This is a genomic window from Pseudomonas fulva (genome assembly GCF_023517795.1).
Lineage (GTDB): Bacteria > Pseudomonadota > Gammaproteobacteria > Pseudomonadales > Pseudomonadaceae > Aquipseudomonas > Aquipseudomonas fulva_D.
Genome location: NZ_CP082928.1, coordinates 4,644,626 through 4,757,250 on the forward strand (window position 1 = coordinate 4,644,626; position 112,625 = coordinate 4,757,250).

The following is a 112,625-nucleotide window of genomic DNA, read 5'->3' on the forward strand; positions in this document are numbered from 1 at the left end:
CCGACAAAGCGCCAGTGTCGCCTAGCTGGCCGAATAGTCAGGATTGATTGCAAAAGCAGGGCACTTTGCATCATGGCGATAGATTTATTTAACGTGCGGGTTGATGGCGTTTTGCTATTTTGTAAGTGCGTGTGTCGGAACCGGCAGCGCATCTGCTGGGCCGACAGGGAGTGGTTGGTAGAACACCCCATGATCTGGTGCCACCATGAACCTTCGCAGCTTCAATATCGCCCCCCGGGCTGCCTTCTGCTTCGCGCTCATCACCCTGCTGGTGATGGCGCTGGGCGTCTTCTCGCTGTTCAAGCTCGGTGACCTCTACGATGCCGAACAGGAGATCGAAAACAACTGGATGGCGAGCATCCAGGCCACCGGCGAGATGCAGAAGGATCTGCTCAATGTCCGCCTGGAAACCCTGAGAATGCTGGCCGTGGTGGAAAACACCAGCCAACAGTCGATCGACGACAGCGTGGCGCAGAGCTACCGTACCGCGCTGCAGCAGATTCTCGATCAGTATGGCCGGCACATGGTGTCCTCCGATGTCGAACGCGGCATGTTCAACCGGGTCGATACCAGTGCCCAAACCTACCTGAGCGGTCAGCAGCAGATCGTCGATTCTTTGCGCCAGAACCAGCTGACTCAGGCGCTGGCGTTGGCCAACGGTTCCGTGCGCGAGGCCGGCGCCACCCTGCAGCAACAGCTCGATGAGCTGACCGCTTACAACATGCAGGGCGCCAAGCAGGCCGGTATCAACGCCAATACCATTTACCAGCACGGCCGCACCGGGGTGCTGGTGACCATCAGCGTTGCGGTGCTGCTGACCGTGCTGTTGGCGACCCTGCTGACCCGTTCCATCGCCGCGCCGATCCGCGAAGCCCTGCAGAGTGCCGAGACCATTGCCTCGGGCGACCTGACCCGCACCGTGCTGGTGACCGGCAAGGACGAGGCGTCGCGCCTGCTCGCCGCCCAGGCGGCCATGCAGAAGAACCTCAACGATGCCATCCGCCAGATCAGCGATTCGTCCACCCAGTTGGCCGCTGCGGCCGAAGAGATGGCCTCGGTCACCGAGGAGAGCACCCGCAACCTGCTGAGCCAGAATGCCGAGATCGACCAGGCGGCCACCGCGGTGACGCAGATGAGCTCGGCGGTCGACGAAGTGTCGCGCAACGCCAGCGGCGCATCGGACGCCTCCCGGGAGTCGACCGTGTCGGCCAACGCCGGCAACCAGCACGTGGCGCGCACCGTGTCGGCGATCCGCAACCTGTCGAGCAACGTGATGCAGGCCTCCGATCAGGTGCAGGGGCTGGCCGATCAGGCGCGGGACATCAGCAAGGTGCTCGACGTGATCCGCAACGTGGCCGAACAGACCAACCTGCTGGCCCTCAACGCCGCCATCGAGGCGGCCCGCGCCGGTGACCATGGCCGCGGTTTCGCCGTGGTGGCCGATGAAGTGCGCGGCCTGGCCCATCGCACGTCCGCCTCGACCCAGGAAATCGAGCAGATGATCGCGGCGATCCAGACTGGTACCGACAAGGCCGTGCAGGCCATGCGCGGCAGCAGCCAGGAGGCCACCAACACCCTGCAGGTCGCCGACGATGCGCGCGTGGCCCTGGAGCAGATCGTCGACTCCATCGGCATGATCAACGAGCGCAACCTGCAGATCGCCACCGCCTCGGAAGAGCAGGCCCATGTGGCCCGCGAGGTGGACCGCAACCTGGTGAGCATCCGCGACCTGTCGATCCAGAGCGCCTCGGGCGCCAACCAGACGGCTGCGGCCTGCAGCGAGCTGGCGCACCTGGCCCAGGGCCTCAATAGCCTGGTAGGGCGCTTCAAGCTCAGCGCCTGATCGGCGCCGACAACTGGCGGCGCGTTGACCATGGTCAACGCGCCGTCGGCCTGGCTATGATGCAGGCCATGAATTCATCCCTGCCGATCCGCCATCCCTGCCCGCCGGGCGCTTGCGACTGCCAGCGCGAACAGCTGCTGGAAACCCCCGGCGAGCATCAGCGCATCCTGCTGCTGACCAAGAGCGAAGAGAAGCGCCTGCTCGAACGGCTGGAAAACCTGGCCAGCCTCGAAGACCTGGAGCGCATGCAGCAGCGCATGTTCGAGCAATTGGGGATTCGCGTCGAAGTGGCGCCGGGGTTCAACGAAGTGCGCAGCATGCGCGGCATCGCCATCGAGGTGCGGAGCTTCCCCGGCCTGTGCCGCAAGACCCGCCAGGCGATTCCCGCCGCCATTCGCCGCGGCCTGGAGCGGCGCCCGGAAATCGCCTACGCGTTGCTCAACGCCCACGACCTGTTCCGCGACCTGTAAACGCCGCTACTGCCGTGCTCAGAGGTTCTTGCCAGGGACCTCGAGGGCCCGGTAGCGCGCGTCGAAGTCCTCGGCCAGGGACGCCACGCTGATCGATGCCAGCCGCTGCAGGAGTAACGCCTGGGCTTCGTCGAAGGCCTGCCCGAGTGCGTGGTTGACGGCCTGCTCGACCAGGCAGGTGGGGTTGTCGGTCGCCAGGCCGATGCTGAAGATCGACTGCGAACCCAGGGCTTGATGAATGTCCAGCAGGGTGATCGCGGCCAGCGGCCTGGCCAGTGACCAGCCGCCGTTGTGGCCCTTGTCGGAGCTTACGTAACCCTTGTCGCGCAAGAGGCCCATGGTGCGCCGCACCACCACCGGGTTGGTTTCCAGCATGCGCGCGATGGTGTCCGAGGTGGTGCGCTGGCCGTGGCGATCCATATGAATCAGCACGTGCAGCATGCGGGATAGCCGGGTGTCGTTTCTCATGGGGCGTCTCGGGCTGGATGCAAGGGCGGCGAGTATGATTCGTAATGAATAAAGTTACGAGAGGTTGACGCTTTTGCATTATGTAACTTATGGTGTTTCATGAAGGCTCGGCAGTCTCCGAGTCCCCCCATGGAGCAATAGCGCATGCGTTATGACGCAATCATCGTCGGCGGCAGCTATGCCGGCTTGTCCGCCGGCCTGCAACTGGCCCGCGCCCGGCGCCGTGTGCTGGTGATCGACGCCGGTGTACGGCGTAACCGCTTCGCCAGCCATTCCCACGGCTTTCTCGGCCAGGACGGGCGCGCCCCCGACGACATCGCCGCCGACGGTCGCGCCGAATTGATGGACTATCCCAACGTCACCTGGCAGGTGGGCGAGGCCACTGACGTGCAGCGTGACGGCGACGGCTTCCTGGTGACGCTGCGCGGCGGCCAGGAGCTGGCCACCCGACGGCTGATCCTGGCCGGCGGGGTGCGCGACGAGCTGCCCGCCATCGAGGGGCTGGCCGAGCGCTGGGGGCGCCATGTGTTCCATTGTCCGTACTGCCACGGCTACGAGCTGGACCAGGGGCGCATCGGCGTGTTGGCCGTCTCGCCCCTGTCGATTCACCACGCCATGATGCTGCCGGACTGGGGCAGCACCACCTTCTTTCTCAACGGCGCCTTCGTGCCCGATGCCGAGCAGCTCGAACAGCTGGCGCGGCGTGGCGTGGTGGTCGAGCCGGACCGCGTGCAGTCGATCGGGGGCGAGCGCGTCGACGTCAATCTGGCCGACGGCCGGAGCGTGGCACTGGACGGATTGTTCGTGATGCCGCGTACGCACCAGGGCAATTCGTTGGCCACGCAACTTGGCTGCACCTTGCTGGAAGGGCCGATGGGCCTTTACCTGCAAACCGGTGAAACCCAGGAAACCACCGTGCCCGGGGTCTTCGCCTGTGGCGATGCGGCCTTGGCCGCCGGCTCGGTGGCGCTCGCCGTGGGCACGGGGGCGAGGGCAGGAGCGGGCGTGCATCAGTCGCTGATCTTTCGCTAGGCTCTGTACGAAAAGTGCCTGCGCTCGGTGATGCTTCGTTAAAAATCGGTTCGGAATGCTCATTTACAACTCGTAAACTCCGCTTCCTCACCGATTTTTGCCTCGCCTGACCTTCGCTCGGAGACTTCTCGTACAGACCCACGCAGATCAATGAATCGGTGCGGGTGCTGGGGCATACTGGTGGCCCCTTCGCATCGACTTTCTGCGTGCCAATGACTGTTTCTCTACTGACTCACCTGCCGGGCTGCCGCCTCCTGCGTCACGGGTTGCTCATCGTGACGAGCGCGCTGTTCACCCAAACGGCCCTGGCCGAAGCCGACATCGCTGCTGGCGAGGCATTGTTCAAGCGCGTCTGCGGTAACTGCCACAACGTCGGGCCGGGCGCGCGGGCGGCATTCGGGCCGCAACTCAACGGCATCTTCGGCCGCCATGCTGGCGCCACCGGGGACTACAGGTATTCGCCCGCCATGCAGCAGGCGGATGTGGTCTGGGATCACGACACCCTGAGCGCCTTTATCAAGGACTCCGACAGCGTGGTGCCTGGCAACAAGATGCGCTTCTGGGGCATCGGTGATCAGGAAAAGATCGATGGCCTGCTGCTGTATCTCAAAGCCCAGCAGGATCACTGAGCACGCTCGGCAATCAATCTGAACGAAGCCTTGGCAGCCGGTTCTGAAACTCTAGAACCGGCGGACGGCCTGGCCGTTCGCGATCCTTTCTCTCGCATCCCGGGATCGCTATGGCAGATGAACAACAGATCAACTGGCTGGTCGAGCAGTCCATGCTGCACGCCGCCCGCCAGCGCACGCGCCTGTATTCGGGCCAGGCCCGCCTGTGGCAGCAACCCTACGCACTGGCCCGGCCACGCAGCGTTACCGCGGTAGCCTCGGTGTGGCTGGCGGTCTATCCGGCCTCGATCATCACCTCGCCCGATGGCTCGGTGCTGCAGGCGCTCGGCGACGAACGCCTGTGGTCGGCGCTTTCCGAACTGGGTGTACAGGGCATCCACACCGGGCCGCTGCGCCGCTCGGGTGGTTTGCAGGGGCGTGAATACACGCCCACCGTCGACGGCAATTTCGACCGCATCAGCCTGGAGATCGACCCGCGCTTCGGCAGCGAGGAAGAGCTAGTGCACCTCAGCCGTGTCGCCGCGGCCCACAATGCGGTGACCATCGACGACTCGATCCCTTCGCATACCGGCAAGGGTGCGGATTTCCGTCTGGCGGAAATGGCCTATGGCGACTATCCCGGCCTCTATCACATGGTGGAGATCGCCGAGGCCGACTGGGAGCTGCTGCCACCGCTGCCCGAGGGCCGCGACTCGGTGAACCTGTCACCGGCCACGGTCGACGCCCTGCGTGACAAGCACTACATCGTCGGCCAGCTGCAGCGGGTGATCTTCTTCGAACCGGGCGTCAAGGAAACCGACTGGAGTGCCACCGGTGAGATCACCGGGGTCGACGGCAAGGTGCGGCGCTGGGTGTACCTGCACTACTTCAAGGAAGGCCAGCCGTCCCTGAACTGGCTGGACCCGACCTTCGCCGCCCAGCAACTGGTCACCGGTGAGTCGCTGCACGCCATCGACGTGATCGGCTCGCGTGTGCTGCGCCTGGATGCCAACGGCTTTCTCGGCGTCGAGCGGCGCAGCCAGGGCAATGCCTGGTCGGAGAGCCACCCGCTGTCGCTGACCGGCAACCAGTTGCTCGCCGGCATGATCCGCAAGGCCGGGGCGTTCAGCTTCCAGGAACTGAACCTGACCCTGGACGACATTGCCGCCATGTCCCAGGGCGGCGCCGACCTGTCCTACGACTTCATCACCCGGCCGGCCTACCAGCACGCCTTGCTGACCGGCGAGGTGGAGTTCCTGCGCCTGATGCTGCAGCAGATGCACGATTTCGGCATCGACCCGGCGTCGCTGATCCATGCCCTGCAGAACCATGACGAACTGACCCTCGAACTGGTGCACTTCTGGACTCTGCATGCCAACGACACCTACGTGTTCCGCGGCCAGAGCCTGCCGGGCAGCATCCTGCGCGAGCATATTCGCGGCGAGATGTACGAGCGCCTGACCGGCGAACACGCGCCCTACAACCTGAAATTCGTCACCAACGGCGTGGCCTGCACCACGGTGAGCATCATCACCGCGGCACTGGGCATTCGCGACCTGAGCACCATCACCGACGCCGATATCGAGCAGATCCGCCGCGTGCACCTGCTGCTGCTGATGTTCAACGCCATGCAGCCCGGTGTGGTGGCGCTGTCGGGCTGGGACCTGGTCGGCGCCTTGCCCCTGGAGGCCGAGCAGGTGGCCGAGCTGATCGCCGACGGCGACACGCGCTGGATCAACCGCGGCGGCTATGACCTGGTCGACCTCGACCCCGAGGCGCTGCTGTCCGCCGAAGGCCTGCCCCGTTCCCGCCAGCTCTACGGCAGCCTCGCCGAGCAGCTGCAGGACCCGCAGTCGTTCGCCTCCCAGGCGCGTCGGCTGTTCGCGGCGCGGCGCTCCCACGGCGTGGCGTCCAGCCGGCAGATCGCCGTACCGGTCACCCAGCACCCGGCGCTGTTGATCATGGTGCATGAGTTGCCTGCCGGCCGCGGCATCCAGGTCACGGCGCTGAACTTCGGCGCCGAGCCGCTCAGCGAGGTGATCACCCTGGAGCACGTCGAGCCGGGGCCGGTGGTGGACATCATCCATGAGCGGTTGCTGGGCGATCTGTCCGCCGAAGGTGAACTGCATATCCAGCTCGAGCCTTACGAAGGGCTGGCGTTGCGTATCGCCAGCATGGCGCCTGGCATCGCGCCACTGGACGGCTGAGGAATATGCCTTTGGGCACTAAGCTCATAACCTTCGAGTAGTTGAGCGCGCCTGCGGGCGCGCCGTATTGTCCCTGTTCGGGCCGGCCATGGGTGCCGGCCGCCTGCTGAGCCGAGGTCGCAATGAACGGCGAGTTTGCCATCCGCAACGACGATGGCGCCGATGCTGAATACTGTTCCCGCCCCATCAACTGGGAGCTGGGGCAGACCGTGGCCGGCCTGCGCGCCGCGCGTGCCGAATGGCGTAACCGCTCTGGCCGGCACACGGAGCTGGGTGGCCGCGAGTTGCCTTCGCGCCAAGCCATGGCGGCAATCCTGACGGGCCTGTGTGGTGCGCTGTTTCCGATGCGCCTCGGGCCCTCGGCGCTGCGCGAGGAAAGCGAAGATTATTACGTTGGTCATACCCTGGATCGTGCGCTCAACGCCCTGGTGGCACAGGTACGCATGGAGCTGCGTTATGCGGCGCGTCAGCGCGGTGAGCCCGGTGATGACGTGGATAGCCGGGCGGTTGCCGTCGTGCGCGACTTCGCCGCCGCATTACCGGCCCTGCGCCGCCTGCTCGATCAGGATGTGGTGGCCGCCTACAACGGTGACCCGGCGGCGCGCAGCGTCGATGAGGTGCTGTTGTGCTATCCCGGCGTGCTGGCGGTTATCTACCACCGCCTGGCGCACCATCTGTACCGCGCCGGCCTGCCGTTGCTGGCCCGTATCGCCGCGGAGACCGCCCACGGTGCGACCGGCATCGACATCCACCCGGGTGCGCAGATCGGCCACAGCTTCTTCATCGACCATGGCACCGGCGTGGTGATCGGCGAGACGGCGGTCATCGGCAACCACGTGCGCATCTACCAGGCGGTGACCCTGGGCGCCAAGCGCTTCACCAGCGACGAGAGCGGCCAGCTGCACAAGGGGCAGCCGCGTCACCCGATCGTCGAGGACGACGTGGTGATCTACGCCGGTGCCACCATCCTGGGGCGCATCACCATCGGCAAGGGCTCGGTAATCGGCGGTAACGTCTGGTTGACGCGCAGCGTCGAGCCAGGGAGTAATGTGTCCCAGGCCAGTGCTGAGCAGCGGGGTTGCTGAACCACACGGGCTTGATTCATGTCACAGGACAGTCACACCGCTTTCATAGAATCGGCACGAGACCAAAGAGAGAAGGAGAACAGAGATGGACGATTATCAGGAAGAGCTGCTCGAGTCCCGTGCCCTGGAACAGGACGTGCCCGAGTTCGCCGAAGACGCCACCGAGCTCTGAGCGCGTTGGCAGGCTGGGGTGAGCCCCCACCAGGATCAAAACAACAAGGCCCGATGCAGCTGCATCGGGCCTTTTTCATTGCCGCACCCAACCCGTTATTGGGCCAGGGCCTTGACCAGCGCGTTGACGTTGCCTTCCAGTTCGGCGACCGGATCGTCGCTGTCGGTCGCCAGTACCAGCAGCGCTACGCCGGCGGCCTTCACCGCTTCGGCCACCGGCTCGGGCGGGTTGCGATGGGCCAGCACCAGGGCCACGTCATCGGCTTTCAGGGCGCTGGTCAGGGACTTCAGGGCGTCGGCATCCCAGTCGCGGTCATCGCGGCTGTCGCTGCTGACGAGGTCGAGGTTGAGGCCGCTGACCAGGTAGTCCAGGCGATCACTGAGGCTGTACACCGACAGGTTGTCGGCCTTGGCCAACTCGCGCTCGCTGTGGGCGTTGAGCTTGAGCAGGCGCTGCTTGAGGGTGGCCAGGTTCTGCTCGACCTTGCCCTTGGCGTCCGGTGCCAGGCGCACCAGGTCGGCGGCCATCACGTCGGCCATGCGGCCCATGTTGTTGATCGCCAGCCAGGGGTGGCTGGCCAGGTCGTTGTCGCCGGCACTTTCGGCCTGGATGGCGATACCCGGCAGGGCGCCATCCACCGGGCGGGCGGCATCGATCTCGACGATGCGGATATTGCTGCGCCGGGCCATGGGGTAGAGCGGGTCTTCGGCCCACAGCGAGCGCAGGGCGATGGCCGCGTCGGCATCGACGGCGACCTTCTGCAGCGCGGCGGCGCCACGCCCGGCGAAGTAGGACACCTGGCGGCTCGCCGGCAGGTTGGCCGGAGCGGCGCGCTCGATCTGCACCTGGGTGCCGTCGAGCAGGTCACTGGCCAGGCCGAAGGTGATCGGCTGCGATACCAGGACGGTGACGTCCTTGGCGAGGGCCAGGCCCGGCAGGCTGAGGAGCAGGGCAAGGCCCAGGTGGTGAAGTCGATGGGTCATCCCAGGTTCCCTTTCAAGCTTGGTACGACGCCGCGCGCGATGGCGGCGAGGGCGAAGGCGATACCGGCGATCATGATGATCGCGGCGCCGGAGGGGATCGGCAGATCCAGCACGATGGGCAACAGGATGCCGAGCAGCGTGCTGACGGTGGCGATCAGCACCGAGAGCCAGAAGAAGCCTTTCAGCGACTGGCTGAGCAGGCGCGCGGCGGCCGCCGGAATCACCAGCAGGGCCCCGACCAGAATGGCGCCGATGACCTTGACCGCGGCCACGGTGATCAGCGTCACCAGGATCACGAACAGGTAATCCAGGCTCTTCACCGCCACGCCGCGTACCGCCGCCAGTTGCGGGTTGAAGCTGGCCAGCATGATGCGGTTGTACAGCGGCAGCGCCAGGCCCATGACCAGGCCGCCGACCGCCAGCAGCACCAGCAGGTCGGTGCCATTGACGGTCAGCACCGAGCCGAACAGTACGTTTTCCAGAATGTGCACGTTGATGCGCCCGGCCAGCACCAGCAGCAGGCTGGCGCCCATGGCCAGGGACACCGACAGGAACACCCCGATCAGCGTATCCGGCGCCAGGCCCGTGCGGTTGCGCAGGTAGTTGAGCAGGATGCCGAACAACAGCGCGTAGCCGAACAAGGCGCCGTAGGGGCCGGTGTAGGGCTCGCCGAGCAGGATGCCGATGGCCACGCCGGTCAGCGCGGCATGGCCCACCGCCTCGGAAAAGAACGCGAAGCGCTTGACCACCACCAGGGTGCCCAGGCCGCCCAGCACCGGGCCGATCAGCAGGCCGGCCAGCAGGGCGTTGACCACGAAGCCGTAGGCCAGCGCGGCGGGCAGGTAGCCGGCCGAGGCCCAGCCCTGGATCAGCAGGCGGAACTGTTCATAGTCGATCATGGCTGGGCGGCCTCCACGGTGCGGGCATGGGTGGAGAACAGGCCGAGCAGGCGCTCCGGCGTCAGTGCCTCGGCAGGCGGCGCATCGAACAGTACCCGGCGGCTCAGGCCGGTGACGCGGTCGGCCAGGCGCTTGACCGCTTCCAGGTCGTGCTCGATCCACAGCACGGTCATGCCGGTACGGCGCCAATCGCCGAGCAGGCGCTCGAACACCTGGATGCCGGCTTCGTCGAGGGCCGACATCGGTTCGTCGAGCACCAGCAACTGCGGTGCGGGAATCAACCCCTGAGCGAGCAGCACGCGCTGGCGTTCGCCGCCGGACAGCGCGCCCATGCGCCGTTTGCGCTTCTCCAGCATGCCGACACGGGCGAGCGCATCGTCGATGGGCTTGCTGAAATGCTTGGACAGGCCGAGAAACGCCGGCCGGCGCTGGCACATGGCGGCCATGAAGTCGTCCACGGTCATCGGCAGGCCGCGGTCGAATTCCAGGGCCTGGGGCACGTAGCCGATGGTGCCAACGGCGCCGGGCCACTGCAGGCTGAGTTTGCCCTGATGGGGCATCTGGCCGAGCAGGGTCTTGATCAGCGAACTCTTGCCGCCGCCGTTGGGGCCGACCAGGGCGTGCACGCTGCCTGGCTGCACCGTGAAGCTGACGTTGTCGAGAATCTGCGTGCGCCCCAGCACCAGGCTGACCTGCTGAAAGTCGAGGGTCGGGCCGATGGCCGTCACGTGCAGATTTTCCGCCGCGGTCATTGCCCGGCTTCCTGGATGGCGCGCACCACGGTGTTCATGTTGTCCGTCATTTCCTTCTCGTACTTCTCGGCGCTGTATTCGCCGTAGGAAATGTGCGACAGCGGGTAGAGTTTCACGCCCGACTCGCGCTGGATGGTGTCGACGTAGGTGGACGGGAAGTCCAGCTCGGAAAAGATCACTTTCACGTCTAGCTCGCGCAGCTGATCGATGGTCTTTTTCAGCTGGCTCGGGCTCGGCTCGATGCCATGGGCCGGTTCCACCACCGCGGTGACTTCCAGGCCGAACTCACGCAGCAGGTAGTCGTAGGCGGCGTGCACGGTGGCCACCCGCAGGTCGGCGTTGGGCGCTTCGGTGAGCTGGGCGAGGGCATCGGCGCGCAGCTTGCGCAGGCGCTTGCCATAGGCGCGGGCGTTCTGGGTATAGGTCTTGGCGTTGTCCGGGTCGAGTTTGCCGAGTTCGCGGGCGATGTTGTTGACCTGGGCGATGGAGGCGCTGATCGACAGGAAGGTATGCGGGTTGACCACCTTGCCGGCGCCGCGGGCGGCGATGCCGGTAGCCGCCAGCAAGGGCACGTTGGCGTTGGCTTCGATGACTTCGATATCCGGCTTCTCGCTGGCGGCGATCATGCGGTCGGCGAAGTCGTCATGGCCCACGCCGTTGAGCACCACCACGTCCAGCGAGCCGATGCGCTTGATGTCCTCGGCCCGCGGCTCGTAGGCGTGGGGGTTGAAGCCGGCCGGAATCAGCGGAACCACCTCGGCCTTGTCGCCGACGATGTTGCTCACGTAACTGTAGTAGGGGTGCAGGGTGATGCCGATGCGCAGCTTGGCGTCGGCGGCGCTGGCGGCGCCGAGCAGCAGCAGGGCGGTCACGCCGATGCTCAGGCGTGACAGCAACTGGCGTGCGCGGAAAAGGCGGGAAATGGGCATGGGCGGGCAGTCTTCTGTCGGATGAGTCAAAGGTGTCAGTGGCGATGTTGCCGGGTCACACCTGCGTCGTACTGGGAGGCGATCTGCTGCCAGCCGGCAGCGACCAGGCTTTGCGCATCCAGATCGGAAGGCGCGCTGGTGCTGGTGCGGTTGAGCCAGACATCGGCCTGCTCGTGCTCGGCGTCGAGGCGCATGAGCATGGAGCCGGCGACGTCCAGCGCCTGGCTGGCGCCGAAGTAGGCGGCCCCGTCACCGGGCAGCAACTGCCACTGGTGGCTGCCGCGGCTGGTGGCGCTGGCATCGGCGACGAATGGCGGGAAGCCTTCGTCGGCCAGCTCGGCGGGGCTCAGCAGCGCCTGCTCTTCGTCGCGGCGGATGCGGATCTCGTCGGCGGCCACCCGCAGGTCGGCGTAGATGCCCTGTTCGGCCGCCGTCAGGTCGCGGCGGGCGTCGATCTGGTGGCTGGCAATGGCGGTATCGCTGTCGGTTTCACCATGCCAGGCGACCACCGAGCCGGCCGCCAGCACGATGACCAGGCAAAGAACGAGCACGTAGAGGGTTTCATGGCCGGCACCGGCCGGCCGTACGACCTGAACTGTCATTCGATTTCCGTATGGTCGATTTCGACGATATGGCCGGGGCCGGCGTCGAACAGCACGTAGAACTCACCCTCGGGCTTCTTGAAGGTCAGGGTGGAGTCCTCGGCCAGCTTGCCGGGCACCAGGATGCTTTCGTCATAGCCGATCACATCCAGGGTCACGCCAGCGGCACCGCTGCCATCGGAAAAACCGCCGGTGCAGCGGATGCTCTCGCCGTCGACTTCCTCGCACTGGCACATCGGGTTGTGGGCCAGGGCCAGGCCGCTGAGCGACAGCAGGGCGATACCTGCGGCGCTGCGCAGGATGATGGACTTGATCATGGTTTGCCTCCTTGTTGTTTCTGCAGCCACGCGACCGTGGATGGGGATGCCTGTTCGAGTGGTACGGCGGCCTGGTGCACGGAACCGTCCCAGCCCTCCATGGTGATCCACAGTTCGGCGTCGGGTTTGGTGCGGGTCGGCAGCGGCACGGTGGCGCCCATGCGGTAGGCGCTGCCAAAGAAGATACCACCGGCGGCGCGCAGGCTGCGCGGCTTGCCGATGCGCAGGTAGGTGGCCTTTACCTGGCCGATGCATTCCTTGCACAGCGCGCCGGTGAAGGTCTTCATGTAGCCGGCCGGGCCGTCGAGTTCCGGCGGCGCGGCGCGGAATTCCGCCAGGGTGATCGACCAGGGGCCGACCGGCACTTCGCCGACCATGCGCTCGCCCAGGCCGCTGGTGCCACGGAACAGCGCGACGTCGGCGAAGTACTTGGGCATGAACCCCAGGGGAATGAGCACCAGCAGGATGTTGATGTGGAAGCGCCACTTGTACCAGAAGCGGCTCAGCGGCGAGGCGGGTTGTACTGCCATGGCCTTGCTCATGCCTTGACCTCCCCAGTGTCGGTTGCAGTGTCGCGCTCACGCACCCGCGCAGGGCGCTTGATCACCTTGGCGGTGGCCTGGGCGGTACGCTTGGTCCAGATCAGCAGGCCGCTGAGCACCATCATGCTCAGCACCAGGCCGAAGAAGAACCAGATCATCTTCACCCACAGGCCGCCGAAGTCACCGGTGTGCAAGGGGCGCATGGACTCGGTGACGAACTCCAGCTTGGAGCGGTCCTCGAGCAGGCGCTGCTGGGCCACTTCGCCGGTGTAGGGGTTGATCGAGGCGCTCTGCATCATCAGCGGGTACCAGCCGCGGCCACCGACGGCGATATGGTCGTAGGCATTGCTGGGCAGGCGGGTGAAGCTGACGTCCAGGCTCGGCACCTTGTCGATGGCGATGCGTGCCGCTTCGTCCACGTCGAGCATCGGGATCGGCTCGCCGGGGCGGACGATGGGCACGTCCTCGCGGGCCACCACGGCGGGCACGCCTTCGGTGGAGATGGAAATCTGGTTGTCGAACAGGATCGCCTGGATCAGGAACCAGATGCCGGTGATCGACACCACGGCGATGAACCAGATCGACCAGATGCCGCTCAGGCGGTGGAAGTCGCCCCAGAAGATCCGCGCGCCCTGGTTGAAACGCAGGCGCGGTTTGAAGAAGCCTTTCCAGAACTTCTTGTACACCACCAGGCCGGTGATCAGCGACAGCAGCATGGGGATGCCCATCATCGACACCAGGTACCAGCCCCAGCTGAATCCATTGGTGAAGGGCACCAGCCACCAGCCGTGCAGGGCACGGGTGAACTGGCGGAAATCGAATTCCGGGCTGATGCCCTGGATGGCCCCGGTGTAGGGGTTGACGTAGATGGTCGGGTTGCTGCCGTCGGGGTAGCTGACCCGGGCGGTGAGGGCGAAGTGCGATTCGTCCGGGCGAGTAATGGACTGCACCACCAGCTCCGGCTCGGCCTTCCTGATCTCGGCCAGCACCTGGCCAAAGGTCAGCAGTTCGGCGTCGTCCGATGGTTTGCTGGCGCGCACGTCGGGGTTGGCCAGCCAGACGATTTCCTGGCTGACCACCGCCAGGGTGCCGGTGACGCAGACGATCAGCACGAAGAACCAGATGGGCAGGGCGAGCCAGCTGTGCACCAGGAACCAGATTTTTGAGCGCGACTTCTTGGACATGAATATCAGTCTTGTCTGAGCCCTCCCGTGCGCGGCACGGAGAGCGATTTAGGTACGAACGAAACCTCGCCGGCCCGAGGCCGGCGAGGAGGACAAACCGATGGGGTGCTCGCCGCGGCAGGCACGAATGGATCGGTCATCTACTAGGACGGATGAGAAGCGTAAAACCCGCAGCTGCAAATGAAAATAGTTATTTCATAGATTCAGATGCGTTGCCGCTCTGTCGCAGCAGTCGACGCATTTCCCCGGGCGGGCGCTTGAGCCAGCGTTTGAAGGCGCGCTGAAAGGCCTCCGCGGAGGCGAAGCCGAGCAGGTAGGCGATCTCGCCGAAACTCAGCTCGGTGTCGCGCACGTAGGCGACCGCCAGGTCGCGCCGGGTCTCGTTGACGATGGTGCTGAAGCGCGTGCCTTCTTCGGCCAGACGCCGGCGCAGGGTCCAGGCTGGCAGCTGCAATTGGCGGGCGATAGCGTCCATGTCCGGTTCGCGACCATGCAGGCGCGGGCCGAGCAGTTGGATGACGCGATCACGCATGCTTTGGGGACGGCTCAGGCCCTGCAAGGCCTGCTCGCAAAGTTGTAACAATTCATGCCAGGTGCCGGGGCAGTGCAACGGATTGCGCAGATTCAGCGCCTGCTGGTCCAGGCGGATGCCGTTGAAGTCGGCTGCGAAGACGGGCGGGCAGCCGAACTCCAATGGGTAGCGCTCGGCGTAGTCGGGAGCCACGAATTCCAACTGCAGCGCCTCGGCGGTCAGCGGCGTATGGGCGAGGGCGCCCAGTTGCTGCAGCCAGGCGGCCAGTACGGTGTCGACCACGAAGCGGTTGTAGGCGTTGTAGGGGCCAATGGAGTGAAAACGCAGCCAGGCGCCGCTGCTGTCTTCCAGCAGGCTGGAACGGCCGCGGTAGTTCGACGCGTACAGCGCCTCGAAGCGGATCAGGGTGCGGGCGGCTTCGCGCACCGTGGGCGCCTGGCCCGCGGCGATACCCGCCAGGCCGAGGCGATGCAGGTAGGCGAAGCGGCCCATCAGCAGGCCGAGGGCCGGCTCGCCGGTCAGCACGATGGCGGCATGGCCCAGGTGCATGTAGCGCGGGATCGACAGCCGCGCACGGGGCTCGGCCAGGCGTGCGGCATCGAAACCGTAGTGCTCGAGCAGCGGCCGCGAGGCATGGCCCAGGTGGTCGACGGCATCGGCCAGGCTGTACAGGTAGCCGACGGCGAGATCGCCCAGGCGGATGGCAGCAGGTTTCATGAGGTGGCGTCCCAGGGAAGTTCGCCAGCCTAGCTCGGCGGTTGGTGCAGTGCCAGCCTTGCTGTCACTTGTGATCATTGATTTGTCATTTATGATCATTGAGCGGGGGCATCTGCTTCACTATCGTCTGTGCCATACGACCGCTGCCCGTGCAGGCTGCGGCAACTCCGTGACCGACGCCGATGGACCTGACCATGACCGCCTACCCGCACCTCCTCGCGCCCCTGGATCTGGGCTTCGTGACCCTGAAGAACCGCACCCTGATGGGCTCCATGCACACCGGGCTGGAAGAGAAGCCCGGCGGCTTCGAGCGCATGGCGGCCTACTTCGCCGAGCGCGCCCGTGGCGGGGTCGGCCTGATGGTCACCGGCGGCATCGCGCCGAACGAAGAAGGGGGCGTGTATGCCGGCGCGGCGAAGCTGAGCACGCCCGAAGAAGTCGACAAACACCGCATCGTCACCGAGGCGGTGCATGGCGCAGGTGGCTTGATCTGCATGCAGATCCTGCATGCCGGCCGCTACGCCTACAGCCCCAAGCAGGTGGCGCCCAGCGCCATCCAGGCGCCGATCAACCCGTTCAAGCCTCAGGAACTGGATGAGGCGGGCATCGAAAAGCAGATCGCCGACTTCGTCAACTGCGCCGTGCTGGCCCAGCAGGCCGGCTATGACGGCGTGGAGATCATGGGTTCCGAGGGCTACTTCATCAACCAGTTCCTGGTGGCCCACACCAACCGGCGCAACGATCGCTGGGGCGGCAGCTACGCCAACCGCATGCGCCTGCCGGTGGAGATCGTGCACCGTGTGCGCCAGGCCGTGGGCAGTGACTTCATCATCATCTACCGCCTGTCGATGCTCGACCTGGTCGAGGGCGGCAGCAGCTGGGACGAGATCGTGACCCTGGCCAAGGCCATCGAGGCGGCCGGCGCCACCCTCATCAATACCGGCATCGGCTGGCACGAGGCGCGCATCCCGACCATCGCCACCAAGGTGCCGCGCGCCGCGTTCACCAAGGTCACTGCCAAGCTGCGCGGCGAGGTGCAGATTCCCCTGGTCACCACCAACCGCATCAACACCCCGGAAGTGGCCGAGCAGGTGCTGGCCGAGGGCGATGCCGACATGGTGTCGATGGCGCGGCCGTTCCTCGCCGACCCCGAGTTCGTCAACAAGGCGGCCGCCGGTCGCGCCGACGAGATCAACACCTGCATCGGCTGCAACCAGGCGTGCCTGGACCATACCTTTGGCGGCAAGCTGACCACCTGCCTGGTCAACCCGCGGGCCTGCCACGAAACCGAGCTGAATTACATCGCCACCACCGCGGTGAAGAAGATCGCCGTGGTCGGCGCCGGGCCTGCCGGGCTCGCCGCCGCCAGCGTGGCGGCCGAGCGCGGCCATCGCGTCACCCTGTTCGATGCGGCCGGGGAGATCGGCGGCCAGTTCAACGTGGCCAAGCGCATCCCGGGCAAGGAGGAATTCTTCGAGACCCTGCGCTACTTCAAGCGCAAGCTGGAAACCAGCGGCGTCGAGCTGCGCCTGAATACCCGGGTGAGCGCTGCGGATCTGCTTGCCGGTGGCTTCGACGAGGTGATCCTGGCCACCGGCATCGTGCCGCGCACTCCGGCCATCCCGGGTGTCGAACATGCCAAGGTGATCAGCTACCTGGACGCCATCCTGGGGCGCAAGCCGGTGGGCAAGCGCGTTGCGGTGATCGGCGCCGGTGGCATCGGTTTCGATGTCAGCGAGTTCATCACCCACGCCGGTCCGGCCACCAGCCTGGACCGCGAGGCGTTCTGGAGGGAGTGGGGCATCGATCCGGCCCTGCAGGCCCGTGGCGGCGTCGCTGGCGTGCAACCGCAGGTCGAGCCGGCGGCGCGCCAGGTGTTCCTGCTGCAACGCAAGAAGAGCAAGGTCGGTGACGGCCTGGGCAAGACCACCGGCTGGATCCACCGCGCGGGCCTGAAGAACAAGCAGGTGCAGATGATCAACGCCGTCGAATACCTGCAGATCGACGACCAGGGGCTGCACGTGCGCGTGGCCGAGGGCGAGCCCCAGGTGCTGCCGGTGGACACGGTGATTCTCTGCGCCGGCCAGGACCCGCTGCGCGAACTGCAGGACGAGCTGGTTGCCGGCGGCGCGTCTGTGCACCTGATCGGCGGTGCTGACGTGGCCGCCGAGCTGGATGCCAAGCGTGCCATCAACCAGGGCTCGCGGTTGGCGGCAGAGCTCTAAAAGCGATCTTTTTAGGTGGCATTAAATAGGCTGCTGCAAGGCAGAAACGATCGTTGAGCATGTAGGAGGGGCTTTAGCCCCGAGCTTTATTGGAGGGCGCAAAGAGCTCGCGGCTAAAGCCGCTCCTACAAAAAGTGCTCCGCACACCGGTCGCTCCCACCACTTTGCAGTTCGTAGGGTGGACGACGCTTCACCCGTCCACCGCCCCGCAACCGCGATGGTGGATGAAAAGAGCGTCATCCACCCTACGTCCGCTACAAGGCGATAGTGGCCGGTCGTGCTGCGATTTCAAACCTGCTCATATTGGTGGGCTGAAGCGGATCGCCGCCCGGCCCAACCTACGAGGCTGGCACGATCTGTAGGGTGGGCTTTAGCCCACCACTGCAAATGGCCGCTTGCTCCACCTTGCAGTCAAAGCGCTGCAGTCGAGCCGAGATCGTGAACAGGCTCTAACTTGCACTTTCGGCCGGTCTCTACCGAACCGGTCACAGTTCGGTCGTGCCGTTCGTCCTTTGGCTGAATGACTGCCAACCGGGTCACACAGCCTGTAATGGGTTCTCGCCTAGACTTGCCTGGCTGGCGTTTCGTTGCGCCAGCCGATCTGGCGCCGAGCACCGTCATTACCTGTGGAGAACATCGATGAGCAAGCCGCAACTGATCGAGGCCGTGATGTTCTTCGCTCCGGACGGCAGCATCGGCAAGCAGATGTTCTACGCCGAATTCGAGACCCTGCTCGATGGCCTGGTGAAGATGCCGACCCTGGCCGATGAGCAGGTCCGGGCCGCGTACGTGGTGATCAATGGCCGCCTGCAGATTCGCTCGACGGTGTTCTTCTACCTGGATTTCGACGAAACCGGCGCGCCAGACGCCGGCTGGAACATTCCCCTGCAGCAGATGGCCGAACGTGCCGGCCGTGGCCCCGACCTGGGCGGCGGGCCGATTCGCCTGGCCTGCCGCAGCCAATGCCCGGTGTCCTGGCACCAGATGCACCTCTGGGACCCCAGCCTGGTTCCCGGCAACAACGACCTGGCCACCTTGCGTGACACGGTGCGGGCCAACGGCCTCGGCATTCTCATGCAGGAAGAAGAAACCCCTGCCGTGACGCCCGGGCGGCTGCAGGTGGCCTCGGAAGATCAATGGTACGCCGTCGATTCATCCCGTGACCTGGCCGAGAAACTCGCCGAGCGGCTGTCCCACGACTACCGGCAAAAGGCCGCGCAACTGGTTCGCCAGCAGCGCGAGCGCCTCGCTGCCCTGGCCCGCGAGCACCAGGCCGAGTTGGCCCGCGCTGCCACCCAGAGCAGCGGGCAAGTGGCCGAATTGCAGGGACAGATTCTGGCGTTGCGCCAGGCGCTGCGGCAGCAGGAGGGGCTCAACCAGAACCTCAAAGCCCAGCTGGCCGAGCAGCGGCAGGCGCAGCAGAGCGAGCGCGAGGAGATGGCGGTGCGGATGCGCGCCGCCGAGCGCCACGCCCGCACCGAGCGCGAGATCCTGCGCGAACAGTTCGACGAAGAATTGCGCGCGCGCCTCCTCGCCACCCAGGCAGCGGCCGAGGAACAGGCGCGCCGTCGTGACGGCGAAGCCGCCCAACGCGGCGCCAGCCAGGTGCTCGAGCGCCTGGCCGCCCAGGGCGTGGTGTTCGTGGTGTTCCATCCGGGCGCCGGGCACCTGACCGTGCCCCTGCAGGACGTCGACCGCTACCTGGCCGGCCCGCTGGCCTATGCCGCGAGCAAGTGCTTCGTGCCGGAGAGCCAGTATCGCCAGTGGCTGCAGCACTACCAGCGGCCGCGCTGCGAAGGCCTGCAGGCGGACGGCCAGCGCTGTGATGCCGCGCTCGAGCGGGTCGAGACGCCTGGCCGTTTCGTGGCTGGCGAATCCAACTGCTGCATGCTGCACAAGAGCGCTCGCCTGCGTACCGTCGGTTAAACTTGCGGCCTTTTCCGGGCTGCCTTCCCATGACCTCGATTCCACTCTCTGCCATCAGCGCCTGGCGTCCCCAGGCGCCCCTGCAGCGCCTGCAGTTCGACTGGCTGGCAGGCGTCGAGCTGGCGGTGCTGCGCCTGGACCTGATCGATCCACTGATCAGCGGCAACAAGTGGTTCAAGCTCGCGCCCCATCTGTGCAGCGCTGCTGAACAACGCGCCGGCGGGATCATCAGCCTCGGCGGCGCCCATTCCAATCACCTGCATGCCCTGGCCGCCGCCGGCCAGCGCTTTTCCTTCGCCACCGTCGGCCTGCTGCGCGGCCACCCCCAGGACACACCGACCGTCGAGGATTTGCAGCGCTTCGGCATGCAGCTGCACTGGCTGGGCTACGGCGGCTACCGGGAACGGCATCGCGCCGGGTTCTGGGCGCCGTGGCAGGCGCGTTACCCGGGCTTCATGCCGGTGCCCGAGGGCGGCGGCGGGCTACCGGGCGCCCTGGGCTGTGCGCAGTTGCCCGCCATGGTGACTGCGCAATTGCCGGCGCTCGGCTGGGACGACTACCACGGCTGGTGGCTGGCCGCCGGTACCGGCACCACGCTTGCCGGGCTGGTGATCGGCGAGGGCGGGCAGCGTACCGTGCATGGCGCCCTGGCCGTGCCGCTGGATCACGGCGTGCCCGCGCAGGTGCGCGGGCTGCTGGCCGAGGCGGGGCGCGATGACAGGGGATACCAGCTGCTGGACGCTTGCTGCGGTGGTTTCGCGCGGCAGGATGCCGAGTTGCTGGCCTTTATGGCGCAGTGCGAAGCGCAGAGCGGTTTGCCCCTGGAGTCGCTGTACACCGCCAAGGCGCTGCTGGCCCTGCGTGACGCCATCGGACGAGGCGAAGTCGAGGCGGGCAGGCGTTTGGTCTTCGTGCACACCGGCGGCCTGCAGGGCCGTCGCGCTGCACTTGGTAACGCGTCAGGTCGCTGAGGGCGGCGCGCCACCGGGTTCGGTGCCGCTGGCCGGCCAGTCATCGGCGACCAGGAAGATCCGCTGGCGCTCGGCGAGCGAGCCGCTGCCATCGGGCTGCAGATCGACCAGCAACTGGGCGCCGGTATCCGCCGGCAGGGCTTGCAGCCAGCTCTGCAACTGAACCTCGGACCAGCCCTGCGCCGCCGGCAGTTTCGCCGGGGCCAGCCAGGCAGTGCGCGGCAGCGGTTGCCAGCGGGCATCCCCATGTTCGGCCTGTAGCGCCGCCCATTGCCGGCGGTGCAGCCAGCGCCCACGCAGGTGCGCCGGCTCGGCCCCGGGCGGCGGCGGCAGATCCAGCCCATGGGGATAGAACAGATAGCCACCCAGCCACATCGAAGCCTGGATCGGTGCGTCGGTTAGCGCCTGCAAGGTCTCCCGCGCTTCGGAAGAAGCCGACAAGGGCAGCTGGTGAATAGCGAGATGATCGAGCTTGAGATCCAGCCGATCGCGACCGCCCGGACCGATCCAGTGGTTCGGCACCCGCGGCGGCTGGCCCAGGTACAGCTTGATCGCCAGTTCCACGTGGTGCACGCCACTGGCATCGCGCAGCAACAGATCCAGCTCGCCCAGGGTGTGGCCGCCCTGGCGGATCGGCAGGTTCGCGGCCAGCACCTCGATAGCCGGCGCCGCCTGCAGGGCGAACTGCCACAGGCGCTCGTAGTAGAGGCCCAGGCGGCGTACCGAACTGCGCGCCAGCCATTCGTGCAGCGCTTGCGGCGTCTGGTCCTGGCGCCGCAACCAGTCGGCCAGCAGACCCGGCGCGCCAGCCCAGCCTGAGTCGGCCAGCGGGTGGCGCTGCGGCCAGGGCGTGTGGGCGAGCAGCGGCGGTGACAGCAGCGTCCAGGCCAGATCGCGCACGGCAGGCTCGCTGAGTTGGCGGGGCAGGTCGGCAAGCGAGGTGAACGGGGTCATCGCTGCAGCATAGGCCTTTGGCAAGCCCTTGAAAAACTACCTACGTTGCCATCGCTGCGTTAAAAACAGCCTCAACAAGCTGCTCGCAGCTAACGCACTTCAGTGCGGCCCGAAGGGCGAGCGAAGCGAGTCATGCTCATGTACAAATCGTACGCTCCGCTTTTTCGGCTGTTTTTGTGGGGCCGCCCAGGCCTTGCGCTGGCTGCCTCGCCTACGTTTTTCAACGGCCTGCCAGGCCCGTCGACGTCAGGGTTTGCTGGCACAGGGTGGCTTCGCCCATAATCCAGGCCATCAGAGCCAGAGCCTTGCGGGAGCCCCATGGAGCAGTTTCGTAATATCGGCATCATCGGCCGTCTGGGCAGTACCCAGGTGCTCGACACCATCCGCCGCCTGAAGAAGTTCCTGCTCGAGCGCCAGTTGCACGTGATTCTCGACGACAGCATCGCCGAGGTATTGCCGGGCCATGGCCTGCAGACCTCGGCGCGCAAGCACCTGGGCGAGTTCTGCGACCTGGTGATCGTGGTCGGCGGTGACGGCAGCATGCTCGGCGCCGGTCGCGCCCTGGCGCGCCACAAGGTGCCGGTGCTGGGCATCAACCGCGGCAACCTGGGCTTTCTCACCGACATCCGCCCCGACGAGCTGGAATCCAAGGTCGCCGAGGTGCTGGAAGGCAACTACCTGACCGAGCACCGCTTTCTGCTGGAAGCCGAAGTGCGCCGCCACTCCGAAGCGATCGGCCAGGGCGATGCCCTCAACGACGTGGTGCTGCACCCGGGCAAGTCGAACCGGATGATCGAGTTCGAGCTGTATATCGACGGGCAGTTCGTGTGCAGCCAGAAAGCCGACGGCCTGATCGTCGCCACGCCGACCGGCTCGACGGCCTACGCGCTGTCGGCGGGCGGGCCGATCATGCACCCCAAGCTCGATGCCATCGTGGTGGTGCCCATGTACCCCCACACGCTGTCCAGCCGCCCCATCGTGGTGGATGGCAACAGCGAGCTGAAGATCGTCGTCTCCAAGGACCTGCAGCTCTACCCGCAGGTGTCGTGCGACGGCCAGAATCATTTCACCTGCGCGCCGGGCGACACCATCACCGTGCGCAAGAAATCCCAGAAGCTATGCCTGATCCATCCGCTGGATCACAACTACTACGAGGTCTGCCGTACCAAGCTGGGTTGGGGTAGCCGACTCGGCGGAGGCGACTGATGCAGCTCGATCCGTCCCGCGGTTATGACCTGATCGGTGATGTGCATGGGTGCGCCAATACCCTGGTGCGCCTGCTCGAACGTATGGGTTATCGCCGTCAGGACGGCGTATGGCGGCACCCGCAGCGCATGGCGATCTTCCTCGGCGACCTGATCGACCGCGGCCCGCGCATCCGCGAAGCCGTGCACCTGGTGCACGACATGGTGCGCGCCGGCGAGGCGCTGTGCATCATGGGCAACCACGAATTCAACGCCCTGGGCTGGATGACCCCGGCGCCGCCAGGCAGCGGGCGCGCCTTCGTACGCGAGCACACCGCGCGGCACGAGCGGCTGATCGGCGAGACGCTGCGGCAGTTCCAGGCCTACCCGGACGAATGGCGTGACATGCTGGACTGGTTCTACGAGCTGCCGCTGTTTCTCGATGCCGGCCATTTTCGCGTGGTTCACGCCTGCTGGGACGAGGCCATGATCGCCTCGCTGCGCGGGCAGTTCCCCAGCGGCTGTATCGACGAACACTTCCTGCAGGCCTCGGCGGTGCCCGGCAGCTTCGCCTGCACGGTGCTCGACCGGCTGCTGCGCGGCACTGACATGCGCCTGCCCGGCGGGCTGACCATGACCAGCAGCGACGGCTTTACCCGCTCGTTCTTTCGCACCAAGTTCTGGGCCGGCAACCCGCTGACCTATGGCGACGTGCAGTTCCAGCCCGACCCGCTGCCCGAGCAGGTCGCCTGCCTGCCGCTCAGCGAGGAAGATCGCGCACAGCTGCTGACCTATGGCCCCGAGCAGCCGCCGCTGTTCGTCGGCCACTACTGGCGCAGCGGCACGCCGGCGCCGATCTGCGCGAACATCGCCTGCCTGGATTACAGCGCGGTGATGTACGGCAAGCTGGTGGCCTACCGGCTGGACCAGGAAACCCGTCTCGATCCGGGCAAGTTCGTCTGGGTCGAAGTGGAAAAGCCAGGGCCGGCGCGATGAGCCCGGTGATCGCCCTGCGTGCGCCGCTGGACGAAGACCTGGCGCCGTTCATCACCTTGCTGGGCCGGCTGGGCGTGCCGCATCGGGTGGCCGAGCAGGGCAACGAGCAGGTGCTCTGGGTGCCCAGCGAAGACATCGCCGCCCAGGTGCGCGAGCTGTATGCACGGGCACCCCAGGGCGATCCGCAGTTGCAGCCCGTCCAGGCGCCCGTGGCCAGTTCGCGCCCCGGCGTCGCCGCCGCGGCCAGGCGCAGCCCGCTGACCCTGGTCGTTCTGGCGCTGACCCTGCTGGTCGCGGTGCTGACCTGGGGCGGTGAAGACTACGCCGTGGTGCGCTGGCTGAGCTTCGTCGACTTCCAGATCGACGGCCAGTACATCTACTTCGCCACCTTCGCCCAGGCCATGGACAGCGGCCAATGGTGGCGCCTGCTGACGCCCATGCTGCTGCATTTCGGCATCCTCCACCTGGCGATGAACAGCCTGTGGTACTGGGAGCTGGGGCGGCGTATCGAGGCGCGCCAGGGCGCACTGATGCTGTTGCTGCTGACCCTGTGGTTCGGGCTCGCCGCCAACGTGGCGCAGTACCTCTACGGCGGGCCGGCGCTGTTCGGCGGTTTGTCCGGCGTGCTCTACGGGCTGCTCGGCCACTGCTGGCTGTTCCAGCTGCTGGCGCCGAATGCGGCCTACAAGCTGCCGCGCGGCGTGCTGGTAAGCATGCTGGTCTGGCTGCTGATCTGCATGACCGGGGTGTTCGAACTGCTGCAGTTCGGCGCCATCGCCAACGCCGCCCACGTCGGCGGGCTGGTCGCCGGTTGCCTAACCGGCGCCATCGGTGGGCTGCTGGCCCGGCAGCTGGCGCGGCGCTGAGCGTCGCCAGCGCCTCGGCTTGGCGGGTCAGATAGGGTAGAATCGGGGCTTTTCCAGCCCCGGAGCCAGCCATGTCCTCCTTCGTCGAATTGATCCGCAACATCACCCCGGACGTGTATGAAAGCCTCAAGCTGGCCGTGGAGATCGGCAAGTGGCCGGACGGCCGCAAGCTCACCCAGGAGCAGAAGGAGCTGAGCCTGCAGGCGATGATCGCCTGGGAGATCGAGAACCTGCCCGAGGATCAGCGCACCGGCTACATGGGCACCTCCGAATGTGCCTCCAAGTCCGCGCCCATCCCGAACATCCTGTTCAAGTCCTCGGAAACCCTGCACTGATGTTAGAAGTAGCCCGCGGCGCCCTGAGCAAGATGGCCACCCAGCTCGATGCGCCGGTGCAGTACGCGTTTCGCCTGGGTGACGAGCAGGTCGCCGTCAACCCGATGATCGGCAAGACCCTGCGCCTGGAATTTCTCGGCGCCATCCATTGCAGCCATTGCGGCCGCAAGACCAAGACCAGCTTCAGCCAGGGCTATTGCTACCCCTGCATGCAGAAGCTCGCCCAGTGCGACCTGTGCATCATGAGCCCCGAGCGCTGCCACTACGACGCCGGCACCTGCCGTGACCCCGGCTGGGGCGAGCAGTTCTGCATGACCGACCACGTGGTGTACCTGGCCAACTCGTCAGGCATCAAGGTCGGTATCACCCGCGCCACGCAGATTCCCACCCGCTGGATCGACCAGGGCGCCACCCAGGCGCTGCCGATCATGCGCGTGGCCACCCGCCAGCAGTCCGGGTTCGTCGAAGACCTGCTGCGCAGCCAGGTGGCCGACAAGACCAATTGGCGCGCACTGCTCAAGGGCGATGCGGCGCCGGTCGATCTGCTGCATGTGCGTGAGCAGATCTTCGATGCCTGCGCCAGTGGCATCACCGCGCTGCAACAACGCTTCGGCCTGCAGGCCGTGCAGCCGCTCAATGAGCAGAGCGTGGTGGAGATCCGTTATCCGATCGAAGGCTATCCTGCCAAGATCACCAGCTTCAACCTCGACAAGAATCCGATTGCCGAAGGTACGCTGCTGGGCATCAAGGGCCAGTACCTGATGTTCGATACCGGCGTGATCAATATTCGCAAGTACACCGCTTACCAGATCGCCGCCAGCTGCGCCGCCTGACCGGCAGGCGCGGCCAACACCATTCACCTGCTTGCCACGCCCGCTGGCGTGGCATCGAAGAGGTTCCCATGCGCACCGAGCAATCGAAGACCATCTACCTCAAGGACTATCAGGCGCCGGACTACCTGATCGACGAAACCCACCTGACCTTCGAGCTGTTCGAGGATCACACCCTGGTACACGCCCAACTGGTGATGCGCCGCAACCCGGCGCTGTCCGCCGAGCTGCCGGCGCTGGTGCTGGACGGCCAGCAGCTCGAGCTGTTGCACCTCAAACTCGACGACCGTGAACTGGGCGCCGGCGACTATCAGCTCACCGACAGCAACCTGACCGTGCAGCCGACCCAGGCCAGCTTCGTGATCGACAGCACCGTGCGCATCCACCCGGAAAGCAACACCGCGCTGGAAGGGCTGTACAAGTCCAGCGGCATGTTCTGCACCCAGTGCGAGGCCGAAGGCTTCCGCAAGATCACCTATTACCTCGACCGCCCGGACGTGATGAGCAGCTTCACCACCACCCTGAGCGGCGACAAGCAGAAGTACCCGATCCTGCTGTCCAACGGCAACCCGATCGCCAGCGGCGAGGAGGGCGATGGCCGTCACTGGGCGACCTGGGAAGACCCGTTCAAGAAGCCGGCCTACCTGTTCGCCCTGGTGGCTGGCGACCTGTGGTGCGTGGAAGACAAGTTCACCACCCTGAGCGCCCGCGAGGTGACGCTGCGCATCTACGTCGAGCCGGAAAACATCGACAAGGTGCAGCACGCCATGGACAGCCTGAAGAAGTCCATGCAGTGGGACGAAGAGGTGTACGGCCGCGAGTACGACCTGGATATCTTCATGATCGTCGCGGTCAACGACTTCAACATGGGCGCCATGGAGAACAAGGGCCTCAACATCTTCAACTCCAGCGCCGTGCTGGCCCGCGCCGAAACCGCCACCGATGCCGCCCACCAGCGCGTCGAGGCGATCGTCGCCCACGAGTACTTCCACAACTGGTCCGGCAACCGCGTGACCTGCCGCGACTGGTTTCAGCTGTCGCTCAAGGAAGGCTTCACGGTATTCCGTGACGCCGCCTTCTCGGCGGATATGAACTCGCCGACGGTCAAACGCATTCAGGACGTCGCCTACCTGCGCACTCACCAGTTCGCCGAGGACGCCGGCCCCATGGCCCACCCGGTACGCCCGGATGCGTACATGGAAATCTCCAACTTCTACACCCTGACCATCTACGAGAAGGGCGCCGAAGTGCTGCGCATGATCCACACCCTGCTTGGCGCCGAGGCGTTCCGCAAGGGCTCGGACCTGTACTTCGAGCGCCATGATGGCCAGGCCGTGACCTGCGACGATTTCGTCAAGGCCATGGAAGATGCCAGCGGCGTCGACCTGACCCAGTTCAAGCGCTGGTACACCCAGGCCGGCACGCCGCGCCTGGCGGTCACCGACAGTTACGACGCCGCGGCGAAAACCTACACCCTGACCTTCACCCAGAGCTGCCCGGCCACACCGGGGCAGAGCGAGAGCAGCAAGCTGCCGTTCGTGATCCCGGTGGAGCTGGGCCTGCTGAACGGGCAGGGCAACGACCTGCCGCTGCGCCTGCAGGGCGAGGCCGCGGCTATCGGCAGCAACCGCGTGCTGTCGATCACCGAGGCGCAGCAGTCGTTCACCTTCGTCGACGTGGCCGAGAAGCCGCTGCCGTCGCTGCTGCGCGGCTTCAGTGCGCCGGTGAAGCTGAGTTTTGCCTACGACCGCGACCAGTTGATGTTCCTGATGCAGCACGACAGCGACGGCTTCAACCGTTGGGAAGCCGGCCAGCAGCTCAGCGTGCAGGTGCTGCAGGAACTGATCGGCCAGTACCAGCGCGGCGAAACGCTGGTGCTCGATGGGCGCCTGGTCAGCGCGCTGTGCAGCCTGCTGCAGGACGACACACTGGATCAGGCCATGGTCGCCGAGATGCTCTCGCTGCCGGGTGAGGCCTACCTCACCGAAATCAGTGACGTGGCCGACGTCGACGCCATCCATGGCGCCCGCGAGTTCGCCCGTCAGCAACTGGCCGAGGCGCTGTTCGAGCCGCTGTGGCAGCGCTACCAGGCCAACCGCGAAGTGTCGCGTAACACGCGTTATGTCGCCGAAGCGGAGCACTTCGCCCGCCGTGCGCTGCAGAACATCGCGCTGTCGTACCTGATGCTGAGCGACCAGCCCCAGGTGCTGGCTGCGGCCCTCGATCAGTTCGAGAACAGCGACAACATGACCGAGCGCCTGACCGCCCTGGCGGTGCTGGTCAACTCACCGTTCGAGGCCGAGCGCAGCAAGGCCCTCGAAGCCTTCGCCGAGCAATTCAAGGACAACGCCCTGGTCATGGACCAGTGGTTCAGCGTGCAGGCCGCCAGCACCTTGCCCGGCGGTCTGGCTCGTGTGCAGGCATTGATGCAGCACCCGGCGTTCACCCTTAAGAACCCTAACAAGGTGCGTGCGCTGATCGGCGCATTCGCCGGGCAGAACCTGGTGAACTTCCATGCCATGGACGGCAGCGGTTATCGCTTCCTGGCCGACCAGGTGATCGTGCTCAATGGGCTGAACCCGCAGATCGCCTCGCGCCTGCTGGCACCGCTGACCCGCTGGCGCAAGTACGGCGCCGAGCGTCAGGCGCTGATGAAGGCCGAGCTGGAGCGCATCCTCGCCTCCGGTGAGCTGTCGCCTGACGTGTACGAAGTGGTCAGCAAGAGCCTGGCCTGAGACCGTACCCCGGAGCGGCGTGCGCCGCTCCGGGCAACTGCTGCATGCCCCTCCGGCGTCCGTTCTGGACGCCATCGCTCCCACTGTGAGCCTCCTTGCGTTGTTACTGCGGCTTGCGTGGTAACAATTTTTTGTTACCTCAGGGAATGAAAAGCTAACGCTGCGTTCGGCGACGCACTTAATATCGCGGCCGCTTTGGTGATGCTGGCATTTAGCCGGTTTTTTTTGCCGCCCGTGCGGCGTTCCGACAGCGTGCTGAAAGCCTTTGTAAGCGATTCTAGGTCGATAACGGCCCATTGCTGATCAGTGGCCGATCAGTCACAAAGAGACGCTACGGAGCTGCTCTAGAAAAGCGTTTTCAGCTAATACGATCGTTTGAATTGGCACCAAGGTTGCACTGCACAGGGCAGTGACGCCAGCCAGTTCAAGGTCATCAACGGGTGCCTCGTCAGGTGCTCGCCAGGCCCGCCGGGAAAGTGGGCCGTAACGAACAATGACCGTCTGTCTGCGGAGTAGTGATTCAATGCGTATCAAGTCCCTTGAACAGGCCCAGCGGGCAAGGTCCGGTTTTGCCCTGGCGGGCATGTTGCCGTTGCTGGTGGCAGCGCCGGTGCAGGCCGTGGAATTCGGCTTTGCCGATAACGAAGTCAGCGGCTCGCTGGACACCACGCTGTCCTACGGGCAGCTGTGGCGTGTGCAGGGGCAGAGCCGCGGCAATGACGACGTCAACGTCAACGATGGCAACCGCAACTTCGACACCGGCCTGGCTTCGGAAGTGTTCAAGATCACCTCGGATCTGGAGATGAATTACCAGAACTACGGGCTGTTCGTGCGCGGCACGGCGTTCTACGACACGCAGATCATGGACAAGCGCAACGACTTCTACAGCGGCAACCGCACCGCTCAGCCCAGCCAGAACAGCCTTCATGACGATCGCTTCACCCGCGACACGCGGCACAGCGCCGGGCGCGACGCGCAGATCCTCGATGCCTATGTCTACGGCAACTGGGATGTCGCCGAGCACCCGCTCAGTGCACGCCTGGGTCGCCAGGTGTTCAACTGGGGTGAGGGGCTGTTCTACCGGGGCGGGGTGAACACCAGCAACCCGGTGGACGGCGCGCGTTTTCGCCTGCCGGGCGCCGAACTCAAGGAGGTGCTGATTCCCGTCGAGGCGGTCAGCTTCAATATCGGCCTGACCGACAACCTGTCCATGGAAACCTTCTACCAGTTCAAATGGAAGGAGACTGCCATCGACCCCGTGGGCAGCTATTTTGCCGAGACCGACCTGTTCGCCGAAGGCGGCAACACCGCCTATACCCGCAACCCCGCCCTGGGCAGCGCCGCGTTCCGTGGCAACTACGCCGGCCTGAGTGCCCTTGGCGTGGGCGGGCTGCAGGGTAGCGAGTACCTCGACAGCAACGGCTACTTCAAGGTCGCCAGCATCGGCTCGGATATCGAGGCCAAGGATGATGGGCAGTTCGGCGTCGCCTTTCGCTATATCGCCGAGCAACTCAATGCCACCGAATTCGGCTTCTATTTCGTCAACTATCACGCCAAGGAACCGACGCTGCATGCCGACCTGGACGGTTTCTCCGGCCTGAATCTGGATGCCATTACCAGCGCCGCCAGTGGTGGCGGCTTTCCCAGCTATGCGGCGTTGCTGAGCGCCGCCGGGGCAGGCAGCGTGCCGGCCCGGACGCTGCTGGGGCTGGTCAACGGTGCCGCCACCGTCGATGCCGCCAATCAGGTCAATGCCCGCCGCGAATATGTGGAAAACATCCGCATGTACGGTTTCAGCTTCAACACCACCCTGGGCGATGCCTCGGTGTTCGGTGAACTGGCCTACCGGCCCAACCTGCCGGTCGGCATCGCCGCCACCAACGACCTGCTCGGCGACCTGCTGCGCCAGGCGCCGCAGCTGGTGCAGGGCCAGCAGGGCAACATCGGTGGCCAGACCCTGCAGCTGGGTGACGAGATCCACAACTACGAGCGCGTCGAGGCCTTCAATGCCTCGCTGGGCAGCATCTACAACTTCGGCCCGTCCCTGGGCTTCGACGCCCTGACCGGGGTGGCCGAGCTGGCCTCCGAACACCTGCGCGGCAGCGACCTGAAATACACCGCCTTCGACGGCTCGACCCGCTACTACTCGGGGCGCGGCGATTCGTCCTACGTGTTCGGCTACGGGCGCAGCTACCAGGTCAACAAGAACGCCTACGGCTACACCCTGGTGCTGTCGGGCACCTGGAACGACGTGTTCGCCGGGGTGAACCTGTCGCCCTTCGTCGTCTATCGTGATGATTTCGAAGGCAACTCCTACCAGACCGGGCGCTTCATCGAGGGCCGCAAGGCCTACACCCTCGGCATCAAGGCGGCCTACATGAACAGCCTGGAGGCCGAGCTGCAGTACACCGAGTTTTCCGGCGGTGGCAACAACAACGCCGTGCGCGACCGTGACAACGTCGGCTTCAACGTCAAATACTCCTTCTGATCACAGGGAAACAGCATGCTGAACATCAAGGGTGTCGCCGTCGCGCTGGTACTGCTGGCCGGCAACAGCATGGCAGCCGTCTCGCCACAGGATGCCGCCAAACTGGGCGCGAGCCTCACGCCGCTGGGTGCCGAAAAGGCCGGCAATGCCGCCGGCAGCATCCCGGCGTGGACCGGCGGCATCACCCAGGCGCCCGCCGGTTACCAGGGCTCGGGCAAGCACCATGTCGATCCGTTCGCCGGCGACAAGCCGCTGTTCACCATCACCCGCGCCAACCTGGCCCAGTACCGCGATCAGCTGACGCCGGGGCAGGTGGCGCTGTTCGAGACCTACCCGGACAGCTTCCAAATGCCGGTCTACCCCAGCCGCCGTTCGGGCTCGGCGCCGCAGTGGGTGTACGACAACACCGCCAGGAACGCCGTCAGCGCCAAGCTGCTCGACGGCGGCAACGGCTTTGCCGACGCCTATGGCGGCATCCCGTTCCCGATTCCGCAGAACGGCGTCGAGGCGCTGTGGAACCACATCGCCCGCTACCGTGGCACCTACGTGGTGCGCCGCGCCTCGGAAGTGGCGGTGCAGCGCAACGGCTCCTTCTCGCTGGTCACCTCGCAGCAGGAAGCGCTGTTCAAGTTCTACGACCCGAAAGGCAGCTACGCCGACCTGAACAACATCCTGTTCTACTACCTGTCGTTCACCCGCAGCCCGGCACGTCTGGCCGGCGGCGCGGTGCTGGTCCACGAGACCCTGGATCAGGTCAAGGAGCCGCGCCAGGCCTGGGGCTACAACGCAGGCCAGCGCCGGGTGCGTCGTGCGCCGAACCTGGCCTACGACACGCCGATTTCCGCCGCCGACGGCCTGCGTACCGCCGATGACACCGACATGTTCAACGGTGCCCCGGATCGCTACGACTGGAAGCTGCTCGGCAAGCGGGAAATCTACATTCCCTACAACAGCTACAAGCTCACCAGCCCAGAGGTGAAATACAAGGATCTGCTGCAGGTCGGCCATCTCAACCCGGCCTATACGCGCTACGAGCTGCACCGTGTGTGGGTGGTGGAGGGCACGCTCAAGACCGGCGCCCGGCATATCTATTCCAAGCGCACCCTGTACCTGGACGAAGACAGCTGGCAGGCCGCCGTGGTCGATCAGTACGATGGCCGCGGCGAGCTGTGGCGCGTGTCGATGGCGTACCTGAAGAACTACTACGAACTGCCGACCACCTGGTCTGCGCTGGACGTATTCCACGACCTGCAGGCCCGCCGCTACCACGTGCAGAACCTGGACAACGAGGAAGCCAACACCATCGACTTCAGCCAGCCGACCGCCGATGACGGCTATTTCACGCCGGCTGCGCTGCGCCGTCGCGGCACCCGATAGCGGAGAAGGCCCGCCTGTTGAGCAACAGGCATTCGCGCGGTCGATAACGCGGGCTTTTTCTTACAAAACAGCAGACCGTGGTGGCTACCATGTCTTGCAAAGGCCGATAGCATAGGCGGCGCCGCGCAGGCGCCGGAATAACAAGAACAAAGGGGGAGTTGTGTATGAGTGAGCCCATCGTGCGGCGCACCCGAAGCGGTAAAGTCGCCCGGCCCGTGCTGCAGGCGCTGGCGCTGTGTTCGCTGCTGGTGGCCGCTGCGCCGCTCGTCCAGGCCCAGGCCGCCGATGCGGCGACCTTCTCGGTGACCTCGACCCGCGCCGTCTCCAGCCTGCTGCTCGACGTCGCCCATGCCGGCAAGCGCCTGGTCGCGGTCGGCGAGCGCGGTCACGTGCTGTACTCCGACGATGACGGCGCCAACTGGACCCAGGCCAAGGTGCCGACCCGGCAGATGCTCACCGCGGTGTATTTCGTTGACGAGCAGCATGGCTGGGCGGTCGGCCACGATGCGCTGATCCTGGCGAGCAGCGACGGCGGTGCGACCTGGACCAAGCAGTTCGAGGACCTGCAGCGCGAAGCGCCGCTGCTCGACCTGTGGTTCAGGGACGCCCAGCACGGCTTGGCCATCGGCGCCTACGGTGCGCTGCTGGAAACCAGCGATGGCGGCGCCACCTGGGACGACGTCAGCGACCGCCTCGACAACGAAGACACCTACCACCTCAATGCCATTGCCGACGTGCCGGGCGCCGGCCTGTTCATCGTCGGCGAGGCGGGCGCTCTGTTCCGCTCCACCGATGAAGGGCAAAGCTGGGAAACCCTGGAAGGTCCCTACCAGGGCTCGCTGTTCGGCGTGATCGCCAGTGGCGAACCCGACGGCCTGCTGGTTTACGGCCTGCGCGGCCACCTGTTCCATTCCACCGACGCGGGTGAAACCTGGCAGCAGGTCCCGCTGACCACCGCCAGCGGCGGTGACCTGGAGTTCGGCCTGGCCAGTGCGGCCACGCTCGGCGACGGCAGCATCGTGGTGGTCGGCCATGGCGGCAGTGTGTTGCGCAGCACCGATCACGGCCACAGCTTCAGCGTGTTCAACCGCCCGGATCGGGTATCCCTGGCGGGCGTCACCGCGGGTGCAGACGGCAAATTGGTGCTGGTCGGGCAGGGCGGTGTACGCCTGACCACCGAGACCGGTGCCAATCCAGGCCAACAATAACAAGCTGGGGTAGTGTTCGATGAGTAACCTTGATCAAGACAAGGCCAGCCTGCTGGAGCGCCTGATCTTCAACAACCGCCCGGCGGTGATCCTGATCTGCCTGCTGGTCAGTGTCTTCCTGTTCTTCCAGGCCACCCAGGTGCGCCCCTCGACCAGCTTCGAGAAGATGATTCCGCTGAGCCATCCGTTCATCCAGAACATGATGGAGCACCGCAACGACCTGGCGAACCTCGGCAATACCGTGCGTATTGCCGTGGAGGCCAAGGATGGCGACATCTTCAGCCAGTCCTACATGGAAACCCTGCGGCAGATCCACGACGAGGTGTTCTACATCCCCGGCGTCGACCGCTCGGGGCTCAAGTCGCTGTGGAGCCCCAGCGTGCGCTGGACCGAGGTGACCGAGGAAGGCTTCGCCGGCGGCGAGGTGATCCCCCAAACCTACGACGGCAGCGCGCAGAGCCTCGAAGAGCTGCGCGGCAACGTGCTCAAGTCCGGGCAGATCGGCCGTCTGGTGGCCAACAACTTCAAGTCCAGCATCATCGACGTGCCGCTGCTCGAGTCCTACCCGGACCCCGAAGACCAGGGCCGCCTGATCAAGCTCGACTACCAGCAGTTCTCCCACCAGCTCGAAGAGAAGATCCGCAACAAGTACCAGGCGCAGAACCCGGACGTGCAGATCCACATCATTGGCTTTGCCAAGAAGGTCGGTGACCTGATCGATGGCCTGGTGATGGTCGCGCTGTTCTTCGGTGTGGCGCTGCTGATCACCTTCGTACTGCTTTACTGGTTCACCTGGTGCATCCGCAGCACCATCGCCGTGCTGATCACCACCCTGGTGGCGGTGGGCTGGCAGCTGGGCCTGATGCACACGGTGGGCTTCGGGCTCGACCCCTACTCGATGCTGGTGCCGTTCCTGATCTTCGCCATCGGCATTTCCCATGGCGTGCAGAAGATCAACGGCATCGCCCTGCAATCCGGCGGCTGCGACAACTCGCTGACCGCCGCGCGGCTGACCTTCCGCCAGCTGTTCCTGCCGGGGATGATCGCCATCCTCGCCGATGCCGTGGGCTTCATCACCCTGTTGCTGATCGATATCGGGGTGATCCGCGAGCTGGCCATCGGCGCCTCCATCGGCGTGGCGGTCATCGTGTTCACCAACCTGATCCTGCTGCCGGTGGCGATTTCCTATATCGGCATCAGCCGCAAGGCGGTGGAGCGCAGCAAGCGCGATGCGGTCAGCGAGCATCCGTTTTGGCGCCGGCTGTCGAACTTCGCCAGCGCCAAGGTCGCGCCGATTTCCGTGACCCTGGCGCTGGTCGCCGCGGTCGGCGGCTTCTGGTACCAGCAGCAGAACCTGCAGGTCGGCGACCTCGACCAAGGCGCGCCGGAGCTGCGCCCGGATTCGCGCTACAACCTGGATAACGACTTCGTGATCCGCAACTACTCGACCAGCTCCGACGTGCTGGTGGTGATGGTCAAGACCGCGCCCGAAGGCTGCTCGACCTACGAGGCCATGGCCGCCATGGACGAGCTGATGTGGACCATGGACAACACCCCCGGCGTGCAGTCGGCGATCTCCATGGTCAGCGTGTCACGCCAGGTGATCAAGGGCATGAACGAGGGCAACCTGAAATGGGAAACCCTGTCGCGCAACCCCGACGTGCTCAACAACTCCATCGCCCGTGCCGACGGCCTGTACAACGCCGACTGCTCGGTGGCGCCGGTGCTGGTGTTCCTCGAAGACCACAAGGCCGAAACGCTCAAGCGTGCGGTGAAAGCGGTCGAGGGCTTCGTTGCCGAGCACCAGTCCGACAACGTCGAGTTTCTGCTGGCCGCCGGTAACGCCGGTATCGAAGCGGCCACCAACGAAGTGATCAGCACCTCGGAGCTGCTGATCCTGATCCTGGTGTACCTGTGCGTCGGCGCGATGTGCATGATCACCTTCCGCTCCTTCGCCGCGACCATCTGCATCGTGCTGCCGCTGATCCTCACCTCGATCCTCGGCAATGCCCTGATGGCCTTCCTCGGCATCGGTGTGAAGGTCGCGACCCTGCCGGTGATCGCCCTGGGCGTGGGCATCGGCGTGGACTACGGCATCTATATCTACAGCCGCCTGGAAACCTTCCTGCGCGCCGGCCTGCCGCTGCAGGAAGCCTACTACCAGACCCTGCGCTCGACCGGTAAAGCTGTGCTGTTCACCGGCCTGTGCCTGGCCATCGGCGTGGCGACCTGGATGTTCTCGGCGATCAAGTTCCAGGCCGACATGGGCCTGATGCTGACCTTCATGTTCATCGTCAACATGTTCGGCGCACTGTGGCTGCTACCGGCCCTGGCCCATTACCTGATCAAGCCCGAGAAGCTGGCGGGTAAAAAGGGTGGTTCGCTGCTGGCGCACTAAAGGGTTGGCTCTGCAAAGGCGCGACCTCTACGGCATTTGCATGCTGTAGAGGTCGTTTTGCTAATGCAGGATAGGGCTGGTTTTTATAGGGCATTGCTGGCCGTGAAAATGCGGAAGTCAGGCGAATGCAGATGGTGTGTTGCTGCAGGTCGGTAAGCTCTTGATTGTTATGGGTTTTGATTTTTGCGGATACTAGCGGGCGCGCTTATACAGAACGCTTATTATCGCGTTAACGCAGAATTAACGTTAGATTAAAAAAGGAGCGGTGTGGCATTGACCAGTTATTTACCACAGTGGATCACAGATTTAGCCTCAATTCTTACTATAATTGGTTTTGTTATTACTCTGCTTCTTCTTCGTGAGGCGAAGGAGATTCGTAAGTCTTTTATTAGAAAAGCAAGAATTCCTGAAATTGTTACTGACCTAGAAAGAATCTCTAAAGAATTAATAACTCATTTGCAAAATAGCCAAGATGGTATTAGGGCTGCTCATGAAAGTGTGCATAGAGCTCTTGGTTTGCTTGAAAGCATAGAATCTAAACTGTCTGAATCGGATAAGACGAAAGTTAACGCTTTTATCAGCGATACAAGAAAGGCAGTTGGTGGCGCTATTAATGAAGATGGTTATTGGGCTATATATTCCAATCTTAGTGCAATAACCACTTACCTGCAGCAATTAGCCAAAGATGTGCGGTGGAACTAATATGAATCTTACCAATGAAAAAGAGCAGCTAATCACCCAGCTTATACGAGAAACCTTGTCAAGCTCTATTGTCTGGAAGGTTCAGCAGCCTCCATATTCTTTAAGATCAGCCACTGAAAATTTCGTACCGCTTTATCTCCAATGCCAATATAGAGGCCGGGCTATTGGACTATATGAACTTAGGCAAAAATATTTTACTGATGAAGATTCATATTTCTGGACAGAAACATTAGGTATCTGCATTGTTCAAGATGATGAGTATGTTGTTTGGCAAATAGAGGAATATTCGCCATCTTTAAAAGAGTTATTTCAAATGGCAAGACACCAAGCTGCTGGAATACGTAATATTCTTGGTCTCTAATCTAATAATGCGTTGCAATACGCGCCTGCTGCGCTCGATAGTTTGTAATTCGCATCTTTGCAGTTTTACTACGTAAAGTTATTCCGCAAGCTCAAAATTTACAAGCTGTGGTTGGTCTTAGCGTATGTGGCAGCAGATATTTCTATATGGTAATTTCAAAATTATTGAGGCGTTAAAGATAGTTGTATGAAAACAAAATTTTTTGTGGTAGTGGCAATGGTTTTATTTTTGGTGCCATCTGCTGCAATGCTAATAAATGACTACCTTAGTATTTCATATATAAGAGATAATATTGATATATTGAAAGCTGTTCAAAAATACGAGTTTGCTGTTCTTGTAGGAGTGCTTGGACTTGTTTGGATAATTGCATTGTATAAGTATAGAAAGTACTCCGAGTTCAACTTGCATGATTTAGCCGGTATTTTTGGGGTGTTTTTGTCCGCGGTTTCATTGTCAGCTATTACCTTTTATCAAGAACAGATATTTGTTTTTTCATTTGCTTTGTCGGGCGCGCTTTGTGCTTACTGTATCAGTGTTCCAGTATTCAACTGGCTCAAGAAAAGACTGATAGAATCCCAGTTCGAGTTTGCATTCCTGTCTATTGTTTTTGGTGCGGTATTAGTCTATGTCTTAGATGGTTATTCTGGTGTTGCGATAAATCAAGTGTTTGGTGTAAATGAAAGGTATTTTAGTTCTGCAAAACCAGTTGCAATGCTCTTGCTTCTGTCTCCTTGGTTGGCCTTGATTACCCTTGTGATAATTTTATATGAGGCAATAAGTCAAAAGGGTTCGACTGGGATAGATACGTTTTACTCTATAAATAAGTTGTCTGCATGTTATGTGATTTTAATACTGTCAATGGCTTTTGGCAGTCGAGCGGGAGCAACTTTAGAACTGGTTGCTGGCAAGTTCGATTTTGACTCAGTATCCCCATGCCTGGTAGATGTATCCGTGGTTGGGGTCATAGTATTAGACCCCGCGCACACAAAGGTTTTAGTTAAATCTGAAACGAAGAATGATATTAGGTACAGGATTATGGATTGTATTCCTAAGAATATGAGTGCCCGCTGAATGGGTTTGTAATACATAATAAAGCGTATATGGGATCTCCCCACAAGTAGTGAGCAAAGTCTTGCTTTTGCATCTGTCGTCAACGCGGTTGCATTCGTATATTCGGTTTGTTGTGGACGTTCATATCTTGGCTATTCTGTAGTTCGCATGGCAGGGGCCAAGCGTCCAATCGACCATGGGGATCATCATAGCTATCGGCATTGTTCCGCTACAGGGCTCGCCTGTTCCGACAGTTTGGGTGAAAGGGGACAGATCTATTTATGGCACTGTGCTGTTGGTCTAAAATAAATCTGTCCCCTTTTCTCTCTTTTCTGCTGTCCCTTTTCTGCTTCTTGAAATACAGAGGAAAGAGTACATGCACAATCCCAAGGGTTTCTCACAAGAAAGACTACGAGAGCTCGGCGAAAGTCTTGAGAGTCACACATGGGGGAACCGCTGCGAAGTTGAAATAAGCGACATATGCATGTGCACTAATTGCTACAGACGCTTTCCACCATCGGACATCAAGTATTGGCAAGATGGGGTATCGGCTGTTTGTCCTAATCCGGAGTGCTGCTTTGGCGGCTCCGTTATTGGTTCAGCTTCCGGGCTCAACTTTGAAGACTATGACTACTCGAAAGCAGATACCTAACTAGTGGTTCAAGCCGTTCGCTTCGCTCACTGAGGCGGGCTATAGCCCGCCCCTTGGCCAAACGTTATATACCATGGAGACACCGAGTGGAGCCGCTATTCCTAACTGGCAACAGAACCCCACTGTACCCACAAACAGCAAGAAGAGTAGAGCTTCTCGACAATGCCATTTTTGAAAGAATCCAAAAATGGCGAATGTTCCCTTCGTTATGGGAGCTAGAAACAGAAGATTTCTATGGCAAAAAAATATCCTATAGAGGCATAAAATACTCCGGCTCCCCTGAAATGGTGTTCTGGGGCTACTTCCAGCCATTTTTTAACCATGAAATACCAAAGGTGCTTTCCGAAATAGAGAAAAATTGTGCTAATAAAGATCTTCCTCCTGAAGAGTTTTTAGCAGAAGCTGCTGATCTTCTAAAAATTATGGTTAGTCGCCTGTGGAAAGAAATTGCAGTAACACACCAAGTTCTAAAAGGGAACGGGTACCCTAAGGATGAAGACTTGCGTGACATGTCGGATACAATCAGCGCGGCTAAAGAAAAAATTGACTCTGAGGTAGCAGTTCTACTCCTTCGAGGTACGCCGGCATATCGAGAGGTCCGCTCATCTCCAGATGATATGCTGGAAGTAAAACCTAATTTCATGGGCATCGGCATTAATTTTAATGCGGTAGCTCGCTGGGCAAGACGTAAGTGGAAAGGTATATAAAATTGGTTCAATTCGCTCGCTCGGGATCGACTAAAATCCGAATCTTGTCAAAAGATTAAAATAAGCCAAATAGTAGAGTAAAAAATGATAGATAAAATACTGAGATTCATTGCGCCTTTTTTAGCGTCGCATTTACACCAGGATTCAGTGTCTATTCATGGCGCATTAAAGGGAATGTCTTATGGACAGGCTGCTATTGCGGTTACGGTTTTTATAAATGACACCGTCAATCAAAGCTATTTTATGGCAGCTTTCACATTCATATTTCCAATCTTCATTGCTTTGGGGGCGGTTTTTGGGGTAATGGCCCAGCAAGAGAATAAAAACGGTAACCTTCTTGTCGTAGCAACCTTTATATTTTTGCTCATTACCACTCTCCACTCAATCGCATTGTTCGTCTTTTTCTTTAGCTTCAACGCGTTTGCAGGCTTGGCATTCCTTCTTAGCTTTATTGCTATTTTTAATATTTTTGGTTTCGCCGCAAAAATCCACGGCGACCTATCAAAAGACTGAGGTAGTGCGGAGTGGCTCTAACGAAAAAAGGGCAGGTTTTTATGATGCAGAGCCAGCAGGGCGTTAGAGTCATATGATTAGGCTTGTGTCCACAACTATGCCTCAGCCACATCCAGAGTTACTCTGGATGCCAACTCCCGCCTACACAATAGAGGCAATAGAAGTCGAATTAGCTTTATTTGAAGATGGTCATGTTGAGTTATTAGTGATCCAGCTCAAGAATAGAGAACCTAATCTAATTGCTCGCGACATATGGTGCCGCACGCTGGAAGACCTAATACATGAAACCAGCGTCTGCCACGGCGTGCCAGTGGACGCCTGGCATCTTGAGCCAACTTTTGAAGCTGGAGGAATAATTGAGCTGCTCCCTGCTCTGGTTGAGGATCGCTCTCCGACACACGTGCCATTTATTAAATCAGCCATTGCGTCACTCTAAACTCCACGCTCACCCATCGGAGTGATCGGCAAACGAAAAACCGCAGCCTGGCCGCGGTTTTTCATTTCATAGCAGGCCAATTTTCTTCAATACGCCCGCATTGGCGCTGCGTAACGTGCCTCACTCGATCAGTATTGAGGTAGGCGTGGTGATGAGTTTGTATCTGTCCATGGCGGCGTTCGCGCTGGCCGCTTCCATTTCTCCTGGGCCGGTTAATCTGGTGTCGCTGAGTGCGAGTGCCCGATATGGCCTGCGGGTGGCCATGGGGCATGTCGCTGGGGCGACCGTGGGCTTTACGTTGTTGCTGGTATTGATCGGCTTGGGGTTGCATCAGTTGCTGGTGCTGCTGCCCTGGCTGACGGCGGCGATCCAGTGGGCTGGCGTGGCCTTTCTGCTTTACCTGGCCTGGCGCTTGGCGATCGATAACGGCGTGTTGCACAGCGCTGAAGGCGGGGCGGTTGCGTCTTTTATTGGCGGTGCGCTGATGCAATGGCTTAACCCCAAGGCTTGGCTGGCAGCGATTGCCGGCATGGGGGCCTTCGCGGCTGATGGCGATATCGGGTTGGTGGTGCAGTTCGCGGCAATCTATTGTGTGGTCTGTTATCTGTCGTTGGCCTGCTGGGCTATCGCCGGTACGTGTTTGCAGCCTTATCTGCAGGCGCCGCAGCGGGTGCGGGTGTTTAATCGGGTGTTGGCGGGGTTGCTGGTGGCCAGTGCGGGGTATCTGGTGCTGGGGTAAGCCCGTTAGAGCCTCGTCACGATCTTTATGCTCATGAAGCTGCAACTACAAGGCGGAAACGGACTTTCACCCGTGGTAGAGGCTTTAGCCTCGAGTTTTTATTAAGGCAAACAAAGAACTCGGGGCTAAAGCCCCTCCCACGAGATCGCGAACAGCACGGTAGGGCGTACTCGCGAAGCAGTACGCCGTTGTGGCGGTGTCAGGATCGGCATGAATTGGCGGACTGTTCGCTTCGCTCCTGAGTCCGCCCTACGAGCTGAGCGCGCAAACAACTCGGTAATGCTGGCGAACTCATTGTGGGAGCGGGCGGGGACGCCCAGTTCATGCCTATGATTTTTTCGCGGGCATGGCCCGCTCCCACAGTTGGTAGCGCGTGAGTCCGCTCCCGCCATTCAGCTGCCACAATCGGCGAGCCTGGGTTGAAAGATTATGAGCAGGTTCTTGGAGCGCCACAGAACCGTAGCCCGTGGTTGAGCGCAGCGATAGCCAGGGCACATTCGCGCGAGTGATTCCTGGGTATCGCTGCGCTCAACGCCAGGCTACCGGCTTGGGGCAGGCTACGGGTGGTTGTCGCTAGCCGCGGTATTGGCCGGGCGTGGCGGCGAGGAGCTGTTTGAAGGTGCGTTGGAAGTGCGCCTGGTCGGCGAAGCCGGCTTCCTGGGCGACTTCGGCCAGGGCCGCGCCGCTTTTCAGGCGGGCGTGGGCGAACTGGATGCGGCGGTTGAGCAGGTAGGCGTGGGGCGTCAGGCCGTAGCGTTGTTTGAAGCCGCGAATCAGTTGTGAGGGCGAGAGCTGCGCTGCCTCGCATAGGGTGTCGAGGCGTAGCGGCTCACCGCAGTGCTGCTGGATCAGCTCGGCGGCCAGTTCCAGGCGCGGGTTCAGGCTGTCGTCACGCTCGCCTTCGAGTGCCAGCCGCTGCAGCGCCAGGCTGAAGAAGGTCTCGGCTTCGGCACGCTTGTCGGCGGTGTCGAGCAAGGGATCGAGCAGGCTGAGACGCAATGCCAGCAGGCCCTGATACAGCTCAGCATCGTCGCTGGCGATGGAGGCGAAGCGCTGGAACGTGGGTGTGTCGGTAAAGTTTTGGGCGTGCTGCAGCTCGCCCAGCCACTGCGGGTCGATGTAGCACATCAGATACGACCAGGGCTCGCCGTCGATGGGGTTGCAGGCGTGCACGTCGCCGGGGTTCATCAGCACCACCGTGCCCTGGCTCACCTGGCGATCCACCTCGCGGTTGCTGTAGGTGCTTTGGCCGCTGGTGATCGCGCCGATGGAAAAGAATGCATGGCTGTGCCGCCCGTAGCAGACCTGGCGGCCATCCTCGATGGAGCGCAGCTCGATAAAGGGCAGGGCGGCATCGCGCCAAAACTGGGGGCAAGCGGGGCGAGCGTCCATGCGATCTCCGTTCAGCGCGGGTAGAGCGGCGGCAGCTGGCCGCCGTCCTGGCCGTTGTCCTGGGTTTTTTCCGCCGCCGGCAGCTCGCCGATGGCCTGCCACAGCTGTTTGCCTTGCCAGTGCTGGCCGGCTTCGCTGTACAGCGCGCCGTTGAGGCCATCGAGGGCTTCGGACAGCGGCGCGAAGCGGGCGGCCATGTCGGCCAGGGTTTCCGGTTGCTGGCGCGCCCAGGCGTCGAGGGCCTGGCGGGTGGCCTGGCTGTCGTTGGCCAGGCAGGCGCGCTTGAGGTCGTCGAGCAGGGTGCGCGGGCTGGGCCCGATCTGGGCGCTGCGCTGCACCGCCGGCTGGCTGCGCGCGTGCCACCAGAGGCCGAAGCCGAGCAGGGTGGTCAGCGCCAGCAGCACGGTGCTCAGTTGCCAGGGCCACAGCAGCATGTCTACGGCGCTGCTTTCGCGTGGGCGTGTTTCCACGGGCTGGTCGACGCTCAGCGCCGGGTCCGCCGCCACCGTCAGGGTGCGCGCCGGCAGGCTGGTATGTTCCAGGCGATCTTCATGGGTGTTCCACCACACCAGGTCCACGGCGGGCAGCTCCAGGGTGCCGGCCTTGCTGGCGACCAGCGCCTCGCGCTCTTCGCGGCTGCCGATCACTCCGCGTTCGCTGGCCTCGTTATTGAGCTGCGGCTGATCGGGGTAACGGCGCAGGCCTTCCACCTGGGTCGCCGGCAGCGGCGGCAGCTGGGCGCTGGACAGCCCGTCGGCCTTGAGCATCAGGCTGCGGGTCAGGGAGTCCCCCACCTTGACCTGGCCTGGCTCCGGGCTCCAGGCCTCGGCCAGGCTCAGGGCGCGGGCCGGCAGCCAGGGCGCGTCGGCCGGGTAGTCCGCCGGCTTGGCCTTGACCGTCAGGGGAATCTCCGGCGAACGCACGCGGGTGACCTTGCCCGGGCGCGGGCCAAAAGGCGTATAGCCGTTGCGGCTGCTGCGGTCGGCCACGGTCGCGCTGAACACCTGACCGGGGATGGTCAGTTGGCCGCTCTTCTGCGGGAAGATGGCGTAGCGCAGCTCGATCACGCCGTGGCGCACGCCGCCGATGTCCTGCTCGTAGGTACGTGGTTCGCCCAGGGATTCGACCCGCGCGTCGGCGATTTCCAGCGGTGTCAGGCTGCTGTCGTCGTACAGCGATACCGAGTGGTAGATGCGCAGCGTCAGCACGCTCTGCGCCTGCACGTAAACGCTCTCGTGATCCAGGTTGGCATCGATGAACACCGGGGCCATCTGCTCGTCGGCATTCTGGCTGCTGGCCTCGACCACGTGCAGGCTGATGGGCTGGGTCTGGGCGTCGCCCAGGCGCAGTGGCGGCACCACGACATAACCACTGTGTCGCGGGCGGAGGCTGACTATCCAGCGGGTGCTGGCACGGGCCTGGCCATCCAGGGTGGTGAGGCGGTTGACCTGGCGCGTGCCCAGCACGTCGAACAGTTCGTCGAGCGGGGTCAGGTCGGGCTTGCCGAACTCGGTGGCATCCGTCGATTCGAGGGTCAGGTCGAGGCTTTCGCCAAGGTTCAGCCGGCTGCGGTCGACGCTGGCAGTAAATTCCTGCGCGCTGGCCTGCCATGCCAGCAAACAGAAAAGCAGGGTGCAGAGCAGGCGGGTCATCGGGGTTGTTCCTGACGCTGTTGCTGTTCGTACCAGAATTTGCGGCGCAGCAATTCGCCCGGGTCATCGGGAATCTGCCGCAGCCATTGTTCCAGAGCCTGGCGCCGCTCGCCATCGAGCGGCGTATCGGCTTCGGGTGCCTGACCGTCAGGGCGGGCTTGCTGGGTCGCCTCTGCCTTGTCACCGGGTTCGCCAGGCTGGCTCGACTGGGGCTGTTCATCCGCCGGCGGTGACTGCTCCTCGGTGGTCGCTGGCTGCCCCTGGCCTCTCTTTTCGTCATCGCCGGAAGCCGAGGATTGGCCGGGCGGTTGCTGTTCGTCAGGCTCGCCGTCTTGCTGCTGGTCGTCGCCGGCGTCCGGCTGCTCCTGTTCTTGTTGCTGGCGCTGGCGCAGCAGCTCCTCGACCAGCGCCTTGTTCTTCGCCGCCTGGTGCAGCTGCGGGTCGATTTCCAGGGCCCGTTCGTAGGCATCGATGGCCGCCTCCAGCTCGTTGCTACGGGCCAGGGCATTGCCGCGGTTGTACAGCGAAGGCGCGCTGTCGTCCTTGGCGAACTGTTCGGCAGCCGCCGCGTAATCGCCTGCTTCATAGAGTGCCAGGCCACGCCAGTGTGGGGCCTCGAAGCGCTCGGCGGCCTCCTTGGGGCGCCCGGCGTCGAGCAGGCGCTGGCCCTGCTGGTCGGCACGCCACCAGAGGTCGTCGAAGGTCATGGCCATGCTGGTTTGCGGGTTGCCGAGCAACAGCAGTGGCAGGCACAGCAGCCAGCCACGGCGGCCGGCGCAGGCGGCCAGCAGCAACAGCGGCAGCAGCAGCCAGTAGCCCTGGTCGGCCCAACTGCGCAGTTGCGTCTTGTGGCCGTTGTCACGCAGCTGCGAAGGGCCGTCGAGCAGGCCAAGGCTGCGCAGGTCACGTTCGTCGAGGCTGATGCTGCGGTACTGGCCGCGGACGCTCGCCGCGAACTGCCGCAAGCCGGCCACATCCAGGCGCGGCATGAGGATGGCGCCTTGCTCGTCCTTCATGAAGGTGCCGTCTTCCTGCACGATCGGCGCGCCTTGGCTGCTGCCTACGCCGAGGATGCGCAGGCGCTCGCCGCGACTGCCGAGCAGCCTGGCGATGGCGCTGCGTTCGCCGTCGTCCAGGCTGCTGGTGATCAGCAGCAGGCGCCCCTGGCCCTGGGCGCCGCCCTTGAGCAATTCGAGTGCCTTGGCCACCGCCAGGTCGGCACGTTTTCCAGGCTCGGGCATGATCGACGGCTTGAGTGCTTCGAGCAGGTTGCGGCTGGTGCCCAGGTCATCGGACAGCGGCACCAGGGTGTGGGCACTGCCGGCGTACACCACGATGGCGGTCTGCGCGTCGCCTCGGGCCTGCAGCAGGTCGAGCAGCTTGCGGCGGGCCTGGGCCAGGCGGTTGGGCGAGGCGTCGCTGGCCAGCATCTGCGGCGTCAGCTCGAGCATCACCACCAGCGGGTCGGCCGGTTTGACGTCGTTCTGCTCGATGCGCTGCCAGCTGGGGCCGACCAGCGCCAGGGTGGTCAGCAGCCAGGCCAGGGCGAGAATGATCAGCGGCAAGCGGCTGCGCCGGCCCCGACCGCCGCGCAGCAGCACGGCGTGAAAGGCCGGTGGCAGCAGGCTTTGCCAGCGGCCGCTGCGGGTTTCCCGGTGCGCCAGCAACCACAGCAGCCAGGCCAGCACCGGCAACGCCAGCAGCCACCAGGGGCGCAGCAGGTGGGGCAGCAAATCGCTCATGGCGCCTTGCCCCCCAGGCGCCGGCCGATGTTCACCAACTGCTGGCGCAGCTGGGGCCACAGGCTGCGGACCACCAGCGCCAGGCTCAGCAGCAGGGCGGCGGCCAGCGGCCAGGCGTACAGCGCCTGGGCCGGGCGTGCCAGGGTCGGCTGCTGGGCCACCGGTTCGAGGCGGTCGAGGGTGGTCTCGATGGTCTTCAATTCTTCCTGATCGCGGGCGCGGAAGTACTCGCCGCCGGTGAGGTCGGCGATGGCGCGCAGGCTCGGCTCATCCAGGTCCAGGCTCGGGTTGAGGCCGAAGGCGGCGAAGTTGCCGGCCTGCTGCGGGTCGGCACCGATGCCGATGGTGTAGATGGTCACCCCCTGTTCGGCGGCCAGGCGGGCGGCGGTCATCGGTTCGATCTGCCCGCCGTTGTTGGCGCCATCGGTGATCAGCACCAGCACCCGGCTGTCGGCCGGACGCTGACGCAGGCGCTTGACTGCCAGGCCGATGGCGTCGCCGATCGCGGTGTTCTGCCCGGCGATGCCGATCACCGCTTCGTCGAGCCAGGTGCGTACCGTCTGCCGGTCGAAGGTCAGCGGCGCCTGCAGGTAGGCCTGGCTGCCGAACAGGATCAGCCCGACGCGATCGCCGGTGCGGCCATCGATGAATTCGCCGATCAGCTGCTTGACCAGGGTCAGGCGGCTGACGTCCTCGTCCTCCAGGCGCATGTCGGCGTAATCCATCGAGCCGGACACGTCCACGGCGATCAGCAGGTCGCGCCCGCTGGCCGGCAGTGGCAGGGGCTCGCCGACCCATTCGGGGCGCGCGGCGGCGATCAGCAGCAGCAGCCAGAGCAGGGCGAAGTGCACCTGCTTCTTCCAAGGCGGCAGTTGCAGGCGGGCGCGGCGCCCGGAAAGGGTTTCCAGTTCGCCGAGAAAGCTCACCTGCAGGGCCGCCTCGCCGCTGTCGGCCGCCGGCAGCCACAGGCGCAGCAGCCAGGGCAGCGGTGCGAGCACGAAGAGCCATGGCCAGGCGAACTCAAACATGCTTGCGGATCCAGGTGGCGACCGCCTGGTGCAGGCCGTCGATGGCCTTGTCGTCCAGGTTGCACTGCGGCTTGTAGGCACCCTCGACGAGGATCATCCAGCGCGTCAGCCCGGCGGCCGGGCAGCGGTTGTCGAGAAACGCCAGCCAGGCGCGGCTGCTCAGGGTATGGCTGTGGCTGTCCGGGTAGCGCTCGCGGCACAGGCGCTTGAGCAGGCCGTTGAGCTGCTGCAGCCAGGGGCCGGCGGCGGCGCCGTCGTAGGGTTTGCTGAGGCGCTGCAGTTCCTGCAGGGCCGCTTCGCGCAGCGGATCCAGGGGCTGCTCGAGCAATTGTTTGCGGCGTGGCCTTGGCAGGCGCGGCAGCAGGCGCCAGGCTAGCCAGCCGAGCACCGGCAGCAGCACCGCGAGCAGCCACCAGCCGGGCGCCGGCGGCCACCAGCCGATGGCCGCGGGGGCGATCAGCGGTTCGAGCTGATCCAGCGGGTTCATGCCGATTTACCCGGGCGCAGGTTGTTGAGGTGCTCGTGCAACTGCTCGACCAGCTCCCCCCTGGTGGACAGCGACAGCAGCGGTACGCCGAGCTTGTGCGCCAGGCGCTGCCAGCGGGCGCGGCGCGCCTGGGCCTGCTCCTGATAGCGGTGCTGCAGGGCGGCGTCTTCGGTGTCCAGGTCCAGCTGGGCATCGCCTTCGCCGAAGCGCAGCAGCCCGGAGGCGGGCAGGGCGTGGTCGAGGGGGTCGGAGACCGGTAGCAGCAGCAGGTCGGTGTGCCGGGCCAGCAGCATCAGTTGCTGCTCGCTGCTGTCGCCCAGGGTGCGTTCGTCGCAGAGGATCACCACCAGGCTGCCGGGGCGCAGCACTTCCCGGGCGCGGCGCAGGGCCTGGCCGAAGCTGTCGCGCAGCAGTGGTGTATCGGTGGACAACGCCTGGTTGGCACGGGCCAGGCGGCTGAGCAGTTGCAGGAGGCTCTGCTTGCTGCGCCGCGGCTTGATCTCATGGTGGTCCTGGCCGCCGAACACCAGCCCGCCGATACGGTCGTTGTGGCCCAGGGCGGCCCAGCCGATCAGCCCGGCGGCGCGGGCGGCGAGCACCGACTTGAACATCAGGCCGGAGCCGAAGAACAGCTGGCGGCTCTGCTCGACGAGCAGGTAGATGGGCCGTTCGCGCTCTTCGTGGAACAGCTTGGTATGCGGCTCCTGGGTGCGTGCGGTGACGCGCCAGTCGATGGTGCGCACGTCGTCGCCGGGCTGGTAGACGCGCACCTGGTCGAAGTCCACCCCACGCCCGCGCAGTTTCGAGTGGTGCAGGCCGATCAGCGGGCTGCGCCGGCCCGGCGTGGAAAACAGCTGCACCTCGCGCACCCGGTGGCGCATGTCGATCAGTTGCTTGAGATCGGTACGGATGCCCGCCTGCAGCTCAGGGTTATCCGCCTGCGAAAGCATCAGGCCACCGCGACCACGTCGAGGATGCGCTGAACCACACGGTCCTGGTCGATGCCCGAGGCCTCGGCCTCGAACGACAGGATGATGCGGTGGCGCAGCACGTCGAACAGCACCGCCTGGATGTCTTCGGGGCTGACGAAATCGCGGCCGGCCAGCCAGGCATGGGCCCGTGCGCAGCGGTCCAGGGCGATGGAGCCACGCGGGCTGGAACCGTGGGCGATCCACTCGGCCAGCTCGGCGTCGAACTTGCCGGGCGTGCGTGAGGCCATCACCAGTTGCACCAGGTATTCCTCCACCGCATCGGCCATATAAAGGCCGAGGATTTCCTTGCGGGCGGAGAAGATCGCCTGCTGGCTGAGGCGGTGATCCGGCTTGGTTTCGCCGTGCAGCGCTTCGCCGCGGGCCTGGGCGAGGATCTTGCGTTCCACGCTGGCGTCGGGGAAGCCGATCTTCACGTGCATCAGGAAACGGTCGAGCTGCGCTTCGGGCAGCGGGTAGGTGCCTTCCTGCTCGATGGGGTTCTGGGTGGCCATGACCAGGAACAGCGGCGACAGGTCGTAGGTGCTGCGGCCCACCGACACCTGGCGCTCGGCCATGGCTTCGAGCAGCGCCGACTGCACCTTGGCCGGAGCGCGGTTGATCTCGTCGGCGAGCACCAGGTTATGGAAGATCGGCCCCTGCTGGAACACGAAACTGCCGGTTTCCGGGCGATAGATTTCGGTACCGGTGATGTCGGCGGGCAGCAGGTCGGGGGTGAACTGGATGCGGTGGAACTCGGCCTCGATGCCTTCGGCCAGCTCCTTGATCGCCTTGGTCTTGGCCAGGCCGGGAGCGCCCTCGACCAGCATGTGGCCGTCGGCAAGCAGGGCGATCAGCAAACGATCGATGAGCTTTTCCTGACCGAGGATCTGGCTGGCGAGAAAGTGGCGAAGAGCGAGCAGCGCGTCTCTGTGTTCCATGGGGCTGTCCAGATGCGAATCGCGAGCGACGAACCCCGCTCGTCAGGGCCGCCCATGATAATCGAAGGCAGGGGGGTTAAGCCATGCGAGCTGGATACAGCCTGTGACCCGGTCGCCAGCCGCCTACCGGAGCAGGCGGCCGGCACCGGCTCAGGCGATACGGAACTGGCCGGCGCTGTGGTTGAGCGCCTCGACCTGGCGCGACAGGCCCTGGGTGTGTTCGTCCAGGCTCAGGCGCAGGGTCTTGGTTTTGCCGGTGTGCAGGTTGATGTCCTCGACCTTGGCGGCGATCTCCTCGGTGGTGCAGGAAATCTGCTCGATGGCCACCACCACCTGATTCATCTCCGCACTCAGGTGTTCCATGGAGCCGGTGATGCCGCCGATGGCCTGGGCCACTTCAGCGGAACTGCGCTCGCCCTGCATCGCCAGGTCGAGGCCGCTGTTCATCAGCTGGTCGATCTGCTGGGTCTGCTGGCGCAGTTCGTTGACGATCACTGCGATATCGGTGGTCGCCGCCACGGTCTTCTGGGCCAGGGAGCGCACTTCATCGGCGACCACCGAGAAGCCACGGCCGGCCTCGCCAGCCCGGGCCGCCTCGATGGCGGCGTTGAGGGCCAGCAGGTTGGTCTGGTCGGCCAGGCCGTTGATCACGTCGATGATGCTGGTGACTCGGGTGCTCGACTGACTGAGGGCGCTGACCTGGGCGTGGCTGTCCTGGATCAGCCGCGAGAGGCAGCGCATGTTGTCGGCGCTGGCATTGATCACCGAGGCGCCGTTGCGCGCCGACTGGTAGGCCGCCTGGGTGGCATTGCCGACGTCGGTGGTGCGCTGGGCCATCTCGTGGACGGTGGCGGAAATCTGCTGGGAAGCCGAGGCGGCCTGCTCGGTCTGCATCTCCACCTGGGTGCTGTTCTCCTCGAGGCGGCGCATGGCGTCGTTGAGGTAGCTGTGCAACTGGTTGAGCTGCTGGTTGCCGTCGAGCACCTGGCGAATCACCCCGGCGATGCCCTGGGTCATCTGGTTCGAGGCGCTGCCCAGTTGGTTGAATTCGTCACGGTGGTTCTGGCCGACGTCGATCCGCGCGGTGAGATTGCCCGCCGCGACCTGGGCGAGCAGGCGGTTGACCCGCTCCAGCTGCGCCATCAGGAGGCGCGACGCACGGCCCAGGGTGAGCAGCATGAACAGCGACACCAGTACGAAAGTCAGGCCCATGGCCCAGTTGGCGGTGCTGCGCGCCTGCTCGGCCTGGCGAGTGGCGTTGGCCAGCAGGTTCTGTTGCAGATGAACGCCCTGGGCTTCGATGCTGTTCTCGATCTGCCGGCCCTGGTCGGACAGGTGCCTCTCGGTGGCGGCGATGCGCTGGATCATGGCATCCGCGGCGGCGAAGTCCGCGCTGTAGGCGGCCACCGCCTTGCCGACCTGGCTGTCCTGCCATTCCAGTTCGACGATGCGCGCCTGTAGGTCGGCCAGCGCCGTGCGCACACGCTCGGCATAGGTCCCGTCGAAGGTGGCCAGGTAGTCACGCTGGTTGCTCAAGGCTTCGGCGATCGATGCCTGGATCAGGCTGATGCTCACCCGCTCGAGGCCCTTGCCGCTCTCGGCGAGCCTGGCGCGCTGTCCGTCGAATGGCGTCAGGCCCAGCTCGTGGGACTGTTCCAGCCAGCTGTGCTGCAGGCGGATATCTTCCTGCAGCAGCTCGTCGATCTGCCGGGAGCTGCCGATGACGGCATCGTCACCCAGGCCCGCAGCGCGCTCGGCGTAGTGTCGAGAACGCGTGGCCAGCGCGGTGAGGTCGTCCTGAAAGCGCGTTTCGTCGTCGGGCGTGAGACGTCGCCGTTCGGCGCCCAGCTTGAGCCACTGGTTCATCAGGGCGGCCGAGGCGCCGGCATAGGCCGTGGCGTTTTCCCTGGCCTGCAGGGCGTTGCCGAGGGTCTGGCTGGCCCAGAAGGAGGCGGCCGTCATCAGCGCCAGGCTGGAGAGGGTAATCAGGATCAGCAGGCGAAACTTCTGCTTCCAGGAGAGGAACAGTGGCATGGGCGGTGTCCGGTTGGCTTTATTTTTATTGACGCCAGACTCTAGGCGCTGTGCCACTACAGTGCAAGCAGTTGTACGATGTCTGCCGTGATGCAGGCGGTGTGAACGAAAATGTCGCTGCACCGCAAGCGTGCACCGCACCTGGCTCGTTAAGCTCGTCGGGCGCCTGTGACCGGCGCGTCATTGCGTATCGGGTAGCGTTTGCAGGTAGCCGGTCTAAGGTTGAACTACGTACGGAAACAACAATCGCACTTACCAAGCCTACAGACGGAGTACAAGCATGGCGTTCTTCACCGCGGCCAGCAAAGCCGACTTCCAGCACCAACTGCAAGCGGCCCTGGCGCAGCACGTCAGCGAGCAGGACCAGCCACAAGTGGCCCTGTTCGCCGAACAGTTCTTTGGCATCATCGCACTCGAAGAGCTGACTCAGCGGCGACTCTCCGACCTCGTTGGCTGTACCCTTTCTGCCTGGCGCCTGCTGGCCCAGTTCGACCCCGCCCAGCCCCAGGTTCGCGTCTTCAACCCCGATTATGAAAAGCACGGCTGGCAGAGCACCCATACCGGCATCGAGGTGCTGCACCCGGACATCCCGTTCCTGGTCGACTCCGTGCGTATCGAACTCAAGCGTCGTGGCTACAGCATCCATACCCTGCAGAACAGCGTGCTCAGCGTGCGCCGCGATGCCCAGGGCGCGTTGCTCGAACTGCTGCCCAAGGGCAGCACGGGCGAGGGCGTCAGCCGCGAGTCGCTGATGTTCCTGGAGATCAACCGCTGCGCCAGCAACGTCGAGATCAAGTCACTGCAGAAGACCCTGCTCGACGTCCTCGAGGAAGTGCGCCTGAGCGTGGCCGACTTCCAGCCGATGAAGGCCAAGGCCCAGGAACTGCTGGGCAAACTGGGTGACGGCACCTTTGGTCATGGCAGCGCCGACCCGGCCGAGCTGGAAGAGATCAAGGTATTTCTCGCCTGGCTGCAGGACAACCATTTCACCTTTCTCGGCTACGAGGAATTCACCGTTCACGACGCCGTCGATGGCGGCCACCTGCAGTACGACGAAGGCTCGCTGCTGGGCCTGTCCAAGCGCCTGCGCAGCGGCCTGAGCAAGGACGACCTGCATATCGAGCCCTATGCGCTGGCCTACCTGCGCGAGCCGACCCTGCTGTCGTTCGCCAAGGCTGCGCAACCGAGCCGCGTGCACCGCCCGGCCTACCCGGACTTCGTCTCCATCCGCGAGATCGACGCCACCGGCAAGGTGGTCAAGGAATGCCGCTTCCTCGGCATCTACACCTCGACCGCCTACAGCGAGAGCGTGCGCGATATTCCGTATATCCGCCGCAAGGTCGCCGAGGTCGAGAAGCGCTCCGGGTTCATTTCCCAGGGCCACCTGAGCAAGGAGCTGGTCAAGGTTCTCGAAGTGCTGCCGCGCGACGACCTGTTCCAGACGCCGGTCGACGAACTGGCCAGCACGGCGCTGTCGATCGTGCAGATCCAGGAGCGCAACAAGGTCCGCCTGTTCCTGCGCTTCGACCCCTATGGCCGCTTCGTCTATGCGCTGGCCTACGTGCCGCGGGACATCTATTCCACCGAAACCCGCCTGCGTATCCAGCAGGTGCTGGTCGACCGCCTGCAGGCCAGCGACTGCGAGTTCTGGACCTACTTCTCCGAGTCGGTGCTGGCCCGGGTGCAGTTCATCCTGCGCGTGGACCCGAAGAACAAGCTGGACATCGATCCCCAGCAGTTGGAGCGCGAAGTCGTCCAGGCCTGCCGCTCGTGGACCGACGACTACGCCGCCCTGGCCGTGGAGAACTTCGGCGAAGCCAAGGGCACCCGCGTACTCACCGATTTCCCGAAAAGCTTCCCGGCCGGTTACCGCGAGCGCTTCGCGCCGCACTCGGCGGTGGTCGACATGCAGCACCTGCGCAGCCTCTCCGAGGAACGCCCGCTGGTGATGAGCTTCTACCAGCCATTGGTGCCGGGCGAGCGTCAACTGCACTGCAAGCTGTACCACGCCGATACGCCGCTGGCGCTGTCCGACGTGCTGCCGGTGCTGGAGAACCTCGGCCTGCGCGTACTGGGCGAATTCCCGTATCGCCTGCAGCACCAGAACGGCCGCGAATTCTGGATCCACGATTTCGCCTTCACCTACCCCGAAGGCATCAAGCTCGACATCCAGCAGCTCAACGACACCCTGCAGGACGCCTTCGTGCACATCGTGCGCGGCGACGCCGAGAACGACTCCTTCAACCGCCTGGTGCTGACCGCCGGCCTGGCCTGGCGTGACGTGGCCCTGCTGCGCGCCTATGCCCGCTACCTGAAGCAGATCCGCCTGGGCTTCGACCTGGGCTATATCGCCAACACGCTGCTCAACCATGCCGATATCGCCCGCGAACTGGTGCGCCTGTTCAAGACCCGCTTTTACCTGGCGCGCAAGCTCAGCGCCGACGACCTGAACGACAAGCAGCAGAAGCTCGAGCAGGCCATTCTCGGCGCCCTGGACAACGTCGCGGTGCTCAACGAAGACCGCATCCTGCGTCGCTACCTGGACCTGATCAAGGCCACCCTGCGCACCAACTTCTACCAGCCCGACGCCCTGGGCGAGGTAAAGAACTACTTCAGCTTCAAGTTCAACCCGAGCGCGATTCCCGAACTGCCACGGCCGGTGCCGAAGTTCGAGATCTTCGTTTACTCGCCGCGGGTCGAAGGGGTGCACCTGCGCTTCGGCAACGTGGCCCGTGGCGGCCTGCGCTGGTCGGATCGCGAAGAGGACTTCCGGACCGAAGTGCTCGGTCTGGTCAAGGCCCAGCAGGTCAAGAACGCGGTGATCGTGCCGGTCGGCGCCAAGGGCGGTTTCGTGCCGCGGCGCCTGCCGGTGGGCGGCGGCCGCGACGAGATCCAGGCCGAGGCCATCGCCTGCTACCGCATCTTCATCAGTGGCCTGCTGGACATCACCGACAACCTCAAGGAAGGCGAGGTGGCGCCCCCGGCCAACGTGGTACGCCACGACGCCGATGACCCCTATCTGGTGGTCGCCGCCGACAAGGGCACCGCGACCTTCTCCGACATCGCCAACGGCATCGCCAACGAATACGGCTTCTGGCTCGGCGATGCCTTCGCCTCGGGCGGTTCCGCCGGTTACGACCACAAGGGCATGGGCATCACCGCCAAGGGCGGCTGGGTCTCGGTGCAGCGTCACTTCCGCGAACGCGGCATCGACGTGCAGAAGGACCTGACCACCGTGATCGGCATCGGCGACATGGCCGGTGACGTGTTCGGCAACGGCCTGCTGCTGTCCGAGTCGCTGCAACTGGTGGCCGCCTTCAACCACCTGCATATCTTCATCGACCCGAACCCGGATGCCGCGCGCAGTTTCGTCGAGCGCAAGCGCCTGTTCGACCTGCCGCGTTCGAGCTGGGCCGACTACGACGCGTCGCTGATCTCCCAGGGCGGCGGCATCTTCCTGCGCAGCGCCAAGAGCATCGCCATCAGCCCGGAGATGAAGGCGCGCTTCGATATCCAGGCCGACAAGCTGGCGCCGACCGAGCTGCTCAACGCGCTGCTCAAGGCGCCGGTGGACCTGATCTGGAACGGTGGTATCGGCACCTACGTCAAGTCCAGCCGCGAGAGCCATGCCGACGTCGGCGACAAGGCCAACGACGTGCTGCGCGTCGACGGCCGCGAGTTGCGCGCCAAGGTGGTGGGCGAGGGCGGCAACCTGGGCATGACCCAGCTCGGCCGCGTCGAGTATGGCCTGGGTGGCGGTGCCAGCAACACCGACTTCATCGACAACGCCGGTGGGGTGGACTGCTCCGACCACGAGGTGAACATCAAGATCCTGCTCAACGAGATCGTCACCGCCGGCGACATGACCGGCAAGCAGCGCAACACGCTGCTCGCCGAGATGACCGAGGACGTCGGCAATCTGGTACTGGGCAACAACTACAAGCAGACCCAGGCGCTGTCGCTGGCCGAGCGCCGTGCCCGGGAACGCCAGGGCGAGTACAAGCGCCTGATGGCGGCGCTGGAAGCCTCCGGCAAGCTGGATCGCGCCCTGGAGTTCCTGCCCAGCGAGGAAGAACTCAACGAGCGCGCCACCAAGGGCCAGGGGCTGACCCGTCCCGAGCTGTCGGTGCTGATCTCGTACAGCAAGATCGAACTGCAGGAAGCGCTGATCAAGTCCGATATCGCCGATGACGAGTACCTGTCGCGCGAGATGGAAACCGCCTTCCCGGCGCGCCTGGCCCAGGAGTATGGCGAGGCCATGCGCCGCCACCGCCTCAAGCGCGAGATCGTCAGCACGCAGATCGCCAACGATCTGGTCAACCACATGGGCATCACCTTCGTGCAGCGTCTGAAGGAATCCACCGGGGTGGGTTCGGCCCAGGTTGCCGCGGCCTATGTCGTGGTGCGTGACGTCTTCCACCTGCCGTTCTGGTGGCGGCAGATCGAGGCCCTCGACAACCAGGTGCCGGCCGACCTGCAGCTGACCATGATGGACGAGCTGATGCGTCTGGGCCGCCGCGCCACGCGCTGGTACCTGCGCAGCCGCCGCAACGACCTGGATGCCGCCCGTGACGTGGCGCACCTCGGCCCGCGGGTCAAGGCGCTGGCCATGCGCCTGGACGAGCTGCTTGAAGGTCCGGCCCGTGACGAGTGGATGGCGCGCTACCAGACCTACGTCGAGGCCGGGGTGCCGGAGCTGCTGTCCCGGGTGGTCGCCGGCACCGGCCACCTGTACACGCTGTTGCCGATCATCGAGTCGGCGGACCTCACCGGTCGCGAGCCGACCGAGGTGGCGGCTGCCTACTTCGCGGTGGCCGACGCGCTGGACCTGTCGTGGTACCTGCAGCAGATCAGCGGCCTGAGCGTGGAAAGCAACTGGCAGGCCCTGGCCCGCGAAGCCTTCCGCGACGACCTGGACGCACAGCAGCGCGCCATCACCGTGTCGGTGCTGCAACTGGCCAACGGGCCGGAGTCGATCGAAGCGCGGGTGGAGATGTGGCTGGAGCAGAACCGCCGGCTGGTCGAGCGCTGGAAGGCCATGCTCGCCGAGCTGCGTGCCGCCACCGGCAGCGACTACGCCATGTACGCCGTGGCCAACCGCGAGCTGAGCGACCTGGCGCAAAGCCAGTTGCCGGTGCTGCCGGCTTGATCTGAGCTAAGCGCTGGAAACGAAAACGCCCCGACCTGTTCGGGGCGTTTTCATATCTGTCGTGGGCTCTGCGTTGATACCGCTCAGGGCTGTCGCTGGAGTCCTTCGAGCAGTGCCTTGTGGAAGCGCTCGGGCTCCTGGATCTGTGGCGAATGGCCAAGGTCGGCGAAGGTCACCAGGGTCGCATCGGGAATGCGTTTGGCCGTGGCCGGGCCCAGTGCCTTGTAGTTGCCCAGCTTGCTGCGCAGCGCTGCGGGCGCTGCGTCCTTGCCGACGGCGGTGTTGTCCTGCTCGCCGATCAGCAACAGCGTGGGCATCCGCAGTTCGGAGAACTCGTAGACCACCGGCTGGGTGTAGACCATGTCGTAGGTCAGCGCCGAGTTCCAGGCAACGATCTCCTTGCCGTCACCCTTGAACATGCCGGCCTGCATGTCGACCCAGCGATCGAACTCGGGCCGCCACTGGCCGGCGTAGTAGGTGTTCTTCTGGTAGTTGCGGCTGGCCTCGGCGGTGGTTTTCAGTTCGCGCTGGTACCACTGATCGACGCTCAGGTAAGGCACGCCGAGGGTCTTCCAGTCCTCCAGGCCGATCGGGTTGACCATTACCAGTTGCTCGACCTGCTCGGGGTAGAGCAGGGCGTAGCGGGTGGCGAGCATGCCGCCCATGGAATGGCCCATGACGGTCACCTTGTCGACGCCGATCTGTTCGAGCAGCGCATGGGTGTTGCTGGCCAGTTGCTGGAAGCTGTACTGGTAATGCGCCGGCTTGCTGGACTTGCAGAAGCCCACCTGGTCCGCCGCTACCACGCGGTAGCCCGCCTTGGTGAGCGCCTCGATGCTGCCCTCCCAGGTCGCCGCGCAGAAGTTCTTGCCGTGCATCAGCAGGATGGTGCGGCCATTGGCCTTTTCCGGTTGCACGTCCATGTAGGCCATCTGCAGCGAATTGCCTTGCGACTCGAAGTTGAAACGTTTGACTTCATGGGGGTAGTCGAAACCCTGCAGCTCGGCGCCATAGCGCGGTGTTTCGGCAGCAAGGGCAGGCAGGCTGCCTGCGATCAGCAAAGAAGCGAGGGCAATGCGCACGATGGTGCTCCAGACGAATAGGGGAGCAAAGACTGACCCGTGATCGGCGCACGCGTCTCGATGAAGTGGTTACAAAACCTGTCGGTCAGCCCAGTTCCCGCACGTAACGCAGCATGTCCGGGGCGCCGGCGTGAAGCAGGCCCTCACCCAGCGCACAAGCCTGGGGCGAATGCTTGGGCAGCAACAGGAATTCCGGCGAGCCAGGGGTGCGCAGCAGGCTCAGGCGCGCGTAGGGCACCTCGTGCTCCATCAGCAGCTGCATGAAACGGGCATCGCTCCAAGCCGCGCAAGGCATCGCCAGGGCGTGGTAGCGCTGTTCCAGATCGTGCAGGCCATCGGCGCTGATGCGGTAGTAGGTGATGTGCGCCGGCAGGGTGATTTCCAGGCCGCGCAGCCGCGCGTAGGCCACTGCGCTGGCAAAGGCTTCCGGATGGCCATCGCCGGCCCAGAACAGCCGCTCGCCGCGCCACTGGGCGTGAAACAGTTCGAGGCGCTGATGCGGATAGTCCGGCAACGCCTTGCCCAGGTGCTTGAGGAAGTCGCGATAGCTGATGATGCGAATCTGCCGGCAGGCTTCGCTGGCCGCATAATCCTCGAGGCTGCCGTAGCTGCCGTCGCAATGCACGAGGCTGTCGACCAGGCGCAGGTCGAACTGCTGCAGATGGCGATGTTCGACCTCGATGAGCCGGGTCAGGGCGGCATGGGCTTCGGCCTTGTCTTCCTGCACCGGGCCGGACAGGGCTCCACGCGGCAGATCCTTGAGGCGCTGCAGGGGCGGGCCGCCAAGCCAGCAGATGTTGTCGGCAAAGGTGGGGATCGCGGAGAACGGCAGCTGCAACTGGCTGGCGCGTTCGAAAATGGGCTTGCAGCCACGACCAAGCAGGCCAACACGCTGGGCCAGGGCGGCCAGGCGCGAGGAGAGAGGGCTGGGCTGTTCAGGCAGGCTCATGGCAGCTCGTGTACGTCGGTGTGCCAGGCGCAGTGTGGCAGAGCCGGCAATGACTTGCACGACCCCACGTACAGAATGTCCTGCGAGTGGCCGAAATGCCTGGGCGTGACGCGTGCAGCACCCCTGAGTGTGGCAGAATCCGTTCATTCACCTGCAAGGAGCCTCCATGGCCAGCCTGGTTCTGGATATCGCATTACCCGCAGACCGCGTGCAGGCGATCTATCAGGGGCGGGCCAACCGCATTCAGGCGCTCAGCCGCGATGGACGCCGGGTCAGCATCCCGGCCCACCATTTTCGACCGTTTCTGACCCATGCGGGTATCCATGGTTCCTTCGAGCTGCAATTCAACGATGCCGGTGAACTGCTGAGCCTTCGGCGCTTGCCCTGAGAACCTGCTGATAATCTTTTCAACCTAGGTTCGTCGATCTTGGCAGCTAAGTGGCGCAAGCAGCCGGTGAGCAAAGGTTGTGGGAGAGGCTTTAGCCTCGAGTTCTTTGCGCCTAGTCAGGCACATCGGGGCTAAAGCCCCTCCCACAAAAGCAGCCGCTTCGAATGGCCGCTTCTGCCTTGCAGTTGACACTTCTTGCCTATCTGGCTCGCGACACCGTTAACCGGCTCTAATCCTCGCTAGTCGCAGCCTTGGCCGGCTATAATTCGCGCCTTTCGATTTCGCCACTGCCGAGCTAAGCCTGCCCATGTACAACCTGGCCCGCGAGCTGCTGTTCAAACTGTCCCCGGAAACTTCCCACGAGCTGTCCATCGATCTGGTCGGCGCCGCTGGCCGCCTGGGCCTGGCCGGCCGGCTGTGCAAGGCGCCGAGCAGCCTGCCGGTGACGGTCATGGGGTTGCAGTTCGCCAACCCGGTGGGCCTGGCCGCGGGCCTGGACAAGAACGGCGATGCCATCGATGGTTTCGCGCAGCTGGGCTTCGGCTTCGTGGAGATCGGCACCGTCACCCCACGGCCGCAGCCGGGCAATCCCAAGCCGCGCCTGTTCCGCCTGCCCGAGGCCGAGGCGATCATCAACCGCATGGGCTTCAACAACCATGGCGTCGACCACCTGCTGGCCCGCGTGCAGGCGGCCAAGTACCGCGGCGTGCTGGGCATCAACATCGGCAAGAACGTCGATACCCCGGTCGAGCGTGCAGTGGACGACTACCTGATCTGCCTGGACAAGGTCTATGCCCATGCCAGCTACGTCACCGTCAATGTCAGCTCGCCGAACACGCCGGGGCTGCGCAGCCTGCAGTTCGGCGATTCGCTCAAGCAACTGCTCGATGCCCTGCACAAGCGCCAGAACGAACTGGCCCTGAGCCACGGCCGCCGTGTGCCGCTGGCGATCAAGATCGCCCCGGACATGAGCGACGAGGAAACCGTGCAGGTCGCCGCGGCGCTGCTGGAAAGCGGCATGGATGCAGTGATCGCCACCAATACCACGCTGAGCCGCGAAGGCGTCGAGAACCTGGCGTTCGCCAACGAGGCCGGCGGGCTTTCCGGTGCCCCGGTGCGCGACAAGAGCACCCACACGGTGAGCGTGCTGGCAGGCGAACTGGGTGGGCGGTTGCCGATCATCGCGGCCGGTGGCATCACCGAGGGTCGCCATGCGGCCGAGAAGATCGCCGCAGGCGCGAGCCTGGTGCAGATCTACTCGGGCTTCATCTACAAGGGGCCGGCGTTGATTCGTGAGGCGGTGGACGCCATCGCGGCAGCGCGGCGTTGAATCCCAGGCAATAAAAAGGGCTCCCTGAGGGAGCCCCTGGGCTTGCGCCCGCCGCTCGGATGGAGCGTGCTTGGTGAAGTCGGTAGGTCCCTGGCGTTAGCCGACAGCGCGAAGTTCGTTAAGTCGATGAATACCGGCAGTGCCGGTCAAACCGTCCCAGTTGTCACCGCGGCCTTCACGCCAGCCATTGAGCCAGGCTTGACGCACGGACGGAAGAGTGAAAGGACACAGCTCGCGGGATTTACCACTGATACCGTACTGATAGCCGCGCAAAAATGCTTTTTCTAACGGATCACGCTTAAGTCTTCTCATAGGGTGTTGCCCTCACTTGTTGACTGTTTATGTCCCGTAGACCTCCAGGAGGTCAGGCAGATGGTCTGCCGTTGGAGTCCGCTGCCGGCGTCGCGAGCCTCCATGTGCCATCGTCGTTGCGACGACGGCCTGGGTAGATTTCTATCGAATGCACGATGCGGTGTGAATGATCGATTTGTCATAAGGACGTAACGCTTTCGAGGGTGAGGCCATAAGCTCCTGGCGCGGTGGCTGCCCTGGTAGCTGAAACCCGCGCCAGCAGCGGCTTGGGTCGGATTTGCTGGTGTTTTGCCATCCTGAATGGCTATCGATTGCAGCTGCTATTTATTCGGACGAAGGGTCGCATTGCGACTTCTTGTCACTTATTTTTGGTTGCCCCCACCATTGGGCCAACCCATTACCGCCTTCGGGCACTGGATCTATGATGTCGGAGCAAAACGAACTCTTCCTCACCTGCCCCAAGGGGCTCGAAGGCCTGTTGCTCGAGGAAGCCAAGGCGCTCGGCCTGATTGAGCCCCGCGAGCACACTTCGGCCATTCGTGGCATGGCCAGCATGGAAACCGCCTACCGGCTGTGCCTGTGGTCGCGCCTGGCCAACCGGGTGCTGCTGGTGCTGGCGCGCTTTCCGGTGCGCGATGCCGAGTCGCTCTACCAGGGCGTGCTCGACATCGACTGGTTCGAGCACCTGGAGCCGAGTGGCTCCCTGGCGGTGGAGTTCAGTGGCCATGGCTCGGGCATCGACAACACCCATTTCGGCGCCCTGAAGGTCAAGGACGCCATCGTCGACAAGCTGCGCCAGGCCGACGGTACCCGCCCCTCGGTAGACAAGCTCAACCCCGACCTGCGCGTGCACCTGCGCCTGGATCGCGGCGAAGCGATCCTGTCCCTGGATCTCTCCGGCCACAGCCTGCACCAGCGCGGCTATCGCCTGCAGCAGGGGGCGGCGCCGTTGAAAGAGAACCTGGCGGCGGCCGTGCTGATCCGCGCCGGCTGGCCGCGCATTGCCGCCGAGGGCGGCGCCCTGGCCGACCCGATGTGCGGCGTGGGCACCTTTCTGGTCGAGGCGGCGATGATCGCCGCCGATATCGCGCCGAACCTGGCGCGCGAGCAGTGGGGCTTCAGCAACTGGCTCGGCCATGTGCCGGCCACCTGGACTCGCCTGCGTGCCGAGGCCGAGGAGCGCGCTGCCGCGGGCCTGGCCAAACCACCCTTGTGGATCCGTGGTTACGAAGCCGATCCGCGGCTGATCCAGCCGGCGCGCAACAACATCGATCGCGCCGGGCTGAGCGACTGGATCAAGGTCTACCAGGGCGAAGTGGCGACCTTCGAGCCGCGCCCGGACCAGAACCAGAAAGGCCTGGTGATCAGCAACCCGCCCTATGGCGAGCGCCTGGGCGACGAGGCGAGCCTGCTGTACCTCTACCAGAACCTTGGTGAGCGCCTGCGTCAGGCCTGCATGGGCTGGGAGGCGGCGGTATTCACTGGCGCGCCCGACCTGGGCAAGCGCATGGGCATTCGCAGCCAAAAGCAGTACGCGTTCTGGAACGGCGCCTTGCCGTGCAAATTGCTGCTGATCAAGGTGCAGCCCGAGCAGTTCGTCACCGGCGAGCGGCGCACACCGGAACAGCGTGAGCGCGAACGGGAGCAGAGCGAGCTGCAGGCCGAGGCGCCCAAGCTCAATCGCAACGGCAACCCGATCAAGCCGGCCGCCGCGCCGGTCGAGCAGGCACGCCTGAGCGAGGGCGGGCAGATGTTCGCCAACCGCCTGCAGAAGAACCTCAAGCAGCTCGGCAAATGGGCGCGCCGCGAAGGCGTCGACTGCTACCGCCTGTACGATGCCGACATGCCCGAATACGCCCTGGCCGTGGATCTGTACCACGACTGGGTGCACGTGCAGGAATATGCCGCGCCGCGCTCGATCGACCCGGAAAAGGCCCAGGCGCGCCTGTTCGATGCCCTGGCGGCGATTCCCCAGGCCCTGGGCATCGACAAGAGCAAGGTGGTGATCAAGCGGCGCGAGCGGCAGAGCGGTACCAGGCAGTACGAGCGCCAGGCGGCCCAGGGCCAGTTCATGGAGGTGAAGGAGGGCGGCATCAAGCTGCTGGTCAACCTTACCGACTACCTGGATACCGGCCTGTTCCTCGACCACCGCCCGCTGCGCCTGCGCATCCAGAAAGAGGCGGCCGGCAAGCGCTTCCTCAACCTGTTCTGCTACACCGCCACGGCCAGTGTGCACGCGGCCAAGGGCGGCGCGCGCAGCACCACCAGCGTCGACCTATCGAAGACCTATCTGGACTGGGCGCGGCGCAACCTGTCGCTCAACGGCTTCTCGGACAAGAACCGCCTGGAGCAGGGCGACGTGATGAGCTGGCTGGCCGATGACCGTGGCGAGTACGAACTGATCTTCATCGACCCGCCGACCTTCTCCAACTCCAAGCGCATGGAAGGGGTGTTCGACGTGCAACGCGACCACGTGCAGTTGCTGGACATGGCCATGGCGCGTCTGGCGCCGGGCGGCGTGCTGTACTTCTCCAACAACTTCCGCAAGTTCCTGCTCGACGAGCAGCTGCCGGCACGTTATCGGGTCGAGGAGATCACCGGCGAAACCATCGATCCGGATTTTGCGCGCAATGCCAAGATCCATCGTGCCTGGAAAATCATGGCCAAGTGACGCCGGTACGCTAGCGTAGCGATACCCAGGAGGGCTTCCCGGGTGTCGCTGCGCTCGACTCGTGCTCCTTCAGCGCTATCGGGCGGTGCCCTTCGGCTGTTTGTAGAGGTCGAGCAGCACCTGGTCGAGAATCACCGAGGCGCCCCAGGGTTTCGGGTCGTTGAGGATGGCCACCACCGCCCAGCTGTTGCCGTTGCTGTCGCGGCTGAAGCCGGCGATGGCGCGCACGTTGTTGAGGGTGCCGGTCTTGATGTGCGCCTGGCCGGCCATTGGCGTGTTGCGCAGGCGTTTGCGCATGGTGCCGTCCAGCGCGACGATCGGCATCGAGCTGATGAACTCGGCGGCAAAGGGGCTCTTCCAGGCCGCCTCGAGGATGCGGCCCATTTCCCGGGCACTGATACGTTCGGCGCGGGACAGCCCGGAGCCGTTTTCCATGACCAGTTGCGGGGCGGTGATGCCCTTGCGCGCCAGCCAGGCGCGGATCACCCGTTGCGCGGCGTGGGCGTCGTCGACATCCGCTTCGTTGCGGTTCTGCGCACCGATGCTGAGGAACAGCTGACGGGCCATGGTGTTGTTGCTGTACTTGTTGATGTCGCGGATGATCTCCACCAGGTCTGGCGAGAAGGCACGGGCCAGCAGGGAGGCGCTCTTCGGCACTTCGGCCTGGCGGTCCTTGCCCATGATGCTGCCGCCCAGCTCACCGAAGATCGCCCGTACCGCGCCGGCGGCATAGGCGGGGTGATCGAGCAGCGACAGGTAGGTCTGGGCGCTGCAGCCGTCGGTCAGCTGGCCGGTGACGATCACCCGGGTACCGTCGAACTCCTTGACCGGGTTGTAGCGCACGTCCGGCCAGGCCGGGCATTTGCCGGCCTTGAGCACCTTGACCTGATTGTCCAGGGTCAGCCCGGCCAGGGGCGGCTCGGCGGCGACGGTGACCTTGCCGTTCTCGGCGCGGGCGATGAAGCGCAGCGCCTTGAGGTTGACCAGCAACGAGTCGGGGGTGACCAGATAGGGCTTGTTGGCATCGCCGCCGTCGTCGTTGAAGGCGGGCAGGTCCGGTTGCACGAAGTGGCTGCGGTCGAGCACCAGATCGCCGGTCACCTGGCGCACGCCGTTGGCACGCAAGTCGCGCAGCATCAGCCAGAGCTTTTCCATGTTCAGCTTGGGATCGCCGCCGCCCTTGAGGTACAGGTTGCCGTTGAGCACGCCGTCCTTGAGCTGGCCATCGGTGTAGAACTCGGTCTTCCACTGGAAGGTCGGGCCGAGCAGCTCGAGGGCCGCGAAGGTGGTGATCAGCTTCATGGTCGAGGCCGGGTTCACCGACACGTCGGCATTGAAAATGGTGCCATTACCCGGGCCGTTGAGCGGCAGGGTCACCACCGACAGCGACTGTTGACCGATCTTGTTGGCCTTCAGGCTCTTGGCAACGCTTTCCGGAAGTGTGGCGCTGGTGGCTGCATAAACCGGCAGGGTGGTGGGCAGAACGAGGCAGGCGAGGGCCAGAGGGCGGAGGATGCGCAACCTCCGCACGGCAGGTACAACGGAAAATCGCATTACGAGCTCCCACAGCGGTTTGGGACAATGCCGCGCATTATGCCCCATCACCAGGCCGGCAAGGGCCGGTGATCGCGGGATTTTATGGCCGGCGATCCGCTGACGGTCGTCGTGGCGATGGCAGCGGTGGATTTTTCGTCGGCCGGCGGGCATCGCCGCCTCTAAACTGGTAGAGTGCCGCGCGTTATCACTCTGCAAGGATCTATACCCATGGCTACCAATCGTTCCCGTCGTCTGCGCAAGAAACTCTGTGTGGACGAGTTTCAGGAGCTGGGTTTCGAGCTGAACCTGAACTTCAAGGAAGACCTGAGCGACGAAGCGGTCGATGCCTTCCTCGATGCCTTCCTGAGCGACGCGATGAACGCCAACGGCCTGGGCTATGTTGGCGGCGACGACTACGGCCTGGTGTGCCTGGCCAAGCGTGGTTCGGTCAGCGAAGAACAACGGACCGCCGTGGAAGCCTGGCTCAAGGGCCGTTCCGAGCTGGTCGATTTCAGCGTCAGCCCGCTGCTGGACGTGTGGTACCCGGAAAAAGAGATCAACTCGGCTTCCTGATCCACGACAAAGGGCCTCGTTCGAGGCCCTTTTCTTTTGTACCTGCCCTGGGTCATTCGTCGTTCATTGCCTGTGTTTCCGGTTGCTGCGCCGGCGCTTGCTCGTCTGTTGCCGCGGTGCGTAGCCTGGCGGCGTTGCGGTTATCCAGCCATTGGCGCAGGCCGTGCATCAACAGGGCGATGAACAGCGTCAGCAGGATACCCAGGGTGACGTTGAACAGCCGTACCTGCGGGAGGTGCCAGTCCTTGGCCAGGCTCTCGGCCAGGAGCACGAAGCAGACCGTCGTCTGCAGCACGAACAGCCCGTAGTGGTTGGCCTGCAGGGCGCGGCTGAGCATGATCAGCGGCAGCATGATGGCGACCATCAGCGGTGGGCTCTGCAGGCTATGGCCGAACAGGATCAGCAGGCCGGCGGCGCCGAGACTGGCCATGCTCGCCTGCAGTGCCCGCACCAGGCTGCCGCGAAATTCCAGCTGCAAGGTGGTGACCACCGCCAGGGTCAGCCAGTAACCGCGCTGCAGGTGCGCCAGGTTGACGATCAGGCCGGCCAGGGAAACCGCCACCGTGCAGCCCAGGGCATACAGGCCCCACTGCTGGCGGGACTGGCGCCCGGCGTGGCGGCGCAGCACCTTGAGCAGGCTGATCAGGCGCGGCATGTGTGGCCACATGCGCAGGCCATGCAGGCCGCGCAAGCCGAATGCCAGCAGCATCACCCAGAGCCCGCCGAGCATGAACAGCATGGCGATGGCGTTGGGGTTGTTCAGCATGCTGCTGCCGTATTGGCCTTGGCCCAGGCACAGGCACACCGTCAGGCCGATACCCAGTTTGCCGGTTTCGGTGCCAAAGCGCTGCAGCCAGGCCAGCAGCAGGCCGAAGCCGGCGAACAGCGACAGGCTGATCAGCGGGTGGGTCGCCGACCAGAAGCCCAGCCCGGCACTGCAGGCACCCAGGCCGGTGAGCAGCAGCATGCGCAACATGCCGAAGCGGTGCAGCGGATTGGCCTGGGCCGCCTGGAAGGCGCCGACCGACGCCCACAAAAATCCCGGGTGGGCGCTGAACAAACCAAGCAGCAGTGGCAGCGCGCAACCCAGGCCGGCGACCACCGCCGGCCCCCAGGCGGGTGGCCCGGCGTGCCAGCTGAACAGCTGCCTGAATACCTGGCGCATCGTCAGACCGGGCTCGAGCGACCGGTCATTTCCCGCGCCATTTCGGTGGCGTAGCTGTCGGTCATGCCGGCGATGAAGTCGATCATGCGCAGGAACGAGCGGTACAGCGGCCAGTGCGGGTCGGGGGCGTTATGGCCCAGCAGGTCGAGGATACGCCGGTTCTTGAATGACGGCGTGCGCCCGCCGTGTTGCTCCAGCGCCGCGCCGCAGAAGGCGTTGAGGAGAATTTCCAGGGTGGTGTAGGCACCGATCTCGTGCAGCGTCTTGCGCTTGTCCTGAAAGATCTTCTCGCGGGCCATGGCCTTGGCCGCTTGCACGCAGTGCTTGGCCGGGCCGTGCATATGCTCGACCAGGTCGCCTTCCAGGCGGCCGGCCAGCAGGCTGGACTGCTGCTCGACGAAGGCCTGGGCGGCCGAGTTGGTCAGGTGCTCGATGGCCTTGCCACGCAGGATCGCCAGCTTGCGCCGACGCGAGTCGTGCGGGCCGAGCTGGCGGTAGGTTTCCGGCAGGTCGTCGCCGACCAGGTCGAGCAGCAGGGACTCCACCTCGGCGTAGTCGAGCAGCTCCATTTCCAGGCCATCTTCCAGGTCGATCAGACCGTAGCAGATGTCGTCGGCCGCCTCCATCAGGTAGACCAGGGGATGGCGCGCCCAGCGCTGCTCCTCGAGCTGCGGCAGGCCCAGTTTGCTGGAGATCTGCTCGAGCAGCGGCAGCTCGCTCTGGTAGCAGCCGAACTTGTGCTTTTTATAGCCCAGTGCCTCGGCATGCCGTGAGGTCCAGGGGTACTTCAGGTAGGCGCCGAGGGTGGCATAGGTCAGCCGCGTGCCGCCATCGAACTGGTGATACTCCAGCTGGGTGAGCACGCGAAACCCCTGGGCGTTGCCTTCGAAGCTGAGAAAGTCGCCGCGCTCGGCGTCGCTCATGGCGTCCAGCCAGCCACGCCCGGCGGCCTGCTGGAACCAGTGGCGAATGGCGTCTTCGCCGGAGTGGCCGAACGGCGGGTTGCCGATGTCATGGGCCAGGCAGGACGACTGCACCACCATGCCCAGGTCGCTGGGTGCGCACCAGGCCGGCAGTTCGCCGCGCAGCATCTCGCCGACACGCATGCCCAGGGAGCGGCCCACGCAGCTGACCTCCAGGGAATGGGTCAGGCGGGTATGGATATGGTCGTTGCTGGATACCGGATGCACCTGGGTCTTGCGGCCCAGCCGGCGAAAGGCACCGGAGAAGATGATCCGGTCGTGATCCTTGTGGAAGGGGCTGCGGCCCAGTTCATCGGCGCTGGGCGACGGTTTACCGAGACGTTCACGGGTGAGCAGTGTTTGCCAGTCCAAGCGTGCTTCCTTTACCGGAGACGACGGTGCGGGCACGGTCTCGCCAGGCGAGCCGTGCACGCGGATGCCCGCTAGCTTCCCTGTTCGTCCGAGCAACTGCAAGGCCACATCCACTAAAGTCCATTGGCGTCGATGTCGACCAGCAGCAGGCGGCTGCCGTTGTCGATGAACTGCCCGGCGGTCAGGCAGTACTGGTTGGTGGTGGCGTCGCGGTAGGTATTGGACAGGATCAGACGGCGCTCTTCCCAGCCTTCGGCGAGCAACTGGTAGAAGTAGGGGCGCCATGACCAGTTGTGGCCCAGGTAGCGATCATCGGCCTGCCAGGCGCCGTTGCGCCACTCCAGGTTGGGGGTGACCTGGGTGCCGTGGCGGTCGCATTGGTACAGGCGGATCAGCCAGGGATACGCGCCTGGCGTGACCTGCGGCGCCAGCCCTTCGGGACTGTGCTTGAACTGCGTGAACAACTCGGCAAGCTGGCGGCGCAAGGTCATCAGCTGCATGCGGTCGGCGAGTTTCTTGTGCACGTAGGCGTTGCGCAGCCTGGCGAAGCATTCGACGAACGCACTGCTGGCGAAGAAGTCGAGCTCCGGCTTGGCGAACAGATAACCTTGCACGTAGCGTGCGCCACACTCGAGGGCAAACTCCAGTTCGGCTTCGGTCTCCACCCCTTCGGCGATGATCCAGCAGCCGGTCTTCTCCGCCATCATCGCCAGCGCCTTGACCACTTCACCGCTGGGCCCGCCACGGGCCGCCTCCTGGAACAGGCGCATGTCCAGTTTGAGGATGTCGGGGCGCAGGGCCAGAACGCGGTCGAGCTGCGAGTAGCCGGCGCCGAAGTCGTCGATGGCGATACGTACCCCGGCCTCGCGATAACGGGCTGCCACGGCCGCCAGGCGCTGGCTGGCGCCGCCCAGTTCGGTGATCTCGAACACCACGCGGCTGGGATCCACGCCACTGCTCGCCAGTTGCCTGAGGCTCGGCAACGCCTGTTGCGGACGCAGGCGGGCAATCCAGCGCGGAGAGATGTTGACGCTCAGAAACCAGTCCAAGGGCGCATCGTGAAAGCGCGCGAACGCCTGCTCGCGAACGGCTCGGTCAAGCCTGCGTAGGGCTGCGGCGGGCGTTTTCGGATCGGCGAACAGCGGCCCGGCGGAATGCAGGTGGCCCCGGGCGTCGCGCAATCGCGCCAGCGCCTCGACGCCGGCAATCTGTCCGGTAGCGGTATCGATAAAGGGTTGGAAGACGGCGGTAGGTTGACCGTCGAGCACCGGGCACATCCTTAGTGATAGGGGCGGGGGCCGGGATATGACCTGGCCTTTAGCGCCATTTCTAGCAATAAGGTAGCCAGTTTTACGCTTGATCGGGTTTTTCTGCTGGCTTTTCGCTTGTATCCCGAGGTGCGCGTTTGCGCAGGTCAGGAAAGGCGGCAAGTGCCATGCGCAGCCAGCGGCGCCATTGGCCCCCGCGCATGCCCAGTACCGTCAGCGCGAACACACCACCGGTGATCCAGATTGGTGCGTTGCTCTTCTTGAGTTCCTCGCGCCACTGTGTGCCCAGGTCCTTGGCTCGTTGCAGCGGCTCGAGCATGACCAGGGTTTCATGACGAATTTCCTGGCGATGCATTTCCAGGCGCAGCCGCAGCATGGTCTTGCGCAGTTCCCTGGTGCTTTTGTCGGTCATGGCAGCAGTTGCTCGCGATCACGGGCCAGTTCTTCGAGGCTGGCGCTGAAGGGCGCCGGCGCATTGCGCATGCGCTGTACCAGGTGCCAGCCGCAAACCAGCAGGCCTGCTGCATAGAAGAGGCAGAGCAGGGTGATGACCAGAATACGGTGGGTGTCCCAGAAGCCGATCAGCAGGGCGGCGGAAAGGCCGACGATCAGCAGGAGGCCGAACAGGATGCACAGGCCGGTCAGGATCAGCAGAGTGACGGTGCGGGCCTGCTGTTCCTTGATCTCTTCGCTGAACAGCGCCACATGGCCATGGACCAGCCCGAGCAGCGCACCGGCCAGGCGCCGTGGCGAAGGGCCGCGGCTGGTAGGTGCTGCTGTCTGGCTGTCATCCATGGGCTGTCCTGATCAACGTCGGCTAATGAGCATGCCGATCAGTATACCAATGCCGGCGGCAATGCCGATGGTCTGCCACGGGTGGGTCTGCACGTAGTCCTCGGTCGCGCCGGCCACTGCACGGCCACGCTGGACTACGGTGTCTTCGGTGTTCTTCAGCGTGGTGCGCGCGCGGCCCAGGCTGTCGCGGATCTGCGCACGCAGCTCTTCGGCCTGATCGCCGACCAGGCTGGCGGAGTGTTGCAGCAGGGTTTCGGTGTCACGGACCAGTGCCTGGAATTCTTCGAGCAACTCTTCCTTGTTGGCGGGAGCTGCGGGGCGCGGGGGAAGTGGGCGGGCCATTGATCAATCTCCTGTAGGTATGAGGCGGTGTAAGGGGTTCGAGTAGCGCTCCCTTGGCAGGTTCACTCTATCTGCCGGGATAGGCGCGGCGACCCCGCGGAGGGCACAGGCATTGCATTGTCGAGCCGCGAGGCTGAGCGAGATGCATGGTTATGGTGCTCGGCCGCTTTCCAGGCATTTGCCTGGTGCCCTATTAAATCGTTGATAAACAAAGAATAAGTTCAGAAAGAGCACGGCGACGGTGCGCCATGATGCCGCTACGCTCCCAATGGGGGCGCAGCGCAATGCGATGGAGTGCTTGTTAATGGTGCTAATGCCGGCCTGGTGTTCCTTTTTGGTGCTTTTTCGCTGCGGAGTCTGTGCTTCGATGCAAACCCTCGACAGTGCCGTGCAAACCCTGATCCACGGTTCCAACACGCTTTTCATCCTGATCGGCGCCATCATGGTTCTGGCCATGCACGCCGGCTTTGCCTTTCTCGAGGTCGGCACCGTACGGCAGAAGAACCAGGTCAATGCGCTGTCGAAGATCCTCTCGGACTTCGCCATCTCGGCCATCGCCTATTTCTTCATCGGCTACTGGATCGCCTATGGGGTGAGCTTCCTGCACCCGGCCGCGGTGCTGGTCGAGGGCAATGGTTATGGGCTGGTGAAGTTCTTCTTCCTGTTGACCTTCGCCGCGGCGATCCCGGCGATCATTTCCGGCGGCATTGCCGAGCGCGCACGCTTCGGCCCGCAGCTGTGCGCCACCGCCCTGATCGTCGCCTTCGTCTACCCGTTCTTCGAAGGCATGATCTGGAACGGCAACTTCGGCTTCCAGCCATGGCTGCAGGCGCGGTTCGGCGCGCCGTTCCACGATTTCGCCGGCTCGGTGGTGGTGCACGGGGTCGGCGGCTGGCTGGCCTTCGCCGCGGTCGTGCTGCTGGGCCGTCGTGATGGCCGCTATCGGGATGGGCGCCTGGTGGCCATGGCACCGTCGAGCATTCCGTTTCTGGCGCTGGGCTCCTGGGTGCTGATCATCGGCTGGTTCGGCTTCAACGTGATGAGCGCCCAGACCTTGGGCAGCATCAGCGGGCTGGTGGCCGTCAATACCCTGATGGCGATGGTCGGCGGCACCCTGGCAGCGTTGATCGTCGGTCGCAACGATCCGGGCTTCCTGCACAACGGCCCGCTGGCCGGGCTGGTTGCCATCTGCGCCGGCTCCGACCTGATGCATCCAGTGGGCGCATTGGTCACCGGCGCCATCGCCGGCGCGCTGTTCGTCTGGGCGTTCACCGCGACGCAGGTGAAATGGAAGATCGATGACGTGCTCGGTGTCTGGCCCCTGCATGGCTTGTGCGGCCTGTGGGGCGGCATCGCCTGCGGCATCTTTGGCCAGCCGTTGTGGGGTGGCCTGGGCGGTGTGAGCCTCACCAGTCAGCTGGTTGGCAGTCTGGCCGGCGTGGCTGTGGCCCTGCTCGGCGGCTTTGTGGTCTATGGCCTGCTCAAGCTGCTGGTGGGCATTCGCCTGAGCCAGGAGCAGGAGTATTACGGCGCCGACCTGTCGATCCACAGGATCGGTGCGGTTAGCCAGGATTGAGCGTGTTTACCGTTGGGTCGATTGTTTGAAAGCCGGCCCTAAACTTTCGTCGAGGGCTGCCGTCAACCTTGGACATGCTCCGTTTCGGTGACTTGCCATGGCTATTTCCATCCCGCTGTCGACCAACACGACAGGCCGCTCGCCCCAACTCGGCGGCCAGCCCACCATTCGCAATGCGGCCGATGCCCAGGCCGCGCTGTCCAACCGCCTGGCTGAGCGCCTCGGCCTGCCGCCAGGCTCGCTGACGGCCAAGCAGGACGACTTCTCCCCGGAGAAAGTCGCCGATCGTGTGCTGGGCTTCGTCGAGCAGCGCCTCAAGAGCGAGGCGGCATCGGGGGCCAGCCCCGAGAAGCTGCAACAGCTCCTCGATCAGGCCCGTTCCGGCGTACAGAAGGGTTTCGACGAGGCGCGCAAGATGCTCGATGGCATGGGCATGCTCAAGGATAAAGTCGCCACCGACATCGACGACACCTTCAAGCGCATCGAGCAGGGGTTCGCCGGGCTCGACAAGCTCTACGGTGCCGTACCGGCCACCGGCGGCAACGGCGGCGTCACGCCGACCTCCAGCGACCGTTTCGCCGCGGTGGCGGAAAGCTTCGAACTCAACATCACCACCCGTGACGGCGACCGCCTGCGCGTGTCGGTTGCCCAGGCCTCGGCAGCCTGGTCGCGCACCGAAGGTGCCGGCAGCCAGTCCGGCAGCCTGCAGATCGGCGGCTGGCAGGTGGAGGTCGAGGGTGAGCTGGATGATGAGGAAAAGGCCGCCCTGGGGAAACTCTTCAACCAGGTGCAGGATCTGTCCAATTCCTTCTATTCCGGCGATATGGCCGGGGCCTTCGACCGCGCCATGGCGCTGGACATGGACAGCTCGCAACTGGCCTCCATGTCGCTGCGCCTGACCCAGACCAGCGTACGCCAGGCCACCGATACCTACGGGGCGGTCTCCAATCAGGGTGGGCAGCCAGCCAGCGCGACCAACGGCGCGCTTACCGATTACGCCCAGAGCCTGCTCGATGCCCTGCGCACGGCGGATGCCTGGGTCAGTGACGGCAAGGGGCTGCTGCAGGACCTGCTCAAGGGTGGGTTCTCGCTGGACGAGCGGTTCGATGCCGGGCGCCTGGAAAAGGCCGAGCAGCTCAACGGGCGCCTGCTCGATGGCGTGCAGGGCCTGCTGGGCTCGACGCTGGCGCCGCAAGGCGATCAGGACGGCGAGAAGGCCTGAGCAGGCCGCTCGAGGTGATAGACTTTGCGCTCTGTCACCTCGCAGGCCGCTTCGACCATGCTTCCTGAATGCCAGCTACTCGGCACCCTGGGCTGTCACCTCTGTGAATACGCCGAGGCCGTGCTGATGCCTTTCGTGGAAAACGGTCTGCTGGTCGAGCTGGTGGATATCGCCGATCAGCCCGGGCTGCTGGAGCGCTACGCATTGGTGATTCCCGTGCTGCGGCGCACCGACACCGGCGGCGAACTGCACTGGCCGTTCGACGCGCCGCAGGTTGCCGCGTTTCTGGGTTGACCGACTGCCGCTAGAGCAATGAGCCGGGCGCCATGCCGCCGGGCCACTTTATTTCGTTTTCTGTTGGATGGGGGATGCGGGTATGAACATGGTGCTTGGCGACGCGCTGTCGCTGCTGCTGTTTCGTTTGCACAACGGTCGCCTGTTGGGCATCAACCTGCTCAAGGTCAATGAGATCATTCCCTGTCCCGCCCTGACCAAGATGCCCAGTCGGCACCCCCATGTGCGTGGCGTGGCAACCTTGCGGGGCTCGGCACTGACGGTCATCGACCTGGCCCGGGCGATCGGCGAACGTGGCGGCAGCGATGCCGGTGAAGGTTGCCTGATCGTCACTGAGCTGAGTCGCTCGCGACAGGGTCTGCACGTGCACAGTGTCGAGCGTATCGTGCAGTGCTCGACGCGCGATGTGCGTCCGCCTCCCTCGGGTGCCGGCACGCGCGCCTTCATCACCGGGGTGACCCAGATCGACGGCACCATCGTGCAGATTCTCGATATCGAGAAAGTGCTGCATGAAATCGCCCCGGCACCGCTCGAAGAGGTCGGCGAGCAACTGCTGAGCGCGGACGAGCAGCGATTGCTGCAGGGCCGCCGCGTGCTGGTGGTCGACGATTCCCAGGTGGCCCTGCAGCAGACGCTGATCACCCTGCGCAAGCTCGACCTCGATTGCCAGGCGGTGCGCAGCGCTGCCAGCGCCCTTGAAGTATTGCGAGCGGCACGGGAGGAGGGGCGGCCCGTCGAGGTGCTGGTTTCGGATATCGAAATGCCGGAGATGGATGGTTACGCCCTGGTCCAGCAGATCCGCAAGGACGCCCAGCTCGGCGAAACCTATGTGCTGCTGCACACCTCGCTGGACAGCACCATGAACACCGAGAAGGCCCGTGCCGTCGGCGCCAACGACGTGCTCACCAAGTTCTCCAGCGTCGACCTCAGTCACGCGCTGTTGCGTGCCTTTCAGCGCCTGCAGGGCTGAGGCTACTCGACGCGCTGCTCACCGGTGAACTGCAGGGTGATCTTGCAGCGCCGGCAGAAGTAACGGCGCCCCTTGACCACCAGCGCGTGGCGCTGGGCGGAAAACGGAAACTCGCCCTGTGGGCACTGGCAGCGGTAGATGAACCGGCTGACCTGGCGCCGTTTCACGTCGTAGGTATGGCAGCGGTGTGGCGGCAGTTCATAGACGCCGCGCATGATCAGTTGCCATTCCTCGCCGTGGGGCTGAATGCTCGGCCCGAACAGCTGGTGGGCGATCAGGTGGGCCACTTCGTGGGCGACGGTCTGGCGCAGGAAGTCTTCCTGGTTCTCACGGTAAAGCTGTGGGTTGAAGCGCAGCTTGTTTTCGGTGAGATGGGCCACGCCAGCCTTCTGCCCACGCAGCTTGAAACTCACCTGCGGGCGGGCGAAGCGCCGCTTGAAGAAGGTTTCCGCCTGCTGGTAACAGGCTTCGACGCGGGCGTGGATCTGATCGGGCATGACGGCTTCGGAGCAGGTGACTGGCGGCGATTATGCCGCAGATCGCCGCCCGCTGCAGGGCCAGTAGCCGAGCGGTGGCCTCAGGGGCTTTTCAAGATCCTTGTGCGCTTGGGGCGGCAACTACAAGGCAATAGCAGCCGTTTGCCGATCCACGTGGGAGCGCGCCATGCGCGCGGAAAATCGCGGGCATGGACTAGGCGTCCCCGCCCGTTCCCACAGGTACTGCGCGATGACCGCTCCGCCGCTTAGCTGCAAAAATAGACGAGCCTGGGCTGAAAGATCATGAACAGGCTCTCAGCGGTAGTAGCGCTGCAGCGTTTCCATGGCGCTGTTGATCCGCTGCAGGTGTTGCGTGCACCCGCCGCGATCCGGGTGATGGGCGCTGACCAGCTGTCGATAGCGCTGACGGATGATCGTCAGGTCGAGTTCGCCGGCCTGTGCGTCCAGTTCCAGCGTGGCCAGTGCCCGTTGCCGGTCTTCGCCGCCCCGCAGGCGCACCCAGAAGGCGCCGAGCATCTGCTCGACATCCTCGGCGCCGGTGTCGCGCAAATGATCGAGATCCAGGTAGTAGTCGCGCAGTGGCTCCGCTTCGCTCAGGCCGCCTTGCCCAGCCTGGTAAGGCAGCAGACGGATGCACAGCGGGCTGATCTGCAGCGACGCCCGGCCTTCGGCATGCAACTGATCGCGCAGCCGGTACAGGGTATGGAACAGCAGGAAGTGGCTGCGAAACAGCTCCAGGGTGTCGCCTGGCAGGCGTTCGTCGCGGCCTTCCCAGCGGCTCAGGCGCAGCAGCAATTCGTATTCGGAGAGCCCGTCGGGCGAGGCCTCCAGCAAGTCGAGCAGCCTGCTGTCAGCTACGGTCTGTTCGTTCATCGGCTTTCCTTGGTCGATGAGGGGGCGCGGCCGGACGGTTTTATCGGCGTGCCGACAGTTAGCCGTTTTGTGGCTGGGGTGCGCCTCGTTTTCTGGGTAAAATGCGCGGCTTCAGTACTTATAGCGGATTCTTGCGCGCCATGGGCACCCTCTCGGTCAATCAGAACAAGCTGCAAAAACGCCTGCGTCGGCAGGCCGGCGAAGCCATCGCCGACTTCAACATGATCGAGGAGGGCGACAAGGTCATGGTCTGCCTGTCCGGTGGCAAGGACAGCTACACCATGCTCGACATCCTGCTGTACCTGCAGAAGGTCGCGCCGATCAACTTCGAGATCGTCGCGGTGAACATGGACCAGAAGCAGCCGGGCTTTCCCGAGCATGTGCTGCCAGCCTATCTGGAGTCCATCGGTGTGGCGTACCACATCGTCGAAAAGGACACCTATTCGGTGGTCAAGGAAAAGATCCCGGAAGGCAAGACCACCTGCTCGCTGTGCTCGCGCCTGCGCCGCGGCACCCTGTACACCTTCGCCGACGAGATCGGCGCGACCAAGATGGCCCTCGGTCACCACCGGGACGACATCCTCGAGACCTTCTTTCTCAACATGTTCTACGGTGGCACCCTCAAGGCCATGCCGCCCAAGCTGCGTGCCGACGACGGTCGCAACGTGGTGATTCGCCCGCTGGCCTATTGCAGCGAGGCGGATATCGAGGCCTACAGCACGCTCAAGGAATTTCCGATCATCCCGTGCAACCTGTGCGGCTCCCAGGAAAACCTGCAGCGCCAGGTGGTCAAGGACATGCTGCAGGAGTGGGAGCGCAAGTCGCCGGGCCGTACCGAAATCATGTTCCGCGCCCTGCAGAACGTGGTGCCTTCGCAGCTGGCTGACCGCAACCTGTTCGATTTCACCAGCCTGAAGATCGACGAGCAGGCCACGCCGCGTTTTCTCAATGTGATGAACCTGTAATTTTCGAGGGCTGACCACAAGCGATGCATGATTATCGATGGCTGCATGAGTACTGCGTGAACCGCTTCGGCTCGGTCGAGGCGCTCGAGGCGCGTCTGCCGCAGCCGGTTTCGGACAAGAAGCTGCGCGCGCTGGGTAACGATCGCTACCTGTCGATCATGAGCCTGCGCATCTTCAGGGCCGGCCTCAAGCACAGCCTGGTCGACGCCAAGTGGCCGGCCTTCGAGGAGGTGTTCTTCGGCTTCGACCCGGAAAAGGTCGTGCTGATGGGTGGTGAGCGCCTGGAGCGACTGATGCAGGATGCCCGGCTGATTCGCCACCTGGGTAAGCTCAAGAGCGTGCCGCGCAATGCGCAGTTCATTCTTGATGTGGAGCACGGTGCGCTCACCGGCCCGGCGGCTGTGGGAAAGGCCGCCGCGCCCAAGCCCGGCTTCGCCTTTGGCGCGCTGATCGCCGACTGGCCGGTGACCGATATCGTCGGCCTCTGGCACTGGCTGGCCAAGCAGGGCACCCAGCTCGGCGGGCTTTCCGCGCCGCGCTTTCTGCGCATGGTCGGCAAGGACACCTTCATCCCCAGCGATGACATGGTCGCCGCCCTCAAGGCGCAGAAGATCGTCGACAAGGTGCCTAATAGCCAGCGAGACCGCGCAGCGGTTCAGGCAGCATTCAATCAGTGGCATGCGGAAAGTGGTCGGCCCCTGTGCCAGCTTTCGGTGATGCTGGCCCACACGGTCAACCATTGATGCGGCCGCAGCTGCAGCGACTGGTGTCGGCGTTCATCGATGCGCAGCGCATCCTGATCATCACCGGGGCAGGGATTTCCGCCGATTCCGGCTTGCCCACCTACCGCGGCATCGGTGGCCTCTACAACGACCACACCGATGACGGCGTGCCGATCGAGGTGGCCATGTCCGGCGAGATGCTGCGCGGCGATCCGGCGCTGTGCTGGAAGTACCTGGCGCAGCTTGGCAGCGCCTGCCTGGGCGCCGAGCCGAACGCCGGCCACCAGGCGATCGCCGAACTGCAGGCCATCAAGCCCGAGTGCTGGGTGCTGACCCAGAATATCGACGGATACCACCGCCTGGCCGGCAGCCCCCTGGACCGTCTGATCGAGATTCACGGAGAATTGGCGCCGCTTTATTGCCAGCGATGCGGACAAACCGACGAGCGGTTGGCCGAGCATCTGCAGCGGCCGCTACCACCGCTGTGCGCGAGCTGCGGCGGTGTGCTGCGCCCACCGGTGACGTTGTTTGGGGAAATGTTGCCGTCCACAGCCCTGGAGCGTCTACGACGGCAGTTGGCGAAGGGTTTCGATCTGGTGATCAGTGCCGGCACCAGCGCCAGCTTTCCTTATATAGCCGAGCCGCTGCTGCAAGCGCGCCGGTCGGGAGGCGTGACGGTGGAGGTCAATTTGTCGCAGACCAGGGTCAGTGAATGGGTTGACTTGCGGCTGGAAGAACGGGCCTTAGATGTTTTCCCGGAACTACTGAGTCACATTGCTGCTCATAATATTTGCAAATGAGCCCGTTCGCGGGCATAGTCGCGGCTGTTCATTTTTCATGCCACGGTCGTGCCCATGCGCAAACGCTTCGCACCCCTCGTGCCTCTCGCACTCACACTGGTTCTCGCCGCCTGCGCTAACCACACCTCGCAACCCCAGATCGATACGCCTCAGGCCCAGGCTTCATTGCCTGCCAGGCCGGTGGTCGCTGCGCCTGTCGTGGAGCTCAAGGATGCCGGCGAAGACGACGCTGTCGTCGATTTCGCCAATCATGCGCCTTATGCGTTGCCGCAACTGGCGGACAGCGTTCTGGAAAAGGGTATTTCCCTGATCGGCACGCGCTACCGCTTCGGTGGTACCTCGGTGAAAACCGGCTTCGATTGCAGCGGCTTCATCGGGTACCTGTTCCGCGAGGAACTGGGGATGGAGCTGCCGCGCTCGACGCGCGACATGATCAACATCGATGCGCCACTGGTCGATCGCAAGGCCCTGAAGCCGGGTGATCTGGTGTTCTTCAGCACGGCCGGTCGCGGCCGCGTCAGCCACGCCGGCATCTACCTGGGCGACGATCAGTTCATCCATTCCTCCAGCCGTCGCAGCGGCGGCGTGCGTATCGACAGCCTGGACGATGGCTATTGGAAGCGCACCTTCATCGAAGCCAAGCGCGTTCTGGCATTGGCACCGACCGAGCATTTGGCCTCTCAACACTGATGAGGAGTTGCCCGGTCAGAATGCTCGGGTAACAATTCGAATGTTTTCAAGCGACTGCAGTGTAAAGCTAAAGCTTGCACTGCGGTTGTGGACACGGCAGAGTAGGGCGCATTCAGGCTCCAGGATCGTCCGTCCATGACTGCCACCATCCGCGTCGCCTTCCTTCTGCTCGCAGCACTGCTCAGTGCCTGTTCCAGCCGAGCGCCCGTACCTGCCCCGCAACCCGTCGTGGTCATGCCTGCACCCGGTGTTTACCAGGGGGGCGCGGACGATGTGCTGTTCCGCGCGCTGGGCCTGGTGGGCACGCCCTATCGTTACGGCGGCAATACGCCGGACAGCGGTTTCGATTGCAGCGGGCTGATCGGCTACGTGTACCGTGACGCCGCCGGCATCAGACTGCCGCGCTCGACCCGCGAGCTGATCAGCATGCGTGCGCCGACCATCGGCCGGGACTCCCTGCGCAGTGGCGATCTGGTGTTCTTCGCCACCAATGGTGGGCGTCAGGTCAGCCATGCCGGCATCTACGTCGGCGAAGGGCGCTTCGTGCATGCGCCATCGTCAGGTGGCACGGTGCGCCTGGACAGCCTTGGCAACAGCTACTGGCAGCGCACCTACATCGAAGCCAAGCGGGTCTTTCCGGTGGAACTGGCCAGCCATCCCTGAGCACGCCGTCGCGCGAGGCCGCGCGACACAAGCGACTCTGCGATTGACGCTCATGCCGTCAGTCCTTACCCTTTGCGGCCTGCTTCAGGTGCCCCTGGTCGCGGCCAGGGGTGAAACTGGGAAGTCGGTGCGCTGCTGCCAAGCGAGCAATGCCGACGCTGCCCCCGCAACGGTAAACGAGTCCAACCACGCTTCTGGCCACTGTATCGCTGATACGGGAAGGCGCGTTGGTCGCTGTGTCCCAAGGGACGCGCGCTCGCAAGCCCGGAGACCGGCCTGTCGCTTTTTCCCTAGGTTGCGCGGTGGGCGCGGCCGGTGCGCGGCCCCTGGGCCAGCCCCTGCCTGCTCCTGCGTGATCGTTTTTATCGTCGAGCACCCATACGTGCTCGAACCGCGCGAGCTTGCTGGCGCCGAGGAGATCCCATGAGCGAATCGACCCCATCCCCCAGCCGCGAATCGGCCGAGCGCGACGCGCGCCATAACGCCCGCATGGCGCGCAAGAAGGCGCTGATGGACGAAAGGATCGCCCAGGCCCAGGACGAATACGGCTTGCTGCTGGTGCACAGCGGCAATGGCAAGGGCAAGAGCAGCTCGGCCTTCGGTATGGTCGCCCGGGCCCTGGGCCATGGCTTGAAGGTGGGCGTGGTGCAGTTCATCAAGGGCGGCATGGCCACCGGCGAAGAGCACTTCTTCCGCCGCTTTCCCGATGAAGTCAGCTACCACGTGATGGGCGAGGGCTACACCTGGGATACCCAGGATCGCCAGCGTGACATCGAGAAGGCCCGCCTGGCCTGGGATGTTGCCAGGCACCTGCTGAACGATCCGCAGATCGCCCTGGTGGTGCTGGACGAGCTGAATATCGCCCTCAAGCACGGCTACCTGGATGTGGATCTGGTGCTGCGCGATATCGAGTCGCGCCCGGAGCTGCAGCACGTGGTGGTCACCGGCCGCGGCGCACCGCCGGCGTTGCTCGAGGCCGCCGATACGGTGACCGAAATGACCCTGGTCAAACACGCCTTCAAGGCCGGTGTAAAGGCGCAGAAGGGCGTGGAATTTTGAGCACGGTAGACGCGCTTTACGCCGAGCCTGGGGCGCCACGGCGCTGCCCGGCCCTGGTGATCGCCGCGCCCGCTTCGGGGCAGGGCAAGACCACCGTCACCGCCGCCCTGGCGCGCCTGCATACCCGGCAGGGCAAGCGGGTGCGGGTGTTCAAGTGCGGGCCGGATTTTCTCGACCCGATGATCCTCTCCCGTGCCAGTGGCAACCCGGTCTACCAGCTGGACCTGTGGATGGTCGGCGAGGCCGAGAGCCGGCGTCTGCTCTGGGAAGCGGCGGGCGAGGCCGATCTGATTCTCATCGAAGGCGTGATGGGGCTGTTCGACGGCTCGCCGTCGGCAGCTGACCTGGCGCGTCGTTTCGGCGTGCCGGTGCTTGGCGTGATCGACGGCTCGGCCATGGCCCAGACCTTCGGCGCCCTGGCCGTCGGCCTGGCCAGCTACCAGCCGGACCTGCCCTTCTCCGGCGTGCTCGGCAACCGGGTCAATCCAGGTCGCCATAACGACCTGATCCGTGACAGCCTGCCGGCCTCGATCCGCTGGTACGGCTCGTTGCCGCGCAGTGCGGCCATCGAGTTGCCAAGCCGGCACCTTGGCCTGGTGCAGGCCGCCGAGCTGGCCGACCTGGATGTGCGCCTGGATAGCGCGGCCGATGCCCTCGAGCAGACCGCGACCCTCACCCTGCCACCGCCGGTGAGCTTCGCGGCGCCCGCGCTGGCGCCACTGGAACCGCTTCTGGAAGGCGTGCGTATTGGCGTGGCCCATGATGCATCCTTCGCCTTCATCTACCAGGCCAATCTCGATCTGCTCGAGCGCATGGGCGCGACCCTGGTGTGCTTCAGCCCGCTGGCGGACGAAGCGCTACCCGCGGTGGACAGCCTCTATCTGCCCGGCGGCTACCCGGAACTGCACCTGCAGGCACTGAGCGGCAATCGACCGATGATCGACGCCATCAGGGCGCACCAGCAGGCCGGCAAGCCGCTGCTCGCCGAATGCGGCGGCATGCTGTACCTGCTCGAGTCGCTGAGCGACGTCGCCGGCGAGCGCGCCGAACTGGCCGGCCTGGTGCCTGGCCATGCACAGATGCAGAAGCGCCTGGTCGCCCTGGCCTTGCAGCGCGTGGCACTGCCCGAGGGCGTGCTGCGTGGGCACAGCTACCACCATTCGCGCCTGGAGTCGGGGCCGCAGCCGCTGGTCCTGGGCGATTGTCCGAATGACAAACCGGTCAGCGAGGCGGTATTTCGGATCGGCCGCCTGACCGCCTCTTATATCCACTTCTATCTGCCGTCGAACCCGACGGCCGCCGCGGCGTTGCTGCGGCCATGAGCGAGCACGCCTTCAGCGCCGAAGAGCGCGCCGCGGTCTACCGCGCCATCGCCGAGCGCCGCGACATGCGCCATTTCAGCGGCGGCGAGGTGGCGCCCGAACTGCTCGCCCGGTTGCTCGAGGCGGCGCACCAGGCGCCCAGTGTCGGCCTGATGCAGCCGTGGCGCTTTATCCGCATCACCCGGCCGGCGTTGCGTGAGGACATCTATCAGTTGGTCGAACGCGAGCGTCAGCTGACCGCCGAGGCCCTGGGCGAGCGCTCCGATGAATTCATGCGCCTGAAGGTCGAGGGCGTTCGCGACTGCGCCGAAGTGCTGGTGGCCGCCTTGATGGAGGGCCGTGACGCCCATGTCTTCGGCCGGCGCACCTTGCCGGAAATGGACATGGCGTCGCTGTCCTGCGCCATCCAGAACCTGTGGCTGGCAGCCCGCGCCGAAGGCCTCGGCATGGGCTGGGTATCGCTGTTCGACCCCGCCGCACTGGCCGAGCTGCTGGCCATGCCGCCGGGCAGCAAGCCGGTCGCGGTGCTCTGCCTGGGGCCGGTGCAGGCCTTCTACCCGGCGCCGATGCTGGTCCAGGAAGGCTGGGCACAGGTGCGGCCGCTGCATGAGTTGCTGTTTGAGGATCGCTGGGATCAGCATGAATAACGAGAGCCGTCCATGAGCCTGATCCTCAGCGCCGTCGCGGGCGTGACCCTGGATGCCGCCCTCGGCGAGCCGAAGCGCTGGCACCCGTTGGTGGGCTTCGGCAAGCTCGCCAACCGCCTGGAGCAGCGTTTCAACCCGTCCGGTGGCGGCTGGCGCAGCCACGGTGTGAGCGCCTGGTGCCTGGCGGTGCTGCCGTTGACGCTGCTCACCCTGCTGTTGGTGCAGCTGCCATGGGTCGGTTGGCTGGTGCAGATCCTCGCCCTGTACGCCGCCCTCGGGCTGCGCAGCCTGGATGAACACGCCCAGCCGGTGGCCCAGGCGCTGCGCCTGGGTGATCTGCCGCTGGCCCGCCAGCGGGTCGGCTACATGGTCAGCCGCCGCACCGAGGACCTGGATGCCACCGGCGTGGCCCGTGCCGGTACCGAGTCGGTGCTGGAAAACGGCAGCGACGCGGTGTTCGCCGCGCTGTTCTGGTTTCTCGTCGCCGGGGCGCCGGGCGTGGTGCTGTACCGCCTGAGCAACACCCTGGACGCCATGTGGGGCTATCGCAACGCGCGTTTCGAGCGCTTCGGCTGGGCCGCCGCGAAGATCGATGACCTGCTCAATTATGTGCCGGCCCGGCTGGTGGCGTTGACCTATGCCGTACTGGGCCGTAGCGCCCTGGCGATGCGCTGCTGGCAGCGCCAGGCGCCGCAGTGGGACAGCCCCAACGCCGGGCCGGTGATGGCCGCGGGAGCCGGGGCGTTGGGCGTCAGCCTTGGCGGCGCGGCGGTCTATCACGGCGAGTTGCACCCGCGCCCCGAGCTGGGTGAAGGGCCGCCACCAAGGGCGCGGGATATCGAACGGGCGATGAACCTGGTATGGGGCGGGGTACTGCTCTGGTTGCTGCTGATGCTGACCGTGGAGGTGTGCCTTGCTTGAGCATGGCGGACGGTTGCGCAAGGCGGCGCTGCGCCATGGCATTCCCCTGAGCGACTGGCTGGACCTGTCCACCGGCGTGGCGCCCTACGGCCTGCCGCTGACGGAGATTCCGGCGCAGGTCTGGAATCGCCTGCCGGAGCAGGACGATGGCCTGGAAGCCGCCGCCGGCGCCTATTACGGCGCCGCCGGGCTGCTGCCGGTGGCCGGCTCCCAGGCGGCGATCCAGTGCCTGCCGCGGCTGCGTCGCGAGGCACGGATCGGCATCGTGTCGCCGGCCTATGCCGAGCATGCGGCGGCCTGGCAACGCGAAGGGCACCGGGTGCTGGAGATCAGCGAGGCCGGCGTCAACCGGGCGCTGGAGCGCCTCGACGTGCTGCTGCTGGTCAACCCCAACAACCCCACCGGGCGGCGCTTTTCTCCCGAGCAGCTGTATGCCTGGCATGCGCGCCTGGCCGAGCGGGGCGGCTGGCTGATCGTCGATGAAGCCTTTATCGACTGCACCCCGGAGCAGAGCCTGGCGGCCCACGCGCATTCGCCCGGGCTGATCGTGCTGCGCTCGTTTGGCAAGTTCTTCGGCATGGCGGGTGCGCGTCTGGGCTTCGTGCTGGCCGAACGCAAGTTGCTCGATGAGTTGCAAGAAGTGCTCGGGCCCTGGACGATCAGCGGCCCGACGCGCTGGCTGGCGACCAGGATGCTCGAAGACAGGGCGGCTCAGCAGGTTCAGCGTCAGCGCTTGCGCGCCGATGGTCAGCGCCTGGCTCGCTTGCTGAGTGAGCACGGTCTGGTGCCCACTGGTGGCTGCGCGCTGTTCCAGTGGGTCGCCAGCGAGCAGGCGGCGCTGCTGCACGAGTTGTTGGCCTGCAATGGCATTCTCACCCGGTTGTTCGAGCGCCCGGCCAGCATTCGTTTCGGCCTGCCGCCCGATGAGGCCGGCTGGCAGCGCCTGGCAGCGGCGTTGAAAGTATTCGCCGAGGAGGCGCGATGAGTCATTTCGAATCCGGCGCCACGCTGATGGTGCAGGGCACCACGTCGGACGCCGGCAAGAGCACCCTGGTGACCGCGCTGTGTCGCTGGCTGCGCCGTCAAGGTGTCAGTGTGGCGCCGTTCAAGCCGCAGAACATGGCGCTCAACAGCGCGGTGACCGCCGACGGTGGCGAGATCGGTCGCGCCCAGGCGGTGCAGGCCCAGGCCTGCGGCCTGCCGGCCCATACCGACATGAACCCGGTGCTGCTCAAGCCCAACAGCGACACCGGTGCCCAGGTGATCATCCATGGCCAGGCCGTCGGCACTATGAATGCCGTGGCCTATCACGACTACAAGCGCGTCGCCCGTGAAGCGGTGCTGGCGTCCCATGCTCGCCTGCGGGCCAGCCACCAGGTGGTGATGGTCGAGGGCGCCGGCTCGCCGGCCGAGATCAACCTGCGCGCCAACGATATCGCCAACATGGGTTTCGCCGAGGCGGTCGACTGCCCGGTGATCCTCATCGCCGATATCGACAAGGGCGGCGTGTTCGCCCATCTGGTCGGCACCCTGGAACTGCTGTTGCCCAGCGAGCAGGCGCGCCTCAAGGGCTTCGTGATCAACCGGTTTCGCGGTGACATCGCCCTGCTCAAGCCTGGGCTGGACTGGCTCGAACAGCGCACCGGCAAACCGGTGCTGGGCGTGCTGCCGTACCTGATGGATTTTCACCTGGAGGCCGAGGACGCCATCGACCGGCGCCAGGTGAGCAAGGCCGATCAGGTGCTCAAGGTGGTGGTCCCGGTGCTGCCGCGGATCAGCAACCACACCGATTTCGATCCGCTGCGCCTGCATCCCCAGGTCGAGCTGACCTTTGTCGGCCCTGGCGAAGCGATTCCGCCGGCGGACCTGATCATCCTGCCCGGCTCCAAGAGCGTACGTGCGGATCTGGCTTTCCTGCGCAGCGGTGGCTGGGCGGAGGCCATCGACCGGCACCTGCGTTACGGCGGCAAGCTGCTGGGGATCTGCGGCGGGCTGCAGATGCTCGGGCGCCGGGTCGAGGATCCGCAAGGGCTGGAAGGGCCCGCGGGTGGCAGCGATGGCTTCGGCCTGCTGCAGATCGACACCGTGCTGGAGCCGCACAAGCAACTGCGCAACGTCAGTGGCCGGTTGTGCCTGGAAGATGCCGCCATCGGTGGTTATGAAATCCATGCCGGGGTGACCTCGGGTGCCGGCCTGCAGCGCGCCGCCGTGCAGCTCGACGATGGCCGTAGCGACGGCGCGCTGAGCGATGACGGCCAGGTGCTGGGTACTTACCTGCACGGGCTGTTCGAGTCTTCGGATGCCTGCTCGGCGCTGTTGCGTTGGGCCGGGCTGCGTGACGTGCAGGCGGTGGATTATCACGCGCTGCGCGAGCGGGATATCGAGCGCCTGGCCGATCTGGTCGAAACCCATCTGGACCAAGCTGCCTTGCGCGCACTTTGTGGCCTGAGCGAGGAGGTACGCTAGATGGGCGAGCTGATCCTGGGCGGTGCCCGCTCGGGCAAGAGCCGGCTGGCCGAACGCCTGGCCGCCGAGTCGGGGCTGCAGATCGTCTATATCGCCACCAGCCAGCCGCTGGATGGCGAGATGAACAGCCGCGTTCGCGCCCACCGCGAGCGGCGCCCGGCCGAGTGGGGGCTGGTCGAAGAGCCATTGGCGCTGGCGAGAGTGCTCCAGGAACAGGCCGCGGCGGATCGCTGCCTGCTGGTCGACTGCCTGACCCTGTGGCTGACCAACCTGTTGATGCTCGACGACGAAGCGCGCCTGAACCGCGAGTGCGAGGCGCTTCTGGCCTGCCTGCAGGCGCTGCCCGGCCGGGTGATCCTGGTCAGCAACGAAACCGGCCTTGGCGTGGTGCCGATGGGCGAGCTGACCCGCCGCTATGTCGACGCCGCCGGTTTGCTGCACCAGGCCGTCGCCGAGCGCTGCGAGCGCGTGCTGTTCACCGTGGCCGGCTTGCCGATGACCCTCAAGGGAGACCCGTTATGACACTCGATTGGTGGCTCAACCCCACGCAGCCCTTGGACTCGGTGGCGCGCGGCAAGGCGGCGGCGCGTCAGGGCCAGCTGACCAAGCCGGCGGGTTCGCTCGGCGAGCTGGAGCGCCTGGCGGTGCACCTGGCGGCGTTGCAGGGCCGCGAGCGGCCGCAGGTCGACAAGGTGTGGATCGGGATTTTCGCCGGCGACCATGGCGTGGTGGCCGAGGGCGTTTCCGCTTACCCCCAGGCGGTGACCGGGCAGATGCTGCGCAACTTCGTCGCCGGTGGCGCGGCGATCAGTGTGCTGGCCCGCCAGTTGGGGGCTGCGCTGGAGGTCACCGATCTGGGTACCGCCGAGCCGCTCGCGCCCTTGCCAGGCGTGCGTCACCTGCAGGTCGGCGCGGGTACCGCCAACCTGATGCGCGAGGCCGCCATGACCCCGGCCCAGGCGCTGATCGCCCTGCAGGCCGGGCGCGACAGCGTGCTGCGCGCTGCCGAGCAAGGGCATGAGCTCTTTATCGGTGGTGAAATGGGCATCGGCAATACCACCGCCGCCACGGCGCTGGCCTGCCTGCTGCTCGATTGCCCGGTGGGCGAGCTGGTCGGGCCAGGCACCGGCCTGGCGGCGGCCGGCGTCGCCCACAAGGCGCAGGTGATCGAAACGGCGCTGAGGCTTCACCAGGGCGCCGCCGATCAGCCCATCGAGGCGCTGCGGTGCCTCGGCGGTTTCGAGATCGCCGCACTGACCGGCGCCTACCTGGCCTGCGCCCAGCAGGGCGTGGTGGCGCTGGTCGATGGCTTTATCTGCAGCGTCGCGGCCTTGCTGGCGGTGCGCCTGAATCCGGCGTGTCGCGACTGGCTGCTGTTCTCCCACCAGAGCGCCGAGCCCGGTCACGGACGCCTGCTTGCGGCGCTGCAGGCCACGCCGATCGTCAGCCTGGGGCTGCGCCTGGGCGAGGGCAGCGGGGCGGCGCTGGTGGTGCCGATGCTGCGCCTGGCCTGTGCGTTGCACAATGGCATGGCCACCTTCGCCGAAGCGGCGGTCGCGGATCGCCCGGCGTGATCCTGCAGCTGTTGCGCCACGGTGAAACAGAGCAGGGCGGCGGCCTGCGTGGCAGCCTCGACGATGCCCTGACCGCAGCAGGCTGGGCGCAGTTGCGTGCCGCCGTGCAGGCCGACGAGCACTGGGACGCGCTGGTCAGCTCGCCGCTGCAGCGCTGCGCGCGGTTTGCCGACGAACTGGCGGCCGCTCGCGGCCTGCCGCTGCAGTTCGAGGCCGGTCTGCAGGAGCTGCATTTCGGTGCCTGGGAAGGCCGCACGGCCGCGCAACTGATGGAAACCGATGCGGATGAGCTCGGCCGTTTCTGGGCCGATCCCTACGCCTTCACGCCGCCGGGCGGCGAGCCATTAGTGGATTTCGAAGCGCGGGTGCTCGACGCGCTGCAACGCTTGCACGCCGAGTACCGGGGGCAGCAGTTGCTGGTGGTTACCCACGGCGGCGTGATGCGCCTGTTGCTGGCCAGGGCGCGGGGCTTGCCCCGCGCGCACCTGTTGCAGGTCAGCGTGGCCCATGGCCAGCGCGTGCACCTGCAATTCGATGGACACGGCCTGCAGGAGATCCCATGACGCCATTGTGGATCGCCCTGCAGTTTCTCACCCGTCTGCCGGTGCGCCTCGCCGGCATGCCCACGCCCCAGCAGGTGGGCCGATCGCTGCTGTTCTATCCGCTGGTAGGTGCGGTGATCGGTGGGTTCTTGCTCGTTGCCATTCATCTTCTCGACGGTGCGCCGGTGCCTTTGCAGGCGGCTTTGTTGCTGACCTTCTGGGTAGGGCTGACCGGAGCCTTGCACCTCGATGGCCTGGCCGATAGCGCCGATGCCTGGATGGGCGGCTTCGGTGACCGCGCGCGCACCCTGGCGATCATGAAGGATCCGCGCAGCGGCCCGATCGCCTTAGTGGTGCTGGCATTGCTGCTGCTGCTCAAGTTCACCGCCTTGCTGGCGCTGCTCGAACAGGGTGATCACCTCGTAGTGCTGCTGGCACCGGTGCTGGGGCGCGGGGCGCTTCTGGCACTGTTTCTCTGCACGCCCTACGTGCGGCCCGGCGGGCTCGGCGATGCGCTGAAGTCTCATCTGCCGCGCTCTAGCGCAACGGTCGTGCTGGTCGTGACCGCGCTGCTCGGCCTGCTGCTCGGCGGTTTTTGGCTGATGGTGGTGGCAGCGGGCGTGTTCTTCTGGCTGCGTCGCCTGATGCTGCAGCGTTTGGGCGGCACCACCGGCGATACGGCCGGCGCGTTGCTGGAAGTGATCGAGTGCGCCGTGCTGCTCGCTGCGGCGCTGCAGGTCAGCTAAGAATCTGTCTATGATCTTTCGGCCCGGGTTCGCCGATTTTGGCAGCCAAGTGGCGGGAGCGGCCATTTGCGGCGGTGGGCTAAAGCCCACCCTACAGACCATGCCAACCGCGTAGGGTGGGCTTCAGCCCACCAATATGGGCGGGTTTGAAATCGCAGCACGACCGACCGCTCTTGCCTTCTAGTTACCGCTTCAGCGCATAAAGATCGTGAACAGGATTAAGCCCGAAAGACACCGTGTTCGGCTTTCGCCCGATTCGGCAGCGCATGGCTTGTTAAAGCCAAATTACGGGTATATACCTATATCCATGTTGCCGACCGAATGTTTGTGCACCCGCTTGCGTCGCGCCAGTCGTGGCGTCAGCAAACGCTATGACGACGCCCTGAGCGGGGTCGGGGTCAGCGTTGCCCAGTATTCTCTGTTGCGCCACCTGCAGCGCCTCGACCAGCCGAGCATCACGGATCTGGCCGACGCGGTGGGGCTTGAGCGCAGTACCCTGGGCCGCAACCTGCGGCTGCTCGAAGCGCGCGGCCTGGTCACCCTGCAGGACGGCGCCGATCAGCGCAACCGCCTGGTAAGCCTGACGGCCAAGGGTGCGGGCGTGCTTGCCGAGGCGCTGGAGGCCTGGCAGGCGGTGCAGCTCGACCTCAAGCAACGCCTGCAACCCCATCACCTGCAAGCGCTGGACGAATTGCTCGCCAGCCTGGATTGACCTGCCGGCGGCCTGTCGCTGCCATGTTTGCGTTTCTACCTAACAAGAAGGACATGCAATGAATTCGGTTTGGCGCACCAGCGTCTGGATCATGTTGGGGGCTTCGCTGATCCTCGCCCTGTCCCTGGGCACCCGTCACGGGTTTGGCCTGTTCCTGCCGCCGATGAGTGCGGAGTTCGGCTGGGGGCGTGGGGTATTCGCCTTCGCCATCGCCCTGCAGAACCTGATCTGGGGCATCGCCCAGCCGTTTACCGGCGCGCTGGCCGATCGCTTCGGCGCACAGCGGGCGATCATCGTCGGTGGCCTGTTGTATGCGGTGGGTCTGGTGCTGATGGGGCTGGCGGACTCGCCGCTGTCGTTGTCGCTGAGTGCCGGGCTGCTGATCGGCATCGGCCTGTCCGGCACCTCGTTCTCGGTGATCCTCGGCGTGGTCGGCCGGGCGGTGCCGGTGGAGAAACGCAGCATGGCCATGGGCATTGCCGCGGCGGCGGGTTCCTTCGGCCAGTTCGCCATGTTGCCGGGCACCCTGGGGCTGATCGGCTGGCTGGGCTGGTCGGCCGCCTTGATCGCCCTGGGCATCATGGTGGCGCTGATCGTGCCGCTGGCGGCCATGGTCAAGGACCGCCCACAGGTGAGCCAGGGGCCGCAGCAGACCCTGGGCGAGGCGCTACGCGAGGCGTGCAGCCATTCCGGTTTCTGGCTGCTGGCGCTGGGCTTTTTCGTCTGTGGTTTCCAGGTGGTGTTCATTGGCGTGCACCTGCCGGCGTACCTGGTTGACCAGCACCTGCCGGCCATCGTCGGCACCACGGTGCTGGCACTGGTGGGGCTGTTCAACGTGTTCGGCACCTATATCGCCGGCTGGCTCGGCGGGCGCCGTTCCAAACCGCGCTTGCTTAGCGCCTTGTATCTGGCGCGGGGCGTGGTTATCACACTGTTCATCACGGTGCCGCTGAGCGTATGGACGGCCTACGCCTTCGGGATCGCCATGGGGCTGCTGTGGCTGTCCACGGTGCCGCTGACCAATGGCACCGTGGCGACGCTGTTCGGCGTGCGCAACCTGTCGATGCTCGGCGGCATCGTGTTCCTGTTCCACCAGCTGGGCTCGTTCATGGGCGGCTGGCTCGGCGGTTACCTCTACGACCACACGGGCAGCTATGATCTGGTCTGGCAGATTTCCATTCTGCTCAGCGTGCTCGCTGCCGCGCTCAACTGGCCGGTTCGTGAGCAACCCGTAGCACGTTTGCAAGGAGCCCAGGCATGACGCTGAAATCGGGAGTCGCAGTGGCAGCCGGCGTTGCCGGGTTGGCGCTGCTTGCCATGGTGTTCTGGGCCTGGCGTACGGGGGGGCTGGCGATCATGCAACTGGGCATGAACCTGTGTTGAGACCGACAAGGAACGATTCGATGCGACTGTCACTGTTTGCCGTACCCATGGCCCTGCTGGCCCTGAGCAGCCCGCTCCAGGCTGCCGAATGCCCGGCGCTGCTGGCGGGCCAGGGTGAGTTGCCCAAACTGCGCTCCAAGGACCAGATCGACCTGTGCGAGCAGTTCGCCGGCAAGCCGCTGATGGTGGTCAATACCGCCAGCTTCTGCGGCTTCACCTCGCAGTTCGAAGGGCTGGAGGCGCTCAACCAGCGTTATCGCGAGCAGGGGCTTGAGATTCTCGGCGTGCCATCGGACTCATTCAAGCAGGAGTCCGATGATGCCGAGGAGACGGCCAAGGTCTGCTACGTGAACTACGGCGTGACCTTTACCATGAGCGAGACTCAGCCGGTCACCGGTAACGACGCCATCCCTCTGTTCAAGGAGCTGGCCAGGCAGACGGCCGCGCCGCGCTGGAACTTCTTCAAGTACGTGGTCGACCGCCAGGGGCAGGTGATCGCGCGCTTTTCCAGCATGACCAAGCCGGACGATCCCGAGCTGATCGCCGCTATCGAGAAGGCGATCGCCTCGGCACCTTGAGGCTAGTGCAGACATAAAAAATCGCGGCAAAGGCCGCGATTTTTATGGGCGCAAATAGCTCGGCCACCGTGCAGTGGCCGAGCGTGCCATTCCTTAGAAGCGGTAGGTCAGGGACGCGCCCAGGCCATGGGCGCTGTTCTTGTAGGTGGCGTTGTAGCTGCCGCGGGCCGGGCTGGCGCGGTTGATCTCGACTTCCTCTTCCTTGAGGTAGGAGTAGGCCAGGTCAATGGTCATGTCGTCCGTCGGGTTCCAGCCGGCGCCCAGGCTGAAGATCGTCCGGTCACCGGATGGGATGCGCGGCGAGCGGTCGGTGTTGTTGGTGGGCGTCTGATCGATGGCGATGCCGGTGCGCAGCACCCACTGCGGATTCACCTTGTAGGACAGGCCGACGGCGTGAGCCCAGGTGTCGTGCCACTCCTGCTCTTCGACGATGGTGCCGAGCGAGCCGGCGAACGCACCACCTACGCCTTCGTTCTCGATGCGCAGCTCCTTGAAGCGGCTCCAGCGCGTCCAGGTGCTGCCGGCATACAGGGTCCAGGCATCGTTGAGCTCGTGGGTGAAGGACATATCCACCGACTCGGGGGTGGTCACGTCCAGCGAGGCATCGTACTTGCCGGCCGAGGTGCCGATTGCCGGGCCCGGCCCGGAGACCCGGGTGTCGCCTTCCAGCTCGTACTTGACCCGGGAGTGATAAGTCACGCCAAGGCGCGTCTGCGGGGTGAATTCGTAGAGCACGCCGGCGTTGAAGCCGACCGCGGTGTCGTCACCCTTGATCTTGACCTTGCCGTCATTGGCGCCAGCCGGGCCGAACGGGTTGGTCAGCGAGGAGCTCAGCTCGCCTTCGATATGGTTGAAGGTCGGCCCGAAGCCCACCGACAGCTTGTCGTTGAAGCGGTAGCTCAGGGTCGGTTGTACGGTAATCACCCGCACATAGCTCTTGTCGGCGAAGTAGCGGCCCTGGAAGCCACTCTCATATTCGGTGGCCAGGCCGAAAGGGGCATAGACGCCGATACCGAACGCGACCTTCTCGTCCAGTGGCTTGACGTAGTAACCCATGGGCACGCCCGTAGTGGGGACCATGTCGCCATCGTTGCTGCCACCGTTGGCGCCACCACCACCGGCAGCCGGTGCGGTCGTGCTGCTGGTGTCGCTGATACGGCTCTTGGCATGGATAGCCGCGACACCGAAGTTGACCTGTTCGCGCTGGATGCGCGCCATGCCGGCCGGGTTGCCGAACACCGTGCTGGCGTCTTCGGCCGAAGACGAGCGACCGGCGAACGACATGCCCATGCCGGCGACGCTTTGCTCGTTGAGCGCGAAGCCACTGGCCAGGCCGTAGGTGGAGGTGGATGCGATGGCGATTGCCAGACCGGTTCTTAGGATTGTTTTACTCACGGGGTGCTCCATGGCAGGTTCGGGGAACTCTCGCTTGCTGACTGAATGGCAATTCGAAAAGTTCAGGGTGAAAACACGATCCTTCGAGGTTGAGGCTGTCCGTGAAACGCAGGATATAGAGCCTTTGGCTGCTTGGCACCTGTGACTCGACAGTCAGTTCTTCAAGCCGCACTTGCCAGCTCCAGGATGCAGCGCTGCCAGGCGCTGACGAATTCGCTCGGCTGGCGGCAGGGCGCGAAGACCTGTTGCCAGATCAGCGCCTGGCCAGCGAGATCATCGGCAGCCGGCAGCACCTTGTAGCGATGCTCGATCAGCAGCCAGGCGATGGCGGTGGCATAGCGCAGGTTGACGGTCAGTTCGAAATGCGGCGCGCCCAGGAATGCATGCTGGCTGGCCAGGCCGCGAACCCGGCTGGCCAGGTCGGGGCTGGCGGCCAGATGCTCATCCCACAGGTGGCGATGATGAAACGCCGAGATTCGGTACAGACCGTAGCCGCTGTGATTGTCCAGCTCCGCGCCAAGTGACGACTGGCAGGCCGCGACACCCAGCAGCAGGGCTTCGGCAGCGACCGACTGGCTGTCCAGGTACAACAGGGTCGGGCGGATGACGTGTTGGTTCAGGTCGCTGGCGGCGATTCCCATACGAGCCTCTACGGGGGAGGTGACCGGTGGGGGAGGGCGCTGGTGCCGAAGGGTAGCTGCCAGAGACGCCGTTTGCTCAGGTGCATGACCGATAAATCCCACTGGGAGTGGCGATTAGCCGCTCAACTTGAAGCCTAGTGGGATATTCACGCTGTAAAAGGCTGTTTTTAAATCGTTTGAGGATTTAGCTCGGCTTGCATATATCCAATTGGAACTGCAGACCGTCTTCAAGCTGCGTCGCAGCGAGATTGACACCGGTGCCTCGGGGCCGGCAGTATCGGGGCCTAGTTGTCTTGCCGAGCGTTCCATGTCCACCATCTCCCCGCCCACGCTTGCTGTCCCTGGCCTCGCTGCCCTGGATCCGTGCGTGTGCCTGGAGGCTGGCAAGTCGAAGAAACAGTCGCTCATTTGACCGGGGCGCGCTGTCCCGTCAGATGGGCTGACAGGACAGAGGCGCTGAGTCGAAGTATCCCTTCGCTACACCCCCTTCCCGCACTCCATCGACGGTGACCAGACGGTCTACACCGAGGAGTTGCATGCATGTCTAGGTTTTCTGGTATCTGGGTTGCGCTGGTGACGCCATTTCGCGGCGGGCAGGTGGATCTGCCGGCGTTGCGATCCCTGGCGGCGCATTTGATCGCAAGCGGCGCGGCCGGGCTGGTGGTCTGCGGCACCAGCGGCGAGGCTGCGGCCCTGGATGAGCAGGAGCAGCTGGCGGTGCTCGATGCGGTGCTCGAGGTGGTGCCCGCCAGCCGCGTGGTGATGGGGCTGGCCGGCAACAACCAGGTGGCGGTGCTGGCTCGCCTGCAGCGTATCCAGAGCCGGCCGCTCGCCGGCATCCTGGTGCCGGCGCCCTACTATATAAGGCCATCCCAGGAGGGCGTGCAGGCGTTCTTTCTGGCTGTCGCCGAGGCTTCGCAGCTGCCGATCATCCTGTACGACATTCCCTATCGCAGCGCCGTGCCCCTGGAGCTGCAGACCCTCCGGCAACTGGCCAGGCACCCGCGCATCGTGGCGATCAAGGACTGCGGCGGTGACGTGCGCAAGACCCAGGCGTTGATCGCCGATGACCAGCTCGATGTGCTCACCGGCGAGGACGAGCAGATCTTCACCAGCCTGTGCCTGGGCGGCAGCGGCGCCATTTCCGCGGCCGCGCATGTGCGCACTGCCGATTTCGCCAGGGTGGTCAGCTTGCTGCGCGAGGGCGACCTGCTCGCCGGGCGTGCGCTGTTCCGTCAGTTGTTGCCGTGGATACGCCTGGCCTTTGCCGAGCCCAATCCGGCGCCGGTCAAGGCCATGCTGGCCCTGCAGGGGCTGATCAACGATGAACTGCGCGCGCCGATGTTGCGCTGCTCGGACGCGTTGCGCGAGCGGCTGCGCATCGAGCTGCCATGAGCGCGCTGCAGCGGTTCACGGGATATACTGCGCGGCAATCTTTACGGGAGAGCCGCGTGACCATCGAAATTGTCTGGATTCGAGACGACGCCAGCCTGGCAGCGCACTGCGCTGTCTGGCGCAAACAGCCCTTCGTGGCGCTGGACACCGAGTTCATGCGTGTCGACACCTTCTACCCGATCGCCGGCTTGCTGCAGGTCAGCGAGGGCGAGCGTGCCTACCTGATCGACCCCTTGCTGATCGGCGACTGGGCACCCTTCGCCGCACTGCTCGAAGATCCGCAGGTGGTCAAGGTAGTGCACGCCTGCAGCGAGGACCTCGAAGTATTCCTGCGCCTGACCGGCAGCCTGCCAGCGCCGCTGTTCGACTCGCAACTGGCGGCCGGCTATCTCAATCTCGGTTTCTCGATGGGCTACTCGCGCCTGGTGCAGGCCGTGCTGGATATCGAGCTGCCCAAGGGCGAAACCCGTTCGGACTGGCTGCAGCGCCCGCTGTCCGAGACCCAGGTCAGCTACGCGGCCGAAGACGTCGTGCACCTGGCCGAGCTGTATCGCCGCCTGCAGGACACGCTGTCGGCGGAAAAGAATGCCTGGGTGCTCGAGGATGGCGCCGAGCTGGCCGCCGGCCTGCGCCGCGAGACGCCTGCCGAGGAGGCCTATCGTGACGCCAAGCTGGCCTGGAAGCTGTCCCGCGCGCAACTGGCGGTGCTGCGCGCGCTATGCGCCTGGCGCGAGCGCCAGGCGCGGGCACGCAATCAGCCGCGCAACCGGATCATCCGCGAGCATTCGCTGTGGCCGCTGGCGCGCCACCAGCCGAGCGACCTGGTCGCTCTGGCACGTATCGAGGACATGCATCCGAAAACCGTGCGTCAGGATGGCGAGACCATCCTGCAGCTGATCCGCGAGGCAGCGGCACTGCCGCCCGCCGAGTGGCCGCCGGCGATGCCCGAACCCTTGCCGATCGAAGCCTCGGGGCTGCTCAAGAAGCTACGCGCAGTCGGCCAGCGCGAGGGCGAGCGCCTGCAGATCGTGCCCGAGCTGATGCTGCGCAAGAAGACCCTCGAGGCGCTGCTCAAGAGCGGCTACCCGAACGGCCCCTACCGCTTGCCCGACAGCCTGCGCGGCTGGCGTCGCGAATTGATGGGCCAGGCGCTGCTCGACTGCCTGGCTGGCAAAGGAGAAGCCGCTTGAAACGTATCTGTTCGATCTACCGCAGCCCGCGCAAGCACGAGATGTACCTCTACGTGCTGCGCGCCGACGCGCTGACCCGTGTGCCCGAACCGCTGCTGGCTGCCTTCGGTGCGCCCGTGCATGCCTTCGACATGGTGCTCACCCCCGAGCGCGCCCTGGCGCGCGAGGACATCGGCAAGGTGCTGGAGAACCTCGACAGCCAGGGCTACCACCTGCAGATGCCGCCGCCCGAAGAAGACTACATCCAGCATCTCCCCGAGGAGCTGCTGCGCCGTAACGATCCGGTCTGAAGGGAGGACGATGCCGTGCGGGTACTGATCGCCGAGCAGGATCACGCCGACTACCAGCGATTGCTGCAGGGCGCTGCGCCGCAGCTCGAAGTCATCGTGGGCGAGGGCACGGCACTGGCCGAGCAGGCCGCCGGTTGCCCGATCTGGCTGGGTGAGCCCGACCTGTTCGCCAGCCTGCTGCGCGCCGGCCTGAAGCCGGTCTGGTTGCAGTCGACCTGGGCGGGCATCACGCCGCTGCTGGCCGAGGATCTGCCCAGGGACTACCGGCTGACCCGGGCGGTCGGCGTGTTCGGGCAGATCATGGCCGAGTACGTGCTCTGTCATATGCTCGCCCATGAACGCGAGCTGCACGCCCGCCAGCAGGCGCAGCGCGAGCAACGCTGGGATGGCCGCCTGCCGGGCAGCCTGGCCGGGCGCCGGGTAGTGATCGTCGGCACCGGTGAGATCGGCGCGGCGGTCGCCCGCTTCCTGCAGCCGTTCAACGTCGAACTGAGCGGCGTGGCCAGCAGCCCGCGCAGCCAGGCGCCATTCAGCGAAGTGGCCGCGCTCGGCGAGCTGCCGCGGCTGGTGGCCCAGGCCGATTACGTCGTCAACCTGCTGCCCAATACGCCCGCCACCCGGGACATCTATGACGCCGCCTTGCTGGCCTGCTTCCAACCCTCGGCGGTGCTGATCAACGCCGGGCGGGGCACCTCAGTGGTCGACGAGGACCTGGTCGCCGCGCTGGCCAGCGGACAGCTCGCTGCGGCGGTGATCGATGTCTGCCGTGAGGAGCCGCTACCGGCCGGCCATCCGTTCTGGACCGCGGGCAACCTGACGTTGACCGGACACAGTGCGGCGCCGACCTTGCCGCACCTGCTGGTCGAGTTGTTCCTGGCCAATCTGCAGCGTTATCAAGCGGGCGACCAGTTGCAGGGACAGGTGGATTTCGCCCGCGGCTATTGAGCCCGCCGTCGCTCGCGGCTTGTGCTGTGCGGCCTGCAGACCTAGACTGCCGGCCTTTTCGTTTCCTCCTTGCACGTTCGACCATGGCCATGCCCGCGCATCCTTTCTGGCACCACAAGACCCTCGAGCAGCTCGACCACCAGGAGTGGGAGTCGCTGTGCGATGGCTGCGGGCTGTGCTGCCTGCAGAAGCTCGAGGATGAGGATGACGGTGCGGTGTACTACACGCGCATCGCCTGCAAGCTGCTCGATCTGCAGACCTGCCGCTGCAGCGACTACCCGAACCGCAAACGCTTCGTGCCCGATTGCATCCAGCTCACGCCTGCCCAGGCCGACCAGTTCCAGTGGCTGCCGCCGACCTGCGGCTACCGGCTGGTCAGCGAAGGCAAGGATCTGCCGTCCTGGCATCATCTGGTATGCGGCGACCCCGATGCCGTACACCGCGAGCGCATCTCCCAGGCGGGGCGCATGCTCAGTGAAAACAGCGTCGCCGAGGATGACTGGGAAGAACATCTGATCTTTCGCGCCGGCTGAGTGTCTGTGATGAGCCGTTAAGGCTCGTTTAAGCACGCTGGTGTTTGATGACGCCGTTGCGCATAGTCTTGCCCTTGATCCCCCTTGACGTTCCGCCCGTTCGTTCTGGAGTCTGCCGTATGTCGATTCGCTGCCTGCTGCTGTCCGCTGTTCTGTTGAGTACCGGCACACCCCTGTGGGCCGCCGAGAAGGTCGATCTGGACTACAGGGTCAAATTCCTGCCGCAGAGCGACGAGGCTGAAGTCAGCATCACCCTGGAAAAAGGCGAGCTGGTGCGAGGGCTGAATTTCAACCTCGGCGACGAGGGCTATTACAGCGACTTCAAGGCCGACGGCGAGTGGAAGCCCGAAGGCGATAACCGCGGCCTGTGGGTGCCCGCCAAGGGCAAGAGCAGCCTGAGCTACAGGGTACGCATCAGTCATCCGCGTGGCGAAGGCCGCTTCGATGCGCGCATGACCGAGGACTGGGCATTGCTGCGTGGTGATGACCTGATTCCCAGCGCCGTGCTCAATCAGGTCGACGGCCTCGATCTGGTCGCGCGCCTGGAGTTCGACCTGCCCAAGGGCTGGCGCAGCGTCGAGACAGGCTGGCCGCGGGTGGGCAAGAACAAGTTCCGCATCGACAACCCGCAACGCAAGTTCGACCGGCCCACCGGCTGGATCCTGGCCGGCAAGATCGGCACCCGCCGCGCCAAGCTCGGCGAAACCCAGGTGACCATCGCCGCGCCGGTGGGCGAGGGCATGCGCCGGATGGATGCGCTGACGCTGCTGACCTTCGTCTGGCCGGAAATGCAGGCGGTGTTCCCCCGTGACCCTGCCAAGCTGCTGGTGGTCGGTGCCGGTGACCCGATGTGGCGCGGCGGCCTGTCGGCGCCCAACTCCTATTTCATGCATGCCGACCGCCCGCTGGTCAGCGAGAACGGCACCAGTTCGCTGGTCCATGAACTGGTGCACGTGTTCAGCCGCATCAGCGATACCGACAACAGCGACTGGATCAGCGAGGGGATCGCCGAGTATTACGCCATCGAGGTGATGCGTCGTGCCGGCGGGCTGAGTGAGGACCGCTACCAGAAGGTTCGCGAGCACCTGATCAAGTGGAGCAAGCCGGTCAAATCCTTGCGCACCGAGACCTCAACCGGGCCGGTCACCGCCCGTGCGGTGTTGCTGCTGCAGGAGCTCGATCGGGAGATTCGCCAGGCTACCAAGGACGGCCAGCAGCGCTCCCTGGACGACGTGGCCCGTGGCTTGATGCGCATGGACAAGGCCAGCACCAAGGACTTCATCGAGATCACCGAGAACGTCATGGGCCGCAGTTCCAAGGTGCTGGATACTCGCCTGCTGCGCTGACCCCAGTCGGGGTCGCTACCTGCGTTTGCGCGGTGCGCTCCCTGGGCTTGCGGAATCTGCGCGGGCCACCTTTCTGTCGGCTTTTCGATCGCCTCGCCCTGCTTCGACAGGGCGTCCGTGCCAGCAGAGCCTGGCCAGGACCTGATCGGAGTGGGTTGGCCCAGGCGAGCAGGGCTTATCTATCGGATTTATAGATGATTAATTATCGAGAAAAAATGCCCGGTCCGGTGTCATGGCGGACTGGGCGTTTTACTTGGAGGCCTAGTGATTCGTGGCTTTGACCGAGATATCAATGGAGTCGATCTTTACTATTCTCGGGATCGAGTTTTTCATCAAATTTTCTTGAGTAACATGAGCCCCATACCCACTTACTTCTTCCCAAGGAGCTCATCATGAAAACCGAATTTATCGCCAGCCTGTTTATCGCCACCCTTGCCAGCGCAGCATTCGCGCTGCCCCAGGGCCCGGTCGACGCCACCTCTTCACACTCGATCATTACCCAGAAAGTGGCTGAAGACGGCTACAAGCGTACCGGCGGCAAGATCGCCGAGAATGGCTTCGAGCGCACCGGCGGCAAACTGGTGGCCGAAGATGGCTACAAGCGTACCGGCGGCAAGATTGCCGAGAGCGGTTACCAGCATGTAGGCGGCAAGCTGGTCGCTGAAGATGGCTACAAGCGCACCGGCGGCAAGATTGCCGAAAGCGGTTACCAGCACGTAGGCGGCAAGCTGGTTGCCGAAGACGGCTACAAGCGTACCGGCGGCAAGATTGCCGAAAGCGGCTACGAGCGTATCGGTGGCAAACTGGTCGCCGAAGATGGTTACAAGCGCACCGGTGGCAAGATTGCCGAAAGCGGCTACGAGCGTATCGGTGGCAAACTGGTCGCCGAAGATGGCTACAGCCGCACCGGTGGCAAGGCCGAGATGTCCTGATCGGTCAGCCCTGAAACAAAGCCCGGCATCGTCCGGGCTTTATTTTGTCTGCGCTTCAGTACCTGGCGCCGGTACGGGTGTTGTTGCCTTTGGCCAGGCGGTCGTAGAGCACCACGTTGACCGTGGCCGCCAGGTTCATGCAGCCCTCGGTGGGGATGTAGATCACGTCCTCGCACCAGTCGCGCACGCTCTGGTCGAGCGAACCGTCTTCGGGGCCGAAGATGTAGAAGGCGCGATCCGGGTGGGTGTAGGTGGGCAGGGGGCGGGCGCCATCCACCAGTTCCACGGCGACCGGCGTGCAACCCAGGGGAATCACCTTCTGCAGGTCGTCGATGCCGATCAGCGGAATGTCCAGGTGCACGCGCTTGGTGTCGGTGACGAAGTCGCGAGCGCGCTCGTAGCGCTTGCCGGTATAGAACACCGACGCCACGCCATAGCAGCCCGCGGCACGCATCACCGCGCCAACGTTCTCCGGCGACTTGGGGTTGTAAAGACCGATGCAGCTGTATCGTTTGTTGCCCACGGACCAGGCCTCGAGAAAGGGGCCGGCATTATACGACCTGTTCGCTCCTCAGGATTTTTTCTGCAGCAGATCAGCGAGGTTGGCAAACGCCTTGTGGGTGGTTTTCGGCGCGGTCTGGCTGGCCGTCGAGCCTTCGCTGAAATACTGCTGGTCGGTGTAGCGGGCGTGTTCGTTGTCGTGACAGAACAGACACAGCAGCTCCCAGTTGGAACCGTCCTGGGGGTTGTTGTCGTGGTTGTGGTCGCGATGGTGCACGGTCAGCTCGCTCAGGCGCTTGCCGGAAAATTCCCGGGCGCAGCGGCCGCAGACGTGGGGGTACATGCGCAGGGCCTTGTCCCGGTAGCCTTCTTCACGGCTGCGCTGAGCGTCGGCGAGGATGCGGTCGAGTTTGGAGGGTGGCGTGGACGGGCTGCTCATGATCGCTCCTTGCTGGCGTATGCGCGCAGTATATAGGCAGGGCCGTGGAATCAGTCTGCACTTTCCGTCGGCGGGCATTGCCCAATGCAGCAAGTCCCACTGCCTTATGGAGTACTGACCATGCGCACCCCTCTATTCGTCCTGATCAGCCTGCTGTCGATGGGCGGCATCGCCCAGGCCCAGCAGCAGTCCGCCCCGCCCGAACCTGCCGGCGCGATTCAGACGCCCGAGGTACCTGACCCCTCCAAGGTCGATCCCGACACCCCGCCGGTGATTCGCGACGGGCGTGACAACGATGAATCCACCAAAGCCGCCCAGGATGCCTCCGAGCGTCAGCAGGAGCAGGCGCCCGAGCAGCAGGGCGAGCAGATTCCTGACTGAGGCCACGGGCTGCCGGCTGCGGCAGCCTGCTAACGGCCTGCCGCGTGCAGGCCGAGTACCTTGAAGACGAAGGCATATTCCAGGGCCACGTCACGGATGGCCTGGTAACGACCGCTCATGCCGCCATGGCCGGCTTCCAGGTCGGTCTTGAGCAGCAGCAGGTTGTCGTCGGTCTTCAGTTCCCGCAGGCGCGCCACCCACCTGGCCGCCTCCCAATATTGCACGCGGCTATCGTTGTAGCCGGCCACCGCGAGGATGGCCGGGTAACGTTGCGCCTGGACGTTCTCGTAAGGGGCATAGGCCTTGATGCGCGCATGGGCCTCCGGCTGGTTGGGGTCACCCCATTCGTCGTATTCGGTGACGGTCAACGGCAATTCCGGGTTGAGCATGGTGTTGAGCACGTCGACGAAGGGCACTTCGGCGATGGCGGCGGCAAACAGCTCAGGCCGCTGGTTGAGTGTCGCGCCGATCAACAGGCCGCCGGCGCTGCCGCCGCTGATCACCAGTTGCGAGGGGGTGGTGAAGCCTTGGGCGATCAGGTGCTCGGCGCAGGCGATGAAGTCGCTGAAGCTGTTCTGCTTGTGGGCGAGTTTGCCGGCACGGTACCAGGCCTCGCCCAGCTCGCCGCCACCGCGTACATGGGCGATGGCGAACACCATGCCGCGATCGAGCAGGCTCAGCCGTGCGTGGGAAAACCAGGGGTCGAGGCTTTCACCGTAGGCGCCGTAGCCATAGAGATAAAGAGGGGCGGCCTGGCCCAGGGCATCGCGACGCGCCACCAGGCTGATCGGCACCTGGGTGCCATCCGGCGCGGTCGCCCAGAGGCGTTGGCTCAGGTAGTCATCGGCATCGAAGTTGCCGAGAACCGGCGTCTCCTTGAGGACCCGCTGGGTGCCATCGGCCAGGTTCAACTCGCGAACCTGCGCCGGACGGTTGAGCGCTTCGTAGCGCAGGCGGATCACCGGGCTGGCGAATTCCAGGCTGTCCTGCACGTACAGGCTGTAGGCGGCGTCCGGCAGGCTGACCCGGTAGCCGGCCAACCCCTGCGGGCGTACGTCGATGACCGGCAGGCCACCCTCGCGCAGGCTGAGCACCAGCGCCGACTCGGCCAGGCTGACGCCTTCGAGCATCACCTGTTCGTTGTGCGCCACCCGTTCCTGCCAGTCGGGCCGGGTTGGTCGTTCGGGCGCAGCGCTGTACAGGGCGAAGTTGATGCCGCTCTGGTTGCTGCGAATCAGCCAGGCCCACTGGCCATCCAGCTTGCCGTGGTCGGCGTAGTACTCGTGGCCTTCTTCGCGCGCGGCCAGGCACTGGAAGGGCTGTTCGGGCGTGTCGGCGTTCAGTACCCAGGATTCCGTGGTGGTCTTGCTGCCGAGCAGCAGCACCAGCTGGCGCTCGGAGCTGCTGCGGTAGCAACTGAGAAAGAAGCGCTCGTCGGCTTCGTGGAAAACCTGGGCGCTGTGTGCATCGCCCAGGCGAAAGCGGTGCAGGGTGGCGGGGCGGTGACTATCGTCCAGCTCGCCGTAGAACAGGGTCTGGCTGTCATTAGCCCAGGTCATGCTGCCATCGCAGTTCTCGAACGGCAGCTCGCTGATGGCGCCGTTGGCCAGTTCCTTGACGAACAGCCGATAGGTTTCCTCGCCGCTGGTGTCCAGGCTGTAGGCCAGGCGCTGCTGGTCGGGGCTGATGCTGAACGCACCCAGGGACAGAAAACCACCGGCGGCAATCTCGTTGGGGTCCAGCAGCAGCTGCTCGGCGTTCTCCTCGAGTGTCAGGCTGCCATCGGCCGGGCGAGGGCAGCGAAAGTGGCGGGGATATTCGTCGCCAGCGGTGGTGCGCTGGTAATAGAGGTAATCGCCCCAGGGCGTCGGCAGGGACAGGTCGGTTTCGCGGATGCGCGCCTTGATTTCCTGGAACAGTTGCTCACGCAGCGGCAGGTCGTCCAACCTGCTTTCCAGGTAGGCGTTCTCGGCGCGCAGGTGCTCCAGTACCTCGTCGCTGTCGCGGGCCTCGAGCCAGTGGTAAGGGTCGGCGCCGGGGGCCTTGCGGGCGATGGGGGCGGTGGTCATGAACATCTCCAGAGCGGGGAGCGACAGCCGGGGGGCACTTGCAAACGCTTTCGTCTGTGCGTTTTAAGAAATGCCTCGAAGGCGCCGAACCGGGTAAAAGCCGTTATCATAAGCGCCTTTGTCGTCCGGCAAGCGCGCCAATGCGCATTCGTCCGCTCGAGCCCAGTCAAGCAAGGGAACCATCGCCCTCATGATCGAAAACGACTATCTCCTCGCCTGGGGCGCCTATGCGATTGCCGCGCTGGGCTGCCTGCTGGTGTGGTTCAGGATTACCAGCTGGATGTGGCGCTACCTGCGCGAGCCTCTGCGGGTACTGGTGGCGATTCTGCTGTTCTGCCCGACCATCGTCGACCCGGCCAAGGAGCTGTTTGCCCCTGCGGTAGCAATCGTTGCCCTCGACCTGCTGTTCAAGGTCGGCAGCAATGCCTGGCGCGCCGTGGCGGACCTGGCCATGTACGGGATGATCGCGTTTGCCGTCTACCTGCTGTTCGTGGCCATTCGCTGGCCGTTCATGAGCCGTGCCAAGGCCCGCAACGCGGCGCGCGAGCAGCAGCAGGGAGACAGCGACCTGACCCTGCGCGAGCGCCTGGAGCAGGAGCAGGAACCACGCTATTCCGAGTCACGCAGCAGCCGTGGCACTCGCGTCGAACCGCGTTTGTAAGCCCGTTCAATCGAGAGCCCGATCATGTGTGAATTGCTCGGCATGAGCGCCAACGTCCCCACCGATATCGTCTTCAGCTTTACCGGGTTGATGCAGCGGGGCGGGCGCACCGGGCCGCATCGCGATGGCTGGGGCATCGGCTTCTATGAAGGGCGCGGCCTGCGCCTGTTCCAAGACCCACGGGCGAGCAGCGAGTCGGAGGTGGCGCAGCTGGTGCAGCGCTACCCGATCAAGAGCGAGGTGGTGATCGGCCATATTCGCCAGGCCAACGTCGGCCGCGTGTGCCTGGCCAACACCCATCCCTTCGTGCGTGAGCTGTGGGGGCGCAACTGGTGCTTCGCCCATAACGGCCAACTGGCCGATTTCCGCCCGGCGCTGAGCTTCTACCGCGCCATTGGCGATACCGACAGCGAGTCGGCCTTTTGCGACCTGCTCAACCGCATTCGTACCGCCTTCCCGGAAGCCGTGCCGATCGAGGTGCTGTTGCCTGAACTTGTCGCCGCCTGCGCGGCCTATCGACAGCACGGCGTGTTCAACTGCCTGCTCAGCGACGGCGACTGGCTGTTCAGCTTCTGCTCCACCAAGCTGGCGCACATCACCCGGCGCGCGCCCTTCGGCCCTGCGCATTTGCGTGACGCCGACATGAGCGTGGATTTCCACGCCGAGACCACACCCAATGATGTGGTCTCGGTGCTGGCCACCGAGCCGTTGACCGACAACGAGCAGTGGTCGCTGTACCAGCCGGGCGAATGGCGCCTGTGGCGCGCCGGCGAATGCATCGCCCAGGGCCAGAGCAACTGACTGACGTCCCGTGGGGCGGTGAGGGAAGGATGATACGAAGTTATCTGCGTCTGGCGCTGTTCGCCCTTGGCCTGTTGCTGGGCGTTCAGGTGCCGGGCTTCATCGACGATTACGCCAAGCGCGCCGAGGCCCATCGCCTGGAGTCCGAGCAGAGCCTGAGCGGTTTTCGCGACACCGCCCGGCGCTTCTTCGATGGCGACCTGCAACGGCTGGTCGGCCATTACCGCAACAGCAGCGATCCGGTGATGCAGAGCGATGCGCGCAGCGTCGGCCTGCTGGTGGAGCGCTCCGCGCTGCTGGAGCAGGAGTCCCTGGCCATGCAGGGCCCCTGGTATCGCCAGGTCTGGCACCTGGCAACGGCCGCCGATAGCCAATTGCTGGCGGAAACCCGCGCCGCTTATCGCTATCAGGTGCTGCTGGTGCCCGAGGCAATCGCCTGGGGCATCGTCTGCGCACTGTTCCTGGCCTGGGTGGTGGAAAGCATTCTGCTGTTGCTGGCCCTGCCATTCCGGCGCCGTGAGCGTCGCGTGGCCCCAGAGCGGCAAACGCCGCGCATGCGCTGAGCGCCAATGTGTAGCCTGGGTTGGGCGAAGCGCTACCCAGGGGGACCAGCTTCCCGGGTGTCGCTGCGCTCGACCCGGGCTACAGGTGGCAGCTACTTGGCCAGAAAACGCATCCCATCCTCCAGACCCTGCAGGGTCAGCGGGAACATCTGGTCGTTGATCAGCTCGCGGATGATGCGCGTCGAGCTGGTGTAGTCCCAGGCTTCGCGCGGGTAGGGGTTGATCCAGATGAGCTTCTTGTAGGTGTCCATGAAGCGCTGCAGCCACAGGTAACCCGCTTCCTCGTTCCAGTGCTCGACGCTGCCGCCCGGCTGGGTGATCTCGTAGGGCGCCATGGCCGCATCGCCGATGAACACCACCTTGTAGTCGGCGCCGTACTTGTGCAACAGGTCATGGGTGGCAACGCGTTCGGCATTGCGCCGCAGGTTGTTCTTCCACACCGATTCGTACACGCAGTTGTGGAAGTAGAAATACTCCATGTGCTTGAACTCGGTACGGCAAGCGGAGAACAGTTCCTCGCAGACCTTGACGTGGGCGTCCATGGAGCCGCCGATATCGAACAGCAGGAGCAGCTTGACCGTGTTGCGGCGCTCCGGGCGCATCTGGATGTTCAAGAGGCCACCGTCACGGGCGGTGTGGTCGATGGTGCCATCGAGGTCCAGCTCATCTAGGGCGCCCTGGCGGGCGAACTTGCGCAGGCGGCGCAGGGCCACCTTGATATTGCGCGTGCCGATCTCCACCGAGTCGTCGAGGTTCCTGTACTCGCGCTGATCCCACACCTTGACCGCCTTGCCCTGGCGCTCGCCGGCATCACCGACGCGGATGCCTTCCGGGTTGTAGCCCCCCGAGCCGAACGGGCTGGTGCCGCCGGTGCCGATCCACTTGTTGCCGCCGGCGTGGCGTTTCTTCTGCTCTTCCAGGCGCTTCTTGAATTCCTCGATCAGCTTGTCCAGGCCGCCCAGGGACTGGATCTGCGCACGTTCCTCGGCACTCAGCGAGCGCTCGAACTCCTTGCGCAGCCACTCTTCGGGGATCAGCGCTTCGAGGTGCTGGTCGAGGTTCTGCAAACCGTCGAAGTAGGCGGAAAAGGCCCGGTCGAATTTGTCGAAATGGCGCTCGTCCTTCACCAGAATGGCGCGGGCCAGGTAATAGAACTCGTCCATGTCGGCGAACACCACCTTGTGCTCGAGCGCGCTGATCAGGTCGAGCAACTCACGCAGGGACACCGGCACCTTGGCCGCGCGCATTTCGTTGAATAGATTAAGCAGCATGGCGCGTCCTCAGTGGCGATCATCGACGGGCAGGCCGTCATTGAGGCAGTACCAGTCGGTCTTCGAGCGGGTGTAGATGTACTTCTGCTCGACAATTGGCAGGGGCTTGTCCAGCGTACCAAGTGCCTTCGACACCCACTTGAGGTAAGGCTGCTCGGAGAGCCATTGCAGGTTCGAGCCACAGCGCTGGCAGAAGGTACGGCTCACGCCGGGCGAAGAGTTGAAAGTGCTGACCGATGCCTCACCTTCGGTGAAGCGAAAATGCTCGCGGCGCACGTTGCCGTAGCTGGCGAACGCCGCGCCATGAGCTTTGCGGCACTGGCTGCAATGGCAATGGCTGGCCGACTCGACGGGCGCGTCGATCTGGTACCTGACTGTGCCGCACAGGCAGCTGCCGCTATGCATCTGGTTCATCCTCGTTATTCAACGCAGCTTGGATTTCCAATGCCAGTGCCCCTTCGCTTATGCCGGTTCCTCGCAGATGTCGAGACGTGCAGATTCGTGCGCTAACGTCGAGCCAAATGACTTTTGCTGAGCCATCCAGAGCGCTGTGATCTTCGTTGGTCGGCAAATCAAACTCGATGAAGCGATGTTCTTGGGTCAACAGCATTCCGCTAACCCAGTAGCCACCATAGATATTGGGGTTCAGTTCCATGAAGATCGATCTATCCCAGTCTATCGCTTGACCCCGCGCGTATTGCCGCAAGGCAAGCGGAATTCTGTCTGGGTTATTGCGATAAAAAGTTGCGGTTCGCAGCAGTGCTTCCCGTCTCAGTAGCGTCTGTTCCTGGACGTTCTTCTGACGCTTGCGGCGGACTCGTTCGATATCCATGCCTATATCAACGGTTACCGCGGCGTGCCATGAAGGCCAGTCGCTCGAGCAACTGCACGTCCTGCTCGTTCTTGACCAGGGCGCCGGCCAGCGGAGGAATGGCCTTGGTCGGGTCGCGCTCGCGCAGCACCGCTTCGCCGATATTGTCGGCCATCAGCAGCTTGAGCCAGTCGACCAGTTCGCTGGTCGACGGCTTCTTCTTCAGGCCCGGGACCTTGCGCACGTCGAAGAATACGTCCAGCGCTTCGGCCACCAGGCTGTTGCTGATTCCGGGGTAGTGCACGTCGACGATCTTCTGCAGGGTCTGGCGGTCCGGAAAGGCGATGTAGTGAAAGAAGCAGCGGCGCAGGAAGGCGTCCGGCAGCTCCTTTTCGTTGTTCGAGGTGATGATGATGATCGGCCGGTGCCTGGCCTTGATGGTCTCGTCGGTCTCGTAAACGTAGAACTCCATCTTGTCGAGTTCCTGCAGCAGGTCGTTGGGGAACTCGATATCGGCCTTGTCGATCTCGTCGATCAGCAGCACCACGCGTTCGTCCGCCTCGAAGGCCTCCCACAGCTTGCCCTTCTTGATGTAGTTGCGAACGTCGTGAACCTTGTCGGAGCTGAGCTGCGAATCACGCAGGCGGCTGACCGCGTCGTACTCGTAGAGGCCCTGGTGCGCCTTGGTGGTGGACTTGATGTGCCAGGTGATCAGCCGTGTGCCGAAGGACTCGGCCAGCTGCTCGGCGAGCAGGGTCTTGCCGGTGCCGGGCTCGCCCTTGACCAGCAGCGGGCGCTGCAGGGTGATGGCAGCGTTGACCGCCAGCTTGAGGTCATCGGTGGCGACATAGTGCTCGGTGCCTTCGAACTTCATCGGGAATCCTCACGCGGCAGGCGAATGGGAAAACGCCGACTATAGCGCGCCCGGCGCATGGGTGTGAACGCGCCTGGGGTATTCAGTCACTGAATGGACGCGCTCAGGGCTCCTCAGCGGCATCACGCTCGAAACCGCTGTTGAAGGCCTGGATGAAACCATTGCGCAGGATGCCGATGAACGCCTGGAAGGCGCTGACGTCCTGCTGCTTGGTGCTGCCGCGCAGCTCCACGCGGGTGGCGATCTGGTCACGCGGGCGGTTCTTGAGCACCTTCTCGCTGCCGGCCACCACCGCTTCCCAGATCGAGTGGAAGAAGCCCTTGTCCTGGTTCTCGACATCCTGCTGCCAGTCGAACACTTCCACGTCGCGCAGCAGTGGCTTGATATAGCCGCTGAGCTGGGAGTCCTCGGCGAAGGCCTCGATCACAATATCGCCGGTGCCCGATTTGAAATCGAACTTGCCATAGGCATTGGCCAGGTCATTGAGGCGCGGCAGCTGGATGTCGGTAGCCCTTACGCGGAACTCGAAATCCTGGAAGTTGTGGAAGGGGTCGAACACCGCGCTGGCTTCCAGTGGCGCCTGGTCCATCAGCTTGGCCTTGCCTTCGAAACGCGCCACGCGGTCGCCCTGTTCATCGGCCACGTTGGTCAGGTTGTACAGGCTGGCCTGGATGGCGTTGGCCTTGAGTTTTACCGGCGGCGAGGCATTGAAGTTATAGAAACCCAGGGCGCCGTCATTGACCCGCACCTCGTTGAGGGTGATGGGCAACAGCTTGTTCAGCTGCTCACGCCAGTCGGTGCCTTCACCAGTCTGCGAGTCTTCGCGGCTCTTGCCATCGACGAAGTTCACCTCCGGCCGGTCGAATACCACCCGAGCGACCACGGCGCCATTGTGCAGCAGCTCGTTCCAGCTTACCGAGATGTCGATCAGGGGGGCGTCGACGAAGGGTACCGGCAGGTCCTGGGTGACCTTGACGATACGCAGGCCGTTGATGCGGTAGCCGCCACGCCACAACGCCACGTCGACGTCCTCTATATGGCCGCGGTAATCGCCCATCTCGGCCAGCTTGTCGTTGAGGTAATTGCGCACCATGTAGGGCAGGGCGATATGCACCACCAGCAGCAGGGCGAGCAGGCCGAGGCAGATCCACAGGGGCAGGCTGTAGCGACGTTTCATCGTGGGTGTCCGGTTTCGCGGTGTCAGGAGTGGACTGCCGCCGGTCCGCCTGAGTTCGAACTTCCAGACGCTGGACGCGCCCCGGCTTGAGGCATAGGCTGACGGGCTCAGTCATGATAAGGAACCGATACACCATGAGCCGCATATATGCAGACAACGCACAGGCTATCGGCAACACGCCCCTGGTGATGATCAACCGCCTCGGGCCCAAGGGCGTGACCATCCTGGCCAAGATCGAAGGCCGCAACCCGGCCTACTCGGTGAAGTGCAGGATCGGCGCCAACATGGTCTGGGACGCCGAGTCCCGTGGCGTGCTCAAGCCGGGTATGACCCTGGTCGAGCCGACTTCCGGCAATACCGGTATCGGACTGGCCTTCGTCGCCGCTGCGCGGGGCTACAAGCTGATGCTGACCATGCCGGCCTCCATGAGCCTGGAGCGCCGCAAGGTATTGAAGGCGCTGGGCGCCGAGCTGGTGCTGACCGAGCCGGCCAAGGGCATGAAGGGCGCGATCGAGAAGGCTGCGCAAATCGCCGCTTCCAACCCCGAGCAGTACTACATGCCGCAGCAGTTCGAGAACCCGGCCAACCCGGCGATCCATGAGAAGACCACCGGGCCGGAAATCTGGAACGATACCGAGGGTGCCATCGACGTGCTGGTCTCCGGGGTCGGTACCGGCGGCACCATCACCGGTATCTCCCGTTACATCAAGCAGACCCAGGGCAAGGCGATCCTGTCCGTGGCGGTCGAGCCGGTTTCCTCACCGGTGATCAGCCAGACGATGGCCGGTGACGAAGTCAAACCCAGCCCCCACAAGATCCAGGGTATCGGCGCCGGCTTCGTGCCGAAGAACCTCGATTTGTCGCTGGTCGACCGTGTCGAGCAGGTTACCGATGAAGACGCCAAGGCCATGGCCCTGCGGCTGATGCGCGAGGAAGGTATCCTTTGCGGCATTTCCTGTGGCGCGGCGATGGCCGCAGCGGTACGCCTGGCCGAGAAGCCGGAGATGCAGGGCAAGACCCTAGTGGTGATCCTGCCCGACTCCGGTGAGCGCTACCTGACCAGCATGCTGTTCAGCGACCTGTTCACCGAGCAGGAATTGCAGCAGTAAATTTGCGTGATCAGATCGTCCCCACGCTCTGCGTGGGAACGCTTTACGGGACGTCAGGTGGTCTGCCAATTGGTGGGCTGAAGCCCACCCTACGGAGTACACGCAATTGTAGGGTGGGCTTCAGCCCACCAAAACTGAGCGTGCGTTAAGCCGGCACCTTGGCCGTAGGACGAACCACCAGCCACAAGGCGATGGCGATCAATATGCCGCCGTACAGGTGCGCCCAGGACAGCGGCTCGCCAAGCAGCAATGCGCCCCACAGCACCCCGAATATCGGAATCAGAAAGGTGGTGGTGGAGGCCTTTATCGGCCCGATGTCGTTGAGCAGGCGGAAATACAGTACGTAGGCGAAGGCCGTGCAGCCCAGGCCCAGTGCCAGCAGCGACGTCCATTCCAGCCAGCCGCCCCAACTGGCCGGTGCCTCGAGTGCCAGCGAGCCGGCGAACAGCGGCAACAGGAACAGGCTGGCGCCCAGCAGGCTGCCGAAAGCGGTGAGGCGGTTATCCAGGCGTCCCGCTATCCAGCGTCGGGTCAGAAAGCCGGCCACGCCATAGCACGCGGTGGCCAGCAGGCAGGCGAGGGCGCCAAGCAGCAGGCCCATGTCCAGCTGCGCCGGTCCGCTGCGGGTCAGCACGGCGACCCCGAACAGGCCCAGTGCAACACCCGCCGCGCGACTCGTCGTCATCGCCTCGGCGAAGAACAACGCACCGATCAGCACGCCCATCATCGGTGTGGTGGCATTGATGATCGCCGAGTAGCCCGCTGGCAGCACCAGTGCAGCCATGCTGTACATGGCCGAGGGGATGCCCGCATTGATTATCCCGAGTATCAGGCACAGGCCGATCTTGCCGTGGAAGTTCCACTTCACCCGCATCAGCAACAGAATCGCCAGCAGGCCGAGCATGGCGATGGAGGCGCGAAAGAAGGCCGTCGGCATGCTGCCGATCACCGGCGCGACGATCCGCATGAACAGAAAACTGGCGCCCCAGATCGCAGCGAGCAGCAAGAGGCGCAGCATGTCGGCAGGGCGCAAGGCAGACTCCCGTCAAGGAATGAAGGGCGGCAGTGTTGCTGGATGATGCCAGCAAGGCAAGCCCAGCTTACCTGCCGGTACCGGCCGTTGGTGGCGGGCATGGGTTCGCCACCGGCCTTTTTCCTCGGGGTGCGTCACTGGCGTGCGCCTCGAACGCGGCGCCCCGCATCACTATTGTTTGAACGCGGTTTTGCGCCTGCGGGTCGCACCTCAGGCCCGCTCGGGTGACAATGACAGGTTGCGCGCCAGCAGCGCGCAACCCGCCTGCCGAGTCACCCCGTTTCAGGGCCACCCCGACCCGGGTGGCTGCTCCCACTGGCGCCAAGCCGAACAATGAAAGGATCCATTTGCCATGAGCTGTAGACCACCTTCGCGCGCCTTCGAACTTTCCCGCCTGAGCCGGGCCCTGCTGTTATGTGGCTGCGCGGCAGCGGGCACCTCCCAGGCGCAGGAGACGGCCGCTGGTGTGGTGCTCGAACCCAGCGTGGTCAGCGGATCGCGAAGCGCGGCGCAGAGCTTCGACCTGCCGTTCTCGGTGGACAGCATCGACCGCGAGCAGATCAGCGACGGGCAGTTGGGCATCAACGCCTCCGAGGTGCTGACCCGGGTGCCTGGGCTGGTGGTGCAGAATCGCCAGAACTATGCGCAGGATCTGCAGATATCCTCCCGCGGCTTTGGCGCGCGCTCGGCGTTTGGCGTGCGTGGGCTGAAACTGATTACCGACGGGATTCCCGCCAGCACCCCGGATGGTCAGGGCCAGGCGGCCACCTTCAACCTGGACACCGCCGAGCGCATCGAAGTGCTACGGGGGCCGGCTTCTACGTTGTATGGCAGCAACGCCGGTGGGGTGATCCAGATGTTTTCCCGCGACGGTGTCGGCCGGCCGCGCATCGGCGCGGAGACGCTGATCGGC

At 64.5% G+C, this 112,625-nt stretch carries 109 protein-coding genes and 1 riboswitch (1 of these 110 cut by a window edge); of the genes, 67 read left to right on the forward strand and 42 right to left on the reverse strand.

Annotated features, from left to right (window positions below; translation table 11 throughout):
• The first annotated feature begins 205 nt into the window (after positions 1-205).
• Together K8U54_RS21440 and K8U54_RS21445 are read left to right on the forward strand one after the other, a co-directional pair.
• The gene (locus tag K8U54_RS21440) at positions 206-1,843 is read left to right on the forward strand and encodes a methyl-accepting chemotaxis protein (protein WP_249907699.1); all 1,638 of its coding nucleotides are present in this window, start codon (positions 206-208) and stop codon (positions 1,841-1,843) included.
• Positions 1,844-1,911: 68 nt separating this feature from the next.
• Positions 1,912-2,313 (forward strand): hypothetical protein, encoded by a 402-nt coding sequence (locus K8U54_RS21445; protein WP_249907700.1) that lies wholly within the window; start codon positions 1,912-1,914, stop codon positions 2,311-2,313.
• 18 nt (positions 2,314-2,331) lie between these two features.
• Here K8U54_RS21445 and K8U54_RS21450 read toward each other — a convergent pair whose 3' ends face one another.
• Positions 2,332-2,781 (reverse strand): Rrf2 family transcriptional regulator, encoded by a 450-nt coding sequence (locus K8U54_RS21450; RefSeq protein ID WP_249907701.1) that lies wholly within the window; start codon positions 2,779-2,781, stop codon positions 2,332-2,334.
• A 144-nt stretch (positions 2,782-2,925) separates the two neighbouring features.
• Here K8U54_RS21450 and K8U54_RS21455 point away from each other — a divergent pair, with 144 nt between their 5' ends.
• The 4 genes from K8U54_RS21455 to epsC all read left to right on the forward strand — a co-directional run bounded on the left by K8U54_RS21455 (position 2,926) and on the right by epsC (position 7,713).
• On the forward strand, positions 2,926-3,813 hold the full coding sequence (locus tag K8U54_RS21455) for an NAD(P)/FAD-dependent oxidoreductase (RefSeq protein ID WP_249907702.1): 888 nt from the start codon (positions 2,926-2,928) through the stop codon (positions 3,811-3,813).
• 275 nt (positions 3,814-4,088) lie between these two features.
• The gene (locus K8U54_RS21460; RefSeq protein ID WP_434059966.1) at positions 4,089-4,442 is read left to right on the forward strand and encodes a c-type cytochrome; all 354 of its coding nucleotides are present in this window, start codon (positions 4,089-4,091) and stop codon (positions 4,440-4,442) included.
• A gap of 110 nt (positions 4,443-4,552) precedes the next feature.
• Complete coding sequence (gene treS / locus K8U54_RS21465) at positions 4,553-6,628, forward strand: maltose alpha-D-glucosyltransferase (protein ID WP_434059967.1); 2,076 nt, start codon at positions 4,553-4,555, stop codon at positions 6,626-6,628.
• Positions 6,629-6,750: 122 nt separating this feature from the next.
• The gene (epsC, locus tag K8U54_RS21470; protein WP_249907704.1) at positions 6,751-7,713 is read left to right on the forward strand and encodes a serine O-acetyltransferase EpsC; all 963 of its coding nucleotides are present in this window, start codon (positions 6,751-6,753) and stop codon (positions 7,711-7,713) included.
• Between the two features lie 267 nt (positions 7,714-7,980).
• Here the strand turns inward: epsC and K8U54_RS21475 are convergent, their stop codons facing one another.
• The 9 genes from K8U54_RS21475 to K8U54_RS21515 all read right to left on the reverse strand — a co-directional run bounded on the left by K8U54_RS21475 (position 7,981) and on the right by K8U54_RS21515 (position 15,342).
• On the reverse strand, positions 7,981-8,868 hold the full coding sequence (locus K8U54_RS21475; protein WP_249907705.1) for a metal ABC transporter solute-binding protein, Zn/Mn family: 888 nt from the start codon (positions 8,866-8,868) through the stop codon (positions 7,981-7,983).
• Positions 8,865-9,767, reverse strand: coding sequence for a metal ABC transporter permease (locus tag K8U54_RS21480; RefSeq protein ID WP_249907706.1), 903 nt, complete (start codon positions 9,765-9,767; stop codon positions 8,865-8,867). Before K8U54_RS21480 ends, K8U54_RS21475 begins: the two co-directional genes overlap by 4 nt.
• Complete coding sequence (locus tag K8U54_RS21485; protein ID WP_249907707.1) at positions 9,764-10,519, reverse strand: metal ABC transporter ATP-binding protein; 756 nt, start codon at positions 10,517-10,519, stop codon at positions 9,764-9,766. The genes K8U54_RS21480 and K8U54_RS21485 overlap by 4 nt, the downstream gene beginning before the upstream one ends.
• Positions 10,516-11,448 (reverse strand): metal ABC transporter substrate-binding protein, encoded by a 933-nt coding sequence (locus K8U54_RS21490; protein WP_249907708.1) that lies wholly within the window; start codon positions 11,446-11,448, stop codon positions 10,516-10,518. Before K8U54_RS21490 ends, K8U54_RS21485 begins: the two co-directional genes overlap by 4 nt.
• 35 nt (positions 11,449-11,483) lie before the next feature.
• Positions 11,484-12,050: a DUF6162 family protein gene (locus K8U54_RS21495; RefSeq protein WP_249907709.1), complete on the reverse strand. Its 567-nt coding sequence runs from the start codon at positions 12,048-12,050 to the stop codon at positions 11,484-11,486.
• Complete coding sequence (locus K8U54_RS21500) at positions 12,047-12,367, reverse strand: hypothetical protein (RefSeq protein ID WP_249907710.1); 321 nt, start codon at positions 12,365-12,367, stop codon at positions 12,047-12,049. Before K8U54_RS21500 ends, K8U54_RS21495 begins: the two co-directional genes overlap by 4 nt.
• A complete protein-coding gene (locus tag K8U54_RS21505) occupies positions 12,364-12,909 on the reverse strand; it encodes a thiamine pyrophosphate-binding protein (RefSeq protein ID WP_249907711.1) in 546 nt (181 codons plus the stop codon). The genes K8U54_RS21500 and K8U54_RS21505 overlap by 4 nt, the downstream gene beginning before the upstream one ends.
• Positions 12,906-14,093 (reverse strand): PepSY-associated TM helix domain-containing protein, encoded by a 1,188-nt coding sequence (locus tag K8U54_RS21510; RefSeq protein WP_249907712.1) that lies wholly within the window; start codon positions 14,091-14,093, stop codon positions 12,906-12,908. Before K8U54_RS21510 ends, K8U54_RS21505 begins: the two co-directional genes overlap by 4 nt.
• A gap of 190 nt (positions 14,094-14,283) precedes the next feature.
• Positions 14,284-15,342, reverse strand: a complete 1,059-nt coding sequence (locus K8U54_RS21515; RefSeq protein WP_249907713.1) for an AraC family transcriptional regulator — start codon at positions 15,340-15,342, stop codon at positions 14,284-14,286.
• Between the two features lie 194 nt (positions 15,343-15,536).
• Between K8U54_RS21515 and K8U54_RS21520 the strand changes: the two genes are divergently transcribed.
• The 3 genes from K8U54_RS21520 (at position 15,537) to K8U54_RS21530 (ending at position 20,464) form a co-directional block, all read left to right on the forward strand.
• Positions 15,537-17,567: an NADPH-dependent 2,4-dienoyl-CoA reductase gene (locus K8U54_RS21520; RefSeq protein ID WP_249907714.1), complete on the forward strand. Its 2,031-nt coding sequence runs from the start codon at positions 15,537-15,539 to the stop codon at positions 17,565-17,567.
• Positions 17,568-18,206: 639 nt separating this feature from the next.
• Positions 18,207-19,493, forward strand: coding sequence for a chromosome partitioning protein ParA (locus K8U54_RS21525; RefSeq protein ID WP_249907715.1), 1,287 nt, complete (start codon positions 18,207-18,209; stop codon positions 19,491-19,493).
• A 29-nt stretch (positions 19,494-19,522) separates the two neighbouring features.
• Entirely contained in the window at positions 19,523-20,464 is a 942-nt protein-coding gene (locus K8U54_RS21530; RefSeq protein ID WP_249907716.1) for a 1-aminocyclopropane-1-carboxylate deaminase/D-cysteine desulfhydrase, read from the forward strand.
• Here K8U54_RS21530 and K8U54_RS21535 read toward each other — a convergent pair.
• Positions 20,453-21,418, reverse strand: a complete 966-nt coding sequence (locus tag K8U54_RS21535; protein WP_249907717.1) for a DUF1853 family protein — start codon at positions 21,416-21,418, stop codon at positions 20,453-20,455. The genes K8U54_RS21530 and K8U54_RS21535 overlap by 12 nt on opposite strands.
• A 318-nt stretch (positions 21,419-21,736) precedes the next feature.
• Between K8U54_RS21535 and K8U54_RS21540 the strand changes: the two genes are divergently transcribed.
• The 17 genes from K8U54_RS21540 (at position 21,737) to K8U54_RS21620 (ending at position 40,995) form a co-directional block, all read left to right on the forward strand.
• Complete coding sequence (locus K8U54_RS21540) at positions 21,737-22,624, forward strand: NAD(+) kinase (RefSeq protein WP_249907718.1); 888 nt, start codon at positions 21,737-21,739, stop codon at positions 22,622-22,624.
• On the forward strand, positions 22,624-23,598 hold the full coding sequence (locus K8U54_RS21545; RefSeq protein ID WP_249907719.1) for a metallophosphoesterase: 975 nt from the start codon (positions 22,624-22,626) through the stop codon (positions 23,596-23,598). Before K8U54_RS21540 ends, K8U54_RS21545 begins: the two co-directional genes overlap by 1 nt.
• The gene (locus K8U54_RS21550; protein ID WP_249907720.1) at positions 23,595-24,464 is read left to right on the forward strand and encodes a rhomboid family intramembrane serine protease; all 870 of its coding nucleotides are present in this window, start codon (positions 23,595-23,597) and stop codon (positions 24,462-24,464) included. The genes K8U54_RS21545 and K8U54_RS21550 overlap by 4 nt, the downstream gene beginning before the upstream one ends.
• Positions 24,465-24,535: 71 nt before the next feature.
• Positions 24,536-24,799, forward strand: coding sequence for a YeaC family protein (locus K8U54_RS21555; RefSeq protein ID WP_013790930.1), 264 nt, complete (start codon positions 24,536-24,538; stop codon positions 24,797-24,799).
• Complete coding sequence (locus tag K8U54_RS21560) at positions 24,799-25,632, forward strand: DUF2797 domain-containing protein (protein WP_249907721.1); 834 nt, start codon at positions 24,799-24,801, stop codon at positions 25,630-25,632. Before K8U54_RS21555 ends, K8U54_RS21560 begins: the two co-directional genes overlap by 1 nt.
• Before the next feature lie 68 nt (positions 25,633-25,700).
• The gene (pepN, locus tag K8U54_RS21565; RefSeq protein WP_249907722.1) at positions 25,701-28,364 is read left to right on the forward strand and encodes an aminopeptidase N; all 2,664 of its coding nucleotides are present in this window, start codon (positions 25,701-25,703) and stop codon (positions 28,362-28,364) included.
• A 523-nt stretch (positions 28,365-28,887) separates the two neighbouring features.
• Positions 28,888-30,852: a DUF1302 domain-containing protein gene (locus tag K8U54_RS21570; protein WP_249907723.1), complete on the forward strand. Its 1,965-nt coding sequence runs from the start codon at positions 28,888-28,890 to the stop codon at positions 30,850-30,852.
• 15 nt (positions 30,853-30,867) lie between these two features.
• Positions 30,868-32,229, forward strand: coding sequence for a DUF1329 domain-containing protein (locus tag K8U54_RS21575; RefSeq protein ID WP_249907724.1), 1,362 nt, complete (start codon positions 30,868-30,870; stop codon positions 32,227-32,229).
• Between the two features lie 164 nt (positions 32,230-32,393).
• Positions 32,394-33,437: a WD40/YVTN/BNR-like repeat-containing protein gene (locus K8U54_RS21580; protein ID WP_249907725.1), complete on the forward strand. Its 1,044-nt coding sequence runs from the start codon at positions 32,394-32,396 to the stop codon at positions 33,435-33,437.
• Positions 33,438-33,456: 19 nt separating this feature from the next.
• Complete coding sequence (locus tag K8U54_RS21585) at positions 33,457-35,835, forward strand: efflux RND transporter permease subunit (protein WP_249907726.1); 2,379 nt, start codon at positions 33,457-33,459, stop codon at positions 35,833-35,835.
• Positions 35,836-36,102: 267 nt separating this feature from the next.
• Entirely contained in the window at positions 36,103-36,537 is a 435-nt protein-coding gene (locus tag K8U54_RS21590; RefSeq protein ID WP_249907727.1) for a hypothetical protein, read from the forward strand.
• Between the two features lies 1 nt (position 36,538).
• Positions 36,539-36,898 (forward strand): hypothetical protein, encoded by a 360-nt coding sequence (locus K8U54_RS21595; RefSeq protein ID WP_249907728.1) that lies wholly within the window; start codon positions 36,539-36,541, stop codon positions 36,896-36,898.
• A gap of 186 nt (positions 36,899-37,084) precedes the next feature.
• Positions 37,085-37,969 (forward strand): hypothetical protein, encoded by an 885-nt coding sequence (locus K8U54_RS21600; RefSeq protein ID WP_249907729.1) that lies wholly within the window; start codon positions 37,085-37,087, stop codon positions 37,967-37,969.
• A gap of 717 nt (positions 37,970-38,686) precedes the next feature.
• On the forward strand, positions 38,687-39,307 hold the full coding sequence (locus K8U54_RS21605; protein ID WP_249907730.1) for a hypothetical protein: 621 nt from the start codon (positions 38,687-38,689) through the stop codon (positions 39,305-39,307).
• An 84-nt stretch (positions 39,308-39,391) separates the two neighbouring features.
• Positions 39,392-39,820 (forward strand): hypothetical protein, encoded by a 429-nt coding sequence (locus K8U54_RS21610; protein WP_249907731.1) that lies wholly within the window; start codon positions 39,392-39,394, stop codon positions 39,818-39,820.
• A gap of 127 nt (positions 39,821-39,947) precedes the next feature.
• A complete protein-coding gene (locus tag K8U54_RS21615) occupies positions 39,948-40,256 on the forward strand; it encodes a hypothetical protein (protein WP_249907732.1) in 309 nt (102 codons plus the stop codon).
• Positions 40,257-40,407: 151 nt separating this feature from the next.
• On the forward strand, positions 40,408-40,995 hold the full coding sequence (locus K8U54_RS21620; RefSeq protein ID WP_249907733.1) for a LysE family translocator: 588 nt from the start codon (positions 40,408-40,410) through the stop codon (positions 40,993-40,995).
• 573 nt (positions 40,996-41,568) lie between these two features.
• Here the strand turns inward: K8U54_RS21620 and K8U54_RS21625 are convergent.
• From K8U54_RS21625 to K8U54_RS21660, 8 genes are all read right to left on the reverse strand, one after another.
• Positions 41,569-42,387, reverse strand: a complete 819-nt coding sequence (locus K8U54_RS21625) for an AraC family transcriptional regulator (protein WP_249907734.1) — start codon at positions 42,385-42,387, stop codon at positions 41,569-41,571.
• Between the two features lie 11 nt (positions 42,388-42,398).
• Complete coding sequence (locus K8U54_RS21630) at positions 42,399-44,039, reverse strand: BatD family protein (RefSeq protein ID WP_249907735.1); 1,641 nt, start codon at positions 44,037-44,039, stop codon at positions 42,399-42,401.
• Positions 44,036-45,781: a VWA domain-containing protein gene (locus K8U54_RS21635; protein WP_249907736.1), complete on the reverse strand. Its 1,746-nt coding sequence runs from the start codon at positions 45,779-45,781 to the stop codon at positions 44,036-44,038. The genes K8U54_RS21630 and K8U54_RS21635 overlap by 4 nt, the downstream gene beginning before the upstream one ends.
• The gene (locus tag K8U54_RS21640; protein WP_249907737.1) at positions 45,778-46,809 is read right to left on the reverse strand and encodes a vWA domain-containing protein; all 1,032 of its coding nucleotides are present in this window, start codon (positions 46,807-46,809) and stop codon (positions 45,778-45,780) included. The genes K8U54_RS21635 and K8U54_RS21640 overlap by 4 nt, the downstream gene beginning before the upstream one ends.
• On the reverse strand, positions 46,802-47,296 hold the full coding sequence (locus tag K8U54_RS21645) for a DUF4381 domain-containing protein (RefSeq protein WP_249907738.1): 495 nt from the start codon (positions 47,294-47,296) through the stop codon (positions 46,802-46,804). Before K8U54_RS21645 ends, K8U54_RS21640 begins: the two co-directional genes overlap by 8 nt.
• On the reverse strand, positions 47,293-48,246 hold the full coding sequence (locus tag K8U54_RS21650; RefSeq protein ID WP_249907739.1) for a DUF58 domain-containing protein: 954 nt from the start codon (positions 48,244-48,246) through the stop codon (positions 47,293-47,295). Before K8U54_RS21650 ends, K8U54_RS21645 begins: the two co-directional genes overlap by 4 nt.
• Positions 48,246-49,205, reverse strand: coding sequence for an AAA family ATPase (locus K8U54_RS21655; RefSeq protein ID WP_013790950.1), 960 nt, complete (start codon positions 49,203-49,205; stop codon positions 48,246-48,248). The genes K8U54_RS21650 and K8U54_RS21655 overlap by 1 nt, the downstream gene beginning before the upstream one ends.
• Positions 49,206-49,355: 150 nt before the next feature.
• Positions 49,356-51,239 (reverse strand): methyl-accepting chemotaxis protein, encoded by a 1,884-nt coding sequence (locus K8U54_RS21660; protein ID WP_249907740.1) that lies wholly within the window; start codon positions 51,237-51,239, stop codon positions 49,356-49,358.
• A gap of 280 nt (positions 51,240-51,519) precedes the next feature.
• On the opposite strand from K8U54_RS21660, the gene K8U54_RS21665 reads away from it, so the two are divergent.
• The gene (locus K8U54_RS21665; RefSeq protein WP_249907741.1) at positions 51,520-56,388 is read left to right on the forward strand and encodes an NAD-glutamate dehydrogenase; all 4,869 of its coding nucleotides are present in this window, start codon (positions 51,520-51,522) and stop codon (positions 56,386-56,388) included.
• Positions 56,389-56,471: 83 nt separating this feature from the next.
• Here the strand turns inward: K8U54_RS21665 and K8U54_RS21670 are convergent, their stop codons facing one another.
• The gene (locus K8U54_RS21670) at positions 56,472-57,470 is read right to left on the reverse strand and encodes an alpha/beta fold hydrolase (RefSeq protein ID WP_434059968.1); all 999 of its coding nucleotides are present in this window, start codon (positions 57,468-57,470) and stop codon (positions 56,472-56,474) included.
• Between the two features lie 85 nt (positions 57,471-57,555).
• On the reverse strand, positions 57,556-58,419 hold the full coding sequence (locus tag K8U54_RS21675) for a DUF6685 family protein (protein WP_249907742.1): 864 nt from the start codon (positions 58,417-58,419) through the stop codon (positions 57,556-57,558).
• 166 nt (positions 58,420-58,585) lie between these two features.
• On the opposite strand from K8U54_RS21675, the gene K8U54_RS21680 reads away from it, so the two are divergent.
• Both K8U54_RS21680 and K8U54_RS21685 read left to right on the forward strand, forming a co-directional pair.
• Positions 58,586-58,807: a DUF2835 domain-containing protein gene (locus K8U54_RS21680; protein WP_192425470.1), complete on the forward strand. Its 222-nt coding sequence runs from the start codon at positions 58,586-58,588 to the stop codon at positions 58,805-58,807.
• 307 nt (positions 58,808-59,114) lie between these two features.
• Positions 59,115-60,137, forward strand: coding sequence for a quinone-dependent dihydroorotate dehydrogenase (locus K8U54_RS21685; RefSeq protein WP_249907743.1), 1,023 nt, complete (start codon positions 59,115-59,117; stop codon positions 60,135-60,137).
• 96 nt (positions 60,138-60,233) lie between these two features.
• Here the strand turns inward: K8U54_RS21685 and rmf are convergent, their stop codons facing one another.
• Positions 60,234-60,449: a ribosome modulation factor gene (gene rmf, locus K8U54_RS21690; RefSeq protein ID WP_073268316.1), complete on the reverse strand. Its 216-nt coding sequence runs from the start codon at positions 60,447-60,449 to the stop codon at positions 60,234-60,236.
• Between the two features lie 424 nt (positions 60,450-60,873).
• Here rmf and rlmKL point away from each other — a divergent pair, with 424 nt between their 5' ends.
• Positions 60,874-63,120: a bifunctional 23S rRNA (guanine(2069)-N(7))-methyltransferase RlmK/23S rRNA (guanine(2445)-N(2))-methyltransferase RlmL gene (rlmKL, locus tag K8U54_RS21695; RefSeq protein ID WP_249907744.1), complete on the forward strand. Its 2,247-nt coding sequence runs from the start codon at positions 60,874-60,876 to the stop codon at positions 63,118-63,120.
• A 75-nt stretch (positions 63,121-63,195) separates the two neighbouring features.
• Here the strand turns inward: rlmKL and dacB are convergent, their stop codons facing one another.
• Complete coding sequence (gene dacB / locus K8U54_RS21700; protein WP_249907745.1) at positions 63,196-64,674, reverse strand: D-alanyl-D-alanine carboxypeptidase/D-alanyl-D-alanine endopeptidase; 1,479 nt, start codon at positions 64,672-64,674, stop codon at positions 63,196-63,198.
• A gap of 210 nt (positions 64,675-64,884) precedes the next feature.
• Between dacB and K8U54_RS21705 the strand changes: the two genes are divergently transcribed.
• Positions 64,885-65,229: a YggL family protein gene (locus tag K8U54_RS21705; protein WP_249907746.1), complete on the forward strand. Its 345-nt coding sequence runs from the start codon at positions 64,885-64,887 to the stop codon at positions 65,227-65,229.
• A 52-nt stretch (positions 65,230-65,281) separates the two neighbouring features.
• Here K8U54_RS21705 and K8U54_RS21710 read toward each other — a convergent pair whose 3' ends face one another.
• The 6 genes from K8U54_RS21710 to K8U54_RS21735 form a co-directional block, all read right to left on the reverse strand.
• Entirely contained in the window at positions 65,282-66,394 is a 1,113-nt protein-coding gene (locus tag K8U54_RS21710; RefSeq protein ID WP_249907747.1) for an FUSC family protein, read from the reverse strand.
• A gap of 2 nt (positions 66,395-66,396) precedes the next feature.
• Positions 66,397-67,728 (reverse strand): deoxyguanosinetriphosphate triphosphohydrolase, encoded by a 1,332-nt coding sequence (locus K8U54_RS21715; protein ID WP_249907748.1) that lies wholly within the window; start codon positions 67,726-67,728, stop codon positions 66,397-66,399.
• Between the two features lie 113 nt (positions 67,729-67,841).
• Complete coding sequence (locus K8U54_RS21720; RefSeq protein WP_249907749.1) at positions 67,842-68,996, reverse strand: EAL domain-containing protein; 1,155 nt, start codon at positions 68,994-68,996, stop codon at positions 67,842-67,844.
• Between the two features lie 82 nt (positions 68,997-69,078).
• Positions 69,079-69,408 carry a hypothetical protein gene (locus K8U54_RS21725; RefSeq protein ID WP_249907750.1) on the reverse strand — a complete coding sequence of 110 codons (330 nt, stop codon included), beginning with the start codon at positions 69,406-69,408 and terminating at the stop codon, positions 69,079-69,081.
• Positions 69,405-69,791, reverse strand: a complete 387-nt coding sequence (locus K8U54_RS21730; RefSeq protein WP_249907751.1) for a phage holin family protein — start codon at positions 69,789-69,791, stop codon at positions 69,405-69,407. The genes K8U54_RS21725 and K8U54_RS21730 overlap by 4 nt, the downstream gene beginning before the upstream one ends.
• 12 nt (positions 69,792-69,803) lie before the next feature.
• Complete coding sequence (locus K8U54_RS21735; RefSeq protein WP_249907752.1) at positions 69,804-70,133, reverse strand: DUF883 family protein; 330 nt, start codon at positions 70,131-70,133, stop codon at positions 69,804-69,806.
• A 367-nt stretch (positions 70,134-70,500) separates the two neighbouring features.
• Here K8U54_RS21735 and K8U54_RS21740 point away from each other — a divergent pair, with 367 nt between their 5' ends.
• The 4 genes from K8U54_RS21740 (at position 70,501) to K8U54_RS21755 (ending at position 74,195) form a co-directional block, all read left to right on the forward strand.
• Complete coding sequence (locus tag K8U54_RS21740) at positions 70,501-71,709, forward strand: ammonium transporter (protein ID WP_249907753.1); 1,209 nt, start codon at positions 70,501-70,503, stop codon at positions 71,707-71,709.
• 97 nt (positions 71,710-71,806) lie between these two features.
• The gene (locus K8U54_RS21745) at positions 71,807-72,931 is read left to right on the forward strand and encodes a DUF5610 domain-containing protein (protein WP_249907754.1); all 1,125 of its coding nucleotides are present in this window, start codon (positions 71,807-71,809) and stop codon (positions 72,929-72,931) included.
• A gap of 57 nt (positions 72,932-72,988) precedes the next feature.
• A complete protein-coding gene (locus tag K8U54_RS21750) occupies positions 72,989-73,225 on the forward strand; it encodes a glutaredoxin family protein (RefSeq protein WP_249907755.1) in 237 nt (78 codons plus the stop codon).
• An 82-nt stretch (positions 73,226-73,307) separates the two neighbouring features.
• Positions 73,308-74,195: a chemotaxis protein CheV gene (locus K8U54_RS21755; protein ID WP_249907756.1), complete on the forward strand. Its 888-nt coding sequence runs from the start codon at positions 73,308-73,310 to the stop codon at positions 74,193-74,195.
• A 2-nt stretch (positions 74,196-74,197) separates the two neighbouring features.
• Here the strand turns inward: K8U54_RS21755 and K8U54_RS21760 are convergent, their stop codons facing one another.
• Together K8U54_RS21760 and K8U54_RS21765 are read right to left on the reverse strand one after the other, a co-directional pair.
• Complete coding sequence (locus tag K8U54_RS21760; protein ID WP_249907757.1) at positions 74,198-74,692, reverse strand: SprT family zinc-dependent metalloprotease; 495 nt, start codon at positions 74,690-74,692, stop codon at positions 74,198-74,200.
• 294 nt (positions 74,693-74,986) lie between these two features.
• A complete protein-coding gene (locus K8U54_RS21765) occupies positions 74,987-75,565 on the reverse strand; it encodes a DNA-J related domain-containing protein (RefSeq protein WP_249907758.1) in 579 nt (192 codons plus the stop codon).
• 140 nt (positions 75,566-75,705) lie between these two features.
• Here K8U54_RS21765 and ttcA point away from each other — a divergent pair, with 140 nt between their 5' ends.
• The 19 genes from ttcA to K8U54_RS21855 all read left to right on the forward strand — a co-directional run bounded on the left by ttcA (position 75,706) and on the right by K8U54_RS21855 (position 91,355).
• The gene (ttcA, locus tag K8U54_RS21770) at positions 75,706-76,530 is read left to right on the forward strand and encodes a tRNA 2-thiocytidine(32) synthetase TtcA (RefSeq protein WP_070886409.1); all 825 of its coding nucleotides are present in this window, start codon (positions 75,706-75,708) and stop codon (positions 76,528-76,530) included.
• Between the two features lie 23 nt (positions 76,531-76,553).
• On the forward strand, positions 76,554-77,273 hold the full coding sequence (locus K8U54_RS21775) for a DNA-3-methyladenine glycosylase I (RefSeq protein ID WP_249907759.1): 720 nt from the start codon (positions 76,554-76,556) through the stop codon (positions 77,271-77,273).
• Entirely contained in the window at positions 77,273-78,052 is a 780-nt protein-coding gene (locus K8U54_RS21780) for an NAD-dependent deacylase (protein WP_249907760.1), read from the forward strand. Before K8U54_RS21775 ends, K8U54_RS21780 begins: the two co-directional genes overlap by 1 nt.
• Positions 78,053-78,106: 54 nt before the next feature.
• Positions 78,107-78,742, forward strand: a complete 636-nt coding sequence (locus K8U54_RS21785) for a C40 family peptidase (RefSeq protein WP_249907761.1) — start codon at positions 78,107-78,109, stop codon at positions 78,740-78,742.
• Between the two features lie 135 nt (positions 78,743-78,877).
• Positions 78,878-79,405: a C40 family peptidase gene (locus tag K8U54_RS21790; RefSeq protein WP_249907762.1), complete on the forward strand. Its 528-nt coding sequence runs from the start codon at positions 78,878-78,880 to the stop codon at positions 79,403-79,405.
• 69 nt (positions 79,406-79,474) lie between these two features.
• Positions 79,475-79,699, forward strand: a riboswitch (cobalamin riboswitch).
• Positions 79,700-79,828: 129 nt separating this feature from the next.
• Positions 79,829-80,464 (forward strand): cob(I)yrinic acid a,c-diamide adenosyltransferase, encoded by a 636-nt coding sequence (gene cobO / locus K8U54_RS21795; protein ID WP_249907763.1) that lies wholly within the window; start codon positions 79,829-79,831, stop codon positions 80,462-80,464.
• The gene (locus K8U54_RS21800; protein ID WP_249907764.1) at positions 80,461-81,786 is read left to right on the forward strand and encodes a cobyrinate a,c-diamide synthase; all 1,326 of its coding nucleotides are present in this window, start codon (positions 80,461-80,463) and stop codon (positions 81,784-81,786) included. The genes cobO and K8U54_RS21800 overlap by 4 nt, the downstream gene beginning before the upstream one ends.
• Positions 81,783-82,433, forward strand: coding sequence for a 5,6-dimethylbenzimidazole synthase (gene bluB, locus K8U54_RS21805; protein ID WP_249907765.1), 651 nt, complete (start codon positions 81,783-81,785; stop codon positions 82,431-82,433). Before K8U54_RS21800 ends, bluB begins: the two co-directional genes overlap by 4 nt.
• 12 nt (positions 82,434-82,445) lie before the next feature.
• Complete coding sequence (cbiB, locus tag K8U54_RS21810; protein WP_249907766.1) at positions 82,446-83,354, forward strand: adenosylcobinamide-phosphate synthase CbiB; 909 nt, start codon at positions 82,446-82,448, stop codon at positions 83,352-83,354.
• Positions 83,347-84,339: a threonine-phosphate decarboxylase CobD gene (gene cobD, locus K8U54_RS21815; RefSeq protein WP_249907767.1), complete on the forward strand. Its 993-nt coding sequence runs from the start codon at positions 83,347-83,349 to the stop codon at positions 84,337-84,339. The genes cbiB and cobD overlap by 8 nt, the downstream gene beginning before the upstream one ends.
• Positions 84,336-85,820, forward strand: a complete 1,485-nt coding sequence (locus K8U54_RS21820; RefSeq protein WP_249907768.1) for a cobyric acid synthase — start codon at positions 84,336-84,338, stop codon at positions 85,818-85,820. Before cobD ends, K8U54_RS21820 begins: the two co-directional genes overlap by 4 nt.
• Entirely contained in the window at positions 85,821-86,342 is a 522-nt protein-coding gene (gene cobU, locus K8U54_RS21825) for a bifunctional adenosylcobinamide kinase/adenosylcobinamide-phosphate guanylyltransferase (RefSeq protein ID WP_249907769.1), read from the forward strand. It abuts the gene before it with no gap.
• Positions 86,339-87,394: a nicotinate-nucleotide--dimethylbenzimidazole phosphoribosyltransferase gene (cobT, locus tag K8U54_RS21830; RefSeq protein WP_249907770.1), complete on the forward strand. Its 1,056-nt coding sequence runs from the start codon at positions 86,339-86,341 to the stop codon at positions 87,392-87,394. Before cobU ends, cobT begins: the two co-directional genes overlap by 4 nt.
• Positions 87,391-87,957, forward strand: a complete 567-nt coding sequence (locus K8U54_RS21835) for a histidine phosphatase family protein (protein ID WP_249907771.1) — start codon at positions 87,391-87,393, stop codon at positions 87,955-87,957. The genes cobT and K8U54_RS21835 overlap by 4 nt, the downstream gene beginning before the upstream one ends.
• Positions 87,954-88,682, forward strand: coding sequence for an adenosylcobinamide-GDP ribazoletransferase (locus K8U54_RS21840; RefSeq protein ID WP_249907772.1), 729 nt, complete (start codon positions 87,954-87,956; stop codon positions 88,680-88,682). Before K8U54_RS21835 ends, K8U54_RS21840 begins: the two co-directional genes overlap by 4 nt.
• A gap of 307 nt (positions 88,683-88,989) precedes the next feature.
• A complete protein-coding gene (locus K8U54_RS21845) occupies positions 88,990-89,394 on the forward strand; it encodes a MarR family winged helix-turn-helix transcriptional regulator (RefSeq protein ID WP_249907773.1) in 405 nt (134 codons plus the stop codon).
• A gap of 58 nt (positions 89,395-89,452) precedes the next feature.
• Positions 89,453-90,655, forward strand: coding sequence for an MFS transporter (locus tag K8U54_RS21850; RefSeq protein WP_249907774.1), 1,203 nt, complete (start codon positions 89,453-89,455; stop codon positions 90,653-90,655).
• Positions 90,652-90,777: a hypothetical protein gene (locus K8U54_RS25235; RefSeq protein WP_283939386.1), complete on the forward strand. Its 126-nt coding sequence runs from the start codon at positions 90,652-90,654 to the stop codon at positions 90,775-90,777. Before K8U54_RS21850 ends, K8U54_RS25235 begins: the two co-directional genes overlap by 4 nt.
• A gap of 20 nt (positions 90,778-90,797) precedes the next feature.
• A complete protein-coding gene (locus K8U54_RS21855; RefSeq protein ID WP_249907775.1) occupies positions 90,798-91,355 on the forward strand; it encodes a glutathione peroxidase in 558 nt (185 codons plus the stop codon).
• A gap of 93 nt (positions 91,356-91,448) precedes the next feature.
• Here the strand turns inward: K8U54_RS21855 and K8U54_RS21860 are convergent, their stop codons facing one another.
• Both K8U54_RS21860 and K8U54_RS21865 read right to left on the reverse strand, forming a co-directional pair.
• Complete coding sequence (locus K8U54_RS21860; protein WP_249907776.1) at positions 91,449-92,750, reverse strand: OmpP1/FadL family transporter; 1,302 nt, start codon at positions 92,748-92,750, stop codon at positions 91,449-91,451.
• A gap of 161 nt (positions 92,751-92,911) precedes the next feature.
• Positions 92,912-93,391 (reverse strand): hypothetical protein, encoded by a 480-nt coding sequence (locus tag K8U54_RS21865; RefSeq protein WP_249907777.1) that lies wholly within the window; start codon positions 93,389-93,391, stop codon positions 92,912-92,914.
• 540 nt (positions 93,392-93,931) lie between these two features.
• Here K8U54_RS21865 and dapA point away from each other — a divergent pair.
• From dapA to K8U54_RS21900, 7 genes are all read left to right on the forward strand, one after another.
• Positions 93,932-94,786 (forward strand): 4-hydroxy-tetrahydrodipicolinate synthase, encoded by an 855-nt coding sequence (gene dapA, locus K8U54_RS21870; protein WP_249907778.1) that lies wholly within the window; start codon positions 93,932-93,934, stop codon positions 94,784-94,786.
• A gap of 56 nt (positions 94,787-94,842) precedes the next feature.
• Positions 94,843-95,976, forward strand: coding sequence for a ribonuclease D (gene rnd, locus K8U54_RS21875; RefSeq protein ID WP_249907779.1), 1,134 nt, complete (start codon positions 94,843-94,845; stop codon positions 95,974-95,976).
• A complete protein-coding gene (locus tag K8U54_RS21880; protein WP_249907780.1) occupies positions 95,973-96,266 on the forward strand; it encodes a YcgL domain-containing protein in 294 nt (97 codons plus the stop codon). The genes rnd and K8U54_RS21880 overlap by 4 nt, the downstream gene beginning before the upstream one ends.
• A 15-nt stretch (positions 96,267-96,281) precedes the next feature.
• A complete protein-coding gene (locus K8U54_RS21885) occupies positions 96,282-97,211 on the forward strand; it encodes a D-2-hydroxyacid dehydrogenase (protein WP_249907781.1) in 930 nt (309 codons plus the stop codon).
• A gap of 83 nt (positions 97,212-97,294) precedes the next feature.
• A complete protein-coding gene (locus tag K8U54_RS21890) occupies positions 97,295-97,744 on the forward strand; it encodes a YcgN family cysteine cluster protein (protein WP_434059969.1) in 450 nt (149 codons plus the stop codon).
• Between the two features lie 119 nt (positions 97,745-97,863).
• Positions 97,864-99,090 carry a hypothetical protein gene (locus tag K8U54_RS21895; protein ID WP_249907783.1) on the forward strand — a complete coding sequence of 409 codons (1,227 nt, stop codon included), beginning with the start codon at positions 97,864-97,866 and terminating at the stop codon, positions 99,088-99,090.
• 392 nt (positions 99,091-99,482) lie between these two features.
• On the forward strand, positions 99,483-100,022 hold the full coding sequence (locus K8U54_RS21900; RefSeq protein WP_249907784.1) for a heme utilization protein: 540 nt from the start codon (positions 99,483-99,485) through the stop codon (positions 100,020-100,022).
• A 55-nt stretch (positions 100,023-100,077) separates the two neighbouring features.
• Here the strand turns inward: K8U54_RS21900 and K8U54_RS21905 are convergent, their stop codons facing one another.
• Together K8U54_RS21905 and K8U54_RS21910 are read right to left on the reverse strand one after the other, a co-directional pair.
• Positions 100,078-100,545, reverse strand: a complete 468-nt coding sequence (locus tag K8U54_RS21905) for an RNA methyltransferase (protein ID WP_249907785.1) — start codon at positions 100,543-100,545, stop codon at positions 100,078-100,080.
• Positions 100,546-100,593: 48 nt separating this feature from the next.
• On the reverse strand, positions 100,594-100,962 hold the full coding sequence (locus tag K8U54_RS21910) for a YajD family HNH nuclease (RefSeq protein ID WP_249907786.1): 369 nt from the start codon (positions 100,960-100,962) through the stop codon (positions 100,594-100,596).
• Positions 100,963-101,082: 120 nt separating this feature from the next.
• Between K8U54_RS21910 and K8U54_RS21915 the strand changes: the two genes are divergently transcribed.
• The gene (locus K8U54_RS21915) at positions 101,083-101,343 is read left to right on the forward strand and encodes a hypothetical protein (RefSeq protein WP_249907787.1); all 261 of its coding nucleotides are present in this window, start codon (positions 101,083-101,085) and stop codon (positions 101,341-101,343) included.
• 29 nt (positions 101,344-101,372) lie between these two features.
• On the opposite strand, the gene K8U54_RS21920 is transcribed toward K8U54_RS21915, so the two are convergent.
• Complete coding sequence (locus tag K8U54_RS21920) at positions 101,373-103,412, reverse strand: S9 family peptidase (protein ID WP_249907788.1); 2,040 nt, start codon at positions 103,410-103,412, stop codon at positions 101,373-101,375.
• A 190-nt stretch (positions 103,413-103,602) separates the two neighbouring features.
• On the opposite strand from K8U54_RS21920, the gene K8U54_RS21925 reads away from it, so the two are divergent.
• Genes K8U54_RS21925 through K8U54_RS21935 form a run of 3 tightly spaced genes read left to right on the forward strand, consistent with a single transcriptional unit; the run spans position 103,603 to position 105,437 of the window.
• A complete protein-coding gene (locus tag K8U54_RS21925; protein WP_249907789.1) occupies positions 103,603-104,073 on the forward strand; it encodes an MFS transporter in 471 nt (156 codons plus the stop codon).
• Between the two features lie 24 nt (positions 104,074-104,097).
• A complete protein-coding gene (locus K8U54_RS21930) occupies positions 104,098-104,874 on the forward strand; it encodes a class II glutamine amidotransferase (protein ID WP_070886379.1) in 777 nt (258 codons plus the stop codon).
• Between the two features lie 29 nt (positions 104,875-104,903).
• Positions 104,904-105,437 (forward strand): DUF2937 family protein, encoded by a 534-nt coding sequence (locus K8U54_RS21935; protein ID WP_249907790.1) that lies wholly within the window; start codon positions 104,904-104,906, stop codon positions 105,435-105,437.
• 92 nt (positions 105,438-105,529) lie between these two features.
• On the opposite strand, the gene K8U54_RS21940 is transcribed toward K8U54_RS21935, so the two are convergent.
• The 5 genes from K8U54_RS21940 to K8U54_RS21960 all read right to left on the reverse strand — a co-directional run bounded on the left by K8U54_RS21940 (position 105,530) and on the right by K8U54_RS21960 (position 109,570).
• Positions 105,530-106,708, reverse strand: a complete 1,179-nt coding sequence (locus tag K8U54_RS21940) for a vWA domain-containing protein (protein WP_249907791.1) — start codon at positions 106,706-106,708, stop codon at positions 105,530-105,532.
• Positions 106,709-106,717: 9 nt separating this feature from the next.
• Positions 106,718-107,113: a GFA family protein gene (locus K8U54_RS21945; RefSeq protein WP_249907792.1), complete on the reverse strand. Its 396-nt coding sequence runs from the start codon at positions 107,111-107,113 to the stop codon at positions 106,718-106,720.
• Positions 107,106-107,540 (reverse strand): hypothetical protein, encoded by a 435-nt coding sequence (locus tag K8U54_RS21950; protein WP_249907793.1) that lies wholly within the window; start codon positions 107,538-107,540, stop codon positions 107,106-107,108. The genes K8U54_RS21945 and K8U54_RS21950 overlap by 8 nt, the downstream gene beginning before the upstream one ends.
• Positions 107,541-107,547: 7 nt before the next feature.
• Positions 107,548-108,393 carry an AAA family ATPase gene (locus K8U54_RS21955; RefSeq protein WP_249907794.1) on the reverse strand — a complete coding sequence of 282 codons (846 nt, stop codon included), beginning with the start codon at positions 108,391-108,393 and terminating at the stop codon, positions 107,548-107,550.
• A gap of 103 nt (positions 108,394-108,496) precedes the next feature.
• Entirely contained in the window at positions 108,497-109,570 is a 1,074-nt protein-coding gene (locus tag K8U54_RS21960) for a DUF748 domain-containing protein (RefSeq protein ID WP_249907795.1), read from the reverse strand.
• 134 nt (positions 109,571-109,704) lie between these two features.
• On the opposite strand from K8U54_RS21960, the gene cysK reads away from it, so the two are divergent.
• Positions 109,705-110,679 carry a cysteine synthase A gene (cysK, locus tag K8U54_RS21965; RefSeq protein ID WP_249907796.1) on the forward strand — a complete coding sequence of 325 codons (975 nt, stop codon included), beginning with the start codon at positions 109,705-109,707 and terminating at the stop codon, positions 110,677-110,679.
• A gap of 145 nt (positions 110,680-110,824) precedes the next feature.
• Here cysK and K8U54_RS21970 read toward each other — a convergent pair whose 3' ends face one another.
• On the reverse strand, positions 110,825-111,712 hold the full coding sequence (locus tag K8U54_RS21970; RefSeq protein WP_249907797.1) for a DMT family transporter: 888 nt from the start codon (positions 111,710-111,712) through the stop codon (positions 110,825-110,827).
• Between the two features lie 352 nt (positions 111,713-112,064).
• Between K8U54_RS21970 and K8U54_RS21975 the strand changes: the two genes are divergently transcribed.
• On the forward strand, positions 112,065-112,625 hold the 5' end (the start) of the coding sequence (locus tag K8U54_RS21975; RefSeq protein WP_249907798.1) for a TonB-dependent receptor family protein. 1,578 nt of this gene lie beyond the right edge of the window; 561 of the gene's 2,139 nt are visible here — the first part of the coding sequence; the start codon lies at positions 112,065-112,067; its stop codon lies beyond the right edge, outside the window.

Coding starts and splice junctions, on each gene's coding strand:
- K8U54_RS21440 (WP_249907699.1), top strand. CDS start 206: ATGAACCTTCGCAGCTTCAATATCGCCCCCCGGGCTGCCTTCTGCTTC.
- K8U54_RS21445 (WP_249907700.1), top strand. CDS start 1,912: ATGAATTCATCCCTGCCGATCCGCCATCCCTGCCCGCCGGGCGCTTGC.
- K8U54_RS21450 (WP_249907701.1), bottom strand. CDS start 2,781: ATGAGAAACGACACCCGGCTATCCCGCATGCTGCACGTGCTGATTCAT.
- K8U54_RS21455 (WP_249907702.1), top strand. CDS start 2,926: ATGCGTTATGACGCAATCATCGTCGGCGGCAGCTATGCCGGCTTGTCC.
- treS (WP_434059967.1), top strand. CDS start 4,553: ATGGCAGATGAACAACAGATCAACTGGCTGGTCGAGCAGTCCATGCTG.
- epsC (WP_249907704.1), top strand. CDS start 6,751: ATGAACGGCGAGTTTGCCATCCGCAACGACGATGGCGCCGATGCTGAA.
- K8U54_RS21475 (WP_249907705.1), bottom strand. CDS start 8,868: ATGACCCATCGACTTCACCACCTGGGCCTTGCCCTGCTCCTCAGCCTG.
- K8U54_RS21480 (WP_249907706.1), bottom strand. CDS start 9,767: ATGATCGACTATGAACAGTTCCGCCTGCTGATCCAGGGCTGGGCCTCG.
- K8U54_RS21485 (WP_249907707.1), bottom strand. CDS start 10,519: ATGACCGCGGCGGAAAATCTGCACGTGACGGCCATCGGCCCGACCCTC.
- K8U54_RS21490 (WP_249907708.1), bottom strand. CDS start 11,448: ATGCCCATTTCCCGCCTTTTCCGCGCACGCCAGTTGCTGTCACGCCTG.
- K8U54_RS21495 (WP_249907709.1), bottom strand. CDS start 12,050: ATGACAGTTCAGGTCGTACGGCCGGCCGGTGCCGGCCATGAAACCCTC.
- K8U54_RS21500 (WP_249907710.1), bottom strand. CDS start 12,367: ATGATCAAGTCCATCATCCTGCGCAGCGCCGCAGGTATCGCCCTGCTG.
- K8U54_RS21505 (WP_249907711.1), bottom strand. CDS start 12,909: ATGAGCAAGGCCATGGCAGTACAACCCGCCTCGCCGCTGAGCCGCTTC.
- K8U54_RS21510 (WP_249907712.1), bottom strand. CDS start 14,093: ATGTCCAAGAAGTCGCGCTCAAAAATCTGGTTCCTGGTGCACAGCTGG.
- K8U54_RS21515 (WP_249907713.1), bottom strand. CDS start 15,342: ATGAAACCTGCTGCCATCCGCCTGGGCGATCTCGCCGTCGGCTACCTG.
- K8U54_RS21520 (WP_249907714.1), top strand. CDS start 15,537: ATGACCGCCTACCCGCACCTCCTCGCGCCCCTGGATCTGGGCTTCGTG.
- K8U54_RS21525 (WP_249907715.1), top strand. CDS start 18,207: ATGAGCAAGCCGCAACTGATCGAGGCCGTGATGTTCTTCGCTCCGGAC.
- K8U54_RS21530 (WP_249907716.1), top strand. CDS start 19,523: ATGACCTCGATTCCACTCTCTGCCATCAGCGCCTGGCGTCCCCAGGCG.
- K8U54_RS21535 (WP_249907717.1), bottom strand. CDS start 21,418: ATGACCCCGTTCACCTCGCTTGCCGACCTGCCCCGCCAACTCAGCGAG.
- K8U54_RS21540 (WP_249907718.1), top strand. CDS start 21,737: ATGGAGCAGTTTCGTAATATCGGCATCATCGGCCGTCTGGGCAGTACC.
- K8U54_RS21545 (WP_249907719.1), top strand. CDS start 22,624: ATGCAGCTCGATCCGTCCCGCGGTTATGACCTGATCGGTGATGTGCAT.
- K8U54_RS21550 (WP_249907720.1), top strand. CDS start 23,595: ATGAGCCCGGTGATCGCCCTGCGTGCGCCGCTGGACGAAGACCTGGCG.
- K8U54_RS21555 (WP_013790930.1), top strand. CDS start 24,536: ATGTCCTCCTTCGTCGAATTGATCCGCAACATCACCCCGGACGTGTAT.
- K8U54_RS21560 (WP_249907721.1), top strand. CDS start 24,799: ATGTTAGAAGTAGCCCGCGGCGCCCTGAGCAAGATGGCCACCCAGCTC.
- pepN (WP_249907722.1), top strand. CDS start 25,701: ATGCGCACCGAGCAATCGAAGACCATCTACCTCAAGGACTATCAGGCG.
- K8U54_RS21570 (WP_249907723.1), top strand. CDS start 28,888: ATGCGTATCAAGTCCCTTGAACAGGCCCAGCGGGCAAGGTCCGGTTTT.
- K8U54_RS21575 (WP_249907724.1), top strand. CDS start 30,868: ATGCTGAACATCAAGGGTGTCGCCGTCGCGCTGGTACTGCTGGCCGGC.
- K8U54_RS21580 (WP_249907725.1), top strand. CDS start 32,394: ATGAGTGAGCCCATCGTGCGGCGCACCCGAAGCGGTAAAGTCGCCCGG.
- K8U54_RS21585 (WP_249907726.1), top strand. CDS start 33,457: ATGAGTAACCTTGATCAAGACAAGGCCAGCCTGCTGGAGCGCCTGATC.
- K8U54_RS21595 (WP_249907728.1), top strand. CDS start 36,539: ATGAATCTTACCAATGAAAAAGAGCAGCTAATCACCCAGCTTATACGA.
- K8U54_RS21600 (WP_249907729.1), top strand. CDS start 37,085: ATGAAAACAAAATTTTTTGTGGTAGTGGCAATGGTTTTATTTTTGGTG.
- K8U54_RS21610 (WP_249907731.1), top strand. CDS start 39,392: ATGATAGATAAAATACTGAGATTCATTGCGCCTTTTTTAGCGTCGCAT.
- K8U54_RS21615 (WP_249907732.1), top strand. CDS start 39,948: ATGCCAACTCCCGCCTACACAATAGAGGCAATAGAAGTCGAATTAGCT.
- K8U54_RS21620 (WP_249907733.1), top strand. CDS start 40,408: ATGAGTTTGTATCTGTCCATGGCGGCGTTCGCGCTGGCCGCTTCCATT.
- K8U54_RS21625 (WP_249907734.1), bottom strand. CDS start 42,387: ATGGACGCTCGCCCCGCTTGCCCCCAGTTTTGGCGCGATGCCGCCCTG.
- K8U54_RS21630 (WP_249907735.1), bottom strand. CDS start 44,039: ATGACCCGCCTGCTCTGCACCCTGCTTTTCTGTTTGCTGGCATGGCAG.
- K8U54_RS21635 (WP_249907736.1), bottom strand. CDS start 45,781: ATGAGCGATTTGCTGCCCCACCTGCTGCGCCCCTGGTGGCTGCTGGCG.
- K8U54_RS21640 (WP_249907737.1), bottom strand. CDS start 46,809: ATGTTTGAGTTCGCCTGGCCATGGCTCTTCGTGCTCGCACCGCTGCCC.
- K8U54_RS21645 (WP_249907738.1), bottom strand. CDS start 47,296: ATGAACCCGCTGGATCAGCTCGAACCGCTGATCGCCCCCGCGGCCATC.
- K8U54_RS21650 (WP_249907739.1), bottom strand. CDS start 48,246: ATGCTTTCGCAGGCGGATAACCCTGAGCTGCAGGCGGGCATCCGTACC.
- K8U54_RS21655 (WP_013790950.1), bottom strand. CDS start 49,205: ATGGAACACAGAGACGCGCTGCTCGCTCTTCGCCACTTTCTCGCCAGC.
- K8U54_RS21660 (WP_249907740.1), bottom strand. CDS start 51,239: ATGCCACTGTTCCTCTCCTGGAAGCAGAAGTTTCGCCTGCTGATCCTG.
- K8U54_RS21665 (WP_249907741.1), top strand. CDS start 51,520: ATGGCGTTCTTCACCGCGGCCAGCAAAGCCGACTTCCAGCACCAACTG.
- K8U54_RS21675 (WP_249907742.1), bottom strand. CDS start 58,419: ATGAGCCTGCCTGAACAGCCCAGCCCTCTCTCCTCGCGCCTGGCCGCC.
- K8U54_RS21680 (WP_192425470.1), top strand. CDS start 58,586: ATGGCCAGCCTGGTTCTGGATATCGCATTACCCGCAGACCGCGTGCAG.
- K8U54_RS21685 (WP_249907743.1), top strand. CDS start 59,115: ATGTACAACCTGGCCCGCGAGCTGCTGTTCAAACTGTCCCCGGAAACT.
- rmf (WP_073268316.1), bottom strand. CDS start 60,449: ATGAGAAGACTTAAGCGTGATCCGTTAGAAAAAGCATTTTTGCGCGGC.
- rlmKL (WP_249907744.1), top strand. CDS start 60,874: ATGTCGGAGCAAAACGAACTCTTCCTCACCTGCCCCAAGGGGCTCGAA.
- dacB (WP_249907745.1), bottom strand. CDS start 64,674: ATGCGATTTTCCGTTGTACCTGCCGTGCGGAGGTTGCGCATCCTCCGC.
- K8U54_RS21705 (WP_249907746.1), top strand. CDS start 64,885: ATGGCTACCAATCGTTCCCGTCGTCTGCGCAAGAAACTCTGTGTGGAC.
- K8U54_RS21710 (WP_249907747.1), bottom strand. CDS start 66,394: ATGCGCCAGGTATTCAGGCAGCTGTTCAGCTGGCACGCCGGGCCACCC.
- K8U54_RS21725 (WP_249907750.1), bottom strand. CDS start 69,408: ATGACCGACAAAAGCACCAGGGAACTGCGCAAGACCATGCTGCGGCTG.
- K8U54_RS21730 (WP_249907751.1), bottom strand. CDS start 69,791: ATGGATGACAGCCAGACAGCAGCACCTACCAGCCGCGGCCCTTCGCCA.
- K8U54_RS21735 (WP_249907752.1), bottom strand. CDS start 70,133: ATGGCCCGCCCACTTCCCCCGCGCCCCGCAGCTCCCGCCAACAAGGAA.
- K8U54_RS21740 (WP_249907753.1), top strand. CDS start 70,501: ATGCAAACCCTCGACAGTGCCGTGCAAACCCTGATCCACGGTTCCAAC.
- K8U54_RS21745 (WP_249907754.1), top strand. CDS start 71,807: ATGGCTATTTCCATCCCGCTGTCGACCAACACGACAGGCCGCTCGCCC.
- K8U54_RS21750 (WP_249907755.1), top strand. CDS start 72,989: ATGCTTCCTGAATGCCAGCTACTCGGCACCCTGGGCTGTCACCTCTGT.
- K8U54_RS21755 (WP_249907756.1), top strand. CDS start 73,308: ATGAACATGGTGCTTGGCGACGCGCTGTCGCTGCTGCTGTTTCGTTTG.
- K8U54_RS21760 (WP_249907757.1), bottom strand. CDS start 74,692: ATGCCCGATCAGATCCACGCCCGCGTCGAAGCCTGTTACCAGCAGGCG.
- K8U54_RS21765 (WP_249907758.1), bottom strand. CDS start 75,565: ATGAACGAACAGACCGTAGCTGACAGCAGGCTGCTCGACTTGCTGGAG.
- ttcA (WP_070886409.1), top strand. CDS start 75,706: ATGGGCACCCTCTCGGTCAATCAGAACAAGCTGCAAAAACGCCTGCGT.
- K8U54_RS21775 (WP_249907759.1), top strand. CDS start 76,554: ATGCATGATTATCGATGGCTGCATGAGTACTGCGTGAACCGCTTCGGC.
- K8U54_RS21780 (WP_249907760.1), top strand. CDS start 77,273: ATGCGGCCGCAGCTGCAGCGACTGGTGTCGGCGTTCATCGATGCGCAG.
- K8U54_RS21785 (WP_249907761.1), top strand. CDS start 78,107: ATGCGCAAACGCTTCGCACCCCTCGTGCCTCTCGCACTCACACTGGTT.
- K8U54_RS21790 (WP_249907762.1), top strand. CDS start 78,878: ATGACTGCCACCATCCGCGTCGCCTTCCTTCTGCTCGCAGCACTGCTC.
- cobO (WP_249907763.1), top strand. CDS start 79,829: ATGAGCGAATCGACCCCATCCCCCAGCCGCGAATCGGCCGAGCGCGAC.
- bluB (WP_249907765.1), top strand. CDS start 81,783: ATGAGCGAGCACGCCTTCAGCGCCGAAGAGCGCGCCGCGGTCTACCGC.
- cbiB (WP_249907766.1), top strand. CDS start 82,446: ATGAGCCTGATCCTCAGCGCCGTCGCGGGCGTGACCCTGGATGCCGCC.
- K8U54_RS21820 (WP_249907768.1), top strand. CDS start 84,336: ATGAGTCATTTCGAATCCGGCGCCACGCTGATGGTGCAGGGCACCACG.
- cobU (WP_249907769.1), top strand. CDS start 85,821: ATGGGCGAGCTGATCCTGGGCGGTGCCCGCTCGGGCAAGAGCCGGCTG.
- cobT (WP_249907770.1), top strand. CDS start 86,339: ATGACACTCGATTGGTGGCTCAACCCCACGCAGCCCTTGGACTCGGTG.
- K8U54_RS21840 (WP_249907772.1), top strand. CDS start 87,954: ATGACGCCATTGTGGATCGCCCTGCAGTTTCTCACCCGTCTGCCGGTG.
- K8U54_RS21845 (WP_249907773.1), top strand. CDS start 88,990: ATGTTGCCGACCGAATGTTTGTGCACCCGCTTGCGTCGCGCCAGTCGT.
- K8U54_RS21850 (WP_249907774.1), top strand. CDS start 89,453: ATGAATTCGGTTTGGCGCACCAGCGTCTGGATCATGTTGGGGGCTTCG.
- K8U54_RS25235 (WP_283939386.1), top strand. CDS start 90,652: ATGACGCTGAAATCGGGAGTCGCAGTGGCAGCCGGCGTTGCCGGGTTG.
- K8U54_RS21855 (WP_249907775.1), top strand. CDS start 90,798: ATGCGACTGTCACTGTTTGCCGTACCCATGGCCCTGCTGGCCCTGAGC.
- K8U54_RS21865 (WP_249907777.1), bottom strand. CDS start 93,391: ATGGGAATCGCCGCCAGCGACCTGAACCAACACGTCATCCGCCCGACC.
- dapA (WP_249907778.1), top strand. CDS start 93,932: ATGTCTAGGTTTTCTGGTATCTGGGTTGCGCTGGTGACGCCATTTCGC.
- K8U54_RS21890 (WP_434059969.1), top strand. CDS start 97,295: ATGGCCATGCCCGCGCATCCTTTCTGGCACCACAAGACCCTCGAGCAG.
- K8U54_RS21895 (WP_249907783.1), top strand. CDS start 97,864: ATGTCGATTCGCTGCCTGCTGCTGTCCGCTGTTCTGTTGAGTACCGGC.
- K8U54_RS21900 (WP_249907784.1), top strand. CDS start 99,483: ATGAAAACCGAATTTATCGCCAGCCTGTTTATCGCCACCCTTGCCAGC.
- K8U54_RS21910 (WP_249907786.1), bottom strand. CDS start 100,962: ATGAGCAGCCCGTCCACGCCACCCTCCAAACTCGACCGCATCCTCGCC.
- K8U54_RS21915 (WP_249907787.1), top strand. CDS start 101,083: ATGCGCACCCCTCTATTCGTCCTGATCAGCCTGCTGTCGATGGGCGGC.
- K8U54_RS21920 (WP_249907788.1), bottom strand. CDS start 103,412: ATGACCACCGCCCCCATCGCCCGCAAGGCCCCCGGCGCCGACCCTTAC.
- K8U54_RS21925 (WP_249907789.1), top strand. CDS start 103,603: ATGATCGAAAACGACTATCTCCTCGCCTGGGGCGCCTATGCGATTGCC.
- K8U54_RS21930 (WP_070886379.1), top strand. CDS start 104,098: ATGTGTGAATTGCTCGGCATGAGCGCCAACGTCCCCACCGATATCGTC.
- K8U54_RS21935 (WP_249907790.1), top strand. CDS start 104,904: ATGATACGAAGTTATCTGCGTCTGGCGCTGTTCGCCCTTGGCCTGTTG.
- K8U54_RS21940 (WP_249907791.1), bottom strand. CDS start 106,708: ATGCTGCTTAATCTATTCAACGAAATGCGCGCGGCCAAGGTGCCGGTG.
- K8U54_RS21945 (WP_249907792.1), bottom strand. CDS start 107,113: ATGCATAGCGGCAGCTGCCTGTGCGGCACAGTCAGGTACCAGATCGAC.
- K8U54_RS21950 (WP_249907793.1), bottom strand. CDS start 107,540: ATGGATATCGAACGAGTCCGCCGCAAGCGTCAGAAGAACGTCCAGGAA.
- K8U54_RS21955 (WP_249907794.1), bottom strand. CDS start 108,393: ATGAAGTTCGAAGGCACCGAGCACTATGTCGCCACCGATGACCTCAAG.
- K8U54_RS21960 (WP_249907795.1), bottom strand. CDS start 109,570: ATGAAACGTCGCTACAGCCTGCCCCTGTGGATCTGCCTCGGCCTGCTC.
- cysK (WP_249907796.1), top strand. CDS start 109,705: ATGAGCCGCATATATGCAGACAACGCACAGGCTATCGGCAACACGCCC.